The organism is Aeromonas piscicola, assembly GCF_000820005.1.
Lineage (GTDB): Bacteria > Pseudomonadota > Gammaproteobacteria > Enterobacterales > Aeromonadaceae > Aeromonas > Aeromonas piscicola.
Window position 1 is genome coordinate 57,672 of the sequence record NZ_CDBL01000071.1, and the last position, 112,005, is coordinate 169,676.

General features: G+C 60.6%; 105 protein-coding genes (2 of these 105 running past the window's edge). 32 read left to right on the forward strand and 73 right to left on the reverse strand.

Going from position 1 to position 112,005, the window contains the following annotated elements; translation table 11 throughout:
* Nucleotides 1-170, forward strand: partial view of a threonine synthase gene (thrC, locus tag BN1128_RS17400; RefSeq protein WP_042871046.1) — the end only. The gene continues 1,105 nt to the left of window position 1, outside the view; the window shows 170 of its 1,275 coding nt (coding positions 1,106-1,275); its start codon lies beyond the left edge, outside the window; its stop codon occupies nucleotides 168-170.
* Nucleotides 171-366: 196 nt separating this feature from the next.
* Here thrC and BN1128_RS17405 read toward each other — a convergent pair whose 3' ends face one another.
* Complete coding sequence (locus tag BN1128_RS17405; RefSeq protein ID WP_042871047.1) at nucleotides 367-795, reverse strand: hypothetical protein; 429 nt, start codon at nucleotides 793-795, stop codon at nucleotides 367-369.
* Nucleotides 796-841: 46 nt separating this feature from the next.
* On the reverse strand, nucleotides 842-1,630 hold the full coding sequence (locus BN1128_RS25575; RefSeq protein ID WP_244464620.1) for a PIN-like domain-containing protein: 789 nt from the start codon (nucleotides 1,628-1,630) through the stop codon (nucleotides 842-844).
* Between the two features lie 454 nt (nucleotides 1,631-2,084).
* Between BN1128_RS25575 and BN1128_RS17410 the strand changes: the two genes are divergently transcribed.
* The 4 genes from BN1128_RS17410 (at nucleotide 2,085) to tsgA (ending at nucleotide 5,517) form a co-directional block, all read left to right on the forward strand.
* Nucleotides 2,085-2,465, forward strand: coding sequence for a hypothetical protein (locus BN1128_RS17410; RefSeq protein ID WP_042871048.1), 381 nt, complete (start codon nucleotides 2,085-2,087; stop codon nucleotides 2,463-2,465).
* A gap of 225 nt (nucleotides 2,466-2,690) precedes the next feature.
* Nucleotides 2,691-3,272 carry a DUF1349 domain-containing protein gene (locus BN1128_RS17415; RefSeq protein ID WP_042871050.1) on the forward strand — a complete coding sequence of 194 codons (582 nt, stop codon included), beginning with the start codon at nucleotides 2,691-2,693 and terminating at the stop codon, nucleotides 3,270-3,272.
* A 325-nt stretch (nucleotides 3,273-3,597) separates the two neighbouring features.
* The gene (gene deoD / locus BN1128_RS17420) at nucleotides 3,598-4,299 is read left to right on the forward strand and encodes a purine-nucleoside phosphorylase (protein ID WP_016351488.1); all 702 of its coding nucleotides are present in this window, start codon (nucleotides 3,598-3,600) and stop codon (nucleotides 4,297-4,299) included.
* A 54-nt stretch (nucleotides 4,300-4,353) separates the two neighbouring features.
* Nucleotides 4,354-5,517 (forward strand): MFS transporter TsgA, encoded by a 1,164-nt coding sequence (tsgA, locus tag BN1128_RS17425; protein WP_042871052.1) that lies wholly within the window; start codon nucleotides 4,354-4,356, stop codon nucleotides 5,515-5,517.
* A 109-nt stretch (nucleotides 5,518-5,626) separates the two neighbouring features.
* On the opposite strand, the gene BN1128_RS17430 is transcribed toward tsgA, so the two are convergent.
* The 5 genes from BN1128_RS17430 to BN1128_RS17450 form a co-directional block, all read right to left on the reverse strand.
* The gene (locus tag BN1128_RS17430; RefSeq protein WP_042871055.1) at nucleotides 5,627-6,304 is read right to left on the reverse strand and encodes a Crp/Fnr family transcriptional regulator; all 678 of its coding nucleotides are present in this window, start codon (nucleotides 6,302-6,304) and stop codon (nucleotides 5,627-5,629) included.
* Between the two features lie 173 nt (nucleotides 6,305-6,477).
* Entirely contained in the window at nucleotides 6,478-9,723 is a 3,246-nt protein-coding gene (locus tag BN1128_RS17435) for a response regulator (RefSeq protein WP_042871057.1), read from the reverse strand.
* 167 nt (nucleotides 9,724-9,890) lie between these two features.
* Complete coding sequence (locus BN1128_RS17440) at nucleotides 9,891-10,658, reverse strand: DODA-type extradiol aromatic ring-opening family dioxygenase (RefSeq protein ID WP_042871059.1); 768 nt, start codon at nucleotides 10,656-10,658, stop codon at nucleotides 9,891-9,893.
* A gap of 309 nt (nucleotides 10,659-10,967) precedes the next feature.
* Nucleotides 10,968-11,438, reverse strand: a complete 471-nt coding sequence (locus tag BN1128_RS17445) for a BamJ family beta-barrel-assembly machinery protein (protein WP_042871060.1) — start codon at nucleotides 11,436-11,438, stop codon at nucleotides 10,968-10,970.
* Nucleotides 11,439-11,577: 139 nt separating this feature from the next.
* A complete protein-coding gene (locus BN1128_RS17450) occupies nucleotides 11,578-12,732 on the reverse strand; it encodes a sodium:phosphate symporter (RefSeq protein WP_042871062.1) in 1,155 nt (384 codons plus the stop codon).
* 283 nt (nucleotides 12,733-13,015) lie between these two features.
* Here BN1128_RS17450 and BN1128_RS17455 point away from each other — a divergent pair, with 283 nt between their 5' ends.
* Entirely contained in the window at nucleotides 13,016-13,396 is a 381-nt protein-coding gene (locus BN1128_RS17455; RefSeq protein ID WP_042871064.1) for a hypothetical protein, read from the forward strand.
* Between the two features lie 103 nt (nucleotides 13,397-13,499).
* Here BN1128_RS17455 and BN1128_RS17460 read toward each other — a convergent pair whose 3' ends face one another.
* The 4 genes from BN1128_RS17460 to BN1128_RS17480 all read right to left on the reverse strand — a co-directional run bounded on the left by BN1128_RS17460 (nucleotide 13,500) and on the right by BN1128_RS17480 (nucleotide 19,784).
* Nucleotides 13,500-14,849 carry an APC family permease gene (locus BN1128_RS17460; protein ID WP_042871066.1) on the reverse strand — a complete coding sequence of 450 codons (1,350 nt, stop codon included), beginning with the start codon at nucleotides 14,847-14,849 and terminating at the stop codon, nucleotides 13,500-13,502.
* A 448-nt stretch (nucleotides 14,850-15,297) separates the two neighbouring features.
* Nucleotides 15,298-16,623, reverse strand: coding sequence for an APC family permease (locus BN1128_RS17470; protein WP_042871069.1), 1,326 nt, complete (start codon nucleotides 16,621-16,623; stop codon nucleotides 15,298-15,300).
* A 208-nt stretch (nucleotides 16,624-16,831) separates the two neighbouring features.
* Nucleotides 16,832-18,136 carry a 4-aminobutyrate--2-oxoglutarate transaminase gene (gabT, locus tag BN1128_RS17475; RefSeq protein WP_042871070.1) on the reverse strand — a complete coding sequence of 435 codons (1,305 nt, stop codon included), beginning with the start codon at nucleotides 18,134-18,136 and terminating at the stop codon, nucleotides 16,832-16,834.
* Between the two features lie 184 nt (nucleotides 18,137-18,320).
* Nucleotides 18,321-19,784, reverse strand: a complete 1,464-nt coding sequence (locus tag BN1128_RS17480) for an NAD-dependent succinate-semialdehyde dehydrogenase (RefSeq protein WP_042871071.1) — start codon at nucleotides 19,782-19,784, stop codon at nucleotides 18,321-18,323.
* A 356-nt stretch (nucleotides 19,785-20,140) separates the two neighbouring features.
* Here BN1128_RS17480 and puuR point away from each other — a divergent pair, with 356 nt between their 5' ends.
* Nucleotides 20,141-20,740, forward strand: a complete 600-nt coding sequence (gene puuR / locus BN1128_RS17485; RefSeq protein ID WP_042871072.1) for an HTH-type transcriptional regulator PuuR — start codon at nucleotides 20,141-20,143, stop codon at nucleotides 20,738-20,740.
* Nucleotides 20,741-20,790: 50 nt separating this feature from the next.
* Complete coding sequence (locus BN1128_RS17490; protein WP_042871073.1) at nucleotides 20,791-22,068, forward strand: NAD(P)/FAD-dependent oxidoreductase; 1,278 nt, start codon at nucleotides 20,791-20,793, stop codon at nucleotides 22,066-22,068.
* Between the two features lie 187 nt (nucleotides 22,069-22,255).
* On the opposite strand, the gene BN1128_RS17495 is transcribed toward BN1128_RS17490, so the two are convergent.
* The 26 genes from BN1128_RS17495 to BN1128_RS17610 all read right to left on the reverse strand — a co-directional run bounded on the left by BN1128_RS17495 (nucleotide 22,256) and on the right by BN1128_RS17610 (nucleotide 42,822).
* A complete protein-coding gene (locus BN1128_RS17495; RefSeq protein WP_042871074.1) occupies nucleotides 22,256-22,570 on the reverse strand; it encodes a hypothetical protein in 315 nt (104 codons plus the stop codon).
* Nucleotides 22,567-23,934 (reverse strand): hypothetical protein, encoded by a 1,368-nt coding sequence (locus BN1128_RS17500; protein WP_052445534.1) that lies wholly within the window; start codon nucleotides 23,932-23,934, stop codon nucleotides 22,567-22,569. Before BN1128_RS17500 ends, BN1128_RS17495 begins: the two co-directional genes overlap by 4 nt.
* A gap of 709 nt (nucleotides 23,935-24,643) precedes the next feature.
* Nucleotides 24,644-25,342 carry a phage virion morphogenesis protein gene (locus BN1128_RS17505; protein WP_042871076.1) on the reverse strand — a complete coding sequence of 233 codons (699 nt, stop codon included), beginning with the start codon at nucleotides 25,340-25,342 and terminating at the stop codon, nucleotides 24,644-24,646.
* Between the two features lie 10 nt (nucleotides 25,343-25,352).
* Nucleotides 25,353-26,966, reverse strand: a complete 1,614-nt coding sequence (locus tag BN1128_RS17510; protein WP_042871078.1) for a hypothetical protein — start codon at nucleotides 26,964-26,966, stop codon at nucleotides 25,353-25,355.
* The gene (locus BN1128_RS17515; RefSeq protein WP_042871080.1) at nucleotides 26,963-27,514 is read right to left on the reverse strand and encodes a baseplate complex protein; all 552 of its coding nucleotides are present in this window, start codon (nucleotides 27,512-27,514) and stop codon (nucleotides 26,963-26,965) included. The genes BN1128_RS17510 and BN1128_RS17515 overlap by 4 nt, the downstream gene beginning before the upstream one ends.
* Nucleotides 27,511-28,392: a hypothetical protein gene (locus BN1128_RS17520; protein ID WP_042871089.1), complete on the reverse strand. Its 882-nt coding sequence runs from the start codon at nucleotides 28,390-28,392 to the stop codon at nucleotides 27,511-27,513. Before BN1128_RS17520 ends, BN1128_RS17515 begins: the two co-directional genes overlap by 4 nt.
* Entirely contained in the window at nucleotides 28,389-28,814 is a 426-nt protein-coding gene (locus tag BN1128_RS17525) for a tail fiber assembly protein (protein WP_042871091.1), read from the reverse strand. The genes BN1128_RS17520 and BN1128_RS17525 overlap by 4 nt, the downstream gene beginning before the upstream one ends.
* 15 nt (nucleotides 28,815-28,829) lie before the next feature.
* Nucleotides 28,830-31,160 carry a phage tail-collar fiber domain-containing protein gene (locus BN1128_RS26325; protein WP_244464616.1) on the reverse strand — a complete coding sequence of 777 codons (2,331 nt, stop codon included), beginning with the start codon at nucleotides 31,158-31,160 and terminating at the stop codon, nucleotides 28,830-28,832.
* Nucleotides 31,157-31,759, reverse strand: coding sequence for a phage tail protein (locus BN1128_RS17535; protein WP_042871094.1), 603 nt, complete (start codon nucleotides 31,757-31,759; stop codon nucleotides 31,157-31,159). Before BN1128_RS17535 ends, BN1128_RS26325 begins: the two co-directional genes overlap by 4 nt.
* Nucleotides 31,752-32,939, reverse strand: coding sequence for a baseplate J/gp47 family protein (locus BN1128_RS17540; RefSeq protein WP_042871096.1), 1,188 nt, complete (start codon nucleotides 32,937-32,939; stop codon nucleotides 31,752-31,754). Before BN1128_RS17540 ends, BN1128_RS17535 begins: the two co-directional genes overlap by 8 nt.
* A complete protein-coding gene (locus tag BN1128_RS17545) occupies nucleotides 32,936-33,259 on the reverse strand; it encodes a DUF2590 family protein (protein ID WP_042871098.1) in 324 nt (107 codons plus the stop codon). Before BN1128_RS17545 ends, BN1128_RS17540 begins: the two co-directional genes overlap by 4 nt.
* On the reverse strand, nucleotides 33,256-35,313 hold the full coding sequence (locus BN1128_RS17550) for a phage tail tape measure protein (RefSeq protein ID WP_042871100.1): 2,058 nt from the start codon (nucleotides 35,311-35,313) through the stop codon (nucleotides 33,256-33,258). The genes BN1128_RS17545 and BN1128_RS17550 overlap by 4 nt, the downstream gene beginning before the upstream one ends.
* 3 nt (nucleotides 35,314-35,316) lie before the next feature.
* On the reverse strand, nucleotides 35,317-35,505 hold the full coding sequence (locus BN1128_RS26590) for a DUF6890 family protein (RefSeq protein ID WP_420864939.1): 189 nt from the start codon (nucleotides 35,503-35,505) through the stop codon (nucleotides 35,317-35,319).
* The gene (locus tag BN1128_RS17555) at nucleotides 35,502-35,768 is read right to left on the reverse strand and encodes a putative phage tail assembly chaperone (protein ID WP_042871102.1); all 267 of its coding nucleotides are present in this window, start codon (nucleotides 35,766-35,768) and stop codon (nucleotides 35,502-35,504) included. The genes BN1128_RS26590 and BN1128_RS17555 overlap by 4 nt, the downstream gene beginning before the upstream one ends.
* Nucleotides 35,765-35,995, reverse strand: a complete 231-nt coding sequence (lysC, locus tag BN1128_RS26330; protein WP_244464617.1) for an Rz1-like lysis system protein LysC — start codon at nucleotides 35,993-35,995, stop codon at nucleotides 35,765-35,767. Before lysC ends, BN1128_RS17555 begins: the two co-directional genes overlap by 4 nt.
* On the reverse strand, nucleotides 35,892-36,335 hold the full coding sequence (locus BN1128_RS17560) for a hypothetical protein (RefSeq protein ID WP_042871104.1): 444 nt from the start codon (nucleotides 36,333-36,335) through the stop codon (nucleotides 35,892-35,894). Before BN1128_RS17560 ends, lysC begins: the two co-directional genes overlap by 104 nt.
* Nucleotides 36,332-36,793 (reverse strand): glycoside hydrolase family 24 protein, encoded by a 462-nt coding sequence (locus BN1128_RS17565; RefSeq protein ID WP_042871106.1) that lies wholly within the window; start codon nucleotides 36,791-36,793, stop codon nucleotides 36,332-36,334. The genes BN1128_RS17560 and BN1128_RS17565 overlap by 4 nt, the downstream gene beginning before the upstream one ends.
* Nucleotides 36,780-37,106, reverse strand: coding sequence for a phage holin, lambda family (locus BN1128_RS17570; RefSeq protein WP_042871108.1), 327 nt, complete (start codon nucleotides 37,104-37,106; stop codon nucleotides 36,780-36,782). Before BN1128_RS17570 ends, BN1128_RS17565 begins: the two co-directional genes overlap by 14 nt.
* 23 nt (nucleotides 37,107-37,129) lie before the next feature.
* Nucleotides 37,130-37,339, reverse strand: coding sequence for a TraR/DksA family transcriptional regulator (locus tag BN1128_RS17575; RefSeq protein ID WP_042871110.1), 210 nt, complete (start codon nucleotides 37,337-37,339; stop codon nucleotides 37,130-37,132).
* Between the two features lie 9 nt (nucleotides 37,340-37,348).
* Nucleotides 37,349-37,804, reverse strand: a complete 456-nt coding sequence (locus BN1128_RS17580; protein WP_042871113.1) for a phage protein — start codon at nucleotides 37,802-37,804, stop codon at nucleotides 37,349-37,351.
* Between the two features lie 3 nt (nucleotides 37,805-37,807).
* Nucleotides 37,808-38,944, reverse strand: a complete 1,137-nt coding sequence (locus BN1128_RS17585) for a DUF2586 domain-containing protein (RefSeq protein ID WP_042871115.1) — start codon at nucleotides 38,942-38,944, stop codon at nucleotides 37,808-37,810.
* Nucleotides 38,945-38,969: 25 nt separating this feature from the next.
* Nucleotides 38,970-39,485: a phage tail protein gene (locus BN1128_RS17590; RefSeq protein WP_042871117.1), complete on the reverse strand. Its 516-nt coding sequence runs from the start codon at nucleotides 39,483-39,485 to the stop codon at nucleotides 38,970-38,972.
* Nucleotides 39,482-39,943 carry a head completion/stabilization protein gene (locus BN1128_RS17595; RefSeq protein WP_042871266.1) on the reverse strand — a complete coding sequence of 154 codons (462 nt, stop codon included), beginning with the start codon at nucleotides 39,941-39,943 and terminating at the stop codon, nucleotides 39,482-39,484. Before BN1128_RS17595 ends, BN1128_RS17590 begins: the two co-directional genes overlap by 4 nt.
* A gap of 118 nt (nucleotides 39,944-40,061) precedes the next feature.
* Nucleotides 40,062-40,787, reverse strand: coding sequence for a phage terminase small subunit (gene gpM, locus BN1128_RS17600; protein WP_042871119.1), 726 nt, complete (start codon nucleotides 40,785-40,787; stop codon nucleotides 40,062-40,064).
* A gap of 3 nt (nucleotides 40,788-40,790) precedes the next feature.
* Nucleotides 40,791-41,888, reverse strand: a complete 1,098-nt coding sequence (locus BN1128_RS17605; protein ID WP_042871121.1) for a phage major capsid protein, P2 family — start codon at nucleotides 41,886-41,888, stop codon at nucleotides 40,791-40,793.
* 10 nt (nucleotides 41,889-41,898) lie between these two features.
* The gene (locus tag BN1128_RS17610; protein ID WP_082030463.1) at nucleotides 41,899-42,822 is read right to left on the reverse strand and encodes a GPO family capsid scaffolding protein; all 924 of its coding nucleotides are present in this window, start codon (nucleotides 42,820-42,822) and stop codon (nucleotides 41,899-41,901) included.
* 180 nt (nucleotides 42,823-43,002) lie between these two features.
* Between BN1128_RS17610 and BN1128_RS17615 the strand changes: the two genes are divergently transcribed.
* The 4 genes from BN1128_RS17615 (at nucleotide 43,003) to BN1128_RS17625 (ending at nucleotide 46,730) form a co-directional block, all read left to right on the forward strand.
* Nucleotides 43,003-44,943 (forward strand): terminase large subunit domain-containing protein, encoded by a 1,941-nt coding sequence (locus tag BN1128_RS17615; protein ID WP_082030464.1) that lies wholly within the window; start codon nucleotides 43,003-43,005, stop codon nucleotides 44,941-44,943.
* Nucleotides 44,927-45,859 carry a phage portal protein gene (locus BN1128_RS17620; protein ID WP_244464623.1) on the forward strand — a complete coding sequence of 311 codons (933 nt, stop codon included), beginning with the start codon at nucleotides 44,927-44,929 and terminating at the stop codon, nucleotides 45,857-45,859. The genes BN1128_RS17615 and BN1128_RS17620 overlap by 17 nt, the downstream gene beginning before the upstream one ends.
* 54 nt (nucleotides 45,860-45,913) lie before the next feature.
* Nucleotides 45,914-46,168, forward strand: coding sequence for an ogr/Delta-like zinc finger family protein (locus tag BN1128_RS24900; RefSeq protein ID WP_082030466.1), 255 nt, complete (start codon nucleotides 45,914-45,916; stop codon nucleotides 46,166-46,168).
* Between the two features lie 178 nt (nucleotides 46,169-46,346).
* Nucleotides 46,347-46,730: a DUF6979 family protein gene (locus BN1128_RS17625; RefSeq protein ID WP_042871125.1), complete on the forward strand. Its 384-nt coding sequence runs from the start codon at nucleotides 46,347-46,349 to the stop codon at nucleotides 46,728-46,730.
* Between the two features lie 554 nt (nucleotides 46,731-47,284).
* Here the strand turns inward: BN1128_RS17625 and BN1128_RS17630 are convergent.
* Nucleotides 47,285-47,539, reverse strand: a complete 255-nt coding sequence (locus BN1128_RS17630; protein WP_042871127.1) for a hypothetical protein — start codon at nucleotides 47,537-47,539, stop codon at nucleotides 47,285-47,287.
* Nucleotides 47,540-48,007: 468 nt separating this feature from the next.
* Between BN1128_RS17630 and BN1128_RS17635 the strand changes: the two genes are divergently transcribed.
* Complete coding sequence (locus BN1128_RS17635) at nucleotides 48,008-48,202, forward strand: hypothetical protein (RefSeq protein WP_042871129.1); 195 nt, start codon at nucleotides 48,008-48,010, stop codon at nucleotides 48,200-48,202.
* A 258-nt stretch (nucleotides 48,203-48,460) separates the two neighbouring features.
* On the opposite strand, the gene BN1128_RS17645 is transcribed toward BN1128_RS17635, so the two are convergent.
* From BN1128_RS17645 to BN1128_RS17680, 9 genes are all read right to left on the reverse strand, one after another.
* Nucleotides 48,461-51,064 (reverse strand): replication endonuclease, encoded by a 2,604-nt coding sequence (locus BN1128_RS17645; RefSeq protein WP_052445535.1) that lies wholly within the window; start codon nucleotides 51,062-51,064, stop codon nucleotides 48,461-48,463.
* Entirely contained in the window at nucleotides 51,064-51,348 is a 285-nt protein-coding gene (locus BN1128_RS17650) for a hypothetical protein (protein ID WP_042871133.1), read from the reverse strand. Before BN1128_RS17650 ends, BN1128_RS17645 begins: the two co-directional genes overlap by 1 nt.
* Nucleotides 51,345-51,776, reverse strand: a complete 432-nt coding sequence (locus BN1128_RS26335; RefSeq protein ID WP_244464618.1) for a hypothetical protein — start codon at nucleotides 51,774-51,776, stop codon at nucleotides 51,345-51,347. The genes BN1128_RS17650 and BN1128_RS26335 overlap by 4 nt, the downstream gene beginning before the upstream one ends.
* On the reverse strand, nucleotides 51,773-52,009 hold the full coding sequence (locus tag BN1128_RS17660) for a hypothetical protein (RefSeq protein WP_042871135.1): 237 nt from the start codon (nucleotides 52,007-52,009) through the stop codon (nucleotides 51,773-51,775). The genes BN1128_RS26335 and BN1128_RS17660 overlap by 4 nt, the downstream gene beginning before the upstream one ends.
* A 103-nt stretch (nucleotides 52,010-52,112) precedes the next feature.
* The gene (locus tag BN1128_RS17665; RefSeq protein ID WP_042871274.1) at nucleotides 52,113-52,379 is read right to left on the reverse strand and encodes a helix-turn-helix domain-containing protein; all 267 of its coding nucleotides are present in this window, start codon (nucleotides 52,377-52,379) and stop codon (nucleotides 52,113-52,115) included.
* Nucleotides 52,372-52,587, reverse strand: a complete 216-nt coding sequence (locus BN1128_RS25590) for a hypothetical protein (protein ID WP_156140471.1) — start codon at nucleotides 52,585-52,587, stop codon at nucleotides 52,372-52,374. The genes BN1128_RS17665 and BN1128_RS25590 overlap by 8 nt, the downstream gene beginning before the upstream one ends.
* Nucleotides 52,587-52,769 (reverse strand): hypothetical protein, encoded by a 183-nt coding sequence (locus BN1128_RS17670; RefSeq protein ID WP_042871138.1) that lies wholly within the window; start codon nucleotides 52,767-52,769, stop codon nucleotides 52,587-52,589. The genes BN1128_RS25590 and BN1128_RS17670 overlap by 1 nt, the downstream gene beginning before the upstream one ends.
* Before the next feature lie 39 nt (nucleotides 52,770-52,808).
* Nucleotides 52,809-53,231 (reverse strand): hypothetical protein, encoded by a 423-nt coding sequence (locus tag BN1128_RS17675; protein WP_042871140.1) that lies wholly within the window; start codon nucleotides 53,229-53,231, stop codon nucleotides 52,809-52,811.
* Nucleotides 53,228-53,548, reverse strand: coding sequence for a Cox family DNA-binding protein (locus BN1128_RS17680; RefSeq protein ID WP_244464619.1), 321 nt, complete (start codon nucleotides 53,546-53,548; stop codon nucleotides 53,228-53,230). Before BN1128_RS17680 ends, BN1128_RS17675 begins: the two co-directional genes overlap by 4 nt.
* 122 nt (nucleotides 53,549-53,670) lie before the next feature.
* Between BN1128_RS17680 and BN1128_RS17685 the strand changes: the two genes are divergently transcribed.
* Nucleotides 53,671-53,970, forward strand: a complete 300-nt coding sequence (locus BN1128_RS17685) for a helix-turn-helix domain-containing protein (protein WP_042871142.1) — start codon at nucleotides 53,671-53,673, stop codon at nucleotides 53,968-53,970.
* Nucleotides 53,971-54,060: 90 nt separating this feature from the next.
* Nucleotides 54,061-55,047, forward strand: coding sequence for a phage integrase (locus tag BN1128_RS17690; protein ID WP_042871144.1), 987 nt, complete (start codon nucleotides 54,061-54,063; stop codon nucleotides 55,045-55,047).
* Between the two features lie 162 nt (nucleotides 55,048-55,209).
* Here BN1128_RS17690 and BN1128_RS17695 read toward each other — a convergent pair whose 3' ends face one another.
* Nucleotides 55,210-55,458, reverse strand: coding sequence for a DUF3297 family protein (locus tag BN1128_RS17695; RefSeq protein WP_042034019.1), 249 nt, complete (start codon nucleotides 55,456-55,458; stop codon nucleotides 55,210-55,212).
* Nucleotides 55,459-55,737: 279 nt separating this feature from the next.
* Between BN1128_RS17695 and BN1128_RS17700 the strand changes: the two genes are divergently transcribed.
* On the forward strand, nucleotides 55,738-56,220 hold the full coding sequence (locus BN1128_RS17700) for a hypothetical protein (RefSeq protein ID WP_042871147.1): 483 nt from the start codon (nucleotides 55,738-55,740) through the stop codon (nucleotides 56,218-56,220).
* Nucleotides 56,221-56,265: 45 nt separating this feature from the next.
* On the opposite strand, the gene BN1128_RS17705 is transcribed toward BN1128_RS17700, so the two are convergent.
* Entirely contained in the window at nucleotides 56,266-56,766 is a 501-nt protein-coding gene (locus BN1128_RS17705; RefSeq protein ID WP_011706794.1) for an SRPBCC family protein, read from the reverse strand.
* A 186-nt stretch (nucleotides 56,767-56,952) separates the two neighbouring features.
* On the opposite strand from BN1128_RS17705, the gene BN1128_RS17710 reads away from it, so the two are divergent.
* A complete protein-coding gene (locus BN1128_RS17710) occupies nucleotides 56,953-57,375 on the forward strand; it encodes a GNAT family N-acetyltransferase (protein ID WP_042871148.1) in 423 nt (140 codons plus the stop codon).
* Nucleotides 57,376-57,777: 402 nt separating this feature from the next.
* The gene (locus BN1128_RS17715; RefSeq protein WP_042871150.1) at nucleotides 57,778-58,188 is read left to right on the forward strand and encodes an H-NS family histone-like protein; all 411 of its coding nucleotides are present in this window, start codon (nucleotides 57,778-57,780) and stop codon (nucleotides 58,186-58,188) included.
* A 590-nt stretch (nucleotides 58,189-58,778) separates the two neighbouring features.
* Here the strand turns inward: BN1128_RS17715 and BN1128_RS17720 are convergent.
* The 9 genes from BN1128_RS17720 to nadK all read right to left on the reverse strand — a co-directional run bounded on the left by BN1128_RS17720 (nucleotide 58,779) and on the right by nadK (nucleotide 70,695).
* Nucleotides 58,779-59,885, reverse strand: coding sequence for a 3-deoxy-7-phosphoheptulonate synthase (locus BN1128_RS17720; RefSeq protein WP_042871278.1), 1,107 nt, complete (start codon nucleotides 59,883-59,885; stop codon nucleotides 58,779-58,781).
* A 267-nt stretch (nucleotides 59,886-60,152) separates the two neighbouring features.
* The gene (locus BN1128_RS17725; RefSeq protein ID WP_042871153.1) at nucleotides 60,153-60,959 is read right to left on the reverse strand and encodes a siderophore-interacting protein; all 807 of its coding nucleotides are present in this window, start codon (nucleotides 60,957-60,959) and stop codon (nucleotides 60,153-60,155) included.
* Nucleotides 60,960-61,112: 153 nt separating this feature from the next.
* Nucleotides 61,113-62,486, reverse strand: coding sequence for an efflux transporter outer membrane subunit (locus BN1128_RS17730; RefSeq protein ID WP_042871155.1), 1,374 nt, complete (start codon nucleotides 62,484-62,486; stop codon nucleotides 61,113-61,115).
* Nucleotides 62,483-64,423, reverse strand: a complete 1,941-nt coding sequence (locus BN1128_RS17735; protein WP_042871157.1) for a MacB family efflux pump subunit — start codon at nucleotides 64,421-64,423, stop codon at nucleotides 62,483-62,485. The genes BN1128_RS17730 and BN1128_RS17735 overlap by 4 nt, the downstream gene beginning before the upstream one ends.
* On the reverse strand, nucleotides 64,420-65,583 hold the full coding sequence (locus tag BN1128_RS17740) for an efflux RND transporter periplasmic adaptor subunit (RefSeq protein WP_042871159.1): 1,164 nt from the start codon (nucleotides 65,581-65,583) through the stop codon (nucleotides 64,420-64,422). Before BN1128_RS17740 ends, BN1128_RS17735 begins: the two co-directional genes overlap by 4 nt.
* Before the next feature lie 260 nt (nucleotides 65,584-65,843).
* The gene (locus BN1128_RS17745) at nucleotides 65,844-66,284 is read right to left on the reverse strand and encodes a universal stress protein (protein WP_042871161.1); all 441 of its coding nucleotides are present in this window, start codon (nucleotides 66,282-66,284) and stop codon (nucleotides 65,844-65,846) included.
* A 395-nt stretch (nucleotides 66,285-66,679) separates the two neighbouring features.
* Nucleotides 66,680-67,573: a DHHA2 domain-containing protein gene (locus BN1128_RS17750; RefSeq protein WP_042871163.1), complete on the reverse strand. Its 894-nt coding sequence runs from the start codon at nucleotides 67,571-67,573 to the stop codon at nucleotides 66,680-66,682.
* Between the two features lie 460 nt (nucleotides 67,574-68,033).
* Nucleotides 68,034-69,698, reverse strand: a complete 1,665-nt coding sequence (gene recN / locus BN1128_RS17760; RefSeq protein ID WP_042871166.1) for a DNA repair protein RecN — start codon at nucleotides 69,696-69,698, stop codon at nucleotides 68,034-68,036.
* A 112-nt stretch (nucleotides 69,699-69,810) separates the two neighbouring features.
* A complete protein-coding gene (nadK, locus tag BN1128_RS17765) occupies nucleotides 69,811-70,695 on the reverse strand; it encodes an NAD(+) kinase (protein WP_042871168.1) in 885 nt (294 codons plus the stop codon).
* 267 nt (nucleotides 70,696-70,962) lie between these two features.
* On the opposite strand from nadK, the gene grpE reads away from it, so the two are divergent.
* The 3 genes from grpE to dnaJ all read left to right on the forward strand — a co-directional run bounded on the left by grpE (nucleotide 70,963) and on the right by dnaJ (nucleotide 75,019).
* Complete coding sequence (gene grpE, locus BN1128_RS17770; protein WP_042871170.1) at nucleotides 70,963-71,538, forward strand: nucleotide exchange factor GrpE; 576 nt, start codon at nucleotides 70,963-70,965, stop codon at nucleotides 71,536-71,538.
* A gap of 299 nt (nucleotides 71,539-71,837) precedes the next feature.
* Nucleotides 71,838-73,763, forward strand: a complete 1,926-nt coding sequence (gene dnaK, locus BN1128_RS17775; protein ID WP_042871172.1) for a molecular chaperone DnaK — start codon at nucleotides 71,838-71,840, stop codon at nucleotides 73,761-73,763.
* Between the two features lie 113 nt (nucleotides 73,764-73,876).
* Complete coding sequence (gene dnaJ / locus BN1128_RS17780; protein ID WP_042871174.1) at nucleotides 73,877-75,019, forward strand: molecular chaperone DnaJ; 1,143 nt, start codon at nucleotides 73,877-73,879, stop codon at nucleotides 75,017-75,019.
* 117 nt (nucleotides 75,020-75,136) lie between these two features.
* Here dnaJ and mgtE read toward each other — a convergent pair whose 3' ends face one another.
* Nucleotides 75,137-76,516, reverse strand: a complete 1,380-nt coding sequence (mgtE, locus tag BN1128_RS17785) for a magnesium transporter (protein WP_042871176.1) — start codon at nucleotides 76,514-76,516, stop codon at nucleotides 75,137-75,139.
* A 1,208-nt stretch (nucleotides 76,517-77,724) separates the two neighbouring features.
* Here mgtE and BN1128_RS17790 point away from each other — a divergent pair.
* From BN1128_RS17790 to BN1128_RS17810, 5 genes are all read left to right on the forward strand, one after another.
* On the forward strand, nucleotides 77,725-79,215 hold the full coding sequence (locus tag BN1128_RS17790; RefSeq protein WP_156140477.1) for a carbohydrate porin: 1,491 nt from the start codon (nucleotides 77,725-77,727) through the stop codon (nucleotides 79,213-79,215).
* 115 nt (nucleotides 79,216-79,330) lie between these two features.
* Nucleotides 79,331-80,287 (forward strand): aminoimidazole riboside kinase, encoded by a 957-nt coding sequence (locus BN1128_RS17795; protein ID WP_082030467.1) that lies wholly within the window; start codon nucleotides 79,331-79,333, stop codon nucleotides 80,285-80,287.
* Nucleotides 80,288-80,370: 83 nt separating this feature from the next.
* Nucleotides 80,371-81,735: a sucrose-specific PTS transporter subunit IIBC gene (locus tag BN1128_RS17800; RefSeq protein WP_042871179.1), complete on the forward strand. Its 1,365-nt coding sequence runs from the start codon at nucleotides 80,371-80,373 to the stop codon at nucleotides 81,733-81,735.
* The gene (locus BN1128_RS17805) at nucleotides 81,735-83,150 is read left to right on the forward strand and encodes a glycoside hydrolase family 32 protein (RefSeq protein ID WP_042871181.1); all 1,416 of its coding nucleotides are present in this window, start codon (nucleotides 81,735-81,737) and stop codon (nucleotides 83,148-83,150) included. Before BN1128_RS17800 ends, BN1128_RS17805 begins: the two co-directional genes overlap by 1 nt.
* A 27-nt stretch (nucleotides 83,151-83,177) precedes the next feature.
* Nucleotides 83,178-84,188 carry a substrate-binding domain-containing protein gene (locus tag BN1128_RS17810; RefSeq protein WP_042871183.1) on the forward strand — a complete coding sequence of 337 codons (1,011 nt, stop codon included), beginning with the start codon at nucleotides 83,178-83,180 and terminating at the stop codon, nucleotides 84,186-84,188.
* A 91-nt stretch (nucleotides 84,189-84,279) separates the two neighbouring features.
* On the opposite strand, the gene BN1128_RS17815 is transcribed toward BN1128_RS17810, so the two are convergent.
* Together BN1128_RS17815 and BN1128_RS17820 are read right to left on the reverse strand one after the other, a co-directional pair.
* The gene (locus tag BN1128_RS17815; RefSeq protein WP_011898955.1) at nucleotides 84,280-85,008 is read right to left on the reverse strand and encodes an MgtC/SapB family protein; all 729 of its coding nucleotides are present in this window, start codon (nucleotides 85,006-85,008) and stop codon (nucleotides 84,280-84,282) included.
* A 218-nt stretch (nucleotides 85,009-85,226) separates the two neighbouring features.
* Nucleotides 85,227-85,601, reverse strand: coding sequence for a hypothetical protein (locus tag BN1128_RS17820; RefSeq protein WP_042871185.1), 375 nt, complete (start codon nucleotides 85,599-85,601; stop codon nucleotides 85,227-85,229).
* Between the two features lie 515 nt (nucleotides 85,602-86,116).
* On the opposite strand from BN1128_RS17820, the gene BN1128_RS17825 reads away from it, so the two are divergent.
* The 3 genes from BN1128_RS17825 to BN1128_RS17835 are packed head-to-tail and all read left to right on the forward strand — an operon-like array spanning nucleotide 86,117 to nucleotide 87,294.
* On the forward strand, nucleotides 86,117-86,434 hold the full coding sequence (locus tag BN1128_RS17825; protein WP_156140483.1) for an ArsR/SmtB family transcription factor: 318 nt from the start codon (nucleotides 86,117-86,119) through the stop codon (nucleotides 86,432-86,434).
* Nucleotides 86,434-86,847: a YeeE/YedE family protein gene (locus BN1128_RS17830; RefSeq protein ID WP_042871189.1), complete on the forward strand. Its 414-nt coding sequence runs from the start codon at nucleotides 86,434-86,436 to the stop codon at nucleotides 86,845-86,847. Before BN1128_RS17825 ends, BN1128_RS17830 begins: the two co-directional genes overlap by 1 nt.
* Nucleotides 86,848-86,859: 12 nt before the next feature.
* A complete protein-coding gene (locus BN1128_RS17835; protein ID WP_042871191.1) occupies nucleotides 86,860-87,294 on the forward strand; it encodes a YeeE/YedE family protein in 435 nt (144 codons plus the stop codon).
* Nucleotides 87,295-87,415: 121 nt separating this feature from the next.
* On the opposite strand, the gene BN1128_RS17840 is transcribed toward BN1128_RS17835, so the two are convergent.
* On the reverse strand, nucleotides 87,416-89,848 hold the full coding sequence (locus BN1128_RS17840; protein ID WP_042871193.1) for a diguanylate cyclase domain-containing protein: 2,433 nt from the start codon (nucleotides 89,846-89,848) through the stop codon (nucleotides 87,416-87,418).
* 443 nt (nucleotides 89,849-90,291) lie between these two features.
* On the opposite strand from BN1128_RS17840, the gene BN1128_RS17845 reads away from it, so the two are divergent.
* From BN1128_RS17845 to BN1128_RS17855, 3 genes are all read left to right on the forward strand, one after another.
* On the forward strand, nucleotides 90,292-91,308 hold the full coding sequence (locus BN1128_RS17845; RefSeq protein ID WP_042871195.1) for a lipoate--protein ligase: 1,017 nt from the start codon (nucleotides 90,292-90,294) through the stop codon (nucleotides 91,306-91,308).
* Nucleotides 91,309-91,483: 175 nt separating this feature from the next.
* Nucleotides 91,484-93,178, forward strand: a complete 1,695-nt coding sequence (locus BN1128_RS17850) for a pyridoxal phosphate-dependent decarboxylase family protein (protein ID WP_042871198.1) — start codon at nucleotides 91,484-91,486, stop codon at nucleotides 93,176-93,178.
* 249 nt (nucleotides 93,179-93,427) lie between these two features.
* On the forward strand, nucleotides 93,428-94,216 hold the full coding sequence (locus tag BN1128_RS17855) for a hypothetical protein (protein ID WP_042871200.1): 789 nt from the start codon (nucleotides 93,428-93,430) through the stop codon (nucleotides 94,214-94,216).
* 211 nt (nucleotides 94,217-94,427) lie between these two features.
* On the opposite strand, the gene BN1128_RS17860 is transcribed toward BN1128_RS17855, so the two are convergent.
* From BN1128_RS17860 to BN1128_RS17910, 11 genes are all read right to left on the reverse strand, one after another.
* Nucleotides 94,428-95,963, reverse strand: coding sequence for a glycosyl hydrolase family 18 protein (locus BN1128_RS17860; RefSeq protein WP_042871202.1), 1,536 nt, complete (start codon nucleotides 95,961-95,963; stop codon nucleotides 94,428-94,430).
* A 429-nt stretch (nucleotides 95,964-96,392) separates the two neighbouring features.
* Nucleotides 96,393-96,749: a copper-binding protein gene (locus tag BN1128_RS17865; protein WP_042871203.1), complete on the reverse strand. Its 357-nt coding sequence runs from the start codon at nucleotides 96,747-96,749 to the stop codon at nucleotides 96,393-96,395.
* 44 nt (nucleotides 96,750-96,793) lie between these two features.
* Complete coding sequence (locus tag BN1128_RS17870) at nucleotides 96,794-99,922, reverse strand: efflux RND transporter permease subunit (protein WP_042871205.1); 3,129 nt, start codon at nucleotides 99,920-99,922, stop codon at nucleotides 96,794-96,796.
* A gap of 73 nt (nucleotides 99,923-99,995) precedes the next feature.
* Nucleotides 99,996-101,516: an efflux RND transporter periplasmic adaptor subunit gene (locus BN1128_RS17875; RefSeq protein ID WP_042871207.1), complete on the reverse strand. Its 1,521-nt coding sequence runs from the start codon at nucleotides 101,514-101,516 to the stop codon at nucleotides 99,996-99,998.
* A gap of 291 nt (nucleotides 101,517-101,807) precedes the next feature.
* Nucleotides 101,808-102,260 (reverse strand): hypothetical protein, encoded by a 453-nt coding sequence (locus BN1128_RS17880; protein WP_042871210.1) that lies wholly within the window; start codon nucleotides 102,258-102,260, stop codon nucleotides 101,808-101,810.
* A gap of 205 nt (nucleotides 102,261-102,465) precedes the next feature.
* A complete protein-coding gene (locus tag BN1128_RS17885) occupies nucleotides 102,466-105,594 on the reverse strand; it encodes an efflux RND transporter permease subunit (protein WP_042871212.1) in 3,129 nt (1,042 codons plus the stop codon).
* A 9-nt stretch (nucleotides 105,595-105,603) separates the two neighbouring features.
* Nucleotides 105,604-106,803 (reverse strand): efflux RND transporter periplasmic adaptor subunit, encoded by a 1,200-nt coding sequence (locus BN1128_RS17890; RefSeq protein ID WP_042871213.1) that lies wholly within the window; start codon nucleotides 106,801-106,803, stop codon nucleotides 105,604-105,606.
* A 340-nt stretch (nucleotides 106,804-107,143) separates the two neighbouring features.
* Nucleotides 107,144-107,950 carry an exodeoxyribonuclease III gene (gene xthA, locus BN1128_RS17895; RefSeq protein ID WP_042871215.1) on the reverse strand — a complete coding sequence of 269 codons (807 nt, stop codon included), beginning with the start codon at nucleotides 107,948-107,950 and terminating at the stop codon, nucleotides 107,144-107,146.
* A 255-nt stretch (nucleotides 107,951-108,205) separates the two neighbouring features.
* Nucleotides 108,206-109,168: an ion channel gene (locus BN1128_RS17900; protein WP_042871217.1), complete on the reverse strand. Its 963-nt coding sequence runs from the start codon at nucleotides 109,166-109,168 to the stop codon at nucleotides 108,206-108,208.
* A gap of 60 nt (nucleotides 109,169-109,228) precedes the next feature.
* Nucleotides 109,229-110,875 carry a tetratricopeptide repeat-containing response regulator gene (locus BN1128_RS17905; protein ID WP_042871219.1) on the reverse strand — a complete coding sequence of 549 codons (1,647 nt, stop codon included), beginning with the start codon at nucleotides 110,873-110,875 and terminating at the stop codon, nucleotides 109,229-109,231.
* Between the two features lie 110 nt (nucleotides 110,876-110,985).
* On the reverse strand, nucleotides 110,986-112,005 hold the 3' portion of the coding sequence (locus tag BN1128_RS17910) for an FAD:protein FMN transferase (RefSeq protein WP_042871222.1). It continues 21 nt past the right edge of the window; 1,020 of the gene's 1,041 nt are visible here — the last part of the coding sequence; the start codon falls outside the window, past its right edge — the gene reads right to left on this strand; it ends in the stop codon at nucleotides 110,986-110,988.

Below are 112,005 nucleotides of genomic sequence, written 5' to 3' on the forward strand. Positions count from 1 at the left end.
GGGTGTTCCTCTGCACCGCCCATCCCGCCAAGTTCAAGGAGTCGGTGGACGAGATCCTGAATCTGGATGTGCCGCTGCCCGGCCCGCTGGCCAAGCATGCCGAGCTGCCGCTTTTGTCTCATAACCTGCCAGCCGAGTTTGCCCGGTTAAGGGAGTTTTTGGTGGCTTGAGTTTTAGCTGTGAGTTAACCGATAGAAATAAAAATCCCCCGGTAATGGGGGATTTTTATTTCTATCGTTTGGCAAGGGATGGCGGCTTAAGTTCGGTTTACTGATGATAATGACCGACTATCAGGACACTTTGCTGCTGGTCTTCCATTATCCCGAGTTTCTGACCTGTGTCAGGTGATAACTAGAACCGTATATATTATTCATCGTCATCGTCATCGTCATCCGTATTTGTATTGTCTTGCCTATATATTACACCATGTCTGTCTATTTTTGCGAATATCATACGCTCATCATTTTTGTTGTTGGGCATAAGTACATAGCTATAATGTTTTTCCTTCTCTGGATCATTGACTTGATCAGATTTTTTTGTATCATCAGCATTTTTTATTTTAGAAATAATTAGATCTAAGTAATCACTTTCCTTTTCTTTGTTTTTATATTTGTCGCTAAGATTAATGATAAGTTGTTCAAGTTTTGAGTCTTTTTCCCTATCCTTTCTCAAATCTACTGTAAGAGCATTCAAAGAGTTCATGAACTGATTTTTTGCATCTTTAATTGAACTCTCATGCACCCCAACGTTTAGTATTTTTTTACCACTTTCTAAGAATGAGGATGTATTGTACATGTAAAAGAGATCTAAATTTGCTTCTCTATATATTTCATTTTGTAAATTAGCGTGAGGTCCTATTTGTTTTTTTTCCTCTTGATTCTAAAATATACCACCAGTCTTCTTTTGAGTCATCAGTTATGAATATTACATTTTTAGTTTCAGGGGATGAGCTTTTAGTTATTAATTGTTTCCAAAGAATAAGATCACCATACTGGCGGTCATATTTTAGCTCATCAAAATAAAAGTAGCGGTCATTTCCATTTGCTTTTGCTGAATCTTTAAATCCGGGAGGAATTTTGTTTTTATATCGTTCATCTCCTTCTTTGTATATTTTATCTAACCAGTCTTGATTTTCTGGTTTTTCACCTACTTTACCTTCTGTAATTTCAATTAATTTTTCTCTGATGAAGTCATGAGATCTCACGCATGGCTGCTTTTCATCCCAATAGGATACGGATTTTCTATATGAGGCAATAGCTTTTTGTATTTCTTTATGAAGTTTTTCTGTATTTTCGTGAAGCTTTGGAAATCGTCTTTTTAATGATAGTTGTTCAAAGTCACATTTGAAAATCTTATCTATCTTATCTAAGTGTTCATTTGTTTTTATAAATATTGCCTTCTCATCACGAATGGTTTCCAATCGTCTTCTTTGATATTCCAAACCTACCTGATAAGGAATCCATATGTTGGAGCTTATTGTAGTCAACAGTTCAAAAAAATCGTTTCTTGTTTGCTCTGCGTAGCCATATAAGTTTAGGAATACATTTGTGTCAAATACAAATAATGTATTTTCGTTTTTCCAAGCGCTATTTAATTCAGTTTCATTAGGATTGTAAAAACCCTTAAACATACTTTTCAATATACACCTCGGTAATTTATAGCTTTAATTAAGCTACCGCCCCTGGATTACAGCTTATAATATGCCCCATTTACCAGCGAGTGCAGCAGCCCATCGCGGATGAATAGGCATCGGATGGCTATGATAGGCCAATCGAATCTGGTCTCACCAGTCAAAAATTGACGTAACTATCAGGAATATCTGCGTTTTATGCGCCAGCTCAAGAAATCGCAGAGGCAGAGCACAGGATTCCCATGGCCCTTGATTTTATTGAGGTTGGCGGGGGTGGCGGTGAAGAGGGGGCAGGCTTGCCGTCGGGGAAGGGCTGGCTGGGGTTAATCCCGCTCCGGCAATCGGCGCTATAGTGCGGGCGATGGTTGCCCGGCTTCCGGCCGCATGGCTGGCGGTGCGGGGGATCTGCGGCAACAATCAGCTGTTGCAAACACATCACAATAAGGAACGTCATATGAAGCGTATTGCCATCTTGTTCGGCCTGCTCTGCGGCAGCGTGCTGCTGGCCAATCCGGTCTTTGCCAACGACGCGGCCCAGTTGCAGTGCGAGGCGCAGGCCGCAGCCAAAAAGCTTAACGGCGCCGCCAAGACCAGCTTTGTCGGCAAGTGTGTGAAAGATGCCGCTGGCGCCGCGACCGGCGAGTGCGAGAAGGCGGCCGCCGACAAGAAGCTGGCTGGCGCCGCCAAAAACAGCTTTATCCAGAAGTGCGTGAAGACGGGCACGGCGATGGATCCGGCGGCCAAGTGCGAGAAGGCGGCGGCCGACAAGAAGCTGGCTGGCGCGGCCAAGAACAGTTTTGTCCAGAAGTGCGTGAAGGATAGCGCCGCCAAGTAAGGCGTTTTCTCATCCGGTGTGTTTGCGGGGGGCCATCAGGCCCCCCGCGCTTTTTGGGGCGCACTGATGGCGCAACGCACAAGCCTTGTATCGGGACGGCAATAGCGACACTATTGACTCCTTTTATGGATTCCGCAGAGGTGCAGCCATGACCTGTCGTGACCGGACGAGGCGTTGGCGAGCACCATTTGTGCGGGATTACGCGCGATAAGGGGGCAAAGCAGGATGATGGAAGGGACGCAATGGCGCTGGCTCAATGAACCGGCCGAGTGGCACCAGACAGACGACGGCTTGCAGGTGGTGACAGACAAGCAGACCGATTTTTGGCGCAGCACCTGGTATGGCTTCGAGCGCCACAGCGGGCATCTCTATGGCTGCGAGGTTGAAGGGGAGTTTACCTTTCAGGTCTGCGTCGAGGGGGAGTTCACCACCCTTTACGATCAGGCGGGGCTGATGCTGCTGCAAGACGACGCGCACTGGCTCAAAGCGGGGATCGAGTACAACGATGCCCAGCCGATGATCGGCAGCGTGCTCACCAATCCGCGCTCTGACTGGGCCACCGGCATTTTCACCGGCAATCCGCGCCGCTTCTGGCTGCGGCTGACCCGGTTGGCAGATTGCCTGCGTTTGCAATACTCCACCGATGGCAAGGTGTGGCCGCTGCTGCGCCTCGCCCCGTTCCCGCCAAGCGAGCGCTGCTTTATCGGGGTGATGTGCTGCACCCCGGAGCGGCAGGGGCTGGCGGTGCGCTTCTCTGACTTGCGCCTCACGCCGCCTCTGGGCAAGGCGCTGCATGACCTGAGCTAGGCCAGCGTTTGTTGGCGCAGTGAAAGCGTCAACCGGCAGAACCAACAATGTCATCGGCCCGTTGCGCCAGTAACAGGGTCTATCCAGCGGGAGGGCAGTCGTCCTCCCGCTTTTTTATGCCGGTTGCCAAGCAGGATGGCGGGTGACTGTGGCGGGCAAGCCGTAGCAAGCAACGTCGAAAAGCATGCAGCACGCAACGCAGCAGACAACAAGTTGCCAGAACTGGGATCTCGATCGGGGCAACAGGACTTTTGTCCTGCAAGGGGAGGCTGGGCGGGGGCTAGGATGCGCTCATCCACATGAGTCAAACTGGAGCACAACAACAATGACCGCTCATATCAATGCCAACCCAGGCGATTTCGCCGAGACCGTTATCATGCCGGGGGATCCGCTGCGGGCCCGCTATATCGCCGAGACCTTTCTGACCGATGCGCGCGAGGTGACCAATGTACGCAACATGCTGGGCTATACCGGCTACTACCACGGCCAGCGCATCTCTGTGATGGGCCACGGCATGGGGATCCCCTCCATGGTGCTCTATGCCCACGAGCTGGTGAACGACTTCGGGGTCAAGCGCATCATCCGTATCGGCAGTCTGGGGGCGACCCAGCGTCACGTGCAGATGCGCGACGTCATTCTGGCGCAGGCGGCGGGCACCGACTCCCCCACCAATGCCAAGCGCAGCGCTGGCTATCAGATGGCGACCTCGGCCGACTTCGCCCTGCTGCACAAGGCGTTTACCAAGGCGCAGGAGAAGGCCATTCCGGTCAAGGTGGGCAATATCTTCACCGGCGACCTCTATTACGATCCGGACGAAAACCTCATTCCGGCGCTGGAGAAGTTCGGCGTGCTCGGCATCGACATGGAGGTGGCCGGTCTCTACGGGCTTGCCCATCAGCAGGGGATCGAGGCGCTCGCCATCCTGACCGTCTCCGACCACTGCTTGACTGGTGAAGAGACTACCGCAGAGGAGCGGCAACTCTCCTTCAACCAGATGATCGAGCTGGCGCTGCATACCGCGCTGTAAGCGCAGCCGCGCCGTCAACCCTGCACGCACCCTGACCCCTATGAGAGATCCAATATGAACAATAAGCTCTCCCTCACTGCCATCAGCTTCCTGGCCAACTTCGTGATGGCCGGTTTTGCGACCCAGTTCGGCATGCTGATCGAACCTATCGCCGCCAAGTTCGGCGCCGACGTCAATCAGGTGGCCTCCATCTTCTCCCTGCTCAACGGCGGGGCGCTGGCGGGCACCATTGCCGCCTTCTTCCTCATCGAGAAGGTGGGTCTCAAGCGGATGACGCTGCTCTGCTACGGCCTGATCGCGCTGGCAGCGGCCTCGCTCCACCTGACCGGTTCCCTTTATGTGGTGATGGCGGCGATGACTGTGATTGGCCTGTGTGGCGGGGTGGGGCTCTGCATTGCGGGGACCCTGGTGGTGAGCGTCTGGAAGGCGCGGATGCAGAGCACCATGCTGGTGGTGCAGGATGCCACCTTCAACGTGGCCGGGGTGGTCTTTCCGCTCATCACCACTTACACCCTGACCCACGCCATGGCGTGGAGCTGGAGCTATCTGGCGGTAGGCGTGGTGGCGCTGGCCACCATGCTGGTGGCTGTGCTGACCAATTTTCGCAGCTGTGAGGCAGGGGGCGAGAGCGCCGGTAACGAGCACTCGGAGTGGAACCTTGGCATCATCAGTGGCGGGCTGGGACTCTTCCTCGGCATGCTGGCGCTCTACACCTTCCTCACCTGGGCGCCCATGTTCGTGAAGAACAAGTTCGGCATCCCCTTCGAGGAGGCGGGCAGCATCATCACCCAGTACTGGACGGCGGCCCTGCTCGGCGCCCTGGTGTCGACCGCTATCGTGACCCGCATTCCAATCCGCACTTTCTTGCTGGTGATCATCACCCTGGCGATGGGGATGACGGCCTTGATCGTCACCACCGACAACCTGAGCCAGCTGCCTTACCTCACCTATGGTTACGGCTTTGTCTGCGCCGCGCTCTACAACGCCTTTATCGCCTACGGGGTGTCGTTTGTGCGCCAGGCATCGAGCAAGAACGTCTCCTATATCCTCATCAGCGGCAGCGCGGGGGCCATGTTCAGCCCGGCCATCAGTGCCCTGCTGGAGCAGGTGATCGGCTTGCAGGCGGTGATGTACGCCATCCCGCTGATCTACGGCCTGATCCTCACCATGCTGGTGGCCTCGCTGCGGATGGCCCGGCCCCAGCCCTGTCTGGCCTGAGTTGGGGAGTGAATAACAAGAGGGGCGGTATCGACCGCCCTTTTTTTATTTTGTGTTGGGCTGGGTGGTTATGGCTGTGCTCTTTTGCCCAAGGCTGCGCCTGCTTTGCTTACGGTTGTTCGAGAAACCCCTTGAGCCCCGCCAGATCGCGGATCTGCAATCCTTGCTCGCCGCGCTCCACCAATCCCTTGTCCATCAGCTCCTTCACCGCCCGTCGGTAGACGCGGTCAGTGGTACCGAAACGTTCCGCCTCCTGATACCCTTTGCGAAAGCCGCTCACCGGATTGTCATGACAGTGGCTGTGGTAGAGGTCGAGGGCAATGTTGTAGCTGATGGGGTAGAGCATGCGGCAGGTGAAGATATCCACAGTGTCCTGATAGTCGATGGCAATGGCGGTAGCAAAAAAGAGTGCCACCTTGGGGTGGGCGACCAGCGCCTGCTCCAGCTGCTCGCCGTCGATGCGGGCCACCTCGAGGGGCTCCTCGGCCATGATGTCGAGCTGGCAGCGATAGCCGGTGAAGAACTCCATCTCGCCAAACAGCTGGTTATCGCACTCCAGGGTGCCGAGCTGAAAGCGGCGACCGTTCATGGCGGTGTGGCCCATGGCGATGCGGCCGCTCGGCACCAGCACCAGATCCCGCAACGGCTCCCCCTGGCGCATCAGGGGCTCCCCCTCGGAAATAAGGCGCCGCTCCGTGATGCAGGATTCGACCACCTGTTTGATCAGATCGTGGCTGGCCTGCCAGTGGGGCTGAAAGCGGCCCTTGAGAAGGGGTTTGAGTTGCATAAAGTGCGCGCGCCTGCTGAAAACAAACGGCTATTACACACGCTTGCGGGCGGATACTCCAGCCCTTAAACCCGCTCGGCTGTCCGGGCCTCAAGCTGGTTGAGGCTGGCGAGCGCGGTGCGCAGGCGGGCCAGCCCTCTATGGATATGGTAGAGGCAGTCATCCATGCAGAGTTAAACCCGCTCGGCTGCCCGGGTCTCACGCTGGTTGAGGCTGGCGAGTGCGGTGCGCAGGCGGGCCAGCCCTATGGGCTTGTAGAGGCAATCATCCATGCCGGCGGCCAGACAGAGTGCCCGCTCGCGGGGCAGGGCATGGGCGGTGAAGCCCCAGATCGGCAGTTCATGGCCACGGGCGCGGATGCGGCGAGTCAGCTCGAAACCGTCCATCAGCGGCATCTGGCAGTCGGTAATGACCAGATCGAAGGGGTGGCTCTGGATGGCCCGCAGCGCCTCGACCCCGTTGCCGCGCACGCTCACCTCGTGACCCAGGTGCTTGAGCTGCTGGCGCAGCAGGATCTGGTTGGCGTGGTTGTCATCCACCACCAGGATCTGCAGCTGCGCCGCGTCACTCGGCACCGGGGATCTGACCCCGTCGTCGTGTCGGGGCGAGGGCGGCTGCACGGCGGCATCGTCCATCGGAGTCAGCGGCAGGCGGATCCTGAGTTCTGTGCCCACCCCGAGCTGGCTGCTGACCTCTATTTTGCCCCCCATCATCTGGCACAGGATCCGCGCAATGTTGAGGCCAAGGCCTGTGCCCGCGTACTGATAAGGATCGTGGGCGCGATAGAAAGGGTTGAACAGCAGGGGCAGTTTGTCGGGCGCTATGCCCACGCCGCTGTCGGCTATGGTGAGCTGCAGCAGGGGGCGAGTGGCATTACCGCCCAGGGTGGCCCTGAGGCTCACCTCTCCCCGTTCGGTGAACTTGATGGCGTTGCCGAGCAGATTGAAGATGATCTGGCGCAGCCGCAGCGGATCGATCAGCACCCGCGGCAGGGCGTCCAGGGTGACGAGGTAACTCAGCCCCTTCTGCTCGGCCATGCCCCTGAATACCTGGGCCACGGATTGCAGCAGCGGCGTCAGCTCGCAGGGGGTGGGGGCGAGCGTCATCTGGCCCGACTCTATGCTGGAGATATCGAGCACGTCACCGATGAGATCCAGCAGACCGTTGGCGGACTCGGAGGCGATGCGCAGCTGCTCGCTGGTGTGGGGCGCGAGCGCCGGATCCTGAATGGCGAGCTCCAGCATGCCGAGAATGGCGTTCATGGGGGTGCGGATCTCGTGGCTCATGGTGGCGAGAAAATCGCTCTTGGCCCGGCTGGCGTTGTCGGCCTGCTCTTTGGCGTGGCGCAGCGCCTCCTCCATGGTCTTGCGCTCTGTGATGTCGATCCAGCCGTTGATCACCCCGCTGATGGCACCCTGGCCGTCGAAGTAGGGCACCATCCAGTGATAGACGAACTGGCGTCGCTCCGTGTTGCTGAAGATGCGATCCGAGAGGATGGGGCTGCCGCTGTGCAGCGCCTGCTGGAAATCCTGCTCCAGCGCGGCGATGGCATCGGCATTGATGTGCCCCCGCAGCCCCTCGACGAAGGACTTGCCCAGCACCTGCTCCAGCCGGGCGTCCAGGATGGCCAGGTACTTGCTGTTGCAGAGGATCACCTTGCCGCCCGTGTCTCGCACCACTATGGGGTGAGGCAGGCTCTCCCCCAGCGCCTCGATGAAACGCACATGTTCCTCCAGCTGGCGGCGGGAGGCCTGCTCCGATTGCGCCAGCCGGTTGAGCATGCGGTTGCGGTAAAACAGCAGCAAGGCCAGGCCGAACAGGGCCGCAAACAGCAGGTAGAAGTAGTGGGCGTTGCGCTCCATGAAAGTGGGCGCCGGCAGTTTCCGGTTGCGCCACTCGTAGCTCATCATGGCCAGCTCGTTGGGGGAGATGGAGAGTATGGTCTTGTCGATGATGCGCATCAGCATGTCGTGGCCCGGCATGCTGGCAAAGCCCATCTTGATGGGCATGCTGTCGGCGGGCCCGGCGATGCGGATCCTGGCCAGCCGGCCGCAGTCCACCGCGTTCTGGGCAAAGTAGAGCGGCACTATGGCGGCATCGAGCTGGCCACTGTCAACGGCCCGCATCGCCTCGTCCGCGCTCTCCATGAAGCTTACCTTGCTGGCTGTCAGGCCCCTGGCTATGGGGTTGTAGTAAGTCGAGCCTACCCGTTTGCCCGCCAGTTCCCCCAGGGTGCCATGCAACTCATCCCCCTTGCGCGCAACTATCACATAGATGTCGTCGGTGGAGTAGGGGATGGAGGTGTGCAGCCGGTAGCTCTCGGCCACCGGCTTGGATATGGCGCCGATGAGATCGAGCTCGCCATTGCGCAGGGCGTCGTTGCGGGCCTGCTCCGAGTGAAATGACACAAATTCGAACGTCAGGCCGGAGCGCTTGCTCAGCTTGGCCAGCATGTCCACCGACATGCCGGTGAGCTGGTTGTCGTAATCCCGCACGCCATAGGGATAGAGATCGTCCACCAGCCACACCTTGACAGGTCTGGCCCTGGCCAGCCAGGCCAGCTCGGCGGCGTCATAGATGTCGGCCGGGTTGTCGACTATGTCGCGGATGGGCCCGTTCCACTGGCTGAAAATGAGGCTGCGGGTCACGTCGTTGACCTCTTGCAGTGTGTGGTTGAGCAGGGCCAGCAGGTGAGGGCTGCGCGCCGAGACCGCGAAGCGAAAGCCGTCCGGTGCCAGGCTGGGTTGTGCCTCGCGGCGCTGCATGAGTTTGTCGAAGCGCTCGCTGTTGAGGTAGTGCATGGAGTGGATGTCGCTCAGCAGCAGCTGATCCCGCCCGAAGAAGACGGCATCGAAGGCCGCCACGTTGGAGGGGTAGCTGACCAGGGTGAGCTCAGGGTAGTAGCGTTTGAACTCGGCCGGATCGACGTACCCCTGCACTGTGGCGACGCGCTGGCCCGGCAGCAGCAGGGGCCCGGACTCAGATTTGAGGGCCGAGAAGATGGGGGTATTGCTGAAGTAGCGCTGGCTGAGGGCGATGCCGGTCTGCTGGCGCTTGCTCAGGCTGAGGTTGCCGAGGTTGACCATGTCGAGCTTGCCCGCCCGCAAGGCTGCCAGTGCGCTCTGCTTGTCATCGAATGCCTGCAGCACGAGCGGCTTTTGCAGCGTCCTGGCCACTATGTTCAGGTAGTCGGCGGAGATCCCCTCGAAGCGGCTGTCCGAGACTATCATGGCGAACGGGCGATAGTCGTGGCGCAGCACGCCGACCCGCAGCGCCTTGACTTGCCTGAGCCAGTGCTGCTCGGCCGGCACTTGGGAGGCGTAGCTGCTCTGTATGTAGTGGCGGCTGTGCAGGGTCAGTGCCTGCAGCGGCAGGGAGATCAGCAGGCCGAGGAGGATCAGGGATCTTGTAAGCTTCATCATGCTACCTGGGTTGCGACAACCATCCCTGCCTGTCAGAAAACGCCCGAAAGGGGCGATTCTACCGCAAAGTCCCGCGCCATGAGTCCCTATTTACCGGTTTGTCAGTGCTCGAACCATGAAAAAAGGCGGGACAGGCCCGCCATATCGACTTGATTTGCACGGCGTCAGCCGAAACGGTAGGAGCCCATGTAGAGGCTGCCGCCGTCCCAGCTGTCATGCAGCTTGAGGGGCTTGTCCTGGCCGGCGGCGCCCAGCGCCACAAACAGCGGGCGCAGGTGATCGTCGTGCGGGTGGGATTCCACCGCCCCCGGCGCGCGCGCCCGGTAATCCTCCAGCGCGGGCCTGTCACCCTCGCTCATGGTCTGCTCCAGCCAGTTGACGAAGGCGCTTGCCCAGCCGGGCACGGGCGAGTTTTCCGGCCCGAGCGCCCGCAGGTTGTGGGTGATGGCGCCGGAGGCCAGTATGCCTATCCCCTGCTCGCGCAGGCTCTGCAGCGCCTCGCCCAGTTGCCACAGCTGGTTCGGGCTGAAACTGGCCGGGATGGAGATCTGCACCAGTGGGACGCGGCTGGCCGGATCCATCAGGGAGAGCGGCGACCAGACGCCGTGGTCCAGTTCGCGGCGGACCGGCGTGGCCGGCAAGCCCGCCAGCATCAGCTGATCGCCCACTGTCTCCTGCAGCCACTGCGGGCTCTGCGCCGGCCAGCGGATCTGGTAGAGCGGCTCCGGAAAACCGTAGAAGTCATACATGAGCGCCGGGCTGGGCTCGACGTTGATCTGCAGCTCGGTGCGGCTGAACCAGTGGGCCGAGATCACCACCAGCCCCTTGATGTCGCCAAGAGACAGGCTTTTCAGGAAGTGGGTCGCCGGCTGGTCGCGCAGAACCAGATCCGGGGCACCGTGAGAGATGAACCATACAGGGGCGATAGACATGACAAGACTCCATATAAGCTGTGTCGGTACGCGCGGCGCACCAGAAACCCGGGTCAGGGCGCGGCGCCACTGACGATGAGCTCATTATCTGCCCAGGATTGATGGTTAACAATCCAGTGTCATGTATAAGCACTGTTCACCATTGGTTGATAGTTGTGGCGAAAATCGGGGGATTGCTCCCATAAACGACAAGGCCAGCGCATGGCGCTGGCCTTGTCTGATTATCACGGCATCAGGTATTGCTGAATGCCCGGCAGCACCATGTCGAAATCCGGGCGGATAGTGAGCGGGATGCGGCCATAGGCCAGCTTATTGAATGCCCAGCAATTCCACATCGAAGATCAGCACGGATCCCGGCGGTATCTTGCCTGCGGCACGGTCACCATAGGCCAGGTTGGCGGGGATGTAGAAGCGGGTCTTCTCCCCTTCCACCATCAGCTGTACCCCTTCGGTCCAGCCAGCTATCACCTGATTGAGGCCAAACTCGATGGGCTCGCCACGGGCGACCGAGCTGTCGAACACTGTGCCGTCCAGCAACTTGCCCTCGTAGTGCACCTTCACCTTGCTGGTGGCGGTGGGGTGAACCGTGCCGGTGCCCGGAGTCAGCACCTCGTACTGCAGGCCGGAGGCCGTGGTGGTCACCAGAGGCTTGTCTTTGTTGCTGGCCAGGAACTCGGCGCCCTTGCGCACATTTTCCACGGCTTGTTTTTTGTTATTGCTGCTCGAGTAGAAGTAGTAGGCGACACCGGCAACCAGCAGCGCGATCAGAATGAATTTCATCAGTTTTTCCTTAAATGCAATGAAGGCGGCATCTTATCCCAGTCGGGGAGGGAGGGCGAGTCGGGACGCAGGAGGATGTGACGGGGCAGACAGACGACGAGGGGGCCAGGATCCTGCCCCCTCGTCTGATGATGGCGGATTACTTCGCCGCCACCATCATCAGGGCGGGCAGGGCGAAGAAGAGGCCCGCCACATAACCCAGCGCCAGCAGCTTGTTCTCGCTGCCCACCCGTGCCAGCGCCTCGGCAGCCCGGATGGGTAACTCGCGCAGGAAGGGCACGCCATAGATGAGTGCCACGGCGAACAGGTTGAACAGCACGTGCACCAGGGCTATGGTCAGCGCCAGCTTGGCGCCGGCGCCGCTGATGGCGGTGGCCGCCAGCAGGGCCGTGATAGTGGTGCCGATATTGGCGCCCAGGGTGAAGGGATAGAGCTGACGAGTGTTGAACAGGCCGCTCCCCGCCAGCGGTATCATCAGGCTGGTGGTGGTGGAGGAGGACTGCACCATGACGGTGACCAGGGTGCCGGAGGCGATGCCGGTCAGCGGACCACGGCCCAGTGCCTTGTGCAGCAGGTCACGGGCACGCCCCACCAGCACTCGTTGCAGTACCTTGCCGAGCCAGGTGACGCAACCCAGGATCAGCAGTATGCCGATGACGATGGTGGCGATGGCGGCGCCCTTGCCCGGCAGGAAGGCGACCAGGCTGTCGATGAAGGTGAGGGCGGGGGAGATGAGGGGCTTCATGAAATCCATCCCCTGCATCGATATGTCGGCGGAGCCCACCAGCAGGTTGGCCAGGGCTTCGGCGCTCTTTTGCAGCAGGCCGAACATCAGCTCCAGCGGCAGGAAGATGAACACCGCCAGCAGGTTGAAGAAGTCGTGGACGGTGGCGGCGGCGAAGGCGCGGCGAAACTCGGCCCTGTCCCGGATATGGCCCATGGAGACAATGGTGTTGGTGATGGTGGTGCCGAGGTTGGCCCCCATCACCATGGGGATGGCCATGCCGATGGGCAGGCCGCCCGCCACCAGACCGACGATCACCGAGGTGACAGTGCTGGACGATTGCACCAGCGCCGTGGCCAGTATGCCGAGCAGCAGGGCGACAAAGGGATTGTTTGCGAAGGCGAAGATCTGGGCCGCGCCCTCGGCGCCGCCGGAGAAGCCCTTGAAGCCGTGGGAGACGGCGCCAACGGCCACCAGGATCAGGTAGATCAGCGTGATCACAGCGAGCCAGTTGAACAGTGGGCCGGTGCGACGGGTCTGCTGTTGTGCGAAAGATGGGGTGCTGTGCATATGGCCTCTTGGGTCGTTCTGCGTTGAATTGGACGGGCGCATTAGACCAAGGCTCCATGACAGAAATATGACAAAGTGACACTTTTATGATGGTTTGATGACATGGCGGCGGGGGCCGTTTGCGGGGTCAAGAGGGGCGTGGCACCGCCCATGGCGGACAACCGGTGTCGGAGCCGGAGCCGATTTTGGCCCGTTTGGCGGCTCGCGGGTCCATGCACTTGCACCTGGGAGTCAGGGTTATATGCTGCGCTCCTTTCCTTCCCTCAACGAGAGTGATGTTGTTATGCGAGCATGGGTACTGTGTCTTTCCCTGGGTCTGCTGTCTGCCGGTGCGCAGGCTAGCGTGTTCAAGTCCGAGTGCAACCTCGACAAGGCCGCCAAGAACGAGGCGCTCAATGCGACCCTGGGCGTCAAGGGCAACTGCGACACCGACAAGCTGGTGCGCCAGCAGAAAGAGAAAGCCAAGGCGGAAGTGAAGAAGAGCACCACTGACGTGATGGACAAGAAGACTGCCGGCCTCAAAGAGGGCAAGAGCGATGTGAAGGCGACCCAGCACAAGGTCAACCAGGCCGGGCAGCAGCTCAAGCAGACCCAGCAGGATGTGAAGGCGGTGGCCAAGGATCCGCTCAAGGCGGCCGCCACCGCCGTGATCAACCAGGGTTGATCAGCCGGCCCGCTGCGGGCATGGCAGGTTAGCGCTGGCTGGGTACAAAACAAGAAGGGGAGCCATGGCTCCCCTTCTGCTTTTTGCGGTGTGGCGCGGCCCCTTATTGGGAGTCGGCAGTCTCTTCGTACTGACGGAAGGGAATGCGGAACACGGCGAGGCGCAGGAACAGGTAGGTGACCCCGAGACCCGCCCAGATGAGGCCCAGCTCCAGGGAGCTCTGCTCCAGGTTGATCCAGAGCGCCCCGATAGTGGCGGCGCCGAGCAGCGGCAGCAGCAGATAGAGCAGGTGATCCTTGATGCTCTTGTTGCGCTTCTCGCGTACCCAGAACTGGCCTATGACCGACAGGTTGACGAAGGTGAAGGCCACCAGGGCACCGAAGTTCACCAGCGCCAGCGCGGTATCCAGATCGAACGACACGGCGGAGAGGGCTAGACCGCCCACCATCAGCACGTTGATGGCCGGAGTCCGGTATTTCGGGTGGATATAGCCAAACACCCGCTCCGGGATCATGCGATCGCGCCCCATCACGTAGAGGATGCGGGACACGCCTGCGTGCGCCGCCATGCCGGAGGCCAGCACAGCCACAGTGGTGCACACCAGCACCACGCTCTGGAAGAAGGCGCCACCGACGTAGAGGGCGATCTCGGGCAGCACGGCATCGGGCTCCTTGAAGCGGGCCAGATCCGGGAAGTAGAGCTGCAGGCAGTAGGAGACCACCACGAAGATGATGCCGCCAATGAGGGCTGTCAGCACGATGGCACGCGGTATCACCTTGCCGGCGTTCGGGGTCTCTTCACTGAGCGAGCTCAGACCGTCGAAGCCGAGGAAGGAGAAGCAGAGGATGGTCGCACCGGTAAACAGCGGCACCACGCTGGCGGATTCGAAGTGGAACGGCCGGCTGCTCATCAGGGTTGCCGCGCCTTCGCCGTGATAGATGCCCCAGCCCATCAGACCGATGAAAAGGGTGATGATGGCCAGCTGGATCACCACGATCAGGCCATTGAAGTTGGCCACCAGGTTGATACCGCGCAGGTTGAGGAAGGTCATCACTGTCACCAGACCGAAGATGAAGACCCAGGGATCGACACCCGGGAACATGGCAGTCAGGTAGATCTTGGCCAAGAGGATGTTGATCATCGGCATGAACATGTAGTCGAGCAGGGAGGACCAGCCCACCATGAAACCGATGTAGGGGTTGAACACCTTCTGGGCATAGGTATAGGCAGAGCCCGCAGAGGGGAACTTGCGCACCAGATGGCCGTAGCTGAACGCGGTCAGCAGTATGCCGCCCAGCGCCAGCAGATAGGCGGTGGCGACCCGCCCCTCGGTGATGTCACCGACGATGGCGAAGGTATCGAACACGGCCATGGGGGTCAGATAGGCGAGGCCCATCACCACCACCTGCCACATGCTGAGGGTTTTCTTCAGACGAACGGGTTGCTGGCTCATTCAGGCTTCCTCCTTGCACGGATGGCAGGAAGTGGAATGGCTTGAGGCCATGGGACCGGGTTCTCGCGTACTCACAACATCGGTATGCAAACCACAGACGTTGGTCGCGTGGCGACCAAAGCAGGTTCCGGTGGCGACCGGAGACAAAGCAAACAAGAGCCCCATGTTTTTCCTCATTGCGGCATTAGGTTCATCTGAACCTTGATATCATTTCCGGAAGTTGTCCGGCCTCGAGTGGTAATAAAATTTTTCAAAATGAAAAATAACCGATGTGGGATCACATCGGTTATGAAAGCGGCGGGATTTTGCCCCAGATGGGGGGGGAAGACAAGCCACTAAAGGCATTCCGGGCAAGAGAATTATCAATGACCTGTTTTATATCAATAAATGGCGCCGTCACCCGTGCGGGGAAGATCGGCGCCAGCCCAGTGTTGGCAAGGCTTTCAGCTCAATAGGTTGGCAAGGATACGCGCCAGAAGGTGGTGCGCAAAAACAGATAAATTCCCCCTATGGCAGCCCAGATAAGGCCGAGGATAAGGGAGGTTTGTTCCAGATTGAACCAGAGAACCGCGACAGTCCCTGCCCCGCACAGGGGCAGCACCAGATATTGCAGGTGATCCCTGAGGGTTTTGTTGCGCCCCTGACGCACGTAATAGCAGGCGATCACCGACAGATTGACCACGGTAAAGGCTACCAGGGCGCCGAAGTTGATCAGGGCCAGGGCGATTTCCAGATCGAAGCTGATGGCCGACAGCGCCAGCAGGCCCACCAGCAATATGTTGAACACCGGGGTCTGCCACTTGGGGTGTATGTAGCCGAAGGTGCGCTGGGGCAGCACCTTGTCCCGCCCCATCACGTAGAGGATGCGGGATACCCCGGCGTGGGAGGAGAGCCCGGAGGCCAGCACGGCCACGCAAGCGCACACCAGCACCACGCTCTGGAACAGCTTGCCACCCACGTAGAGGGCGATCTCCGGCAGCACGGCATCCGGCTCCTTGAAGCGGGAAGCATCCGGGAAGTAGAGCTGCAGGGCATAGGCCACCACCACGAAGATGAGGCCTCCCAGCAGCGCGGTCAGGAAGATGGCCTTGGGGATCACCTTGCCCGCCTCCGGCGTCTCTTCGCACAGGGCGCTCAGGCTGTCGAATCCCAGAAAAGAGAAACAGAGGATGGTGGCGCCGGTCAGCAGCGGCAGCACCTCGGCGTTGGCGCTGTAGACGGGTTGCAGGCTGACGGCACCGACCCCTTCACCCTGGGCTATGCCATAGCCAATCAGGGCCAGGAACACCACTATGATGGCGATCTGGATCAGTATGATGATGCCGTTGAGGTTGGCCACCAGATCGATGCCGCGCAGGTTGATGAGGGTCATCAGGGCCGTCATGGCGCAGATGAAGATCCAGGGCTCGACGCCGGGGAAGAGGGCGCTTAGATAGATCTTGGCGAGCAGCATGTTGATCATCGGCAGGAAGACATAGTCCAGCAGGGACGACCAGCCCACCATGAAGCCCAACACGGGGGAGAATTCCTTCTGGGCATAGGTGTAGGCCGAACCCGCCGAGGGGTAGTGACGCACCATCTGGCTGTAGCTGGTGGCGGTAAAGAGCACGCCCACCAGGGCCAGCAGGTAGGCGGTAGTCACATGGCCTTGAGTGATGTCGGTGACGATGCCAAAGGTATCGAACACCACCATGGGGGTCATGTAGGCCAATCCCATCACCACCACTTGCCACAGGGTGAGGGTTTGCTTCAATCGAGCCGGGCGTGGAGCCATTGGCCTATCTCCTTGAATTCGGTGCAGGTTTCCCGCGCAGCGGGCAGGCGCAGGATCCGTGACAGTGGCTTCGGCCTTGGAGGGAGCCCAGCGCGCCTGTCATCATTTTTTGGGGCGGGGATGATACCGTATGAGCAGGCCGTCCGCGATGGGCGGCCTGCGGTTATCTGACGGTATTTTTCGCACCGACCGGCAAAACGGCGCGGATCTAGCCTTGACTGGCGGCCGTGAGAGCCTGTTCCAGCAGACCCAGCCCTTCCTCGATCAAGGCCGGGGCGGCGGTGAGGGGCGCCAGGAAGCGGATGACGTTGGCCCGCACGCCGCAGGAGAGCAGCACAAGCCCGCGTTTGCCTGCCTCGGCCACCAGCCGTTTGGTGAGATCCGGATCGGGTTGGCTGGCATCGCGTCCCTTGACCAGCTCCATGGCCACCATGGCGCCGGGGCCGCGGATGTCGCCGATGCAGTCGAAGCGTTCCGCCAGCTGGTGTAGGCGTGCCTTGATCTGCTCACCCTGAGTCAGGGCCTGCTGGTTGAGCCGCTCCTCCTCGATTACCTCCAGCACCGCCAGGGCGGCGGCGCAGGCGATGGGCGAGCCCGCATAGGTGCCCCCCAGACCGCCCGGCTTGGCGGCGTTCATGATGGCCGCCTTGCCCACCACGGCCGACAGCGGGAAGCCGCCGGCCAGGCTCTTGGCGAGCGTCATGATGTCCGGCTCTATGCCGCTGTACTCGGTGGCAAAGGTCTTGCCGGTGCGACAGAAACCGCTCTGGATCTCGTCGCAGATGAGCACTATGCCGTGCTGATCGCACAGCTTGCGCAGGCTTTGCATGAAACTTGGGGAGGCGGCATAGAAGCCACCCTCACCCTGCACGGGTTCGAGAATGATGGCCGCGACCCGGGCCGGCTCTATGTCCGAGCTAAAGCAGAGATCCAGCGCCGCCAGGGCGTCGGCTTCGCTCACCCCCAGATAATCGCTCGGGAAGGGCAGGTGATAGACCTCCCCCGGGAAGGGGCCGAAGCCGGTCTTGTAGGGCACCACCTTGCCGGTCAGCGCCATCCCCATCATGGTGCGGCCGTGAAAGCCCCCCTTGAAGGCGATGGTGCCGCTGCGACCCGTGTGGGCGCGGGCTATCTTGATGGCGTTCTCCACCGCCTCGGCGCCGGTGGAGAGAAACAGGGTGCGTTTTGGCGTAGGGCCGGGCACCAAGGCGTTGAGCTTCTCGGCAAGCTCGATATAGCCGGGGTAGGGGGTGACCTGGAAGCAGGTGTGGCTGAATTTTTCGAGCTGTTCACGCACTGCCGCCACCACTTTGGGGTGGTTGTGGCCCGTGTTGAGCACGGCGATGCCGGAGGCAAAGTCGATGTAGCGGTTGCCCTCCACGTCCCATAGCTCGGCGTTGAGAGCCTTGTCGATAAACACTGGCAGCAGGGTGCCGACGCCGTTGACCACGGCCGCTTCACGGCGGGCCTGCCAGGCCTGGTTGTTGTCTGCATGGCTATCTGAATGACTCATCTTTCCTCCCTGAGAGGCCTTGGCCCCTGTCTCAATGTGGCGAGCCTCCCCGGCGGGGAGCACTCACTTCGTCCTTGTCTTGCTGTCTGTCTGCGCTGGCACTATCCCGCCCTGTCAGGGCGGGCCCGGTTTGCTCTCCCCTCGGGAAGGGGGAGGCCGGGAGGGGGCCGGTATAAAACCGACCCTAGCGAATGCCGCCAAAGCAGAGATATTTGGTTTCCAGATACTCTTCCAGCCCCTCGGCCGCCCCTTCGCGGCCCAGACCCGACTCCTTGATGCCGCCAAAGGGGGCCAGCTCGGTGGAGATGATCCCCTCGTTGATGCCCACCATGCCGTATTCCAGCTGTTCGGCTACCCGCCACACCCTGGCGATATCCCGGCCATAGAAGTAGGCGGCCAGCCCGTAGGGGGTGTCGTTGGCGATGGCGATGGCCTCGGCTTCGGTGTCGAAACGTACCAGCGGAGCGACCGGGCCGAAGATCTCCTCCTGCAAAATGGGGTTGGTTTTATCGACATTGCCCAAAATGGTGGGCTGGTAGAACAGCGGGCCGGCGGGATGCGGCTCGCCGCCCACCAGCACCTTGGCGCCGGCGGCTTCGGCCTGCTTGACCAGCTCGGCCACCTTGCTGGCCGCGGCGGGGTTGATCAGCGGGCCTATCTGGGTGCCCTCGCTCATGCCATCCCCCACCTTGAAGCCCTGCACGGCGGCAGTCAGCTTCTCGGCGAAGGCATCGTAGACACCGGCCTGCACCAGGATACGGTTGGCGCAGACGCAAGTCTGGCCCGCGTTGCGGTACTTGGAGGCGAGCGCCCCGGCGATGGCGGCGTCGAGATCGGCATCGTCAAACACGATGAAGGGGGCGTTGCCACCCAGCTCCAGCGACAGCTTCTTCATGGTGTCGGCGCACTGGCGCATCAGCAGCTTGCCGATGCGGGTCGAGCCGGTGAAGGAGAGCTTGCGCACAGCCTTGTTGTTGCACAGCTCGTTGCCCACCGCTGACGAGTGATGGGTAGTAACGATATTGATAACGCCAGCCGGAATGCCGGCCGCTTCCGCCAGCGCAGCCAGCGCCAGTGCGCACAGCGGAGTCTCGGCGGCAGGTTTGATGACGATGGTGCAACCGGCTGCCAGTGCCGGTCCCGCCTTGCGGGTGATCATGGCGATGGGGAAGTTCCATGGCGTGATGGCGGCGACCACCCCCACCGGCTGCTTGATGGTGGCCAGACGCCTGTCGCTGGAAAAACCCGGAATGGTGCGGCCATAGGCGCGCTTGCCCTCTTCTGCGAACCACTGGATAAAGCTGGCGCCGTAAGCCACTTCCCCCTTGGCCTCGGCCAGCGGCTTGCCCTGCTCGCAGGTCATGATGCGAGCCAGCTCGTCTTGATTGGCCATGATGAGTTCAAACCAGGCGTAGAGTTTGTTGCTGCGCTCCTTGGCCGTGAGGGCGGCCCAGGGCGCTTGCGCCGCACTGGCGGCCTCGATGGCGCGGCGGGTGTCCACCTCGTCCATGTCGGGTACTTGGGTGATGAGCTGGCCATTGGCCGGATTGAGTACCTCGAAGTGGCGTCCGCTATGCGCCTCGCACCAGCGACCATCTATATAGGCAAGGGACTTGATCAAGGAGAGAGCGGGTTGTGATGCTGACATAGAAGGAAGCCTCGATTGTGGGTCAGGGTGGCCAAGGGATCCTGTGCTGCCACCGTATAGAATAATAAGCACAGAAAGACCATAAATTGAGCTGAAATGTTTTTCAAGTGTTAAATATATTTGAGTAAACGGGGCGCTGCATGCTAGAAATGGAGCTGTTAGGGCGATTTTACCGGTTTTTGTGGGATTGGGTGTGCAAAATAATGAACGGCATGTACCGTGCAGGATAACGAACAGGTCCGGTAATGTGACTCGCTATTTTAACCGGTTGCGCCCTCGAACCGATCCGCAAGCACACTCGACAGGCACACAAGCAGATAGATACGCAAGTCGGCAGGCACACAAGGAGGTGGGCGATGCAGCAACTACAAGGAGAGGCAAGGTGGCAGACCATGACGGATAACCCGCTGATGGGCAAGAGCATGGGGGAGCGCCTTGCCGCCACCCGCCGTCGTCTCGGGCTCTCCCAGCGACGAGTCGCCGAGCTGAGCGGGTTGACCCATGGCGCCATCTGCATGATAGAGCAGGACAAGGTGAGCCCGTCGGTGGCCTCCCTGCAAAAATTGCTCAACGTCTATGAGCTGCCGCTGTCGCGCTTCTTCGCCGAGGAGGAGGGACGCACGCCGAGCGTGGTGATCAAGGCCGATCAGCTGATCGAGCTGGGCAGTCAGGGGGTTTCCATGAAGCTGGTGCACAACGGCAACAACCGTCGCCAGCTCGGCTTCATGCTGGAGACCTATGCCCCCGGCACCGACACCGGCGGTCAGGTCAAGCATCTGGGGGAGGAGGTCGGAACCGTGCTGGAAGGGGCCGTGACCCTGACGGTGGCCGGCCAGGCCTATCAACTCAGTGCCGGGGACAGCTACGTGATCGACACGGGCGAGCCCCACAGTTTCAGCAATCCGTCGGGGCAGGTCTGCCGCATCGTCAGCGCCCATACCCCGGCCAACTTCTAGTGTTGAGACTATGTCTCGTTTGGGAAAAGAACCGGTAAGGAAACAGGATCATGACCGAGCATGTAAACAGTTACTACGCAGCCAGTGCCAATCAACACGCCCCCTATCCGACATTGACCGAGCAGCTTGAGTGCGATGTCTGCGTCATAGGCGCGGGTTACACCGGCCTCTCCAGCGCGCTGCATCTGGTGGAAAAGGGCTATTCGGTGGTGGTGCTGGAGGCGGCCCGGGTGGGCTTTGGCGCCAGCGGTCGCAACGGCGGCCAGATCGTCAACTCCTACAGCCGCGACATCGACACCATAGAAGCGAACTGCCCGCCGGATCAGGCCAGGCTGCTCGGCTCCATGTTGTTTGAAGGGGGCCAGATCATTCGCGATCGTATCCAGCGCTACAACATCCAGTGCGACCTGCAGGAGGGCGGGGTCTTTGCCGCCGAGACGGCGCGCCAGCTGCATGAGCTCAAGGCCCAGCAGGCCCGTTGGCAGAAGTGGGGCAACGACAAGCTGGAGTTGCTCGACGGGGACGGGATCCGCGAGGTGGTAGCGAGTGATCGCTACGTCGGCGGCCTGCTCGACAAGAGCGGCGGCCATATCCATCCCCTCAACCTGGCGCTGGGAGAGGCGGAAGCCATCCGCATGCAGGGCGGCAGGATCTTCGAGCAATCCGCCGTCACCAGCATCACCCCGGGCCAGCCCGCCCTGGTCAAGACCGCCAAGGGGGCGGTAAAGGCGCGCTTCGTGGTGGTGGCCGGCAACGCCTATCTTGGCAACCTGGTGCCCGAGCTCGCCGGCAAGAGCATGCCCTGCGGCACTCAGGTGGTCGCCACCGAGGTGCTGGGGGAGGAGCGGGCTCGTTCCCTGTTGCCGCAAAACTACTGCCTGGAAGATTGCAACTACCTGCTCGACTACTACCGCACCTCGGGCGATCACCGGCTGCTCTACGGCGGCGGCGTTGTCTATGGCGCGCGGGATCCGGCGGATATCGAACGGCTGATCATCCCCAAGATGCTCAAAACCTTCCCGCAGCTGGCGGATGTCAAGGTGGAATACACCTGGACCGGCAACTTCCTGCTGACCCTGTCGCGCCTGCCGCAGTTTGGCCGCATCGGCCCCAACATCTATTACATGCAGGGTTACAGCGGCCACGGCGTTACCTGCACCCATCTGGCGGGCAAGCTGCTCTCCGAGGTACTGAGCGGTCAGGCTGAGCGGTTCGATGCCTTCGCCAAGCTGCCGCACTACCCCTTCCCAGGTGGTCGCCTGTTCCGCATTCCCTTCACCGCCGCCGGCGCCGCCTGGTATACCCTGCGTGACCGCTTGGGGGTGTAAGCGCTGCCTGTTCTGCCGCAACTTATTGGTGTGGGCAGAAGTCAGAAACGACAAGGCCACCGAACGGTGGCCAGGGAATGAATGGTATCACACTGAAATAAAAGGATTTATTTCTTACGTTGTCCACACAATGACCACATCGAGAAACTAGAATGAAAAAAGCCTCAGTTATCGCTGGGGCTTTTTGTTAGGCAGACGTGCCTGTGAAGTAAAGGATCAACGATGCGATGAAGAAAACAATGACGAAGATGAATGTTCCAACTACCCAGAGCCTGACATACCAAGGCACAGGTCTTAGCACTGGTCGGCCCAGAAGAAGGTCATGTCCGTACCCCATAAATCGATTTATCTGATGGCCGGCATAAGGTGATAGATGCTCTGGGCGGGGATGCCAGTACTTATCGATCTTAGTGGTAATGATGCCTGCGGCCATCGCGCACAAGAGCATAATAAAAACCAGTGCACCGAATAAAATCAACAGTGCGGCGGCGATAAACTTCATTTGAGTACATTCTCCACACTTTTATACAGCCCATCTCCCAGTGATTCCGTTGCGGACCCTGTTACATCAGATATAAAATTTCCTCCCAAATATCCCCCGGTAAGACCAGCACCAACAGCAATCACGGCAGCCACTGGTGCGCTTAATGTGACCCCCAAAACCAGCGCAATCCCTCCCGCCACAGTAACTGCCGCTCTAGCTGAGTTTATTGCCGCCCATGTGCCACCATAAAAGCCTCCGACTACTCGACCAGTTTGCTTCGAGGCTACTTTGACTGTTTCTCTCATGTCTCCTTGTCGATATGCCTCACGGGTCAGCCCTATCCCCATTACGCTATCGAGAACAACACTCACATAGCCAACTCGCTGCGCTCCCTTTACCGCTATGGCTATATTTTTCAGCCTGGCGCCTAACGCAGGGATCTCCCCTTTAGTGGATACAGTCCGCCAGTTGTGTGTAATGGACTTGGTTGATAATCCTAATCTGTGTTTGAGCTTGGGATAGTCCGGCAAGTTCACGCGGGACATGGTGAATCGCTCGACTGCATTGTTTAACTTGGCAAGATGGGTCTTTCTTCCCTGATAAAATTCAGGTGAAAAACTCCCACCTTGTGCGGCGTTGGTGTGAGAAACATAGAAGAGGTTTAGATCGTCAATGGCCTTGTAGAGGTCACCAAACCGCTGGCCAAGAGCGGTAGATATTCCCCCCACAACAGCAGATGGCAGCCCCGTATCGTGATTTACCGCCAAGTCTAAGACATCGACGTACTGATAGACCGTGGCCGCCTCGGCCGGCGTTAGTTGTTGGATCCCTTCGCTGGCTTCTTTGGCTTGAAGTTTGAGTAAGATCAGCCGGTCTTTCTCCGCCAGGGTCTTGGGGTTGTTGGCCAGGATCACAAGCTCGCCTGGCAGCACCATGTCTTGCAGGTGCTCGTTGTTGCGCTCAAACATCGACTGCTGCTGAAAGTTGGCATCTGGGCCGTACAGCTTTTTGTAGATGGCCGCTTTGCTCTGGTGGAATTCGTTCCAGTAGTACCCCACATCAAACTCTTCAACCTCCGGCCCCTGGGTCGCTGGCATCAACTTGCTCAAGGTGGGTTCGGGTTCTGGCTTGGGGGCGGGCCTGGGTGAGTGGCCAAAGCCGCTGGATGGGGTCTGCTTGGCTTCGTAGGCTTCCTCCACTGTGCGACGAAATTCGTCATCACCCGTAACCTGCAGTTTGCCGTCCACCAGTTTCACGCAGCTATCGCGATCCCCTGCTCGGCCTACCGTGACGCGGCTGCCGTCTCTGGAGCTGCCCTTGTCTGGGCCTTGTATCCTGACGAAGTCGTCGAGATTCAATTCGCTGATGTTTTTGGCCGCCATGCTTTCCCCCGGCTAGTCTCTGCTCTTTTTGTGAGCGGGCAGTCTGCCACAGGTTCGGATGAGAACAAAACCTAAGTCGGCCGATTGCGGCCGGTGTCTTGGGGCGGGTATGATGCCGCGCTGCTCGGTGATGCCCAGTTCATGCGGCGCCATTCCCTGGCCTTGTTTTGGTCACGCCAACAGCAGAAACCCCAGCTACAGCTGGGGTTTCTTCCTTTCGTGGGGTGTCGTGCTCCTGAAATGTGGATCCTTAATGCTTCATTCGTGAAATTCTGGATCCTTTCCAAAACTGCCCGCCATACCTTGTCCTATAAGGCTTTCCCATTCTTCCCTCGTGGTCGCACCAGATCCACCACGCCACTCTTGATCCTCACGAAAAGTACCCGCTATTTGTTTATCCTCAATGACTTACCTTTTTCCTTGCCGCGATCTTGCGTGATCGTTTTCTCAAAAAACGATCACAAAATGTATTTTTGTGAAATTCTGAATTCCCCGCAAGAGCCCAGTCACAGCGCGGGTTAGACGATGGATTTACACCATTTTATTTGTGCAAAAAACGCCACATTTTTAGCGCGAAGGTGGGGGGGGAGGAGTGCGGATTCCGTGAGCGGCGCGTTTCCGCCGCCGCGCCTGGGCTACGGGGCCAGGGATTGGCCACAAAAAAGCGACGCATGTGCGTCGCTGTGGTGTACGAGTGATGGTCGGCGGGTTACTGGCCGGCACCCCATCCCATTTTCTTGAACGCCTTGGCGGCGATGGCCAGCAGCTCATCACTGCTTGCCTCGGGCAGCATGGGGCGTGCCGGGGTCTCTACTGTCCATCTGTTCTTCCTGGTCTCGCCGGTGCTCGTCCGGATGATGATGGCGGCTCGTTGCACGCTGACATGTTCCCGTATCCACTTGAGGGAGGGCTTGCGGTAGCGACGACGAGCACCCCGGTCTGACAGCACCTTATACCCCAGTGCACGCAGGCGCTGCGCTTGGCTACGGGTACAAGGGCTATCCGTTGGCTTGAAGGGCTCCTTCTTCTTGCCCTTCTCTGATGTCCTCGGCTTCGCGGATTTGGGTGGCGCGGCGGTGAACGGCTGTGACATGCCCTGGTGTTGCTGGTTGGCTATCATCCCCGCAAAGCGAGAGTCGAAGTCGATGGTGGCCGCGTCCTCGGTACCGCGAGCGCGCAGGCGCTTGGACAGGCCTGTGAGCCGCTTGTGCTTGCGCTTGCTCTTTGTGGGTGCCCACTTTGAACCATCGGGGGCTTTACCTGCCCGGATGCGCTGGCGGTTCACCTTGACCACCTCCCGGCCTATCTGCTGGGTGATGCGCCGGCGCTTGGCTGGCGGCAGAGAGGCCGCGTCCAGGCGCTCCAGCAGGCTGAGCATTGTGCCCTGATTAATGGTGAGTGAGATCATCTGCACACCTCTATTCGATGATGGGGGAGAGCTGGCTGGCCAACTGCTTGGCTTGTTGGCCATGTTCGGCCATGGCCTCGCTGTTACCGGGTGCTGGCCCGCTGCCGTGGGTATGGCCGGCGGTGGCAGCTGCCAGCTGCTCCACCACCTTCATCAACTGCAGCAGCAGCCGGAAGATGTTCACACTGTCGGTCCCCATCCACGAACGGGGCGCCTCCAGGTGTTGCAGTTCGCCGGCAACCGCCCGGCGCAGTTGTCCCACCACCTCGACCAGATCCCCCGCCGTGGTCTGGCTCATGTTGCCCAGACTCCCCAGGGTGAGATCATCCCCGGCCAACAGCTCGATGGCCCCCAGCGCCTCGATGAGCTTGAACCCGCCCACCTCCTCGATGCTGTGCTGGGCTACCTGCAGCCGATGCTGGCCATGTTCCCCCAGGTAGTCATCACTCTGGTGGTGCATCTGCATGGCGCGCTCATGCAGGCGCCGGTCGGTGTGGCGGCAGAGGTTGCCCACGGTATCGGTGCGGCTGAATACCTCGGCCCGTTGTTGCTGCAGCTGCTCGCCCGGGGCGATGTCCGGCAGGGCCCAGCCGCTGCCGAGGATAGTGCGGATAAAGGGCCGGTCGGCCCGTCCGAAGGCGAATCCCAGTTCAACCAGCGTCCCCTCGATGGGGAACTGCAGCAGGCCCTGTTCCGGCCCGCCGAACTGCACCGGCAGCGGCACCGCTCGATAAAGCGGGGCGGCCTTGTCCGGCTGGCCATCTTCGCCCAGCAGTTGCACGTCCACCGCATAGCGGGGGCGAAAGGGGTCATTGAGTTGGCCGGCGCTGGCCTGATCGCTGATGGCCTCGACCCGCCCGAACTTGGGCAGGTGCATCTTGTCGGCGAGCTCCGGGAACTCTCCCTCTATCTTGCGCCGCTCCACCGACTTGGTGGTTTTGCCCGGGGTGACCGTGGTCAGGGTCATTTCGTCACCTTTGAGCCGCACCCGGGTCACCCGCTTGCCGTTGACAGTCGCCCCTGGGCGCATGGCGGGCACGGGGGACAGGGTGATGAGGTTACCCGCCTGACGTGCGGTCCAGGCCGGGTCAATCTCCACCTCCCGGCCATGCCAGCGGCAATCGGTGTGGCTCCCCACGAAGATGGCGCCATCGGGTTGCTGGTACCAGACAAAGTCCGGTACCTCAAAGGCGCGGCCGGCGTTCTCCAGAAGCTGGTAGCCGGTGCCGGCGCTGGTGAAGTTGGGAATGGGGCGATCGGCATAGTCGGCCGCCTCGGGCAGCATGAATACCAGACCGGTCTCGGTGGTGAGCCAGGCCAGCAGGTTGCGCAGGGTGGCGTGCTGCATGCTGACGGGGAGGCGACCGGCCAGGACGCCCGCCAGTTCTCGGCAGAGCAGTTGCACGGCCCCCGAGGCGGCGGGCTGCACGTCGTACACGTAACCGGTGAACCAGCGGCGCAGCTCGCCGTTGTAACCGACATCGATGGCGATCGGCTGCCCCTTCTGCACTTGGGCCTGGGTGGTCAGGGCTGCTCGCCCGCCGGCGTTCAGATCCAGCATGATGTCGTGCTCGACCAGGTGGGCCGGTTGGTCGTTGATGGTCAGACGGGTGGTCAGCTTCATGCCAGGACATCCCCCAGTTTGTCGTCGAGTTTCTTAAAGAAAGCCTCTCCCGTGGAAAGCGGCTCATCCCCCGATTGACCATTTCCGCCATTGGCCGCGGTGGTACCGGTGGAGCCCTTGCCAAGGTTGGCGGGGTTGCCTGGTAAACGGGATTCGCGCTTCTCCGGTACCGAGTTGAACTCCTTCAAGGTGAACTGCACCTGCCAGGCCAGCAGCCCCTCCTGTTCGCTGGCGGTGATGCGCCCGGCAAACTTGGCCTGGCGCACCTTCACCGACTTGGCCAGCAGCGACCCGACCCGGTAGACGTGGCGTTTGCCGCCGGTGCCCTTGGCATCGGCCAGCTCAAACAACCGGCTCAGCATGCGTTCCTCCTTGAACGGGATGAGGCCGGAGACGTCGAGCTCCTTGCCCTTGGCGCCCTGTTCGGCGCTGCTGGTCGAGCTGGTCTGGCCGCTCTGGTCCTTGTCCTGAAACTGCATCGATGCGGAGACCCGCATCGACTTCATGATGATGGGCTCGCCATCGAGAGTCAGCATGGCTTGGCTCATGGGATTAACTCCTGCCAGAAGGTAAGCGGGGAAGGTGAGAGCAGCAGGGCCGCGACCGTCATGCTCTGGCTGTGATCCGGTGGCGCGCTCTGCCCGAGCTGGGTGGCCAGGCTGGCCGCATCGCCCTGACCTTGCCAGTGCCAGAGCGTGCCGGACAGCGTGCCCAGCTGGGCCAAGGTCTCGGCGAGTTGTGCCAGGCGAGCGGTGCGGCGTGTCGCCAGCCCCTGCAGCTTGGCAATCGAGGTCTGGCTGTCCCGGGCTAGGCTCTCCAACTGGGCCAGCTCTGCCCCCAGCGCCAGGCGAGCAGGGCGCAGCGGGGCCCAGCTCAGCGGCTCATCGGCGCGCCAGCGCGGCACCTTGGCCGCCGTGGGTTGGCTCATGGTGTCGTTGTTGGCAGTGAGGCGGCGCAGGGTGGCGCACCATTCAGGCAACGGCAGCAGGGCACAGAGGATGGCCAGCTGGCGGGCCAGATCTTCGGCGCTGTTACCGGTGACCAGCCAGGCGATGGCATGCAGTTGCCCGCTAGGCAGGTGCGGGTCGGCCCCGTCCTGTAGCTTGGCGGCCAGGGTGGCCACCGCATTGGGGGCGGCCAGGCTGAACTGTTGCCCCTGTTGTTGGCCGACCCCGTGCTGGTAGGGTGTGACGGTCAGACAGCGGCCGGTGACCAGCAACCGGTCGAGCTCGGCGCGCAGGCCCGCCAGCGCGGTGGCCGCCTCGCTTAACGGGTGGTGACGGTACTGGGCGCGGGCCGCGAGCGCTTGCAGGCGGCCCGTGGCGCTGGTTTGGGTGGCCGGGATCTGGGCCAGCACGCCCTGGGCGTTGGCCTGCAGGCTGGCGGCACTGGCCGGCCAGCGTAACGCCCCTTGCGTCCAACTCATTGCGGCATCTCTGGCCACGTGACCTCGGTTGGCCAGCCGTCACTTTGCGGCAGGCGGTAGAGGGTGACCCGGTAGCGCTGCCAGGCGGTGAGTCGCTGGCGTTCGGCCTCGCTGATGATGCCAAGGGTGTCGGCATCCTCCAGCGGTGCCATGGCGGTGGCTGCCTGTTTTAGCTTCTCATTCAGACGGGCCTGCTGCTGCGTCTCGGTGGGCGGTGCAGGGGTGATCACCTCTATATCGCCAAACTCGCCAAACACGGCCCGGCTGTAGAGCTCGCGGCCATGCTCCTCCGAGTCATCCTTGCGGGCTGCAAACTGCACCTGCTCAGGCAGGTGGGCAAACAGCACATCCAGGGTGATGCTGTCGGGATCTGCCGCGTAATGGCGTGGGTGCGCAGCGCTTAGCACTTCAATGCGTTCCATGATGTTCTCCTCTCTTTATGCGACCCGGATCCACAGGGTGGTGCGGTCATCCCAGCGGTCATCATTGTTATCGGTGACGAACCCCAGGCACTTCCAGGTCCCCGGTAAGGCCCAGCTGCGATTTTGGCCCCACTCGGAGGCGTTGGCGGGTCGCAACGACGAACCGGCGATGGTGTCAGACGGATTCATGGCAGCAGCATGGCCAGGGATCACAGCTGCCAGCATGTAAGTGCCGATCTGCCCCCAGCCACTGGCGACGATGTCCTGGTTGCCATGGGCGGCGGCGTGGGTGTGTGATTTGTATGCAAAGCCCCCCTGGCACCAGTCGATCAGATTGGCGCCATTGAGACGGGCTGGGTATAGCTCGCCGGCGCCGTCAATCCGCCATCTGCCGCTGGCGGGTACAAGGTTCCCGCTGTTGCTGAATCGCCATACTTTCCAGTAGCCGCCGCCGTCCGTGCAGCTCAAGACGTGCTCCACGTTGTCCGCGATGTCATCCGGGTTAAACATCCCGTAATGATTTTCAAGCGCCCACAAGCCGTTGCGTTGCATCTGAATGCCGGCGATGCCAAGTAAGGAACCTGGGCCGGCTGGTGAGATCGTCTCGCCCCAAAATGAACACTGACCCTTTGCCGTCCAGGAACGATTGGCTGCCGGGTAGTGGGCTCGGTAGCGGCCCGCGACGGTGAAAAAGCCATCACTATCTACGCCGCCATAACCTTGCGCCTCACCACCTGCGCCATTGCTGGAGCAAAAGCGCAGAGTCCCTGTCCCTTGCGGCTTATACATCATCACCGCAAACTTGCCCGGCTCGTGCAGCTCGACCGCAGGGTTTCCTGCGTTCCTGACCTGGTGATAGCTGCTCTCACTGCCGCCAGAAACGACAAGGGCATTCATCCCGACGGCGCCAGCAGCATCAACCCAGAACGGCGAGGAGGTCCAAGCCCCGTCAACGAATCGGTGAATTCCCCAGGTTCTGTTTTCAGGGTTCATGCCAAGGCCCCAGGAGATACCCCGGAGATCCTCATAAGGTGAAAACTTCAAGCCGGCATCAGCAATAATCCGAATTGCTGCGGCAGCTAGTCGCTTGAGGACAGTGATTTCACTTCGGCCGATGGTGATTACCGCCGAGGGGGCATTCTCGGCGTTCACCTTGGCGCTGATATATGGATCGGCATTCTCGGGCGCTTCAATGCCCAGCCAGGTGCCGCCATTACTGCCAGCGCGTGAACGTGCTATCAGCCCAGTTCTTGCGTAGATGGCATCTTTCGCGTCTATTCCCCCGTCCAGGGGGCCGCCGGTCTTCGGGTATCCTCCCATTTGCTCCAGGGTGGGTTTGTCCGTCACCTCGCTATAGGTCGGCCAGCGGCTGGCGGTGGCCGGCACCTGGTCGAGCTCGCCCCACTTGTGGCGGTGGCTGCCGTCCTTTATCTCCACTGCGATAGTGACGCCCTGGGCATCTTCCAGGATGCCCTTGCCGGACACATCCCCGGTCAGCTCAATGGTGCGTTTGCGGCGCACGTCGGTCACGCTGCCATTGGCATTGACGATGGCCACCTTGGCCACATGGTGCTGATGACCGTTGGAGTCTCGGTAATCCACCAGGTCGGGCACACTCAGGGTCAGGGTGAAGTGGTTCACCCAGGCATCGAGCAAGGAGCCCGCCCGGTAGATGTCGAGCCAGAGCCCCACCGGCTTGGCGCCCGGGGTCACTTTCTTGACCTCGTTCAGCTCCGCGCGTAGGCCGCCCACATAGGCCACCCCAGGCTGCACCTTGTAGACCCCGGACTCGTTGACCAGGTTAAAGCCGTTGCCGTAGAAGGTGGCCGGCCCGAAGAATTGCAGCGCCTGCAGACGCAGGTCGTCGTCCATCCCGCGCAGGCGGGCGGCATAGTCAATCTGCCAGGTGCTGGCGTCCACGTGGGTGGCGGTGGCCTCGCTTGCCCGGTCGTACTCCATCAGCATGGATTTGACCAGGCTATTGCCGGTCTGGCCGGTAGCCTCATTGGTCTTGAGTTTGGCCTCTAGCCCCTTGTGGACAATCATCCCCACCACGCCGGTGGCCTTGTTGATGAGATACATGGCGTTGAAGCTGAAATCGCCGACCGTGGTGTCCATCACGATGGTGTAGGCCACCGCGTCGTTGTTGATGCGCCCGCGCTGGTCCACCGCGTGGCGGTGCACAATCTGGTTTGCCGGCGGCAGGCCGCTATCCGGGTTGATGGGGGCCTCGGGATCGAGATCCGGCACGTTGGCCAGCACGAACTCATCGAGCACCACAGGTGCCTGGGTGGCGAGGCACTCCTGCCAGTAGCGGGAGAAGGCGTTGGTAATGATCTGGCTCATGCGTTCCTCTTAAGTGATGCGCCAAACACCTGCTGGCTCATGTCGATGCGACCGAACCGCAGGGTGCCGGTGACCGGGTAAACCACCTGAAAGCGATAGCGGCGGCAGGTGCGGCCATAGTGTTGAATGAGGGTTTCCATCAGTTGTTGGTTGTTGGCGATGGCGCTGTCGGTCACCTCGATGGTGATGACGTCCCAGGGGGCGCCGGCCTGGCGTTCGTGGATGTCACACCAGCCGATGCCAAGGCGTTCGAAGATGCGCTTAAAGCCGGCCACCTCACCGGCGTCCCGGGCGTTCACAAAGGCGAACTTGACCCGCTTGCGAAAGAGCGGCAGCGGCTCGCCGTTGAAGCGGGTGATGTCCCGCTCCCAGGCCAGCAGCGCCAGCAGGGACTCCGAGCAGGTCAGCGGGTCTTGCTGAGCCAGTGGCAGCAGCAGCCAGCTCTTGACCCGTTGCCAGAAGGCGTTGATGCCCCGGGCCAGAAACCCGGGCTCGGCGTGGGCCGGGCTGATGGTGTAGCCATCCTCCCACCAGGGGGCGCTGGCATCGGGTAGCGCTGGCGCCTGCCGGCCGTGTTCAAGCGGGGTCGGGTTACTCATGCAGGGTCACCGCCAGCTTGTCGAGGCGCGGGATGGCCAGGCCCGACACGATGTCATCTTGCGCAAATTTGAGACTCTGCAGCTGCGGGAACTGGCTGTGCAGCTCGCGGCCCAGCTGCGAGAGCGAGAAACGCGAGCGCGGCCAGGTGCGGGTGACGGCCGGGAAATCTGCCGACTGGCGAAACGCCGCCTTGACCAGGTTCTCGGCGCCCGCCTTGAGCGCGGCTTTCTGCTCATCGGTGAGGTTGGGCTGGGGCCAGATCTCCAGCGTCAGGTTGTGCTGGGTCTCTGGCATGGCAATCACGAACAGGTCATCGCCGTGGCCATGGTTGCCCTGGCGGCCCACGTAGTCGTTGAGCTGCTCAATCAGGCTGGCCGGGGTGGCGCCCACCTCCAGCAGGATGTAGGCATTGGCGGTACCCGGGCCACGGGGGGCCTCGTGCTCAAAGACGATGTGATCGGCCCGAATGCCCGCGACGCTGGCCAGCATGGAGCGGTAAATCGCGTCGATGTGGTAACGCCCCACCGCCGAGAACTGGTTCTGGATGCGCAGGCCGAGCGCGTCGTTGCCCTCGGCGTCCGCGCCCTGGGTGGTGATCCACTCCTTGTCATCGTTGCGGGCCGAGAGGATGCCGGTCACCGGTTCGCTGAGCAGGTTGTAATAGCCCGGCGCCAGATTCCAGGCGCTGCCGGCGAACTCCGCCTCGCAGACCACCCGGGCCACAGCTTCGCCGGCCGGGCTCACTACCGCCTGCAGGGGTTTGAGGCGATAGATGGTGCCGTTGATGCGCTCGGTGGAGATCCAGATATCGGCCGGGATGGTGACCGCTTCGCTGGGGTTAGCTTTGACGAAGTTGACCAGGCCCCGGGTGGTCTGGGCCGCCTTGCGGGTCAGGTCCACGTCCCAGGCCTTGAGGTCGAGATAGGCATCGGTGGCAGTGGCCGCGAAGGTGTTGGGCAGCACATGGCCGGCCAGCAGGGTGCGGATAAGCCAGAGCGCCGGGGTGATAACCACCCCGCGCACCAGCCGCCAGAAGGGGCTCACGTCGCTGTCATTGGTGATAAGGGAGCCGGCGGCCACCACCTCCTTTTTTAGCTCGGCCTCCATGGCCTGCTCGGTGGTCGGGACGCCGGTCTCGGCCAGCAGGGCCATAAAGTCCACGGTCGGGCGCAGGTTCACAGGGTTACCTCCAGTTCGCCGAATTCATAGGTGCGAGCGGTGACCAGCACCCGGTCGGGGGCCTCTTCACGGATGAGGATGGTGCCGGGCACCAGCCGCTCGTCGTCTTCTACCAGCAGTTCGATCTCGGTCATCACGTCGCTGCGCAGGGTCGGGCTGCGCTCGCCGATGAGCTTGCGGGCGAGTCCCGACTCCATGATGCGGTGCTTGATGTCCTGGCCGATGCTGTGGCGGTCCTGGGTGGTGCGCGGCTGGCCGCCGGCATCGAGCTGCCAGGCGCCGTTGACGACCAGGAGATCGATGTATTTGGGTTCATTCATCCTCGTTGCTCCACCCATGCGCTTTTCTCCAACTCTTCGGGCGTCATGGGGTTCTGGTTGGTGATGTGCACCTCGCCGATGTGCAGGGACTTGGTCGGCTTCTGGTTGACCGTGCTGGCCGCTGCGTTGGCCTGGATCAACTGCTGGCCGAGACCGCCCGCGGGCACCTTGCTCTGGTCCTGCTGGCGGTAGTTGGCCAGTGGGCTGTTCACCACGGAGGTGGGGGACGCCATATCCGAAGGAGAGGAAGCCCATTTGGGCAGCAGGTCCACGGCCAGCGCGCTGGTATCGAACTGGGTACCCAAGAACTGGTTTGAGGCATCGAGCGCCGTCTTGATGAGCTTGATCAGCGCCCGCCACGGGGTGAGCAGGGTGTCGAATGCCGCGCCGAGGATGTTCCCCATGCGGTGGCCTGCGTCGGTCACGCCGTCAATCCCGACGCTGGCTTGGTTGGTTTGCTCAAAGAAGGTGCCGAGCCAGGCGATCCCCTGACCCAGCAGCCCCACGATGAGGGTGATAAAATCTACCAGAGGGGCCAAAGCTTGCGAGGCGAGCGGGCCAAAGGTTTCGGCCATGCCACCAAAGAAGGCGCTCAACAGCTCGAAGTCGGTCAGCACCGCGAAGGTGGCGCGCAGTTCGTCCCAGTAGATGATGGCCAGCACCACGGCGGCGACCAGCGCCAGGATAGCCCCGATGATGATCACCGCCGGGTTGAGGCTCATCGCCATGTTGACTGCCAGGATCACCGGTCGCAGGCCCGCCAGGGCCTTCTTGAACAGGGTGAGGGGGGCGGTGAGGCCGCCAAAGGTCAGTGCCCAGGCCAGGGTGGCCAGCTTGGCGAGCCCGGCCAGTACCAGCCAGGCACCGGTCACGATGCCAAGGCCGGCAATGGCCAGCACGGCGTAACCCACCACCTTGGTGAAGTTGGGAAAGATCTTGGTCCAGCGCAGTACCGCGGCGCCGCCATCGGCAAAGGCGCCCACCACCTTGTTGATGGAGGGGAGCACGGCGCCGAAAGCAGCAGCCCGGATCGCAAACCAGGCCGATTTGACCCGCTGCCACTGGTCGGTCATGGCGGCAGCCATCTGCTCGGCCTTGCCCATGCCGTGGGTGTTGCCCAGCGCGTTGATGCTATTGGCCAGGCCCTTGGTGTTGGTCATCAGCAGTTTGATCATGGCCACTGCTTCATCCGAGCCAAATGCCTTTTTCAGCTCATCGCTGCCGGCGACGGTCAGGGTCTCGCCATAACGGGTCTTGAGCTTGTCCAGGATGTCGAGCACCGGCAGCATATTGCCTGCCGAGTCGGTGAATTTGAGGCCGAGCGCCTTTTGGGCACTGCCGACCCCGGCCAGGAACGACTTGAACTTGGTACCGGCTTCGCCGCCGCCCATGGTGGCCTGCAGGTGGCCGAGCACGGCGAACTGCTCATCCATCGAGATCCCGGCGGCGGTGGCGTTGGCGCCGATGCCCTTGAAGGCGTCAGTCATACCTTGGCCGGTGGTCTTGAACATCTGCACCGCGAGCGCTGTCTTGCCAGCCACATTCTCCACCCAGGTGGCCTTGCCTATCCTCGTGGCCTGCTGCTCGAAGATGCCGTACATGGTGCCCATGTAGTTGGTGATGGTGGCGGTGTCGGCCTTGGTGGCCTTGGCCAGCACGCCAGAGGCGCGGGCAAAGGAGGGCAGTTCATTGCCCTCCAGCCCGGCGATGGCGGATTGGATATCGTAGGAGGCGCTGACAAACGCACTGGCGGATTCGCCGTACTTGACGGAGAACATCAACGCGGTGTCGGAGAGCTGTTTGAGGGTCTTCTCATGGACATCGAGCGAGGCCACCTCGGCCAGCGCCCGGTCCATTTCAAGGGCCGGTCCCAGCGCGTTCTGGATGGCCATGGTGCCGGCCAGCATGGCCGCGCCACCGCCTGCGATATTAGCAAAGCCACTTTTGGCGGTGTTCTTCACCATGTTCAGCTGGTTGTTGATGCCCTCAAGCGGCCGGGTGACGGCATCTATCAGGGCAATCTTCATGATCAGTTGTTCGGTGACAGAAGCCATGATTTATCCATTGAAGGCGGTGGCAATGCCCTCGGCGACGGTACGGGCGAAGCGTTGGGCGTGGTATTTGTCTAACCAGATAGCGCGAGCCAGGGTGTCGAGGTCGTCCTCCTCATGGGGCAGGTAATGGCGGCGCAGCGTCAGTACCTGTTCCAGCTGGTTGTGCTCGATGGCCTCGGCGCGCGCGGTCAGTTTTTTACGTCGATTTCCAGATCAGGGGCGTACTGCTCGTTGACTTTGGCGGCGATCTGCAGGGCCGCGCCCGGGCGGGCCAGCAGGTCATCCAGAGCCGCTTTGCTGTCGGCGTCGACGATGCGCTTGAGGTACTGGTGGGACGGCGCCACCTTGTCGGTCATCGACAGCCCGTTGATGTAGCTGTTGTAGGCCACGAGGGTGGGTACAAAGCGGATGTCGGTGCCGGCGATGGTCAGGGTGATAGGCGTGATCTTGCTCATGGGGTGGTTTCCTCTTGTTCAATCCAATGGTTCAGGGTGTTGAGTTGGGTTTGGCAGCGGCGCAGCGCCGTCTGCAGAGTGGGGATGAACCGCACGGCCTCGCCGTAGGTGGTCCCCGTAAAGTCAGGCTCCGGGCAGTGGGGCACCAGCCCCGGCGGTGGCAGCCGCTTGACCACCTGGGTTTGCACCATGGTTTTGGGCTGGCTGGAGCAGGCGCAAAGCGCCAACAGGCAGAGGCTCGCGAGCGCAATCCGGGCGGCCCGCCGGCGGCGTGGCCAGGGCGTGTTGCAGGTCATCGGCAGTCTTCCTCTGTTGTTGGTCGAGTTCGGTCAGGGCGGCGTTCTGGTGAGTGAGCAGCTTGCGCAGCCCAATTTCTTCGCGCTGCAGCGTCTTGAACTCGGTGGCCATCTGGTCGTTGGCACTCTGCAGGGTGTTGATGGTCTCGTTGGCCGAGGCCAGCGCCTTGCCACGGCTATCGAGCATGCGGCTGCCCAGGAACAGGGCGGCGCCCATGACCAGCACCAGGACAAACAGCAGGTTGGAGAACAGCTCCTTGAAGGTGCTCATGCCAGCACCCCGCCAAATTCGGTGAACTTGGCCAGCAGGTCAGCCAGCTTGTGTTCGCGCTGGCCGTAGCCGGCACCGGGCAGGCTGGCCCAGATGTTGGCGCATTTGGCGATTGCTTGGGGAATATTGCCCTTGAGCACATCGTCCAACGCTTTGCGCTCGCGGATAAGCTGGATTGCCCAGGTGTCTTGCGACTCGGGACCAAAGTCCGGCAGACCGAGCTGGTCACGGTAGTGCGGCCAGTGTTTGGACAGGAACTGATAGCGCCCGGCGGCAGTGCTGACCAAGTGCGGGTTCACCTGCACCTTGACGTTCGGGTGAGTGCGGTAGTCAGTGAAGAACCCCGCCGGATTGACCAGCATGTTGTAACCGTCATCGCCTCGGCCTTTGGTGCCTTCGGCATAGGCGAGCAGGTCGAGAAAGGTGGCGATTTGCGGGTGGCAGTTACTGCGCGGCATCGTTGCCTCCTTTGGTATTGATGAACCGGGTGGCCTTGTCTCGCAGGATGTCGATCCCGATAAGGCCCACCATCCCACCCAGTAATGGGGTGGCCTCTTGGGGGATCCCGAGTAAGTGGGTGCCGGTGGCGGCCGCCAGGGTGATGAGGCCGCACAGCAGGGATTCGATCAGCCGGCGGCGGCCCCGCCCGCCGGTGTAGGTAATGCGCAGGAAGGCGATGGCCAGCGCCAGCAGTGCCCCATAGACGGCGGGCCAGTTGTCCATCAGCCAGGCCAGCAGGGCGGTGGCGAGGGTCGGATCTTTGTTAGGCATGTGGTTCATGTCCGTTGCTCGGGTTAGCGGGCCAGCCGTTCAAGGCGGGTCTGACAGGGGACGCACAGGCGCACCCCCGGCACATGGTGGCGACGGGCCTCGGGGATCGGGTCGTCGCACTCCTCGCATTGATGCAGGCTCATGCCCTGGTAGCGTCCCTTGCCCACCTGGCTGGCCAGATTGGCGGCCAGCATGCGGGCGGCGTGGTGGTTGGCGCGGTCGATATCGTCCACAGCGTCCCCTTAACCCAGCAGGTGGCGGGTGTCTTCCTTCGAGAGGTAAGGCACGCCGTCGATGTGAACGAAATCGGGGGAGGTCACAAAGCCTTTCACCTTGTGCACGCTCTTGCTGCCACCCTTGGGGTCGATGTCGAGCAGATCGGCCGCATTGAGCTTGACGCCGAACGCTTCCACCCTGATCTCCTCGCTGCCGGTGTTGGCGTAGAACAGCACGTCGTCCGGCTCCATCCCGCGCCAGCTGCCCGCCCGTTTGGCGGCGCCAACCAGCAACTTGAAGTTCTTGGTGTCGAGCTCGAATTCACACTCGGCGGCGACGTCACCATCGACATAGCCATCAGGAATACCCCGGGTCTGCGCCACGGCGCTGTTGTCGGTGATGGAGAGGCTGGCCTTTTCGACGTGGACCATGGCTCCCATCAGGGTGGTGTCGAAGTTGATACCGGAAAAGCGTTTGGTCACGGGTTAACCCTCCCCGTTGTTGAGGCTCAAATCGAGCATGATGTTGACGGTGATCCCCTTGGGGCAGTCCACGGTGCGCACCACCACAAACACCGAGACCAGGTTCTTGGCGGTCCACTGAATGCTGATGTCGCCATCCTGAGGGGAGGCGATGTCGCTCGGGAACGGTTGGCCGTTGATGGTGGTCGCCTTGGCCATGGTGCGCAGGTCTTTGCCAAAGTAGGTGATGGCGGCAGCGGTGCTGCCCGGGGTGGAGTTGAAGGCGCGATCCCCGATGCGGGCGATGGCGCGGATACGGGTACGGCGCGCCACCTTGTAAGCAATGCGCAGGTTCTCGATCACCTGGTAGTCACCGCCCTCAACGTCCAGGGTGCGGCCATCGGCCCAATAAAGGCCGTCATAGTCCGGGTACCACATCGGTACCGAGTAGCGGTTCTGCTCCAGGGTCTGCAGGGTGGCCAACGGCAACGGGATCCCGTCCTTGTCCACCGGCTTGTTGCCAAGCCCGACCAGGGCGCCGGTCTTCACCCGGCAGGGACTGTCGGCGATGCTCACCGCCCGGTTGCACAGGCGGCCCGCATAGGCGCCGGCGAGGTTGGGCCAGAGCTGTGGCACCAGGTTAATCGAGTCGGCCTTGATGCCGTCTTGCAGGGCGGCCAGGGCGACCTCGTACGCGGGCCAGTCTTGAGCCGTGGCGTCCTTGCCGGCAGCCTTGGCGACAATGCCCGGCACCGCCAGCAACATGAATTGCCAGCGCCCCCACTTGGCGATCAGCTCCTGGTTGAGGGCGTGGGCGGCGTTGATGCTCGCCTGGTCCCACTTTTGACCCAGCACCAGGACCCCTTCAAAGGATTGGGTCTGCTGCGCCTCTCGGGCGGCATCGAGCCAAGGTTTGTCGGTGGGCAGCACGTAGGCGGCGGCGGTCCAGTTTTGGCCGGCGTTATCGCGGGCGGCCAGCAGGTTGGCCTTGAGCTCGCTGTCACCGGTGCCCAGCAACTGGTCGAGGTCTGACTGGGTGTTGAGGGAGAGCAGCTTGCCGGTGTTGCTGGCAGCGCTGCCGATGAACAGCAGGTGGCGCTCGACCTCAGTCACCGGCCCCTGCATTTGGTTCAGGTTGTTGATCTGTACATACGGCCACATGGCGCAGGCTCCTTAAGGCTTGGGGTTAGGGGCGGACAGGGTGGGCACTGCCCGCCACCGACAGGGTGATCTCATCGGCCACCCACACATCAAAGGGGGCCACGGTCCAGGTCTTGCCCAGCCAGTTAACTGCGCCGCATGGGTCTTCCACGATGCGCAGGGGCTCGGCGAACTGCACCTCCAGCTCGATGTCGGCGCTGTGCTCGTCATTGGGCACCACGGCGTAGCTGGGCTCTGGCAAGGCGAACTGTTCGCGGTAGTCGTCGTGTTCCTGGATCCAGCTGGCGGCCACGGCCAGCAAGGTCTCGGTCCGGCATTCGCGAAAGGGCAGGTTTTCCAGAGAAAACACGGCGGTGTAGGTGAGCCAGGCGAGATCCATGCCCGTGATCCCCATGTCCTTGGGCTCCAGGCGAAGGGTGCCGCCTTCCATCCAGCTGTCGAGCGAGCGGGCACAACGGGCCGGCAGCACGCGCTCGAGCTCGCGGTGCAGGGCTGACAGGAAGTAGCCCTGGGCATGCAGGGCAAAGCCGGTCTCGCTCATATCATCGAAACCCCGATCCGGTGTTTAGCTTTGATGCTGCGCACCAGCTGCTGGCTTTCGGCCAGTAGTTGTTCGCGCAGGTCGGGGGCCCGTTCGGCCAGGTCCTTGCGGGCATCCCGCTCGGTGACCGTGGCGAATTCGGGGAGCAGCATGGCTTTGGCCCGCGCAAAGACGGCGGCCAGGTAGGTCTCGGTCAGCGCGTTGTTGCCGCCGGCGATGCAGGGGCCGGGCACCTGGCCGGCCCCGGTGTAGCCCTGGGCCCGCAGCGTGGCTTGATGGCGAACCAGCTGCAGGTTTATCTCGCTGACGGCCGCCAGCAAGGCCGCACTGATGGCATCGCTGTCCATGTCTGCGGGCAGGGCGCGCCGGCGCTCGAAGTCGCCACACACCACGTCAGGCCAAAAGCCGTCATTGGTGATGGTCTGCTCGCTGTAGTGGATGCTTTTGCCAGAGATCATGTGCTGCCCTATCAATTGGGGCGCCCCTGTGGCCACGGGATTGAGCGCGGTGCGAGCGGTCAGCTGCAGGCTCATCCCCGCCGGGGCGCGGTGGCGTGGGAGTCGTTATTCCGGCGGTTTATTCCGGATTGAGTGCCCGCAGGCGCATGGCAATCTTGTGGCGCAGGGTGCCGACTCCTACCTTGCTGTGAGTCTTCTCGGCGAGCGCCAGCCAGTGATCGGCCTGCTCCAGGGTGGCACTGTCCGCCAGTGCGCTGGGACGGGCGACCCCGTCCTTGTCACGCAGCAGCAGGCAGCCGGCCAGCTTGTACCATTTGGCGGTGGCTTGTTCGTTGAGACGCCAGGTGCCCCGCACCTTGTCGAACACCCGGGAGAACCAGGGCTCGACGCCATGGCCCAGCGCTGCCTGCTCCTCGGCCCAGCCCAGCACGGTGTCGGCGGTGAAGTGCGCCCAGTCGCGCTTGATGTTGCCCGGGGTGCGCTGGTTCTGCTCGATGGCCAGCAGCGCCCAGCTGATGGCGGTCTCCAGATCGCCGATATCAAACGCCCAAATGATCAGGCGCTGGAATAGCTCGTTCTGGTACACGGTGCCGAGCGCTGCCAGCTCCAAGTACTTGTCCACGTAGGGGCGATATTTGGGAAACAACTCATCCCGTTTCATCGCCACCTTGTCGCTCATCCGCGCCAGCGCCTTGAGCCGCCGCATGTCCTGCTCCAGGGCAATCAGCTGCAGGTGCAGGCTGTTGGCCACAAGGCCGGTGGCTTGCCCGGTGGTGGCGGCTTGCGCCGCCCCCAACTGGGCCAATACCTGTTGCTTGTGACGCATGCCAGGAGAGAGGGCCATGGGTTATGCCTCCGGCTCTGCGTGGGTGTCAGCGTCTGCCTGGGCGCCAGTGCCTGCTGGCGGGGCAGCCGGGCGGGGAGCGATGACCACATCGGCCTCTTCGTAGCTGCCAAAGGCTTCATAGTCGCCGATGGCGTAGCCTTCCTGGCGCCAGTACTGGTTTTCAAAGCCCTTGGTGTCGTCGTTGTCGGCGGCCTTGCGCTTGCGGGTGTTGCGCTGGGTGTAGATGTGCAAGTTGGCCAGGGTGGTGATCATCATCCCGTTCGACGGGAAGTAGGGCGGGATGAAGGCCGGGCGACCGGCAATGGACTTGGCCAACTGCTGCGCGGCGATCTGCTCGGTGGGCTTGGTGGCCTCGCTGTAGAGCTTGGCCTGGGCCGCTGCCACTAGGTCGGTACCGACCAGCACGACCAGACGGGGATCGGTGCGATAGAGCGGGTTGATGGTGGCGTTGATGAGGTCAGAGGCCATTTCATCCAGGGTCTTGAAGTCGCCATGACCGTCCGGGTCAAAATAGATCTTGTCATCGGGGAGCGCTTTGACGACCTGGCTGCCGCCGTGCCACTCACGCGCCAGCTGTTGCCAGCCCTTGTTGACGTCTTCACCCAGCGGGTACTTGACCGGATCTGAGTCATCGGCGATGTGGGTGCCGTTAAAGCCGACCCGCAGCATGTCGAGCGCGAATGCCTGGTTGGTGAACTCGGACACCAGTTGCACGAACTGGCCTGGGTTGCCGGAGTTGGCCCAGGTGCACAAGGTGCTCCAGTCCAGACGGACACAGGAATCAGTCTCGGTCAGGCTGAATTTGTTGCCATCGACCCCAATCTTGCGACGAAAACGCCCGTCGACCTTGCGGCCGGTGTGCAGGGCACTGGCGCCCACTTGCACCACCTGGCCGGTCAGCTGATCCACGTCCAGGCAGGTGATGAGGCCGAGGAAACTGGTGGATTCAAGGATGGCGCTACGCAGCACCATTTCCATGGGCTCACTGACCGAGAACTGCTTGGCCAGCGCGTTCTCGGGCACACCAAACGCCTTGGCGAGCAGCGTGTTGTAGTGGTTCAGGCACTTTTCTGCCTGCGGGGTTTTGGTTTGACTCACTGGGCGCTCCTCAGCAAACGGTCGGGTTGGTGTCGCTACCGCCCAGGCCATCAGGGCGCTGGTTCGGTGTCTCTACCGAGAATTTTTCAATCTTGTCGTTCAGGCTGACCAGCTGATCCCCCAGACCTTTGAGGGTCTGCTCGAAGGCGGAGAATTGTTCGGTCGGTACGGTGGCCGGTACGGGGTCCACTACGGGCGCTGGTGCTGGGTCTACCGCATCCGGTTGCTTGTCGGTGGTCAGTGCATCGACCTTGGCGCCAAAGGTTTCAATCTGGGTGCCCAGCGCGGTAAACATCCCCGCCAGCTTGTTCATCTGTTCTTCGTTCATGTCGGTACTGTCCTCGGGGTGGGGTCTGGTCGGGGCGTCGGTGGGTACGAACCCGTTGGGGGCACCGTGGCCGCCCAGGAAGTTGAACACCTTGTGCAGGAGTGAGATGCGATCGGGGGCATCCTGCACGTCATCCGGGAGGGCGAAGCCGGACAGGTCCAGCGCCTGGCTTTGGCCCACCGCCGGGGATGGGTGCTTGGCGGAAAACTTGAGCATGGTGGTGCCGGTGCTGGCCGGGATGTCGGTGACCCCGACGGCAAACAGGTAGGTTTTGCCCTGACCGGTGAAGTTATCCAGCGGCTCAATGGAGCAGAACTTGTATTGGCCCCGCTGGTTTTGATAGATGAGGTCGCGGGTCGGGCAGAGGATGGCGAACAGGGTGTGTTTGCCGTCCACCTTGTCGGCCTTGAGGGCCTGCACGTAGCCCAGGTTCTCGCCCCACTTCTCATGGTCTGGCCACAGCTGCGCGCAATAGAAAGTGGGATCGTAGGTGTCGGCCATGTCAGTGATCCACTTGGCCGAGATCTCGCGGCCATCCACGGACTGGCCTTCTGTGGCGATCACCACCCAGCCGGTGCGCAGTGATGAATCTATTGGTGTTGGCACGGCGGCCCCCTGTTGCGTCGAAGTGGTGTCAGGTTATCGGGGCAGGAGAGGGGGAGCACTCACATGCGTTCGGGCGATTTCGGATAGCAGGGGTTATCCGAATTCATCCGAATGAAGGCGGCGGGATGGGCGGGATCGGCTCAGTATCATGAGCCCCAGCAATCAAGACTGGGGAGCCTCATGGCCTATACAGAAGAGGTACGACAAACCGCCCGGCGGCTTTATCTGCGCCACTGGAGCGCACAGGAGATCAAGGCCGAGCTGGGCCTTGGCAGTGTGCGAGTGGTGTACCTGTGGGCCGAGAAGTACGGCTGGACCGAGCTGCTGAGTGATGAGGCGCTGGAGGATGCGATCACCCGTCGCTACCAGGCGCTGGCCGTCAAGTCGAAAAAGAATCACGCCGACCTGGCCGAAATGGACCGGCTCATCAACCACCACTGCACCCTCAAAGATCAGGCCGTCAAGCTGGCCGAACGAGAGCACGCCCTCAAGGCCCGCCAGGTGGCCGAGCCACAAGACGAGCCTGGCGAGGGGAGTCGCCGGCGCGGGGAGGGTAAGCCTAAGAAGGGCGGCGGCAAGAAGACCAAGAACTGGGTCAATGACCTGACGCCGGAAGATTTTGAAGGGTGGCTGGCCTCGCTGTTCCCACACCAGCGCTACGTGCGTGACGTCAAGAATGACCCGGCCATGCCGCGCACCCGCAATATCCTCAAGTCCCGCCAGATTGGCATGACCTACTACTTCGCTGGCGAAGCGCTGGAAGATGCCATCCTGACCGGCGGCAATCAGATATTCCTGTCCGCCACCCGCGCCCAGGCCGAGATCTTCCGCTCCTACATCATCAACATCGCCCGCACGTTCCTGGGGGTGGAGCTCAGCGGCAACCCGATTGTGCTCTCCAACGGGGCGCAGCTGGTGTTCTGCTCAACCAGTGCCAACAGTGCCCAGGGTTACACCGGCAATTTCTACGCCGACGAATACTTCTGGATCAAGAACTTCAAGGCGGTCACCGACGTGGCCACCGGCATGGGCTCGCAATCCCACTGGCGCAGGACCTTCTTCTCCACCCCTTCCAGCAAGGCCCACGGCGGTTACAAGCTGTGGACCGGGGATGACTGGAAGGGCAAGGATCCGGCGCGCCAAGCCATCGAGTTTCCGACCGATAGTGATCTGCGTGACGGCGGTCGGGTCTGCCCGGATCGGGTGTGGCGTTACATCCTCACCCTGGAAGCGGCGGTATCGAGCGGGTTTACCCTCATCGACATTGAGGCGCTGCGCGAAGAGACCGCGATCGAAGTGTTCGACCACCTTTACATGTGCGCCTTTGTGGACGATGAGGCCTCGGTGTTCAAGTTCCAGCACATGGAGCGGGCCCAGACCACTATCAGCAACTGGAGCGACTACACCCCGGGGCACCCCGAGCCGTTTGGCAAACGTGAGGTGTGGCTGGGCTATGACCCGAGCCGCACCCGCGATAACGCCACCCTGGTGGTGGTTGCCCCGCCACTGTTCCCGGGCGAGAAGTTCCGGGTGCTGGAGAAACACTTCTGGCGCGGAATGAACTTCCGCTACCAGGCAAGTGAGATTGAGAAGATCGCCAAGAAGTTCCGGGTCACCTATCTGGGGATCGACGTGTCCGGGGTGGGCAGCGGTGTCTATGACCTGCTGCAGCCCGTGTTCAAGTCCACCATCACCCCGATCAACTACAACGTCGAGAGCAAAGCCCGCCTGGTCCTCAAGATGGTGGACGTGGTCGAGTCAGACCGCATCGAGTGGGATCAGGAGGACATCGAGATCCCGCTGGCCTTCATGAGCATCAAACGTACCACCACCGGCGGCGGCCAGCTGACGTTCCGGGCATCGCGTAGCAGCGAGACCGGGCACGCCGACGTGTTCTTTGCCATCGCCCACGCGGTGGACAACGAACCGCTCGACACATCACGGCGCCGCAAATCCACCTGGGCCATCAGTAAACGAGGAAAACATGAGCCGCAAACAGCGCTTTCATCAGCGGGCCGAGCGGCCCAGTACCCCATCCCATGTCTCCAGCACCCGTTCCGCCGTGAGCTTTTCCATTCCCGAGCCCATCGACCCCACGGCCTGGATGACCGATTACACTGACGTGTTCTACAGCCCCTGGGGCGAGTATTACCTGCCGCCCATCGACAGGAAGGGCCTGGCCAAGGTGGCCCGCGCCAATGCGCACCATGGCGCCATCTTGATGGCACGGCGCAACATGGTCTCCGGGCGATTCATCAGCAGCGAGGGCGTGCCCCGGGAGGTGATCACCGCCTTTGTGCACAACCTGCTGCAGTTTGGGGACGCGGCCTTGCTCAAGCTGCGCAACGGGTTTGGCCAGGTGGTGGGGCTCTACCCGTTATCGAGCCTGTACGTGCGCCGCTGCAATGATGGCAACTTCTTGATGCTGCAGCGTGATGGCAGTTACAAGCGCTATGTCAGCGAGGACATCATCTGGCTGGCCCAGTACGACCCGGTGCAGCAGGTGTATGGCCAGCCCGATTACCTTGGGGGCTTGCAGTCGGCCTTGCTCAACCAAGACGCCACTATGTTTCGGCGTAAATACTTCCTCAACGGGGCACACATGGGGTTCATCTTCTATGCCACCGACCCGAACATGGACGATGACCAGGAAGCGGAAATGAAGGACATGATCGCCAGCTCCAAGGGGGTCGGGAATTTTCGCTCGATGTTCGTCAATATCCCGGGGGGCAAGCCCGATGGCATCAAGCTTATCCCGGTGGGGGATATCGCGACCAAGGACGAGTTTGCGGCCATCAAGGCGATCACTGCCCAGGACGTACTGACGGCGCACCGGTTCCCGGCGGCGCTGGCGGGTATCATCCCGGCCAACGGCAGCGGGGGCCTTGGGAACCCGGAGCAGTACGACCGGACCTATGCGCGCAACGAGGTGATCCCGCTGTGCGAGCTTATCCAGGATGCCATCAACGGGGCCAACCTGCCGCGCCCGCTGCAGGTGAGTTTCAACCGATCGTTGGAGGTGGCTACCACTGTGTGAAAACCCAGCTGGCGGGTATAATCGGGCGGTTATATTGTCGGGAACGGGGGAAACATGCGGGTATTTTGTCGGGAATGTGGGGAGTTGGGGCGCATCACCAAGACGCACCGTCTGAGCCGTGACACCGCCGATCTGTATTGCCAGTGTACGGACGCGGAATGCGGACACAGCTGGGTGTCCCAGATGTCATACAGCCATCCGTTGAGCCCATCGGGGCGCACGACCAGCCAACTGGCCTTGAGCCTTATCAACTCACTCAGCCCGGATGGGCGGCAGACCCTGCAGCGTGAGCTTAACCTAGGGCAATGAAGAAGGGGGGCATCATGCACCCCTTTTCTTTACGCTTATCAACTGCCGCGCTTCGCTTGCCGGCCACAATAAGATAGGTTACAGACTGCGCTAGTTACCTATCTTCTTATGGCTCAATTCATTAATTGGTATAAGTAAGTGGGCCCTCCATGGGTCCTTTACTTTGATGGAGAGTTGTATGGGCTACGGATATGTGGCGATTAGTGCTGCTAAGCTATGTAAGGATAAAGCCATCACGCCTCGTGAGGCTTGGGAACAGGCAGCAAAAGAGCACTTCGCAAATGTTTCTGCTCAGAGAAAAAATAGCCCAAAAAGTACATTTTTGGGGCTCTGCAGTGAAGGTCTGATTCAGGATATTTGTAAAGGTAGTTATTCACGCTCAATTCTGAACCGTGACTATGCAGTTAAGGCTGTGAATATCCTTCAATATGAATGTGATATCCCACCTAGTTCAAGCGTTCTCTGGAACAAAGTAATGGCCACGGCTGAAAGAAAGATCCTACCAAGCAGCCAGATGGACGTTGTTTTGGCTCTGTGGGGTGCAGGTCTGATTCAAACCTGATTGAGTATAATACCTTTTATGGTAATTCAGGCTCAGTCATTTCAAGCTTTTAGGGTGCAATGGAACAAACAATGTTCTTCATAAGCAAATTATATATGGGTGATATCAAATTGAAATTATTCAAGTTGTAGTCGCCAGCACCATGAGCCGTCTTCAACTGCCGCGCTTCGCTTAGCTGCCACCTGGGCAGACCACGCTAGCCCCTCTTATTCAGGGGACCTTATCCAGTAGTAATAGAGGGTAACATCTTGCCGTGCTCAGAAAGGATTGAGTTCACAATGGAGAATGTTTTAGCAAAAAAACAAGTATGATGCCGACTCCCCACCCAGTCATAGCACTACTCAATATAATAACGATAATAATAGCAATTACTGATAAGGCATTCACCAAACTAAATCTCATCACAGATCCTCTCTCCATGGTCAGCCACAGAGTATCGGTGTTATCTATTATCTTGGTTGGTCGGTAACCATTAGAGATTTAATGTTAGCTCGAATTGATCAAAAAAAGCCGAAATCCTGCTAGGGTCTCGGCTTTTTCAGAAAATATATACATTACTTAAGTTTAGTAGAATCCAGCGTTTTCTGATGGGCTGCTTCTGATGCTTTCTTTGCTTCTATCGCAGCTTTTTGGGCATCTTCGGTCTTACCTGCATGGTGAAGCTCAGCCGCTTTTTTGTGATGTTTTGCTGCGGTTTGATGCATTTTGGCAGCATCCTCGTGAGCTTTCACAACGTCAGTCGTTGTTGCTGCCATGGCGAAAGAGGACGTACCCAGCATCAGGGCTAAAGCAAACGAAGTTTTTTTCATAGTAAATTCCTTTTATTGATGAAGGCCATATTAATTGGCTCAAGATCGAATAGACTATGAATGGCGTTCAAATGGAACACTCTTTGCTGAAAAACATGAAGTTGATCACATCTTAGACGTGATCAACTTGGTATCGATAAAGCTAGTTATTGGCACACAAGCTAGAGGGCGCTTCTTAACATTGAAAAGCAAGGCTCTATCTATATGAAGATCAAGAATGAAGATATTTTATTTTTAGAACAAGCACTTATAAAAGCAGAGGCTGAGTTGCTCGCTTGGAACAAGCGTAGGCTCCATAGCTCGTCAAGCGCAACTATATCTCGTATCTATGTAGAGTCTTTGCGACAGGAACTAGCGACTTTGCGGCAACAACGAATGTCAAAATGAACCGTCTGGATTTTGTAGGTCTGTTTGCCTATACGGTCATTTTGGCGGTGTAAAGCTTCAATCTTTTACGCTGGAGGAAAGATGCACATCGATGTCCATGCTGCGAAGCACATCTTGGATGAGCAGCAGAAAAAATTTGATATGGAACTCAACGCTATGCGCTTGGCGGGTAAGTCATTCGAAGAGCTTGAGGCCAAGAGGAAAGAATTCCTAGACGTATATCAAGCATGCACTCGAGAAGCGCTTAAATTTGTCCGGCTTTACCGTGATGAGTAGCGTTTAGTTCGTCAGGGGATCCATAAAGCCTGACTGCGGATAACGTGTTTTATGGTAAGCACGGCTCTGCTTTCTTTCCTTCTCCGGTCCAGTTATGTCAGCAGCCGATCCGCCACGAATGCGACGGTGTCGCCGCCGTCCGGTGTCATTGCATCGGCCTTGTTCATCAGGTGAGTAATTAACGCCTCTCGATGCTCTGGGCGAGCGTCGGCCAAGCGAGCTCTAGTTGTCTCTGCGATGAGGTGGTGCGTATCTTGTTTACGAGCAGGAAAGCGCGGCACCATCAGCGGGTGCCCCGAAAAACTCGGCATTGCCGATTGCCTCCCGGTGGTGCTCGACTGGCGGTTGTGGCCACGTCCGCAGATCGATGGTATCGCGCAGCCGGTCAAGCTGGGCGCTGGCTGCCTCGGCGTCACCGTCCCCCAGGGCATCCAGCAACACCAGGGCATCATCGGCGCCGGTGGCTGTCATGCTGGCCAGCCAGGCCGCTGGATCTCCCGACTGGGCCAGTAGGCCCCGCACATCCTTGAGCTCTGCCCGACGTTTTGCCTCCCGGCGCCTGGCTTCGGCTTCAATTTGATACGGTGATGGCTCGTTTGGTGATTCGAACGGGTGCCGTTCGGTCACTTTCAACTCGCCACCCCGGATGTAAACTGACCGGTCCCCCGTTCTGACAATCAAGCCGCGCCGGACCATGGCCACTTCTTCATCACATAGCCCCAAATGGAATATATTTGCTCCTCTCAATGGATCCTCTTTAGATCCTCGGAGATCGTTGCGTACAGTTGTTGCCAGAGCTCCAAGGGGGGAAAGACCCTCGCGTTGCTCGCAAACATTTAACTCGCGGGGCTCGCCCACACCAACAGACACCCCAGCCGGAGCCCCTGGGGCTGTGTGTGAGCCACATTTACGGAGCACCCATTCCCCTGAGCGGGTTTGCTGGATAAGGCCGTCAGTGGCCCGCACGCCAACAAGCTTGGTTTGCAGTTCGCCGTACTGGTTGTAGTGCTCGGCAAGGGCGGTGCGATGGATACTTAGGGGGCGTTCATCACGCCGGCAACAGGGGCCGCCCATGGCCTGGGTGAAGTTCTTCCAGTCCACAGCGTCGGCATAGCGCCGGCACTCTTCCATCACTGGGCTGGCCAGTGGTGCAACGGGGATCCCCTTGGCCTCTTGCAGGCGGCCAGGCAGGCGGCGCAGTTCGCGCCAGATCCCGACCGGTGGGCCCTTCAAGGGCTGGAACTGGCGTAACCCCCAGAGCGAGGCCCAGGCCCGCACCCGGCGGGCGCCTTCGGTGGCGGCGGTTTCGGCTTCCAGGTCGCCCTCGTCACCGACCCGGTGGCCGTCGATGTTCTTGGCGATGTACTTGACGATATAGCCCACAGCGCCGCCTTTCTCAGGGTCCATCACCTTCCAGTCAAATCGCGGTTTGATATCGCTATAGGGTTGCTTGCTGTCGGGGTGGCGCTTGCGCACCAGGTCATCCTTGTCATGGCTCAGGGCGTAACGTTGCAGGATACCGATCAGGCGGTGCTGGTATTCTGGCTTGACCCAGATGAGCAAATGCCAGTGGGGCGTACCATCGTGATGGGGCTCGACTACCCGAAAGCCGAAATAGTCGATGGGGTCTTCCATCAGGAATTCCCCCCGCAGTGATAAGTTGCGATCGAGGGCAGAGCGGCAGCGCTTCCACAGCTCGCTGATGTAGTGCTGCGCATCGCGGGGGGAGGAACCATCGTGCTTGGGGTTTTCTGTTGTGCTGTCGGCCTTGCCGGCTTGGGAAGCCTTCACCGTCTTCCAGGGGTGAAAACGGCTCGGTGCTGTCCAGGTGAAGAACAGGCCCACATAACCCATCTCGTCAGCCACATCAGAAAAGCCCCGGGCCCGCACTACCAGTTCATGGCGGCGGTTCTGTGGGTTGGCGATGGAGGCTTTCACTGCATCTTCCAGACTGATGATGATGTCATCCTGGGTGTTATAGGCTTCCATGTCTTTGAGCCAGGCGGCGGCCATCCGCTGGCGCTCGATAAAGGCTTGCAAGCCCTGACTTGATACGTAGGCCGAGACCCCCTTGCGCACTTTGCCGAGCAGGATGGCGCAGTGCTCGTTGTACTGGTCCCATATTTTGCGCAGGCGCCTGACCCACCACTTGGGATCAAGCCAGCGGATAAGGTGGTGGGTAATGAAATCGTCGCGGCTGGCGGCCGTTCTGAACTTGGGCATGCGAGGCAGCATGCCCCAGGCGGCCAGCGGTTGGCGGCACACCTTCCACAAACGGATCGCCGGTACCTGCTCAGCACCGAAATCGGTGGTGGCATTAAACAGCCGGGTAACCCGCTCGACGTAGTTGACGGCCAGGCGTTCGCGGCTCTCCTTGGTACGCAGTGATTCGAGGGGTTCGGGAATGACGTTCTGTACCTGGCGCAGAGTGGTGATGCGGCTTGATAGCCAGCGGTTGGCCTCCTTGCTGATGGCCACCCCTTTGAGCACATCAGGGGCACGGCGGGCGCAGTAGCCCACGAACAATTCGGCGATCAGCTCTCTGGGCAGTTCTACCCCAGGCCCGCCGTTGGCGCGGGGGATGGGACGCTCCAGCAGGTCAAGCGCCCAGTCCAAATCGTAGGCCCCCTGGATCTCGACGAAATAGGAACGGATGGCGGCTATCTGGCTATCGAGATCCTGCGCGGCGGCTGGACGGCGAGCCGGTGGGAGGCGCGAATGGTTCAGGGAGCACAGCGACACGCGCCGGGCTCCCATGATGTTTCGTGCCAGGGCTTTGACGGCTGCGGCCAATTTCCAGGCAGCGGGCTGCTTGGGTGGGATGGGCTTGGCGTCGAACAGCTCGGCGTAGTAGTCCCGCATCAGAACGGCAGCGGCTCATCACAGCGCAGATGGGCAAGATACCGCTCCTGGTGAGCAATGGTATCCAACGCTTTCATGCGGTCGCGGCGCGTCCATCTGCATTCAAAGAGCAGGCGGCACAAGGCGAATTTTGGTGCTGGCAGGCGAGCCTCCCGCAAGGCAAGGAGCTGGCGCTGACACTGACGAAGGGCTTCCAGCTGTACCTTGGCAATGAATGACAAGGCGGCAATGTCGGCCTCAAGCTCCGCGTGCAGCGCTGAAAAATCCGGGGTGTTCTCGGTCATCTGATCACCTCGCCCAGTCCATGCAGTAGGGCGCACTCTTCCCACCAGTTGCCGATCTCGATGGCAAGTTCTGTATCCCCCTGACCGAGCGCTTGCCAGTAGATAGAACGGATCGCCCCCAGGGCCAGGAGCTCTGGGGCAACATCAACAGCAAGGTATTCCGCACGGTAGGTCAGCCAGTGGATGTACAGACTGCTGCGCTGTTGGCTCAGCTCACCGGCTTCGGTGTCCTCATCGTCTCCACTGTCATCATCCAGCAGCGCATCTGGGCGGCTTGTGGCCACAAGCTGGATCTGGATGTGTTGCGGGCCTGAATACACGCTGCCCATACAAACCCGATTGTCATCAGCCCGGGCTGCGAACATGTCAGCCAACATTCCCTCGATCAGCTTGGGTGCCTGGCTGGCGATCTTAATTGCGTCGCTCATGCTGCTACTTCCTGCTCGATGCGGCGGGCGTGTCTGCGGCCCTCAATTCTGCCGACCATGTCTAGCAACTGCTGACGGACGACGACAAGGCCATAATCAGCAGCTAAGTCAATCAGGGCCTCCAGGGCCACCCTGATGCAGAACAGCTCAGCATCGGACATTGATGGCCGGTATGAACTGATGACGGTGTTGGCCGTCGAGCAGATCCCGGCTGAGAGCGCAGACATATCCATAGCATTTCCCTCGTAGTGGTTATCAATGAACCCCCACGCATAGAGGCTCAGCGATAAGGCCGGCGAACCGGCCAGGTGTTATTGATTGAGCGAGTTGACGGTATTAGCGGTTGGGACCACTTGGCAGGGGGCCTGCACCGGTCAGCAACCAGAAGGTGTGCACCATCAGCTCAGGGTGATTGGCAACCTTCAAGAACAGCCCACCGCCGATCTCGCGATAGCAGAGCTCGTAGTTTTTGAGGGTGGTAGGCGGGATCCCCAGCTTTTCGGCGAACTTGGGACGACTCAGCCCTAGGATTTCGCGTAGGTGGCGCAGACGAACACTGGCCTCAATGTTGAGATCAGATATGGACTCAGAGGTGTTAGGCATGGACATGGCGGTGGCTCCAGTAGTGGGCGATGGCGTTGAGATGGCAATGGGTGTCGAACCAGCGCACTGCGACGCGGGCGTATTGGCGTTCGACGTAGCTATGAGCTCGTGCGGACGGTATTGGCACCCAGGCAGATAGCCGTAAGACCAGCAGGGTGCAGCGCACCCCGTGGCCAGCAGCGCGGGGGCTGATGGGATGGAAGGCCATCACAGGCCCCCTTTGTGGTGGTTGACCAATGCCCACAGGCCACCCCACGCCATGGCGGCGGGGCGTTCGGCGACGGCGATACGGTCAGGGTTCGTTTTGAGGTGGCGACCAGCGTTGCCCGCCATCTTGCGGTTTTGGAGCCGAGCATTGCGGACGGCGTGACGAATAGGTAATATGTGCATGTCAATACTTCCTGAACAGACTTGTTGATAGGAACCCCGTTAGGCGTTTGCAGCGCCGTTGACCGGGGTTTTTTCTTGCCCGCAATTTGCGGTTTGTGGGTTATTGACCAGTGTCATCAATAAGCCCTTACTCTTCGCCAGCCGCTCGGCCGGCCCGGTTTCCTCTCTTGGTTTTTCTTCTGATTGCAGCTCTGGTAGGCAGCCGGTATGCCACTCATATTCCGACATGCGTCCATGGAAGAGATCCTGTAATCCGAGGTCTATCACCGCCTGACGAATGGCCTCTTTGTCGGCCCGGCCGATAGGCAATACTTCCCTTGCAAACGTGAACGGCAACTGGGCGGTAAAGCAGATAGCTTCACGTTGCTTCTGGCTTGCCTCGCGCCAGTAGCGTGGGACTTGGGACTTGCTCTGTAGGAGTTTGGCCCGGAGCAGGGCCGGATAATCTTCGCGGGGGTTCATAAAGCAGGCTCCAACCCTAACCAACGTAACCACCCTTCGCGGATTTCTTTGGGGCGACTTTCGAATGCCTTTTTCATTCCTGCATTCCATGCAGGCAGGTACACCCAGTATTCGGCCCGCGAGGAGGGGTTGTGCGGATCCTTCATTTCGATGACCGGTACCTTTCCTTTTTCAATCATTCCTCGTACAGCCTTTTCAGATTTACCAATCATCTTCGCGAAAGCTTGGCGAGATACGACGTCCGATGGACTGATGATTGGGTCCGCCACCACCCACATCGCGCTAACTGGCTGGTCATTTTTGATTGATGCATTCATCTGATATCCTCTCCGGTTAGCCTTCTAATGGGCCACAGTGGACTGTAATGGGCTTAAATGGTGGTGGTTGCTTATCGCCACTAAAGTTGTTGATTAGCCATAAGATAGAGGATACGCAATTTATGTCAATAGGGATTAAGGAGAAACTGGCGTTAGTCAGGGAGTCTGAACGTCTAAATAAGAAGGATTTCGCTGAGATGACTGGAGTTGTGTATAGCACTTATGTGTATTACGAAAACGGGCGTAATGCCCCTTCGGCTGAGGTTGTGATGAAGATCTTTCAGCATCCACGATTACAAAAATATGCGCTCTGGTTCTTGACCGACCAGGTCGCACCTGAATCCGGTCAAATCGCGCCGGTTCTCGCACACTCTGGGCAAGACGCAACAACCTCGCCACACTCAGACCAGAAGACTGGCTAACTGTTCACCTAGCGTTTTTATCATTCATAAATGCGCAAAGTATCAGCTGTGAGTCGCTAGGAAATGTAAGCAGTACCGGAGGGCTTCATCATGTCGATTAAGAAGCTCGATGATGGTCGGTACGAAGTGGACGTGAGACCGCAGGGTCGTAAGGGAAAACGGATCCGGCGGAAGTTTTTCAAAAAGCACGAGGCAACCGCATTTGAGCGGCATGTGCTGGCAAATCAGCATGACAAAGCTTGGCTCAGCAAGCCAAAAGATATTCGCCCCTTGTCTGAGCTGATCCGTCAGTGGTGGCTCTACTTCGGGCAGAACGCCAAGTGGGGTGCCAGGAATAAAAAGATGTTGGAGCGAGTGGCAGAGGGACTGGGCTTTGTTTGTGCGTTTCAGATAGATGAGTCGAGCATCGCAGCCTATCGTGCAAATCGCCTGCTGAGTGGTAACAAGGCCAGCACAGTGAACCGTGAGATCGCCTGTTTAAGCGGGATGTTTAGCTTCTTGATAACGGCGAAGCTGTTTCATGGTGACAACCCTCTGAGTGCTGTTCGCAAGTTGAAGGTAGCCCCCACGGCCATGAGCTATCTAACCTCCCCAGAGATAGCCTCACTTTTGGAGATCTTGTCCGGGGATAACTTGAAAATTGTGGTGTTCTGTTTGAACACAGGCGCACGGTGGAGCGAAGCGGCAGGTCTGCTGGCCGAACATGTAATCAACCAGCGGGCTATTTTCATTGAGACCAAGAATGGCCGCAAACGAGTAGTGCCTATCTCGGAGGAGGTGGAACAATTCATCATGGGTAATGGTACTAGCCTGCTTTTTTCCCAGGCAAACTATTTCCTTATTAGGGAGGCACTTCGGACAGTGAAGCCAAACATTCCGAAAGGCCAAGCGTTGCATATTTTGAGGCACACCTATGCGACGCATTTCATGATCAATGGGGGCAATATCATCACGCTACAACGGATTTTGGGGCACGCTAACATTCAGCAGACCATGACGTATGCGCACTTTGCTCCTGACTACTTACAAGATGCGGTAAGGCTAAATCCTCTGGGAGGTAAACTCGCCATGTTGTGACCACATCGCGTCCACACTCAGATGGTTTTACATGGGCACCAATGGGCCCCAATGCAGTAAAACCGGAAAGCTCGGCAGGTAATCTAAGCCGCGGGCACAATACAAGGCCACCGGACGGTGGCCTTGGTTTTTTACCCTGTAGACGACAGGCGCCTGACTCACTTAGAGATAAAAGGCCTCAACGGTGCCTTTCAGGGTGATCAGAATGGGCTGACCGCGGCGATCCAGCGCCTTGGGGGAGGGGATTTTTACCCAGCCTTCGCTGATGCAATACTCTTCGACGTTGGTGCGCTCTTTGCCATTGAGTCGAATACCAATCTGGTGTTCGAAACAGGCGGCGACATGGTGCGGGCTGCGCGGGTTGCCTGCAAGGCGATCCGGCAGTGCCGGCTTGGTGTTGGTATCGCTCATCAATATGACCTGAAATGGATAAAAAGTGCGTCATTGTAGAGAATGCCGCCATGGCATTCAAGGTGGCCATAATGCGTGCAACAACCCCCTCTTCCATGCTGGATGCGAGACGGAACCTGCGTATTCATGGACGATGCGGCCTTCATCTTCCGTCACCGCCAAGTCGCAGACCTGCCGGCTTCTGGCTGCTGTTTCATGCTTGCGATCATGCCCAACTGTGTATCACCTGAGCTGTGCTTCGCTTTGTTTTCTGAAGGCGCTGGGCGTTAGGCCGGCATCATGAAGTATCGTTTCTTGCTACTCATGCTGATATGTCCGGTCGCACTCGCTGACGCCGTCAATATCCACCAATTCCCCAGGGGGACGCAGGGTATTTTGTCGGTAGAGCGTCTGACCCAGGGGAAACTGTTGTGGCTACAGGGGAGGGTTGGTGAGGGGAGCTATACCCGTGTTGATGGCGAAGGGCGTCACTGTACGATCAAAGTGCCGGTTGTCGTGGGTAGTGTTGCGAATACCGGGCTGGGGATAGACGCTGTGGAGGGGTTGTCAATCATTGTGATGAATAAGCGGTTAAGCGAGGCCTTAATCAAGGGGGAGCGCATTAATAGCAACGAATGGCAGTTTGTTGCGCTGGCGGAGCATCGTGTCGCAGATGGTTACATAGTAAAAGGCATAGCGGCAGATGAAGGATTCGTGCTCAATTCAAAACGGCGCTGGATTTCCTGGCTATTGGATGAGACGCCCATGCTGCATTGTCAGTAACCGCATAGTAAAACACCGCCTGTGGGCGGTGTTTTACTATGGGCTTTATTGGGCCAGGGATTTCAGTTGCTGCTTGTCCGGCGGGTTATTCCAGTCGATGGGGCCGTGAGTGAAGCGGTACTGCAGGCGGGGCAGGCTGGTCTCCAGCCACTCTTCCCGAAAATAGGCATAGCCCTGATCCCAGTCAGGATCGTTCGCCCAGCCGGTTTGCAGGAAGTAGAGCCGGGTGCCCTGACCTTCCGGCACGAACCGCAGGCTGACCTGGGTCTTTTGCAGGCGAATGTGGGGCAGGGAGGGCGGGAAATTCCAGCTGAAGCTGAGCAGGTCGTGGGGCATGACGGCCATCACCCGGCAGCCTTCGCTGCCACGTTCACCCAGTGGGGCATCTGGTCTGAAATAGATCTCGAACGGACCATTCGGTTCGGGCACCATCAGACATTCCGGCGCCAGGAAGCTGCGCAGGCCGCTCTCGGTTGTCCAGGCACGCCAGACATCGTCGATATGGGCCGGAACAAAGATGTTACCTTCTATCTGCTTGTTATCCATAAATCAGCGAGCCTCAAACCATCCATACATGGGACTCAGGCAGTATAGCCCCACGGGCGATAAAATGGACAGAGGTGTGTCACATCCGTGCCATCCGTCGGCCAGCCATGCTGGCCTGGCAATTTGACATGATGTGGCGATCCATCGACAGTGGTGCCAGGTGATCATAGTGACGAGGAAGGCTTGATGATCAGAGTGATGCGAGAGACAGACACTCCCTACTTGGCGCAGTTGTTTCTGAAAGGGCGGCGTCAGACCTTTCACTGGGTAGATCCTTCCCACTTTCGGCTGGAGGATTTCGACGAGCAGACCCGTGGCGAGCAGATCTGGGTGGCCGAACAGGGCGGTACCCCCTGCGGATTTGTCTCCGTCTGGGGCGATGAGAGCTTCGTGCATCATCTCTATGTGTCGGCCGACTGGCATGGTCAGGGGCTGGGGCGAGCCCTGCTTACCCGGGGATTGGCGGCGTTCCAGAAACCGGCCTCGCTCAAGGTGGCGACCCATAACACGGCTGCCCTGGCCTTCTACCATCGCCTGGGCTGGCAGAACACGGAGGAGACGGGTCACTGCGAGATCACTGGCCCCTGGCGTCGACTTAGCCTCGAATAGCGCTCGTCAGCGGCAGCTGAAAATGAGGATGACGAATGTCAGGGGCAATGGGCCCCTGACGACAATATATAGCGCCAATCGTCTACCTTGAGTCTCGTGTGGGTGGTATGGGTTTTAACAGCCGTGGCCAATTGTAAAAATAGCTGACACAAGTGTGATGAGAAATATACCTAGGCAGTCCATGCCTATTTGCCTGGTCGGTATGGGGGAATTGTGCCGAGCGTGATCAGCTGGCCTTGCGCAATGACCAATAGATGAATAAAGTTGCTGACATATTCAGCCAATAGTTTTTGTTAAGAAAGTGACAGCAGCTATAAAATCATTATGTTGTTATCAGACAGGCATGCTATTCTCAAGCTGTGTTATCCCTGTGACAAACAAAAATAATTCTGTGAGGAAGTAATGAACGAGTTTCTTAAAGTTCTGCTGAACATTCGCAGCCTGCGCGCTGCCATACGTGAATTGCCGTTTGAACAGCTGCAAGAAGCGAAAGAAAAGTTTGAGCTGGTATATAACGAGCGTGCCGAATCCGTTGAACAAGAGCGTGCCGAACAGCAAGAGCGTCAGCGCAAGCTGAGCGAGTTCACTGAAATGCTGCAGCAAGCCGGTATCGACCCGCGCGAGCTGATCAACAGCGCCGCTGCACCGGCTGCCGCTGCTGGCGCGACCAAGAGCAAGCGTGCTCCGCGTCCCGCCAAGTACAAGTATCAGGAAGACGGCCAGGAGAAGACCTGGACCGGTCAGGGCCGTATGCCGAAAGCCATTGCCGAGCAAGTTGCGCTGGGCAAGGATCTGAATGATTTCCTGATCTGATCCATTGGATCTGTCATGAATGATGCCGCCCGCGAGGCGGCATTATTATTTGTGCTCACCAAAACTCTCTCCTGTCAATTCCCCACTCATTTTGTACAACCCCGTTTGTCGTCGTGTGACGCATCACTTCAGTCCATGTGTTTGCCTCCTTTATTGGCCGATTAATTGTGATCCGTCCGCATCTGGGTGGTGATGTTGCGCTCTATTTTATTGCAGCACGCTTGTCGACCACTCGTGAGAGACAATCTGCTGGACTCATATAGCCCGGTACATATTCTTCTCTGTCATTCCCCAGAAAATTAGGGGGCATTAAGCTGCCCGCAAGCAAGCCGCGCTTCTTTTTTACTCATTGGGGTTGTCTGTGCCATTAAGCCAGCTGTTTTTCAGTTTTATCTGACGCAGCATAATGGGGGCCCGCTATACCGGTTGTTTATCATGGCTGGGGATATTTTCTTTATCCGCTGCGGATCCGGATATCCAGGATTTTCAATCTGAACGGATCACCCTAGTCGTACTGGTGTGACTAGGGGGCGGCATGGCAAGGGAAAGGCAGGGGCCATCAGGCTCCCGCAGGGGGAGCCTTCCTGGGTTCAACTGGCCAGCTGGGTATTCCAGAGCGCCTTGCTTGGCTGGACCTTGACGCTGTGCTGGCGGCGGGCCTCCACGGCATCGGCCAGCATGGCGAGCAGGGTCTGGGTATCGTCCCAGCACAGGCAGGCGTCGGTGACCGACTGGCCGTAGGCGAGCTCGTTCAAGGGCGCAGGCTTCTGGCTGCCCCCTTGCAGGAAGCTCTCGACCATGACGGCGGCGATGGCGTCGCTGCCTTCTCCCAGCTGACGACAGAGCTCCCCTGCCACCCGGATCTGATTCTTGTGCAGCTTCTGGCTGTTGCCGTGGCTGCAATCCACCATCAGGCGGTGGCTGAGACCCTGCCGCGTCAGGCGTTCGGCGGCATCCTCCACGTCGCTCTGGTGGTAATTGGGGCGTGTACCACCGCGCAATATGATGTGGCCAGCCGGGTTGCCTTCGCTCTTGATCACCACAATGCCGCCCTGACTGCCCGGCGCGGTAAACAGGTGGGAGGCTTCACTGGCCTGGATGGCATCGATGGCCACCCGGATATTGCCGTCCGTGCCGTTCTTGAAGCCGACAGGACAGGGCAGGGCCGAGGCCAGCTGCCGGTGCACCTGGGACTCGGTGGTACGGGCGCCTATCGCCCCCCAGCTGATGAGATCGGCCAGATAGAGGAAGCTGGTGGTATCGAGAAACTCGGTGGCGGTGGCCAGCCCCAGCCGGTTGATGTCGAGCAGCAACTGGCGCGCCAGCCGCAGGCCATGGCCTATGTCGTTGCTGCCATCCAGATGGGGGTCGAACACCAGCCCCTTCCAGCCGACCGTGGTGCGGGGCTTCTCGAAGTAGGTGCGCATCACTATCTGCAACCTGTCTTGATAGGCGTCGGCAAGCCGCACCAGCCGCTGGGCGTAATCGAGGGCGGCGAGCGGATCATGGATTGAGCAGGGGCCTATCACCACCAGCAGTCGATCGTCCTCTCCCGTCAGGATCTGGCGAACCTGCTGGCGATGGTGCGCGATCAGCGCCGTGGTCGGGGCGGGACAGGGATGAAGTGCCAACAGGTCGGCAGGAGTGGGGAGAGCCTCCACCGCGAAGGCGCGCATTACCGAGTTCAAAACTGCCATCTGGATTACCTTGTTGTGCAAACGGGAGTGAATGACGTGCGCGCGCTGCCCGACCCTTGAGGTCATGGCGAGGGTGCTGCAATGGGGCATCATCACTGTTTATTGTTGAGAGTGATTATCATTATCTTGTTGTCTGTCTCAAATGCAAGCACAACCGAGCTGATTACCAGAATGGGGGGCGAGGGGTAAAACGGGGGCGGGCAGAGAGCCATCAAGCCCATGACCGGCAGGCCATGAGCTTGATAATGGGAGGAAAAATGTGGGGGATCAGCTATCCATCACGTCGTGACGGGCATGGTGATAGGCCTCTTCATCTTTGCCTTGACGCCAGTAGGGCACGGCGTAGACGCGCGTGCGATCCACCTCCAGGGTGCGCCTGACATGACGGCGCAAGGGCACCACCAGCCCCTCTTCACCGCCGAACCAGAAGTAGCTTGCCTGCTCCCGCAGTGGCAGGGCGGTGAAATACGCCACCAGCGGCTCTGTTTGTTCGGGGGCGCCGATAAACCAGCGCAAGCTGACGCCGGCCGGCAGCGACAGAGCCTGCACATCTTCCTGATAGGGCACCAGCAGGGCGATATGGCCCTGGGCGTCGGCGGGCATCACCTCCGCCATGGCGCTGATGGCGGGCAGGGAAGTGAGATCCCCCGCCATGTAGTAGTGCCGGGCGGGTTGCAGCATGGGATCCGGGCCGCCCGGGCCCGAGATGGCCAGCAGATCGCCGGGTTGGGCCTCAAGGGCAAAGCGGCTGGCGGGGCCGGCATCGCCATGCAGCGCGAAGTCGATGTCCAGCTCCAGCGCCTCGCGGCGAAACGCCCGTATGGTGAAGGTGCGCATGATGGGGCGCTGGCTCGGGTCTTCCCAGCGCGGCCCTTGCGGGGTGGGCGTGGGCAGCACGGCATGGGCCTGGCCCGGCTGGGGCAGCATGATCTTGATATGGGCGCCGCCGCAGGTGAAGGGGTAGTCAGCGAGTTCCGGGCTGGTCAGGCAGACTCGGCGCAGGTGCGGGCTCACATCCCGGACGTGTTTGACCGTGAGCAGACGAGGACGATTGACCGGGGTGGGCTGAGACATATGGATACTCCTGACTGACAATAGCGCCCATTTTTCATGAAATGAAAACTATTATCAATTGCTTTGTGTGGCAGCCCGTCAGGAAAGGGGCATGAACAGGGAAGAAAAACGCCGCCTCTCATGACATGAGTGGCGGCGTAACGAGGCGTTGGGTTAGCTGCGATCGCTTCCCCCCAGCGCCTTGTAGATCCTGGCCATGGTATTGAGCTGTTCCTTTTGCTGGTTGAGCAAGGAGAGCTCGGCATCCCACAGCCGGTTCTGCTCATCCAACCAGGGTTGTACCCCGGTGGCACCGGCCTGGAAGCGAGCCTTGGCAAGCCGTTCCGCCTCTTTGGCAAACGTCAGCTGCTCGGCCAGATAGTTCAGGCGCTGCTCGCCGTGATGGCGGGCGGCCAGACCGTCTTCCACCTCGACCAGGGCGGTATAAAGCTGCTTGCGAAATTCGGTTTCGGCAATCTGGTAATCAAGCTCTGAGCTCGCGATGGAGAGCCGGGTCTTGTTGTATTCGAGGAAGGGCAGCGCCAAGGTGGCACCCAGAGTGCCCACCGGATTTTGCAATACCTGAGTCAGGGTGTCCGAGGTGCTGCTGGCACCGCCGGTAAGGCTCAAGCTGGGATAGAAACCGGTGCGGATCTCGTCCCCTTTCGCCAGGGTCTTGCGCAGGCGCAGCTCGGCGGCGCGCACGTCGGGGCGCCGTGCCAGCACATCCGCTGGAATGCCGACCGCCAGCGATGGCGCGGGCGTCGTCGTCAGTGCGGTCGGGGTAAATGGCAGCGGGCCACTGCTGCGACCGAGCAACAGCCGCAGTCCGTTGCGGGCCTGTTCCTGCTGCATCAAGAGCGAGCTGAGTTCCGCCTGCTTGCCCGCCTTCTGCTGGCTGGCCTGCACCAGATCGAGCCGGGTGATGGCGCCGGCCTGGTACTTGGCCTGGGTCAGCTGTTCAGCGCGGGTGTAGTTTGCCAGTTGCCGCTCGCCCAGGCTGACGGCCGAGCCGAGATAGGCCAGTTGCCAGTACTGCTCCAGCGCCTTGCCGATCAGCATCAGACGGGTGGCTGCCAGATCCTGGGCGGAAGCCTGGGCTTCCCAGCTCGCCTGATCCCGCGCCGAGGCGAGCCGGCCCCAGAGATCCACCTCGTAGCTGAGGGCCAGGGTGGGACCCATGCTGCTGCTGGCCTTGCCACTTTTCAGATCCTTGGTGCCATTGCCCCCGAGACTGGCATTGACCGAGGGGGTCAGGTTGGTATCGGCATAATCTGCGCCCAGCAGTGCGCTTCTGAGCCTCAGTCCGGCGACCTGCATGTCCGGGTTGGCGGCCAGTACGGCCTCCACCAGCTGATCCAGCGCCGGATCATGGAACCCTTGCCACCAGAGGCCGGCTTGCTGCCGGGTGAGACCGTCGTCCGGCTGCTGCCAGCTCGGGGCCAGCGCCAGATCTTGTCTGTGATAGGTGCTCTGCTGGCTGCAGGCGCTCACGCCTGCGGCAAGGGCGAGGCAGAGCCCCAGTCTTGATAAGTTGTGCATCGTCATTCCCTCGCCAGCGCCTCGACCGGATCGAGCCGGGCGGCATTGCGGGCGGGCAGGTAACCAAACAGAATCCCGATGAGCGAGGAGCAACCAAATGCCATCAGGATGGAAAAGAGCGAGAATTGCATCTGTATGCTCTCCACGAACAGGGAGAAGAGCAGGCCGATGAGCAGGGAGACGCCGACCCCGAGCATGCCGCCGAGCAGGCTCACTATCACCGCCTCGATCAGGAATTGCTGCAAGATGTCGGATTGGCGGGCGCCGACCGCGATGCGGATCCCTATCTCGCGGGTACGCTCCACCACCGAGACCAGCATGATGTTCATCACCCCGACCCCGCCGACGATGAGCGAGATCACCGCGATGGCGGAGACCAGCAGCGTCATGGTGGCTGTGGTCTTCTCCACAGACTTGATGATGCTGTCGCTGCTGAAGGTGAAGAAGTCCTTCACCCCGTGACGCTGGGTCAGCAGCTCGATGGCGGCTTGTTCGGCAAGGGCGGGTTGCACCCCGTCCTTGACCCGAATGGTGAGCTGGCTGAAGTGGTTCTGGGAGATGAGGCGGCTCATCACGGCGCTGTAGGGTAACCAGACATTGACCGACTGGCTGCTGCGGCCAAACCCCGTCTCCTCTTCGACCACGCCTATGATGCGCACCGGCAGGGTGCCAACCAGTACCACCTGGCCGATGGGATCTTCCTCGCCGAGCAGACTCTTTATGGTTTTGCCATCCACCACGGCCACCGCGGCCCGGTTCTGGATATCGCGCTCGTCAAACAGGCGGCCACTGGTGAGCTTCATCCCCTTGACCCGGAAGAAGTCGCTGCCGACTCCCACTATGCTGCCGCTGCTGGTTTTGTTGCGATAACGCAGCTGACCCGACGAGGCAATCTGGGGGCTGGCCCCTTCCAGATAGGGCTGGCCGAGCAGGGCATCGAGATCCCGCTTGTTGAGGGTCTGGATGCTGGCAGCCTTCTCGTCCCCCCAATCCTTGCCCGGGAAGATGTCGATGGTGTTGGTGCCCATGGCGTTGATCTGATCGATCACCTTGGCGCGGGTGCCCTGACCGAGTGCGACCACGCTCACCACGGCGGCTATGCCTATGATGATGCCTAGCATGGTGAGGAAGGTGCGCATGCGGTGGGCAAGCATGGCGTGCAGCGCCATGCGCCCCGCCTCGCGATAGCGATCCCAGTCGTTGCCACCGGCCCTGGCGGCGGGTGGTGCAGACGTGAGGGGGGCTGTGGCCGTGGCCGGTTTGCCGCTATCTTCCAGCACCCGGCCATCGCGCAGCGTGATGATGCGATCCGCGTGGCTGGCTACCGCCATGTCGTGGGTCACCAGTATGATGGTGTGGCCTTGGGCGTGCAGCTCCTTGAGGATGGCCATCACCTCCTTGCCGCTTTGGCTGTCGAGGGCGCCTGTGGGCTCATCCGCCAGGATCACCTCGCCGCCGTTGGCCAGCGCCCGGGCGATACTGACCCTCTGCTGCTGGCCGCCGGAGAGCTGGCCCGGGGTGTGATGGCTGCGATCGCTCAGGCCCAGCCGTGCCAGCAGGGCTTGGGAGCGCGCCTGCCGTTCGGGACGGGAGGCGCCGGCATAGACGGCCGGGATCTCCACGTTGGCGGCGGCATTGAGGTGTGGCAGCAGGTGGTAGCGCTGAAAGATGAAGCCAAAGTGGTGGCAGCGCAACCGGGCCAGGGAGAGGGCATCCAGAGTGGCTGTGTCCTGCCCCCGAAACAGATACCGGCCCGCGCTTGGACGATCGAGGCAGCCGAGCAGGTTCATCAGGGTGGATTTGCCTGAGCCGGATGCGCCGACGATGGCGATCATTTCCCCCGCCTCTATGGTCAGGTCCAGCGGATGCAGGACTGTGACCTCCTGCTCCCCGCTCTGATAGCGTCGCTCTATGCCCTGGAGCTGGATCAGCGGCTCGCTCACAGCATGATCTCCATGTCATCGTTGCTGACCGGCTTGCCCTGGTTCAGGGTGACCTTCTCCTGCTCGCTCAGGCCGCTGACCACTTCCACCTTGATGTCATCCTTCATGCCGGTCTTGATGCGGCGCGTCTCTTTCTGATCGTCATCCTTGAGCAGAGTGACCTCGTACTCGTTCTCCCCCAGCTTCTTGCCAAGGGCCGTCTGCGGAATGGTCAGCACCTGCTTGCGCTCGCCGAGCACTATGGTGACTTGGGTGGTCATGGCGACCCGCAGGGTGTGGTCCGGGTTGGGCACGTCGAACAGGGCGTAGTAGTAGACGGCGGCATTGCTGGTGGCCGTGGTGCTGGTGGCCTGCTCGTTGATGTTGGTGGGGGCCAGCTCGACCGTGCGCAGGGTACCGTGATAGCGAGTGTCCGCATCTCCCATCAGGGTGAAGTAGACCGGCATGCCGGCCTTGACTCGAGTGACATCCGCCTCCGAGATCTGCGCCTTGACCGTCATGGTCTCCAGGTTGGCGAGCTTGAGCAGGGTCGGCACCGTCTGGCTGGCGGCAAGGGTCTGGCCCTGGCGGGTCACTATGCTGACGACTGTGCCATCCATGGGGGCCAGGATGCGGTTATAGCCCAGCTCCGTCTTGGTGCGATCCACCTTGATCAGCGCATTCTCGATCTCGGCCTGGGCGCTCTGCAACTCGGCCCGGGTGACCGCCAGCTGGGCTTCGGCGCTCTCCAGATCGGCGCGGGAGCTGGCTTCCTGCTTGAACATCTGCTGCTGGCGACGCCAGGCCAGCTCGTTTTGCTTGAGCTGTGCCTGCTTGATCTTGAGCTGGGCGCGGCGGCTGGCGAGATCTGCCTCGGCGGTCTTGAGGTTGTTCTGGGCGATCAGCGGGTCTATCTCGGCCAGCAGGTCCCCCTGCTTGACACGCTGTCCGGCCTCGACCGCCAGATAGGTCACCTGACCCGAGACCTGGGCACCCACATCCACCTGCTCTATGGCCTGCAGGACGCCGCTTGCCAGCACTGTCTGCTCCACATCCTGGCGGGTCACGGGCGCGCTCAGCACCGGTTCGGGGGCCTTGTTCGGCCAGGCCAGCCAGGAGATGGCAGCTAGCGGGAGCAAGATGAGCAGGGCAAATTTTCGCTGCTTGGGGGTTATGTTCATTTATCACCTGAAAGAAACGTGCGAAGGCGTGCAAGGGCAATATCCTGCAGCAAACGAGGCTTAAAAAACAGCGATGAATATGTAAGGAAACATGTAGATAGCCTTGTCATTACCGGCTTTGGCTGCCGTCAGGACTGTGGCTGGGTGGCGGCCCGGGTGAACAGGGGGGCGAGGTGTGAGGGAGTACGGCGAGAGGGAATAACGCGAGGTGATGCCCTGTTGGCAAGCGGCGCCCACCCGTGGGGTGGACGCCAGGCAGATCAGCCGACGGCCTTGAGCTGTTCGGCGTAGGGTTCGTGGCAGATCTGGATATCGATCGGCAGCTTGTAGATGAGCAGGCGGGCCAGTGACCCTTCCATCCAGTGGTGGCGGCTGCCCACCAGCAACAGATCCGCCGGGTGCGCGTCCAGCCAGCGCTTCAGGTCAGGCACCACGTCATCGACCACCAGACACTGGTAATCCACCGGGTGCTGCAGGGTAGTGATAAGCTCGCTGATGATGGCCTTGGCATCCAGGGTGCCCTGGGCACTGCGTTCCTCCTCGGACAGTGACAGGCTCTTGCGGCGCATCTTGCTGCTGTGGGTCAGGTGCAGCAGGGTCAATTCACTGCCCATTCCCTGTACCAACCGGCTTGCTTTGGCCAGTGTCTCCTGCTCGTAATCCTTGCCTTCCAGCAACAGCACAATATGGGTTGAGGTCATAAGCAGTTCTCCTTGGCATGGCGCGGGGCACCGGGGACAAATTGTCTGTCCCCTACCACTGTGTTCCCGCTATGTGTCGCATAGAACGAACCGGTTTTGCGCATTCTGGCGTCACTCTTTGTCGGTGATGCATCGCAAAGCCATGTTCGTTTACATCATCATAACAGACTGAGTTGAATGGAAAATGAAGGGAACCTCGCTTTTTGACGGTTCATTGGTCTGTTGGCAGTGAAAATCATGACAGGGCAGCATGTTTGCGCTGCGGATGGGCGCCAAAAACCAGGATCCTGTGGTTTTGCATCGATGAGATTAGGGGGGGGAGCGGTTTGGGTGGGGCTGGTAGGACTGGGCGACGAAGAGGGAGCCGGTTTTGACCGGCACCCTCTCATCTGAATTCAAGCCGGGTCTGAGGAGAGATACTGGGTCAGCCAGGGCAGCCCCTCTTTCTTGCGGCTGACGGCACCAGCCAGATGGGTCGGCTGCTCGGGTAGTATGCCGTTACTGGCGAAGTAGAGCAGGCTGCCGCCCTTGGCCAGATCGGTCAGCATCAGCACATAGGCATCCAGCTCATCTTGCTCCAGCCGGTCTTGCATGGCCTGCAGCAGCTCGGCCTGGCGGGTGTGGATCTGCGCCGGATCCATCACGCAGATCTGGCTGACATAGAGTTTGTAACCGGCGATCTGGTACGCCTTCTCATCGGCGACGAGCAGTTCTGTCATAGGGGAGTCACCGAGCTGGGTACGCCGCTCCAGCAGGGTCTGGGCGAAGGGTTCCAGCGCCAGCTCTGCCAGTGGCAGCAGTGCATTGACGGCGGCGCGATCACGGGCCGTGGTGGTCGGCGAGGTGAGGCTGAAGGTGTCGCTGATGATGGCTCCTAGCAGCAGGCGCGCCTGGGTGCGGGAGAGGGTGTCATAGCCCATCAGCTCCAGCAGCACGGTGGCGCTGCACCCTACGGCCCGGATCCAGGCATCGAGCGGGCCCCGGGTGATGAGTGTGCCTATCCTGTGGTGATCGATCAGCCCCTGCACGTCGGCCTCGGCCAGCCCCTCGGGCCCCTGCTCCAGCTCGCTGAAATCCACCAGAAACACAGATTTGTTGGCCACGCTGCCCTGCAGCAGGGGCGGGGCATCGACCCCGGCGGTTTCCAGAATGAAGCGGGTCTCGGCAATGGGCTCACCCAGGGCATAGGCCTGGGCCTGTCGACCCTGTCGATTGAGCCAGTCGGCGGTGACCAGGGCGGTACAGATGCTGTCGCTATCTGGGTTCTTGTGGCCAAACACATGGAGCATAAAGACATTCCTGACGTTGGAGGCTAGCCCGGCCGAGATTGCGATGACGCTGGTCGGGCCAGGGGCGCGGATAAGATGGCTAAACGGAGTGAGGGCTTGCCCCCAGTCTGGTTTCACTCTATGCACCTGTGCTACTTCTGGCAACCAGGCTGATCCGATCGCCCCTTGCTGCCCCCTGTCGTGCGGGTGGGCGGAGCCGGTCATGGTGAGCACCTTGTTGCAGACCCAGACCCAGACCCAGACCCATGCTCGGATCCTGCCCCAGGAACTTGGCTGCAGCTCAGGTGTGGTCCTGGCTACTGTTGGCGCCAGTGCCGGATCCGGGTCAGGGAGGCTTCTCAGAGGAGAAGGCCTCGGAAGAGAAAAAGAGCATGAGGCAATGAGGGCGGAGCAATAAAAAAGGGGTGTCCAACCCTGCGGGTCTGACTCTCCCTTTTACTGCCTGCCCGGACATGCTTGCTCAGGAGGCCAGCAGCTCGCGGGCATTGGCCAGGGTATTGTCCGTGATATGGTCGCCGCCCAGCAGACGAGCGAGCTCCTTGAGGCGAGCGCCCTGATCCAGTGCCTGCATCTGGGTCTCCGTGGTCTTGCCATCGGTGTGCTTGCTCACCACCATGTGCTGGTGGCCCTTGCCTGCCACCTGGGGCAGGTGAGTGACCACCATGACCTGAGTGGATTCACCGAGCTGACGCAGCAAACGACCCACCACGGCGGCGGTGGGGCCGCTGATCCCCACGTCCACCTCATCGAAAATCAGGGTTGGGGTCGAGACCTTGCGGGCGCTGATCACGACGATCGCGAGGCTGATCCGCGACAGTTCACCGCCGGAGGCCACCTTGCCCAGCGGCTGGATTGGTTGCCCCGGGTTGGTGGTGACCATAAATTCCACCCGATCGATGCCAAGCGGCGACAGGCTGCTCTGGGCATCCGGCCGCACCTCGATGGCGAAGCGGCCGTCCGGCATCGCCAGCTCGTGCATGCTGGCGGTCACCTTGGTGCTGAGTTCCTCGGCGTAACGCTGACGGCTCTGGCTCAGGGCCTCGGCGGCCTGCACGAAGGCGAGGCGGGCCTCGGCCAGTTCATCTTCCATGCCCTCGAGGCGCTCTTCATCAGAGTTGAGGCGGGCGAGATCACTGGCCAGATCCTGATGATGCAGGGCCAGCTCGGCTGGTTTGACATGGTGCTTGCGGGCCAGATTGATGGCTTTGGAGAGGCGGGCTTCCAGCTCGGTGAAGCGCTCCGGGTCCAGCTCAAGCCGATCCAGATAGCTGCGCAGCTCGCTGTGGCTCTCCTGCACGCCTATCATCGCCTCGTTCAGCATCTCCAGCACAGGGGTGAGCCGGCTATCCATGCCAACCAGACCCTCGGCTTTGTCGACGGCGATCTGCAACAGGCCGGCGATGGTGGTCTCTTCGTTGTCATAGAGCAGATCGAGACAGGCGCCGCACTCCTGCATCAGCTCGGTGCCGTTGGCGAGCCGCTGATGCTCTTCTTCGATCGACTCGAACTCTCCCGGTTGCAGGGCAAATTCGTCCAGCTCCTGCACCTGATATTCGATGAGCTGGCGGCGGGCTTCCCGCTGTTGCTGTTCTGCCTTGAGGCGATTGAGCTCGTTTTGCAGCTGGCGCCACAGCTGATAGTGCTGGCGCACTTCTTCCAGCAGCAGGTGATGGCCGGCATAGCCATCCAGCAAGCTGAGCTGGTAGTCGGGTTTGAGCAGGAGCTGGTGGGCGTGCTGGCCATGGACGTTGACCAGCAGTTGACCCAGGTTCTTGAGCTGGGTCAGGGGGACGGGCACGCCGTTGATGTAGCTGCGCGAGCGCCCTTCGGCGGAGAGTACCCGCCGCACTATGCATTCGCCTTCGTTGTCCAGCTCGTTGGCGGCGAGCCAGGCGCGGGCGGCCGGGTTGCCGTCCAGCAGGAAACGGGCGCTGACCTCTGTCTTGTCGCTATCGGGGCGCACCATGCTGGCCTCGGCCCGCTCGCCGAGGCAGAGGCCGAGCGCGTCTATGGCGATGGATTTACCGGCACCCGTCTCACCCGTGATGCAGGTCATGCCGGGTTGCAGATCGAGTTCGAGAAACTTGACGATGGCGAAGTTGTTGACGGTCAGCTGGGTCAGCATGGTCTCATCCTGTATGGGCCAACATTACTGTGTATGCATCCAGTATATACTGGTTTTACATACAGTAAAGAGTCGGCCCGCAACAGGATGGACAAGAGCGTTGAAAAGCGCCTTAAAACAGCTTGCTGCCCCAGCCGAGCTTGTTGCGCAGCACGTGGAAGTAACTGTAGTCGAGCGGGTGTACCAGATGCAGCTTGTGGCTGCTCTTCTTGATGAGGATCTCGTCACCCGGGTGCACCGCCAATGTCACCTGACCGTCGCAGCTCACCTGCATGGCGTCATCCTGGTTGTCCGGCGAGACCAGCAGCCTCACCTCGCTGTCCGCATCCAGCACTATGGGGCGGCTGCTGAGGGTGTGCGGGAACATGGGCACCAGCGTGATGGCATTGAGCTTGGGGGTGAGGATGGCGCCGCCCGCCGACAGCGAATAGGCGGTGGAGCCGGTCGGGGTGGCGACTATGATGCCGTCCGAGCGCTGGCTGTACATGAAGCTGCCATCGATATAGACCTCGAACTCGATCATGTGGGCTATCTTGCCGGGGTGCAGCACGGCTTCGTTCACCGCCAGGTTGCTCGATTTGCGCTCCCCGTGACGATAGACGGCGGCTTCCAGCAGGAAGCGGTGTTCACTCTTGTAGTGGCCTGAGAGCACCTGTTCCAGCGGCAGCAGGTAATCCTGCGGCGACAGGTCGGTCAGAAAGCCGAGATTGCCCCGGTTGACGCCGATCACCGCCACATCGAACCGTGACAGCACCCGGGCCGCCCCCAGCATGTTGCCGTCGCCGCCGACCACGATGGCCAGATCCGCCTGCTCACCGAGCTGAACCAGATCCATCACGTTCTCATCCATGATGCCGAGGGTGTGAGCCACCCGGCTCTCCACCAGCACCCGAAAACCTCGGGTAGTGAGATATTGGTGCAGACCGGTCAGGGTCTGGTTGGCCCCTTCGTGGTGGGGTTTGCCAATCAGGGCAATGGTTTTGAACGGAGAATCCATATGCTGTCGGGTCTGGGATGAGTATTGGGGGGAGTATACCGCGCTTTGTGGGGGATTTGTCTGCTGCCGGCGTCTCCTGATGGGCATAGTGCCATGAAAAGTGGCAATTTGGCTGTTGGCTCGGCTCATTGGCGACGATAGCGCCCTTTTCCCCTTGAAAGCCGAGGCTGCGTCCCCATAATAGCGCCATTACAGGGTCTGTTGCCGACTTGTCGCGCACCCGAACGTCAGCAGACCCTCATAAGCAACCCTGAAATTGGAGATGTCATGAACCACGAAGAACAAAAGGTTGAAACGATGGAGCAAGTGGAAGCCCAGCCAGTCGAACCGACCGATGTAGACAGTGAAGTGACAGCCGAGCAGGCCCGCATTGCCGAGCTGGAGGCCCAACTGGAAGCCGCCCGGCAGGCGTCCAATGAAGAGCGCGAGCGTGCCATTCGTGCCGTCGCCGAGATGGAAAACCTGCGTCGCCGCGCCGCCCAGGACGTGGAGAAGGCTCACAAGTTTGCGCTGGAGAAATTCGCCGCCGAACTGTTGCCGGTACTGGACAACCTGGAGCGCGCCATCGAGCTGGCCGACAAGGAGAGCGAAGAGCTCAAGCCGATGATCGAAGGGGTCGAGCTGACCCTGAAATCAATGCAAAGCGGCGTGGCCAAGTTTGGTCTGAATCCGCTGGATCCGCTCAATCAGCCGTTCGATCCCAATGCCCATCAGGCGATGAGCATGATCGAAAATGGCGAGTTGGCACCGAACACTGTCATCGCCGTGATGCAGAAGGGCTACGAGCTCAACGGCCGGGTGATCCGTCCGGCCATGGTGATGGTCTCCAAGGCGCCGGCCTGAGTGTCATCGCTGTGCTGAGCCCGCCGCTCGGCGGGCTTTTTATTGGTAGCGGCGCCATTCTGCGTATTCAGTGGCGCCATTTGGCAAGCATTCACCCGTAAACAGGGCAAGAATGCGCGGTTTTTTGAGGGCGGGGCTTGAAGCGTCAACTTGAGACCCCATATAGGTTGCAAGGCCGCGGCGGCACAAAAAATTTGATGCCGGGAGCTTGAAAGCCACATTGGCTGCCCCCACCTAGCCGTTAACGCATTAAGGCGAGTTCCTCGCCAGTTTATTCAAAGTATTTGGAGATTCGTCAAATGGGTAAAATCATCGGTATTGACCTGGGTACTACCAACTCCTGCGTCGCTATTCTGGATGGCGACACTGCTCGCGTGATCGAGAACGCAGAAGGCGATCGTACTACTCCGTCCATCATTGCCTATGCCGATGATGGCGAGATCCTGGTTGGTCAGCCGGCCAAGCGTCAGGCCATCACCAACCCGAAGAACACCCTGTTCGCCATCAAGCGTCTGATCGGTCGCCGTTTCGAAGATGAAGAAGTGCAGCGTGACCTGAAAATCATGCCGTACGCCATCGCCAAAGCTGACAACGGTGACGCCTGGGTTGAAGTGAAGGGCAAGAAAATGGCACCGCCGCAGATTTCTGCCGAAGTGCTGAAAAAGATGAAGAAGACCGCCGAAGACTACCTGGGCGAGCCGGTAACCGAAGCAGTCATCACTGTTCCGGCCTACTTCAACGACGCCCAGCGTCAGGCTACCAAAGATGCCGGTCGCATCGCCGGTCTGGATGTAAAACGCATCATCAACGAACCGACTGCCGCAGCTTTTGCTTACGGCGTGAACAAGGTCAAGGGTGAGCGCAAGGTTGCCGTGTATGACCTGGGTGGCGGTACTTTCGATATCTCCATCATCGAGATCGACGAAGTGGAAGGTGAGACCACCTTCGAAGTACTGGCGACCAACGGCAACACCCACCTGGGTGGTGAAGACTTCGACAACCGTGTCATCAACTATCTAGTAGATGAGTTCAAGCGTGAGCAGGGCATTGACCTGCGCAACGACCAGCTGGCCCTGCAGCGTCTGAAAGATGCCGCCGAGAAAGCCAAGATCGAGCTCTCTTCTGCCCAGCAGACCGACGTGAACCTGCCGTACATCACTGCAGATGCCACCGGTCCGAAACACATGAACATCAAGGTGACCCGCGCCAAGCTGGAATCCCTGGTGGAAGACATGGTGAAAGACTCGCTCGAACCAGTTCGCATTGCCCTGAAAGACTCTGGTCTGGCCGTTGGCGAGATCGACGACGTCATCCTGGTAGGCGGTCAGACCCGCATGCCGATGGTGCAGAAGACTGTTGCCGAGTTCTTTGGCAAAGAGCCGCGCAAAGACGTCAACCCGGACGAAGCCGTGGCCATGGGTGCAGCCATCCAGGGTGCCGTACTGTCCGGTGAGAAGACCGACGTACTGCTGCTGGACGTGACCCCGCTCTCTCTGGGTATCGAAACCATGGGCAGCGTGATGACGGCGCTGATCGAGAAGAACACCACTATCCCGACCAAGAAGTCCCAGGTGTTCTCCACTGCCGAAGACAACCAGTCTGCCGTGACCATTCACGTGCTGCAGGGTGAGCGCAAGCGCGCCAGCGACAACAAGTCCCTGGGCCAGTTCAACCTGGAAGGCATCCGTCCGGCTCAGCGCGGCCTGCCGCAGATCGAAGTGACCTTCGACATCGATGCCAACGGTATCCTGCACGTCTCTGCCAAAGACAAGGAGACCAACAAGGAGCAGAAGATCACCATCCAGGCTTCCTCCGGTCTGTCTGATGAAGAGATCGAACGCATGGTACGCGAGGCGGAAGCCAACGCGGCCGAAGACAAGAAATTTGAAGAGCTGGTGCAGACCCGCAACCAGGCTGACGGTCTGGTCCACTCGGTCCGCAAGCAGGTAGCCGAAGCCGGTGAAGCCCTGCCTGCCGACGACAAGACCAAGATCGAAACTGCATTGAGCGAGCTGGAAGCCGTCATCAAGGGTGACGACAAGGCGGTCATCGAAGCCAAGCAACAGGCGCTGATGGAAGCCTCCCAGAAGCTGATGGAGATTGCCCAGCAGCAAGCTCAGGCTCAGGGTGCTGGCGCCGATGCCGGTCAGTCCTCTTCTTCCGCCAAGGCTGACGACGACGTGGTCGATGCCGAGTTCGAAGAAGTGAAAGACGACAAGAAATAAGCCACACCCAGATGGGCAGAGTCCGCTCTGCCTATCGGCTTGAACGATGAATTTACGGGCGTTGGGTGACCAACGCCCGTCTGCATAACTGTTTACGTAGCAACAGGATCAGTATGTCAAAGCGCGATTTCTATGAAGTGCTCGGGGTATCGAAAGATGCCGATGAGCGCGAGATCAAGAAGGCGTACAAGCGTCTGGCGATGAAGTTTCACCCGGATCGCAACCAGGGTGATGCCGCATCCGAAGAGAAGTTCAAAGAGGTCAAGGAAGCCTATGAAGTCCTGACCGATGCCAACTTGCGTGCCCGTTATGACCAGTACGGTCATGCCGGCGTGGATCAGAGCCAGGGTGGCGGTGGTCACGGTGGCTTTGGCGGCGGAGCCGATTTCGGTGATGCGTTCGGCGACATCTTTGGCGACATCTTTGGCGGTCGCAACGGCGGCGGTCGTCGTGGTCCGGCCCGGGGTTCCGACCTGCGCTACACCATGGAGCTGACCCTGGAAGAAGCGGTGCGCGGCGTCTCCAAGGAGATCAAGGTACCGACCCTGGTCCACTGCGAGGTCTGCAACGGCTCCGGCGCCCACACCGGCAGCAGTGCCCAGACTTGCCCGACCTGCCACGGTGCCGGTCAGGTGCAGATGCGTCAGGGCTTCTTCGCGGTGCAGCAAGCCTGTCCGCACTGTCACGGTCGCGGCAAGATCATCAAGGATCCGTGCCGCAAGTGCCACGGTGAAGGTCGTTACCAGAAGACCAAGACACTGTCGGTGAAAATTCCGGCGGGCGTCGATACCGGCGATCGCATCCGTCTCTCCGGCGAAGGGGAAGCGGGGGAAGCCGGGGCTCCGGCCGGGGATCTCTACGTACAGGTGCACGTCAAGGAGCACGAGATCTTCGTGCGTGACGGCAACAACCTCTACTGCGAAGTGCCCATCAGCTTCACCGCCGCCGCACTCGGTGGCGAGATCGAAGTGCCGACCCTGGATGGCCGCGTCAAGCTCAAGGTCACTCCCGAGACCCAGACCGGCAAGATGTTCCGCATGCGGGGCAAGGGCGTGAAGTCCGTGCGCTCCGGCCAGGTGGGGGATCTGATGTGCAAGGTGGTGGTCGAGACCCCGGTCAAGCTGACCGAGTCCCAGAAAGAGCTGCTGCGCCAGCTGGACGAGTCGTTCAGTGGTGCCGCCGCCAAGACCCACAAGCCGAGATCGGAAGGCTTCTTCGAAGGGGTGAAACGCTTCTTTGACGACCTGACCCGCTGATGGCAGCCGGTCCGGCACCAAGATAGAAAGAGGGAGGCAAGATGCCTCCCTCTTTTTTTGTCGTCTTGATCCAAGTGCTATCGCGACCCGTCATCCCAATGTGCAGATCGGTCCATATCAGGCGCCGACCAGCGTGCTGCCGAGGAAGGCATAGGCGAAGCCAAAATAGATCAACACACCCAGCAGATCCATGATCGAGGTGAGCATGGGGGAGCTGAGGGTAGCCGGGTCAGTCCCTATCTTGCGCGCCACGAATGGCAGAGCCAAACCGAGCAGGCTGCCAACGACAGTCACCGTCATGGCCGACAGGCTGACGATCAGCACTATGTCCCAGCCAATGCTCTTGCTCCAGAATGCCATCACGCCTTCCAGCACGGCGACACCCACCCCCAGCGCCACGGCAACGGGCAGATCGCGACGCAGCACGAAGAAGAAGTCACGCATGCTCAGCTTGAGCTGTCCCATGCCCATCGAGCGGATCACCAGGGTGGCAGACTGGCTGCCAGCGTTGCCGCCCATGTCGATGATGGGGGCAATAAAGGCGGCGAGGATCAGGACCTCGCTGAGCAGATCCTCCTGGGCCGCGACCAGATTGCTGGTGAGAATGCCAAAAATGGTCAGCACCGCCAGCCAGAAGAAACGGGCATTGAACATGCTGAGTGTGCTGGATGCGCGAAGATCGAGTTCGGGGCCACCCAGAGCCGCCGTGCCACCGAAACGGGCAATGCGGTTGGCATCCTCTTCCTCGGCCACATCCATCGCATCATCCACAGTGACCATGCCGAGCAGCTGCCGGTCATTATTCAACACCGGCAGGGCCAGCAGGTTATAGCGGGCTATCATGTCCGCGGCGGCGCCCTTGTGGGCATCTGCCTGAATACTCACCAGCTCCCGCTGCATGATGCTTGATATGGGGGCCTTGCTGTCGGCCAGAAAGAGCTCTCGCAGGGAGACAACCCCGATGAGTCGGCGCATTTCATCCACGACATACAGGGTGTAGATGCTTTCTCTGTCAGCGGCAGTGCTGCGCAGGCGCTGCAGCCCCTCGCCCACAGTGATGTCGGCTGGCAGGCTGGCACAATCCGAGCTCATGATGGAGCCGACCAGGCTGTCGGAGTAAGAGGCCAGTCGTTGGGTATCCTCCCGCTCTTCCTCCGTCATCGCATCGAGCAGGATCTGGCGCAAGGCGGCAGGCAGACGATTGTAGAGGTCGGCTCTGTCATCGGGGGAGAGGCGGGTGCACAGCTCCTCCAGCTGGGTCTTGGCCATGGAGCGCACCAGACTGGCCTGAATGTCGCTTGGCAGATGGCGGAAGATGCGAGCGGCCCGCAATGCAGGCACCAGGCTGAGGAAGGTGTGAATATGCTTGTCTGTCAGGCGCTTTATCGCTTGAGCCAAATCGACTTCATGAATATTCAGGCTCAGGCTCTGGATCCCCATGCGATCCTTGTTTTGCAGCAGTACGTACAGCTGTTGGTGAATATCTTGGTATTGCATTTATATATCCTTTATTACATCAGTCGGAAAAATGGCAAATAGAGTCCCGACTGACATCACATCAGCAAAAATAGATAAAGAAATAACACCCGAAAATTAACTCGGGCTAGTCGCCAGTACAGGCTCCAGGGTCAGGGTCCATAAGGCACCTCCTGATTGATGTAGAAAACGGCCATATTCTTGTCCGTCATGGGCAACGAAGGGGGAACTGAACAGGTGCAACGCGCGGCAAGCGTGCAGTAAGGGAGACCGGATGGCGAGCCGGGCGCACCCCGCTGATCGGCGGCTGCCATGACTCCTGCGGTTTCGCCGGCAAGCCGCATGGCCACTGACCCTCGGCAAACCGGGCTCGCCATTGGCAACTTGCGCCATGGGCGGAGCAACATGGGTTGATGGGTAGACAGCGGTAATGACATGGTGGTCCTGATAGCAGGAGAAGATCCATGCAGGCATGATTGACGTCATCCAGCGGGTGACCCTGAATGGCGCAAATAATAGACATCGAGTGAATACAGGGAAGGGGTGCACTCAGGTGCAAATAAACCGCTCTCCGCATAGCGCGAGATAGCGGCAGAAGACTCTGCGGGGATCTCGCGACTCAGGTATTGGCTGACGAGCTCAACGACCTACTGTCATCTGATGAATTGCCCACTGATGGTCTCCGTTATTAATCAATGCGGCGATGCTACTGGAATGACACTTGTTGGTAAATAATTAATCCGCCGACAGAAACATTTAGAAACATCTTTATTGATATGTTTCGTGATTGAACGCCGGATATACGAGTGCAGCGATATCGCGAGCCGGGTTCGGCACGGTTTGCTACCACTCGCCGCCGATCCTGATGGTACTCGGCTCGTGTGAACATCCACTCAGAGGGTGGTGCATGCAGCAGGGATGCCAATACCCGGCAGACCCATCGTCAGCACCATGACCCCTGACCCATCTTGCCGGCGAGATGCGCCACCCTCATTCACACCGCCAGCCGGGATCGCCGGTCTGCGGGTGTGGATCTGCACTATTGAGTGGATCCTGATGAGGGATCCACCTCACAACTCCCGCCAATTCATTCTGTACAAATGTTATCCCGCTCACAGAGTGGCTGAAACGGTTTAGCTTCCATCTTGAGTTAGCTAAAGCGGTTTAGCTATGCTCTCTTCGCCGATAAAAACAGAGCCCGATCGGGCAACACACGACAGGTGAGGAAGATGATGATGTTCAAGAGCAGATTGGCGCTGGCGGTAGCGCTGGGATTAGGGATGAGTGGCCCGCTATGGGCGGCGGATGGCGGTATCGAGGCCCGGCTGGCGGCGCTGGAGGCGCGGGTACAGGCAGCTGAAGCGAGAGCTGAGGCGGCAGAGAGCCGTGCCAGTCAGGCCGAGGTGAAGGCGAGTGCGGCCAGTGTGCAGGCCCAGGTCGCCAACAGCCGCAGCCAGAAGGTGGATGAGAAGACGGCGGGGGCACAGGGTTTCGAGTTTCACGGCTACGCCCGCTCTGGCCTGCTGGTCAACGGCAATGGCAACGGTGGGCGGGGCGGTCCCTACATCACGCCGGCAGGGTCAGTGGGGGGCGCAGTGGGCCGGCTTGGCAACGAAGACGACACCTACATGGAAGCGAATCTGCTCAAGACCCAGACGTTTGATGACGGCAGCTGGGCACGCTACAAGCTGATGCTGGCAGATGGCGTGGAGACCAGCAACGACTGGACCGCCAGCGACTCGAGCCTCAATACCCGTCAGGTGTTTGCCGAAATAGGCAATCTGGCGAGCTTCGATGGCGCTTTCAAGAATGCGGTGCTGTGGGCGGGCAAGCGCTTTGATCGGGACAACTTCGACATCCACTGGCTCGACTCGGACGTGGTCTTCCTGGCCGGTACCGGTGGCGGTGTCTATGACGTGCAACTGGCCGACAGCTGGAAGGCGAACTTCTCCCTCTATGGCCGCGACTATGGCGACATCAGTGCCAGCGGTCTGTCGGATATAGAGAGCTACATCCTCACCATGAACAACCGCTTCGGCAACTGGCAGTGGATGGTGAACGGCCTCTCGGCCAATGACAACGAACAGCGCATCAACGACGGTGGCAAGGGAAGCGAGGCGGCCGACAAGGGAGCCCACACCCTGGTGGCTTATCACGCCGACAGCTTCTTTGGTATCAACCCCGGCTTCTCCAAGGCGGCGATCCTCTACGGTCATGGTCTGGGTGCCGAGCTCAAGGGATTGGGTTCCGACAGCGAGCTGCTGCCCGATGCCGATGCGGTGCGGGTTGCCGTGTTTGGCGCCACCGACCTCAACCCGCGCTGGCGTTTCGCACCGGCTCTGCTGGCCGAGCAGAGCCAGGATCGTTACGTGAAAGGGGATGAATACCAGTGGCTGACCCTCAATACCCGGGTGGCCCAGGTGCTGAGCCAGAACGTCGAGCTGGTCTATGAGGCGGCATGGCAGTACATGGATCTGGATCCCAAGGGTTACAAGGGACGCCAGGCTGTGAGCGGTAACTTCACCAAGCTCACCTTCGCCCCCACCTTCAAGGCGCAGACCGCCGGCTTCTTCGAGCGTCCGGAGCTGCGGGTGTTCGCCACCTGGATGGACTGGTCATCCGAGCTCGACAGCTACGCCAGCGACGATGCCATGGGCCAGAGCAACTTCACCGCCGGTGGCGAGTGGAACTTTGGCGTGCAGATGGAAACCTGGTTCTAGTTCGTTATCCCGATCACAAAAATGGCAGCCGGTGCCGAGATCTGTTGGTTGGCTAAATCGGTTTAGCTGATAATGAACGCCAAGAGATGAGGGCCCGGCCCCGTCAGTGAATCCTGTGCAGCAGTGGAGTAGCAAGGTGACGAATCGTGTGTGGGTAATGGGGGATGCGGTGGTGGACCTGATCCCGGAAGGGGAGCTGCACTACCTCAAGTGCCCGGGTGGTGCCCCCGCCAATGTGGCGGTCGGTGTGGCGCGACTCGGCGGCGAGTCAGCCTTTATCGGCCGGGTCGGCGCCGATCCGTTTGGCCGCTTTATGGCCGATACCCTGGCAAGGGAAGGGGTGGATACCGCTTGTCTGCGGGCGGATCCTGATCATCGAACTTCCACAGTGCTGGTGGCGCTTGATGATGAGGGGGAGCGCAGCTTCACCTTCATGGTGCGCCCCAGTGCCGACCAGTTCCTCACCCCGGATGAGTTACCCCGCTTCGACGCCGGTCAGTGGCTGCTCACCTGCTCCATCGCGCTCGCCAACGAGCCGGTGCGCGGCAGCTGCCTGCAGGCCATGGCGGCCATCAAGGCGGCAGGCGGACGGGTCTGTTTCGACCCCAACCTGAGGCCCGAGGTGTGGGGCAAGTCAGCCGAGATGCTGCCAGTGGTGCGCCAGACCATAGCGCTATCGGATGTGGTCAAGCTCTCGGTGGAGGAGCTGCAACTGCTGAGTGGCGAGGATGAGCTGGCCGCGGGGCTCGCCACCATATCAGGCCCGGCGCTGGTGCTGGTGACCCGGGGGGCGGCCGGTGTGGTGGCACGCCTCGAGGGCGAGCTGCTGGAGTGGGTGGGGCAAAAAGTGACTCCGCTTGACACCACGGGGGCGGGGGATGCCTTCGTCGCCGGTCTCCTGGCCGCGCTGGCACAGGGTGAGCGGTTGCCCACGCTGGCCGAGCTGCCCGCCATCCTGGCTCAGGCTCACGGCTGCGGGGCGCTCGCCACCACCGCCAAGGGGGCCATGACGGCACTGCCGACCCGCACAGAACTGGATGCCTTTTTGCGATCAGGCGCAAGCGGCTGTTGAGCTGCGGCTAGAAGCCCGGGTCAACAGCCCCTACTCTCATGTGACAAGGGCCTGCCAGCGTGGCGGGTCATAAGAGGAATAATATGAATATCAGTGCGATAGCCAAGGATTTGGTGCCCCTGCTCGGGGGCAAGGAGAATATCGTCAGCGCTGCCCACTGCGCCACCCGGCTGCGGCTGGTGCTGGCCGATGACAGCAAGGTGAACAAGGCCGCCATCGACAAGCTGGAGGGAGTCAAGGGTTGCTTCAGCAACGCAGGCCAGATCCAGGTGATCTTCGGCACCGGTCTGGTCAACAAGGTCTATGCAGAGTTCGTGGCTATTACCGGTACCGGCACCGCCAGCAAGGCGGAGCTGACCGACATCGCCAGTGCCAAGCTCAATGTGGCCCAGCGCCTGGCGCGGACGCTCTCCAACATCTTCGTGCCCATCATTCCGGCCATAGTCGCGTCCGGCCTGCTGATGGGGCTGCTCGGCATGGTGCGCACCTACGGCTGGGTCAATGCCGACAGCGCCCTCTTCGTCATGCTGGACATGTTCAGCTCGGCGGCCTTTATCATACTGCCCATCCTGATCGGGTTCACGGCGGCGCGTGAGTTTGGCGGCAACCCCTATCTGGGGGCCACCATGGGGGGGATCCTCACCCACCCGGCGCTGACCAATGCCTGGGGCGTGGCCGGTGGCTTCAAGACCATGGATTTCTTCGGGCTGGATGTGGCCATGATCGGCTATCAAGGCACCGTCTTCCCTGTGCTGCTGGCGGTCTGGTTCATGTCACATCTGGAGAAGCAGCTGCGCAAGCGCATTCCGGATGCGCTGGATCTGATCCTGACGCCGTTTCTCACCGTCATCATCACAGGTTTCGTGGCGTTGCTGTTTATCGGCCCGGCGGGTCGGGTGCTGGGGGATGGCATCTCCTTCGGCCTGAGTGCGCTTTATGAGCAGGCAGGCTGGCTGGCGGGGCTGGTGTTTGGCGGGACCTATTCCCTTATCGTCATCACCGGTATCCACCACAGCTTCCACGCCATAGAGGCGGGGCTGCTCACCAACCCGGCCATAGGGGTCAACTTCCTGCTGCCCATCTGGGCCATGGCCAACGTGGCGCAGGGCGGGGCTTGCCTCGCGGTCTACTTCAAGACCCGGGATCCGAAAATCAGGGCCATTACCGTGCCGGCGGCCATGTCCTGCCTGCTCGGCATCACGGAAGCGGCGATCTTCGGCGTCAACCTGCGCTATATCAAGCCCTTCCTCGCCGGTCTGCTCGGCGGTGCTTGCGGTGGCGCCTACGTGGTGGCGGCCAAGGTAGGCATGACGGCGGTGGGGTTGACCGGTATTCCCGGCATGGCCATCGTTCAGCCCATGAGCCTCATTCATTACGTCATCGGGCTGGTGATCGCCTTTGGCGTCGCCTTCGCCGCCTCCTGGCTGCTCAAATACAAGGTGGAGTGATGAAGGAAGTTGATCTCCTCAATCAGATTGTCCGGTCATTGCTGGCCGGACAGCTCAAGGCGGCGGCCGATCCCCATAGGCCCCGCTGGCATCTGGCAGCCCCGGTGGGGCTGCTCAACGATCCCAATGGCTTTATCGAGCACGGTGGCCGGTATCACCTCTTCTACCAGTGGAATCCGCTGGGCTGTGAACACAGCAACAAGTGCTGGGGCCATGTCAGCTCGACCGATCTGCTGCACTGGCAGCACGAGCCGGTGGCGCTGCTGCCCACCGAGGAGTATGAGAGCCACGGCTGCTATTCGGGCTCGGCGGTCAGCGATGAGCAGGGGCGCCTTACCCTCATTTACACCGGCAACGTCAAATACCCGGATGGCAGCCGCACCGCCTTCCAGTGTCTGGCCCGCGCCGACGGCGAGGGCGGGTTTGCCAAGCTGGGACCTGTGCTCGATTTACCTGAAGGCTATAGCGGCCATGTGCGCGACCCCAAGGTGTGGCACGACGGTCAGCAGTGGCTGATGGTGCTGGGAGCCCGCCCCCTGGACGACAAGGGCGAGGTGCTGCTCTATCGCGGCCAGACGCTGGACAAGTGGCAGCTGGTTGGCCCCATCGCCGGCAGTGGGCGCGGCGGCCTCGGTGAGTTTGGCTATATGTGGGAGTGCCCTGATCTCTTCCCGCTGGCCGATCGCCATGTGTTGATAAGTTGCCCGCAGGGGATTGCCCCGGTGGGCGAGGATTATCGCAACCTCTACCAGTGCGGCTGGTTGGCGGGCGATTTCGACGGGACGCATTTCGCTCACGGGGATTTCCACGAGCTGGACAGGGGCTTCGAGTTCTATGCACCGCAGACCACGCTGGACAGTCAGGGGCGCCGCCTGCTGTTTGGCTGGCTGGGTCTGCCGGAGGAGAACGAGATGAGCCAGCCGACCATTCCCTATGGCTGGATCCATCAGATGAGCTGCCCGCGGGAGCTGTTCTGGCAAGATGACTGGCTCTGCCAGCGGCCGGTGGCGGAACTGGCGGCATTGAAGGGAGAGCTGACCCGCTTCGAGGGGACGCTTGGCGAGTTTCCGGGGCTGGCCATCGACTCGGCCTGGCTTGATCTGGAGCTGTGCGGCGAGGGGAGCCTCTGGTTCGGCGCCGTGGCCGAGCTGGTGTGGCAGCCAGGGCGCATCACCTTGCGGCGCCAGAACTGGAAGAGCGGGATGTGGGAAGAGAGATCCGCCCCCTGGCTGGGTGGGCGGATCACAGTGCTGTGCGATCGTTCCAGCCTCGAGTGTTTCGTGGATGGTGGTCGTCAGACGCTGTCAGCCCGTTACTTCCCCGGTGAAAAGCCGCAGCTATCGGCAGGGAACGCGGGCGAGGGCTGCAAAATTTGCCTCAATCACTGGCCGCTGTCGGCGTGCCTAGTACAATAGCCCGGTGCTAGTCAGCCGGGAGGCCAGGTGGAGAAGAAGAAACGGATCACGATTGCCCAGATAGCCGAGTTGGCGGGGGTGTCCAAGGCGACCGCCAGTCTGGTGCTCAACGGCAAGAGTGCGGAGTACCGGATTGCCGATCAGACCCGCAAGCGTATTCAGGCGGTGGCGGATGAGTGTCACTACCTGCCGAGCTTTCATGCTCGCTCCCTGCGCGAGACCCGCAGCTACACCTGGGGTCTGGTGATCCCCGATCTCACCAACTTCGGTTTTGCCCGCATCGCCCGCGCCCTCGAGGCCCACTGCCGGGAAGCGGGCATCCAGCTGCTGATCGCCTGCTCCGAAGATGATCCCACCCTGGAGCAGACTGTGGTGGACAACCTGATCAGCCGTCAGGTGGATGGCCTCATCGTCGCCTCCAGCGGCCACAGCGACGACATCTATGCCCGCATCCACGACCGCCTGCCGGTAGTGCAGCTGGATCGCCATATCGGCGAGTCGCGCCTGCCCATGGTGATCTCGGACGCCTGCAAGGCTACCGCAGAGCTGGTGCGGGACATGGCTGGCGAGTGCGGCGAGGAGATCTACTACTTCGGTGGCTTGCTGGATCTCTCCCCCAGCCGTCACCGGCTGGCGGGCTATGAGCTGGGTCTCCATCGCGCCGGTTTTGAGGCTGATGCAACCCGGGTGCGCCATCGCGACTATCAGCCGAGCTCAGGTTATCAGCTGATGGCCGAGCTGGTGGCCGAGTTGGGGGCGCCCCCCAAGGGGCTCTTTACCGCCTCCTTTACCCTGCTGGAAGGGGTGCTGCGCTACCTCAACGAGGCGGGGCTGATGGAGACGGGGATGCGGCTGTGCACCTTCGATGATCACGACCTGCTCGACTGCATTCCGATGCGCATCGACTCGGTGGCGCAGGATTGTCCGGCGCTGGCCCGCGCCGCCTTCGAGCTGATGCAGCAACTGATTGCGGGTAATCCCCCCGCACAGACCGCCCAGGTGATCAACCCCCGGGTGCGCTGGCGCAGCCGCCGCTAGTCGCGCAGGTTCGCTTCCATAGAAAAGCCCCGCCAGAATTGGCGGGGCTTTTTCTTTATCGGGGGAGGGCGCACAGACATGCCCAGCCGGTTCAATCTGTGGTGCTGGCGCGCCAGAACACCTGCTTGATATGGGGATGAATGGCCAGTTTCACCATCAGGGCATCCAGCTCGTCGCCGTCGATGGAGGTGGCCAGCAGCACGGCGGAGATCTCCAGATCCTGTTCACCGAACGGTTCTATGTCCAGCTCGCTCAAGGGGTAGTTGGCCTGCTCCATCATCTCTTCCAGCCAGTGCAGCACCTCCTTCTGATACTCGCGCTGGGCGAGGGCCGTGACCCTGTAGGTCACCTCGGTATCGGTATTGTCCACCGGGCGGCGGTTGATCTGGTTGACCAGGGGGCGCAGCAGGGTGTTGGCGGCCAGCACGAACAGGGCGCCGAGCACTGCCTCCATGGCGAGCCCGGCCCCGCTGGCCGCGCCCACAGCCGCCACGCCCCACAGGGTGGCTGCCGTGTTGATGCCGCGGATATTGCCCGATTCGCGCATGATGACACCGGCACCGAGAAAGCCGATGCCGGAAACGATATAGGCCACCACATGGACCACGTTGTAGTTGCCGCCATGCAGGTCATAGATGCGCTGGGCCAGGCTGACGAACAGGGCGGCCCCCACGGCGACCAGCACGTTGGTGCGAAGGCCGGCGGTACGCTGGCGGTACTGGCGCTCCAGCCCGACCAGGCTGCCCAGCACGAAGGCCAGCAACAGGCTGGCCAGGGTGTCGAGCAGGGAAATCATGTCAAGTTGCTGCCACATTCTCATGGCGTACTCCTTCTGGTTTGAGATGGCCTTCGGGATACAGGATAGAAGGCCCAGTGGGCATTCCTGATGAATCGCAGAGGTGCGCACGGTGAAGGCCATCATGGGAAATGGAAGCGGGCGCACGGTCAAGCAGGCCCGCGCACTCAGAATGGCGAGCAGATTGCCGGGTCAGATGTAAAGGGGCCAGCATGGCTGGCCCCCGATCTACTCGATCCCGGTTAGTTGAGCAGGGGCTCGGCGTCGCGACGGGGATGCAGCTCCCAGCGAATCGGGTGAGCGACCCCGACCTGGTGCACGAACTGCACCAGATAACGGCGCTGGGGCGGGGTGCAGTGCAGATTGAGCACCAGCTCCCGGCCCCCGCTGCGCCCTGGCCTCAGGGACTGCATGGGACGCAGCCCGGCCGGTTGCAGGGTATGAGTCACCATGTCGAGCACCCGCTCCATGTCGGCGCGATCCTGGCAACGGATCTGCAACCGGTAGTGGTGCTGACTCGGCTTGGCGCGCAGCCAGAGTGGCAACAAACCACGGCCCAGCTTGCTCAGCAGGGGGTGAGCCTGGGTGGATCCGGACTTGGTTGAAATAAAACGCATAGCAGCCTCCTTGTGGGAAGCAGAAACTATGCAGGCAAGGTGTCCAGGCCTGGGCTTGGGTCACCTGACGTCAAGTGTAAAAAGAGAAGAGGGGAGTGGATTTCCGCTTCTCGCAGGGTTGCGAGAACGCGGCAGAGGAAGACCTGCGGCTATCTCGCGACCTGGGTGCCGACTGACTGGGTCGGCCTACAACTGTCACTTGATGAATTGCCCACTGATGGTCTCCGCTGTTGATGAACGGCAAGATGGTACTCATCCAGAGCGATGAGGTAAAGCCTTATCCGCGTTCAGCAACATTTAGATACAAGTTTGTCAATAACCTGAGCCACTTGGCTACATCCATATCAGCCCGGCCAAGGCCTGCGTCCCACCAGGAGCCGTGCCAGTGACAGCGCCAGCCCGCGGCGTGATCCACGGCCATGGCGATGGTTCACGCCCACATAAAATTAGATATTGCTAATTTAGATTTAATTTATAGAATGAAGCCTAATATAAGCAACTGCTAATTTATGCCTATGCCCCCTTTCGATGAGATGACCCGGCATGCCAGCGAGGCGGCCGCCCTGCTCAAGGCGCTGGCCCATCCCGAGCGGTTGCTGGTGCTCTGCCAGCTGCTTGATGGCGAGAAGGGCGTTGGCGAACTGCTGGCCCACAGCAAGTTGGGGCAGTCAGCCTTTTCCCAGCAACTGGCGGTGCTCAGGCGCAGCGGCCTGATCCGATCGCGCAAGGTTGCCCAGCAGATCTACTGCTCGCTGGCGAACGTGGCGGCAGCGGATGTACTGGCCGTGTTGCGCACCCATTTTTGCCACTCCCCAGACGACGAGGTGTCCTGATGTTTGAAACCCAATGGTTGCTTGCCCTGGCCGGGGGCATGCTGGTGGGGCTCTCCGCCCTGATGCTGATGCTGTTCAACGGCAAGGTGGCCGGGATCAGCGGTATTCTGGCGGGCGCCATGCAACACAGGCACGCCTGGCGCTGGCTGTTTCTGCTGGGACTGGGGGCGGGGGCCTGGCTGGCATTTTCCCTGGACTGGGCCCGGCTGCCGAGCTTCGACACCCTGCCGGCCTGGCCGCTGGTGTTGCTGGCTGGGCTGCTGGTCGGGGTTGGTACCCGTCTTGGCAATGGTTGCACCAGTGGTCACGGCATCTGCGGCATGGGCCGGCTTTCTGTGCGCTCCATCCTTGCCACCCTCACCTTCATGGCAACCGGTGCCCTTACAGTGTTTGTCACCCTGCATCTGTTGTAACGAGGCGATGAGATGAAACTCTTTATCAGTCTGTTGGCCGGTCTCTTGTTTGGGCTCGGCCTTGCCATCTCCGGCATGGTGGATCCGGCCCGGGTCATCGGCTTTCTCGACGTGGCAGGGGCCTGGGATCCCAGTTTGGCCTTCGTGATGGGAGGCGCCCTGCTGGTGTTCATGCCGGGCTACTTTCTGCTGGTCAAACCGAGCCGCCAGAGCCTGCTCGGTGAGCCATATTCGTTCAGCCAGGCCCGGCAGGTGGACAGTCGCCTTCTCGGTGGCTCAGCCCTGTTCGGCATCGGCTGGGGCCTGGTGGGCATCTGCCCCGGGCCTGCCTTGAGCCTCATCTCCAGCGGTCAGCCCATGATACTGCTGTTCGTGGCGGCCATGGTGAGCGGGATCTTGCTGGTGGACAGGGTATGGCTGATGCTGCGGCCAGCCCGCAGCGCCTGATCCCCCGGTGCCATGCTCCCTAAGTCCCGGCATCCGTGCCGGGGTCAGGCAGGCGCAATAGCGAGAGGGCCACCCGGGTGGCCCTCCTCTTTTCACACGTTCAGGTGGCTGGCACGCTGAGTCAGCGTCCTTTCATCAGCGGGAAGTAGCGTCGGTCGGCCTGGCTCATATGGCCGACAACCAGCTCCTGAATGATGAAATTGAGCAATTCGTCGTTGCCAAGCTCGCCGGCCCTGGCAGCGTTCATCAGCTGGCTTGCCCTGTGCAGCAACCGCTGGTGGTCTTGCCGGTGGCTGGCCAGCTCGGCATAGTCCAGCTCAGCCAGCATCTGCTCCTCGAAGGCGAAGTGGTGGCGCGCCATCTCAAACAAGCCTTCCAGACTCTCCAGATAGAGGGCCGGGTGCTCGCTGTTGTCTTTCATGCGCTCCAGCAGCCGGTTGGTCAGTACGAAGAGCTGGCGATGCTCGGCATCGATGCGGGGATGGCCGCACTCGTGGCTGTTTTGCCACAGCAGTGAGCCCAATTCGGGATCCAGCCCGGCGGTAAACAGGCAGACCCGGCCACGGCCCCGTCCCTTGGCCTGATACATGGCCTGATCGGCATGGTGCATCAAGGTCTTGGGATCCGTGCCATGTTCCGGGTAGAGCGCCACCCCTATGCTGCTGGAAATCCGCAGCTCCTGCCCTCCATCCACCCGAAACGGATGACGCAGGCTCTGGTGCAGATGGTCCGCCACCGCCAGCGCCTCGTCACTGGTATCGGGCAGCAGGATCACGAACTCATCGCCCCCGAGGCGGGCCACCAGATCCTGTTCCCGTACGCAGTGGCGCATGCGTTCGGCCACCATGTTGAGCAGCATATCCCCGGTCTCATGGCCGAAGGTGTCATTGATCGGCTTGAAGTGATCCAGATCGATGAACATCAGCGCCAGCTCTCTCCCCTCGTCGGCCATGGCCTCCTTCAGCCGCAGTTGCAGCAGACGACGGTTAGGCAGGTTGGTGAGCGGATCATAGAAGGCGAGGCGGTGCATCATCTCCTCGCTGGCGGCGCGTTCCGTGATGTCGCGGGTGACCCCCAGGATGGCGTCGGGCTGGCCTTTCTCGTTGCCGTGCAAGGTGGTGATGGTCTCGGTCGCGACCAGATGCCCCTCCCTGTGCCGCAACTGGGTGCGGATCACACAGCGGGTCTGCTCGTGGTCGCCCCGTTGCCAGGCGGCGAGGGAGTCACTGAGCTCATCGCGCAGCTGTTTTCTGGAGGTCTCCGGGATCAGCTGCTTGAGGGGCAGGCTGAGGATGTCGATCGCCTCGTAACCGCTCAGGGGCAGGATGGCCGGGCTGACGTAGCGAAAGCGCAGGGTGGCGGTATCCATGGTCCAGATGACGTCAGCGCTGTTCTCCGCCACGAACCGGTAGTGTTGTTCGCTCTGGGCCAGTTCACGAGTGAGCCGCAGCCTATCCCTGGCCTCCTGACGCAGGCGCAGGTAGAGATGGCAGAAGATGCCGAGCAGGGTCAGCAGGGTGAAGGTGATCAGCATGGCGACGGCGACGCTCTTGTCGAACAGCTGCCGCTGCTGGCGCATGCGCTCCCGATCCGGGTTGTAGAGGAAGCGCTCCAGATCGGGCAGGGAGCTGAGCAAGCCCGCCTCCAGGTAGGTCCTGGCGATCTGCTGCCATCGCTCGGGTTGCATGTAGCCGGGCTCGATAAGATCTGGCTGCATCAGCTCCCTGGTTTTGCGGGCCTCGAACTCCAGCTGCTCACGACCATAACCGCTGGGATAGTTCTCCATGATCCAGCTGATCATCTCCTCCGGGTTTTCCATGGCATAGCGCCATCCCTTGAGGCTGGCCTGCTGGAACGCATAGACACGTTCCGGCCTGCCCGCCAGCTCGCGCTCCGAGGTAAACAGATTGTCACCGTAGAAGTCGAAGTCGATGTCGCGGGGGGAGAATACCCGGTAGGGGATCCCCAGCTGGGTCAGATAGAAGGGTTCGGTGGTGCTGTAGGCGCTGATGGCATCCACCTGTCCGGTCAGCAAGGCCTGCAGCCCCTGTTCATAGGGCAGTTTGGTCCAGCTGTGTGGCTGGGCATTGCGGCTGAGATAGACCTGCAACTCCTTGGAGCCAGGCTCCAGCATCAGACGTTTGCCCGCCAGATCCGAGGGTTGCAGTATGTCGGGCCGTTCCAGCGAGAGCAGGACCAGCGGAGAGTGCTGCAGCATGGCTGCCAGTACCACGACCGGACGGCCTGCGGCACGGGCGAGCAGCAAGTCGCTGCCGCTGATCCCGAACTGGGCATTGCCCGACACCACCTCGTTGACCACATTGGTCTGCGGCGTGGCGGCGCGCAGCGCGACATTCAGACCGGCATCACGATAAAAACCCTTGAACTGGGCGGCGTAATAACCGGCGAACTGGAACTGATGTTGCCATGGCAGTTGCACCACGACCTGATCCGCCGCTCTCAGGGGCAGAGAGGTGAGGCTGTAGCAGATCGCCATACCCAGCATTGGCAGATACCAGAGCAAGCGATGAAGGGAGGAATTTACGCCTGTCATATACATTCCTCTCGGGAGACGGGTTCAGTCCTAGAGTCAAACAATTCCTTGTTGCCCGCAAGGGGGCGAAAGGCCGCTGGAATGAGGGATTGGTGACAAAAAAAGTGATTTCTGTGTCGTTTATCACATTTGGCTTTCATGCTCGGTATTTTTGTCAATTATGCGAATAATTAAGGAGCCATATGGCCTATAAAAACGGTCGCATTTTAGTCGTATTCATCTGTTATTTATCTCAGTAATAGTGAGTGATTGCTTTTTTAACGGTGCAATGCGTCAACCTGTGTCGCCGTATCAAAAGATACTTTTCTGATGCTGTGGGAATGTATCTGGATTGATTCTATTAGGTTGTTAATCGGTAACAATGGAGGCCAGCCGGCAAGGGCCCAAATCCGGTTGCCAGCGGTGGTATGATAGCGGCTCTTCCTTCTCGCTGAGGCTCTCTCATGTCCCGATTGCGTCTGTTGTTGTCCGACTCTCACGATCCCCTGTTCAACCTGGCGGTGGAGGAGTGCATCTTTCGCCAGATGGACCCGAACCAGCGGGTGCTCTTCCTGTGGCGCAACGCCAATACGGTGGTGATTGGTCGCGCCCAGAACCCCTGGAAGGAGTGCAACACCCGTCGCATGGAAGAGGATGGGGTGACCCTGGCCCGGCGCAGCAGCGGGGGGGGCGCCGTGTTTCACGACCTTGGCAACAGCTGCTTCACCTTCATGGCGGGCAAGCCCGGCTATGACAAGAGCATCTCCACCGCCATAGTGCTGGATGCGCTCAAGCGGCTCGGGGTGAGCTCGTTTGCCTCCGGGCGCAACGATCTGCTGGTGGCGACCCAGGACGGAGAGCGCAAGGTGTCGGGCTCGGCCTACCGGGAGACCCAGGATCGCGGCTTTCATCACGGCACCCTGCTGCTCGATGCCGATCTGGGCCGGCTCGCCAACTACCTCAATCCGGATCCCAAGAAGCTGGCGGCCAAGGGCATCAGCTCGGTACGCAGCCGGGTGGCCAATCTGTGCGAGCTGCTGCCCGGCATTGACCACAACCAGCTGAGTTCCGCCCTCTGCGAGGCCTTCTTTGCCCATTACGGCGAGCGCGTTCTGCCCGAACACATCTCTCCGAGCCAACTGCCCGACCTGCCCGGCTTTGCCGACACCTTCGCCCGCCAGCGCAGCTGGGAGTGGAACTTCGGCCATGCGCCTGCGTTCAGCCATCAGCTGGACGAGCGCTTCGGCTGGGGCGGGGTCGAGCTCCATTTCGATGTGGAGAAGGGGGTCATAGGCCGGGCGCAGATCTTCAGCGACAGCCTGGATCCGGCGCCGCTGGATGCGCTGGCCGAACGGCTGGTTGGGCTTGCCTATCGCAGCGAGGCCATAGCGGCGCTGCTGTCGCAATTGCAGGCCGATTTCCCGGCCCAACAAACCGAGCTGGACGAGCTCTCCCGCTGGTTGCTGGCCGCGCTGCGCTGAGGTTTTTCCGGTCCGATAACGAAATCAAAAGAGGCGCCCAAAAGGCGCCTTTTTGCCAGCCCACGCCACGGCTCATCATGACAAAAAGTAGGGGAGGCCATTAGATATTGTCGCTGTTTCAAACAGCGGCGCAGGGGTATAAGGGCTGCACATTTGCTGTACTAATGGTATAAAAATGAGTGACTTAGTTTATCTGAAAGATGAAGGCGTCAATGCCGTCCACCCCGATTTCTCCGCCCGTTTCGCCACAGTCAAAGCCAACTTTTTCTCGCGCAATCCCGATCTCTGGCCTGTGTTCCGCGAGCCCGGTTTCGCCACCCTCAACGAGTTTCGCGCCCGTGGCCTGGCCCCGGATGCCCGCCTGAATGCCTGGCCAGATGGCCGCGCCCGTCTCGCCGATCTCTGCGAGACCATGCCGGTGCCTGCCACCATGCGCACCCCGGGCGAACCCATGGCCGAGCTGCTGTTTGCCGGCGCCCTCTCCAAAGACTGGGAGAACCCCTCCAGCGTCGAGAACGTCATCACAATGTCGGCGGATCCCGCCATCTACGGCGCCCAGATGGGGATCCTCGCCAACCCCAACCTGGTCTACTCCGAATACGCCGGGGTGGCCGAGGAGCTGGAGAAGAAGGTGGTGCGCCAGATTGCCCTGCTGGCTGGCTATGATCCCGCCCGCGCCACCGGCATCTTCACCCAGGGGGGGACCTTCTGTAACCTCTATGGCTACCTGCTCGGCATTCGCAAGAGCCTGCCGGAGGCCAAGCACAAGGGGCTGGGTCACTATCAGGATTACCGCATCATCAACTCCCAGGGCGGCCACTACTCCAACATCACCAACCTCTCCCTGCTCGGGGTCGACATCGAGAACAAGACCATCCGCATTCAGGTTGGCGAGAACAACGACATCGATCTCGATCATCTGGAGCGCACCCTGACCGCCTGTTTTGCCCTGAAACACGTGGTGCCCACCATCATGCTCACCATGGGGACCACCGACACCTTCGGGGTGGACCGGGTCAAACCCGTGGTCGAGCTGCGGGATCGCCTTTGCGAGCGGTTCGAGGTGGCAGTCAAGCCCCATATCCACGTGGATGCCGCCATCGGCTGGTCGATGATCTTCTTCCTGGATTACGACTTTGGCGCCAATCCGCTCGCCATCAACGGCGCCACCCTGGCGGGGATCGAGCGCAACGTGGCCCGCTTCGCCGAGCTCAAGTACGCGGATTCGTTCACCGTCGACTTCCAGAAGTGGGGCTATGTGCCCTACACCTCCAGCCTGGTGATGATAAAAGAGCAGGATGATCTCAAGGCGATGGAGAATGACCCGGAAAACTTCTCCTATTTTGAGCGGGACATTCAGGGTCAGACCCACCTGCAGTCCACCATAGAGTGTTCCCGTGGCGCCAGCGGTCTGTTCGGTGCCTATGCGGCGCTCAACTACCTGGGGGTCGAGGGCTATCGCACCGTGTTGGCCCATTGCCTGCAAAATGCCAACTATTTCCGCTTCCGGTTAAGCCAGCTCGGCAACGTCAAGCTGGTGGCCCAGGAGAATCAGGGGCCGAGCGTGGGCTTCAAGATCTACAACCCCGAGTGGGTGCAGGATCCGGAAGCCGAATTTGCCTTCGAGCTGGCCCGCTCCAGCGATCCCGCCTACAAGGCGCGGCTGCAGCGCAACACCGACTATCACCGCAGCCTCTTTACCGGGCGCGGCAAGGTGGGGCTCTACACCAACTGGGTGGAGGCCATAGCCCACTCCGACTACGACGTCCGCGGCAAGTACTCCTACATTGCCGGGGAAAAAGCGGTCTTCATGAACCCCGCCTGCGGCCGTGAGCAGATCGATGCTTTCATCGCGCACATTCGCGGCTGATCCCCGACTAGCCGTCAGGAAAGGAGACACGGGCAGACCAGAGGTCTGCCCGTGTCATGTCGCGTGATTTTCCACTATGCCAATCGATTGAATCGTAAGGCATTGCTTGCGATTCATGCTTAAAACGTGAACCGGAACCGGTTATGCCCGTCTTCATCTCATTCTGACTTTTTTTGACACATTTTTTCAGTACGGTAGGGATTCCAACGGGCTGATGTTTAGCCGTGAATGCCATCAAAAGGAGCCGTTATGGATAAGTGCAGACGCAGAGTCACCCTGGGGCTGTTGAGTGCCCCCCTGGTCGCCACCCTCGCCGGGTGCAACAGCAGCAACGACAGCGAAGGGAGCCCGGCCGATTTTAGCGCCACCCTGACCGACAGGTTGACGGCCGAGCTGAAGGATGAAAAGACTGCCCGCCAGCTGGTCCCCTTCATCGAGGAGGCCAATTTCAACATGACGCCGCCCTCGATCGCGATAGCAGAGACCAACACCCTGATCGCCTTTGCCTTTGGCAATCGCCCCAACGACTCCGGCAACCCGGATGAGCTGGCCAAGCCCGGCCCCATGAACGAGGCCCTGGCCGCCTGTTGCGCAGCCCTCTACCGACAAAAAGCCATGCCCATGTATGTGCAGTGGGAGATAGCCCATTACCTCGATTCGACCCGTTATCCTGATATTCCGGCCAGGGATGTCATCTCCATCGAACCTTACTGGGACGAGGCGGGCAAGCTGGTCTATCTGAGCACGGACGGGGTGGTCGAGGCCATCGTCAGGGATTATGCAGGTGGTGATCCCTCCACCCTTGGTACGGCGGCCGTCATCGGTCATCGCGACCACGTCAAACGTTGCATCATGACCTGCCGGGCCCGCAAGGTGGCGAGCCATGCTCCGGAGGGGATCGAACTGCCCGTCTGGTATGACGAGCAATCCGCTCAACCCTGGACCCGGCGGCGCGACCTTTATGTCTTGCAGGACATCTCGGCCCAGCTGATGGGGGTGGCACAGGCCAACATAGCCAAGGCTTATCCGAACGGGTGAGCCGCTCTGATGGCGCAATGCAAGCCGGGTCACGGGCCCGGCCTGTTTGTCATCATGACGGGCGAAGCGCCAAGGCATCGGATGGATTGCCTCTGCGGGCTCACGACCGGCGTGGAGAATATCGGCTTGTGCCCGAGTGCGGCGAAATAGAGACATGCCGGTGCAAGGCGCACCGGCATGATGTGATCAAGGTATATTGAAGGTGATGAGATCAGGGCGTCGGCACTGTGCTGGCACAGTCATATTGTTCGCCCTTTAATCCCATGATATTACAGGTTGCTGTCAATACATCATTGGGACGGGCCCATGCAGGATCCCAGCCCCCGATAGGTTCATCATGGCGTTTGTCTTTATAAATATCCCACATAATCATGCCGGATGGTGAATATCTGGCCGTGCGCGTGGCGATATCCGTGAGGAGAGCCTTGCTCAGCAGTAAATTTCCTGTCGCAGGTCTGCCAACTTCAAATCCGACCGTGATGGCTGGACTTATCAGCAATTTTTGCGGTTGAATGGAGGCGCTGGCATAACTCGGCGATCCTTTTATTACTGCGTGTCCAGGTCGTATGGTGTCACCGGATTTCAGCCAGCTGAAGAAGGCCCCGTAATAATAATCAACCTGTCCTGCCAGATCGCACGGAATATTGGTGTCGCCCCCACAGTCTGTTTCGCTCAGGTCATATGACATTATGCCAATGGTACTGAGCCTATCGACCAGATCCGGATATTGCAGTGCGGTATTGTAAATCAGGCCATATAAATTACCGCCCCACCAGGCACCACCATAGGTATTGCTGGTATGGGCATTGCTACCCCAGTTGGCCGACATGTTCGGGATACCGCCCGTTGCGGGGGCCGCAGTGCTCAGTGCCAGCTCGGGGTTGATGGCATCGATGGCCTGGTAGAGGGAGCGCATGATGGCCGCAAACTTGTCGACCGTGTCCGGCATGATCCTAGGATAGGGCTGCTCGGCGGGATTGAGTTGCATGCTGTCGTTGTAGACCCGCACTCCCTTGCCTCTGCTCATCAGGGTGGCCGTGTCCACGTATTCCACGTTGCCGGTCGGCGGCTGCACCGAATCCGGCGTCAGTCGCCAGCTGTAGGCGTTGAGGTCCGCATGCCAGAACTCTTCGTAGTCCAGATCGATGCCCGCCACGCCGAGGTCATTGGCCAGCTGCACCACGTTGCGATAGGCCTGATCCGCGGCCTGGCCGGAGATGGGATTGTCGAAGCGGTTGCGGGTGCCCGGGTTGGGGAAGGAGTCGTATTGTTCTGCGGCGGGTCCACAAGCATCCACCTTGCCTGCCGTGACATCGTAGTATTCCGGGATACAGCTGAAGTTCCAGCCCCCGACAGCGATATAGGTTTCAACTCCATTGACCTTGAAGGCATTGATAATGTCTCTGAGGCGGGCAAAGTCGGCCGTGGATTTATTATTGTCAGCCAGATTTTTTTTGGTTGTGGTATTGCAGATATATCCAAACAATCCGGTGCAGGCCAGGTCATACTGGCTGTAATTGACCAGGCTGGGTTGGACAAATGACAGTACCAGTTTGTTGAAATTGCTCTTTTGACTGGCCACCTGATTGCTCAAGGTTTCCAGATTGTCCAGTGACGCATAGTAACCAGGGGTATTGGCCGGGGCATCCGAGCCACTCAGATAGTAGGCGGTTATTTCCGGCGTTTGGGCCATGGCGCCGCTGGCAAACAGCAGCGCGAACGCGCCGAACAGGGTGTGACGTTTCATATAATGTCCTTATTTATCTCTACAAGAGCGCAGTAGAGCCGAAAGCAACATCCTTGCTCTCATACAGGGTGATATTGAATTATTTTATTGAATGGGTAGTTTAATCAGTGGGATGGTGACTCCAGTCATGAATGAGGAGTTCAGATAATAAGGTGGGCGGTCGTTTTTTTTTCGCTGAATACAAACTTAATGAAAAACACATTAACAATATTAACTTTGCTATCAATTACCTGCCGTTTTTTAAAATGCGCCGGCTAGCCGAATTGGTCCGGATTTAAAATGGTGACTCACGCTCATACTGTATTTTGTTCTGGGTATTCCGGTTGTCAGGCATCCATAGGGATATGACCTGACGACCGGACAGACAAGCGAGGGGCATGACAGGCGGGGAGGCCGCCGCTGTCATGCCCGTGCATCAGGCTCGTCGGGTTACCGCTTCTGCAACTGGGTGACCGTCAGCTTGCCGGCCGGGTTTTCGGCGTGAAAGCGCACCGTATCTCCCACCTTGAGCCCCTTGAACAGGGCCGGATCGGCCAGCAGGAACACCATTGTCATGGGGGGCATCTTGAGGTTGTCGATGGCCTCGTGTTTGATCCCCACCTTGCCGCTGGCCTCGTCGATACGGCTGATGATCCCCTTGGTCATCGCGTTCTCTCCCGTCGCCTGCATATCCATCTCCTCCATCTGGGACATATCGTGCCCCGCGTGGCTCATGGTCATTTCGGCCTGGGCCTGGAGAGAGGCAAGGCCAAGCAGCAATGTCAGGGTCAGCGTCTTGTAGTTCATGATGTTTTCCTCGTCGTTCAGTCAAAATGGGTCGTTAAACAGGGTTATTCGGGTTGCGGGTTCGCGACTTCGTCAAGGCTTCGGCTGCGCCACAGGTAGTAGGCGGCGGGCAGCACCAGCAGGGTCAGCACCAGTGCACTCACCATGCCGCCTATCATGGGGGCGGCGATGCGCTGCATCACCTCGGAGCCGGTGCCCTGGCTCCACATGATGGGCAAGAGACCCGCGATGATGGTGACTACCGTCATCATCTTGGGGCGCAGGCGCAGGGCGGCGCCGTGGATCACGGCCTGGTGCAGGCCCGCCTTGTCCGGTTTGCCCTGGGCTACCAGGTCATCCCAGGCGTGGTTGAGGTAGACCAGCATCAGCACGCCCGTCTCCACCGCCACTCCGGCCAGGGCGATAAAGCCCACTCCCACCGCCACCGAGAGGTTGAAATCCAGTAGCCAGATGGTCCAGATCCCGCCCACCACTGCGAGCGGCAGCGTGGTGAGGATGAGCAACACCTCCTGCATGCGGCGAAACGCCAGATAGAGCAGCAGCACGATAATGGCGATGGTTAACGGCACCACGTAGGCGAGGCGCGCCTTGGCCCGTTCCATGTATTCATACTGACCCGACCAGGTGAGGGCGTAGCCCGCCGGCAGCACCAGCTGCTTGCTCACCTCGGCCTTGGCCTCATCGACAAAGGTGCCGATGTCGCGGCCGCGAATATCCACGTAGACCCAGCCGTTCAGGCGCGCATTCTCGCTGCGCAGCATGGGGGCCTCGTCACTGATGTAAACCCTGGCCACGTCCGCCAGCGCGATCCGCTCCCCCTTGGGGGTGAGCAGCGGCAGCAATTCGAGGCTTGCCACGGAATCACGGTAGCTCTGGGGATAGCGCAGGTTGATGGGGTAGCGCTCGCGCCCCTCTATGGTCTGGCCCACGTCCATGCCGCCCACTGCGGTGGCGAGCACCGCCTGCACGTCGGCGATGTTGAGGCCATAACGGGCGGCATTGAGCCGATCGATATCCACCTTGACGTAGCGCCCACCGGCCACCCGTTCGGCGTAGACGGAGGCCGCTCCCGCCACCTTGCCGACGATCTGCTCAAGCTGCTGGCCGACTTGCTGGATCACCTTGAGGTCGGGCCCCGCGATTTTGATGCCGACCGGGGTCTTGATGCCGGTGGCCAGCATGTCGATGCGGGTCTTGATGGGGGGCACCCAGGCGTTGGTGAGGCCGGGGAAGCGAATGAGGGAGTCGAGCTCCTCTTTCAGCTTCTCCGGGGTCATGCCGGGGCGCCACTGGTCGCGCGGCTTGAGCTGGATGCTGGTCTCCATCATCACCAGGTCGGCAGGGTCTGTGGCCGAATCGGCGCGCCCCGCCTTGCCGAACACGTTCTGCACCTCGGGCACGGTACGAATGAGCTTGTCGGTCTGCTGCAATATTTCCCGCGCCTTGCCCACCGAGATGTTGGCCGCCGTGGTGGGCATGTACATTATGTCCCCCTCATCGAGCGGCGGTATGAACTCGGAGCCCAGATACTGGAGTGGCCAGAAGCCCGCCACCGTCACCAGCAGTGCGGCGGCCAGCGTGGTCTTGGGGCGCGTCAGCACGGCCGTGAGCAGCGGGATATAGGCCTGACTCAAGCCACGGTTGAGGGGATTGGCCTGTTCGGCCAGCACCCTGCCACGGATGAAATACCCCATGATCACCGGCACCAGCGTGATGGAGAGCCCGGCCGCCGCCGCCATGGCGTAGGTCTTGGTGTAGGCCAGCGGATGGAACATGCGTCCCTCCTGCGCCTCCAGTGCAAACACCGGCAGGAAGCTCATGGTGATGATGAGCAGGGAGAAGAAGATGGCGGGCCCCACTTCGATGCTCGCCTCCGTGATGATGCGCCAGCGGTTCTTGTCGGTGAGCGCCTCCCGCTCCATGTGCTTGTGGACGTTCTCTATCATCACGATGGCGCCGTCTACCATGGCGCCGATGGCGATGGCGATGCCGCCGAGGGACATGATGTTGGCGTTGATCCCCTGCAGGTGCATGACGATGAAGGCGGTCAGGATGGCGATGGGCAAGGTGATGACCACCACCAGGGACGAGCGCAGGTGGAACAGGAAGGCCAGACAGACCAGCACCACCACGGCGAACTCCTCCAGCAGCTTGCCGGAGAGGTTGTCGATGGCGCGCTGGATAAGATCGGATCTGTCGTAGACGGTGACTATCTCCACCCCCTCCGGCAGGCTATCTTTGAGCTCGGCCAGCCGCGCCTTGACCCCGTCTATGGTGTGCTGGGCATTCTCGCCGTAGCGCATGACTATGATGCCGCCCACCACTTCCCCTTCGCCGTTGAGCTCGGCGATGCCGCGCCGGCTCTGGGGGCCCGTGACCACATCCGCCACATCGCCGAGCAGCAGGGGCGCGCCCCTGACCTGGATGCCGAGCGGGATCTGCTTGAGGTCTTCGACGCTCTTCAGATAGCCGTTGGAGCGCACCATGTATTCCGCCTCCGCCATCTCGATGACGGAGGCGCCTGTCTCCTGGTTGCCCTGCTCGATGGCGGTCTGGATGAGGGAGAGGGGAATGCCGTAGGCGCGCAGCTTGTCCGGATCGACCCGCACCTGATACTGGCGCACCATGCCGCCCACGGTGGCCACTTCGGAGACGCCGTTGACGGTTTGCAGCTCGTACTTGAGGAACCAGTTCTGCAACGAGGTGAGCTGGCTGAGATCGTGCTTGCCGGTCCTGTCCACCAGCGCGTACTGGTAGACCCAGCCCACCCCGGTGGCATCAGGGCCAAGCTGGGGTTTCGCCTCGGCTGGCAGATTGGGGGCGACCTGGCTCAAATACTCCAGCACCCGGGCGCGGGCCCAGTAGAGATCCGTGTTGTCGTCAAACAGCACGTAGACGAAGGAGTCACCGAAGAAGGAGTAGCCGCGCACCGTGGTGGAGCCCGGCACCGCCAGCATGGCGGTAGTGAGCGGGTAGGTCACCTGATCCTCCACCACCTGGGGCGCCTGGCCCGGGTAGGCCGTCTTGATGATCACCTGCACGTCGGAGAGATCCGGCAGGGCGTCCACCGGAGTCTGTTTGACCGACCAGAGTCCCCAGGCGGTGAGCATGACGGTCAGCAGCAGCACCAGAAAGCGGTTGCCGACCGACCAGCGAATGATGGCAGGGATCATGATCTGGCTCCTTGCTCATGTTGCGCAGAGAGCGGAGCTTGGTTGTCAGCAACGCAGCGAATGATGGAAGGGATCATGGCTTGGCTCCCATATCATGCTGGCTATGGTCCATGCCTTCCATCTCATCCTTTACTTGCTCCGGAGCGTGGCCGCTGGCCGGGGCACTTTCCTTGGCACTATCCTGATGAATGGTGGTGATACGGTACTCATCCCCCTCCTGCATCACCTGTAGATGGAGGCTTTGCCCCTCGGCCAGCTTGCTGATATCGACCCCGTCCGCCACGGTGAACTCCATCTCCATGGCGGGCCACTGCCACTCGGGGATGGGCTGGTGGGCCACCATCAGGGTGCGGCTGGCCAGATCTATGCTCTGTACCATCCCTTGAGTCCACACCTGTGCCGGGCGCACCGCCGTCATGCGCTGGAAGTCCGAGTCGATGGCCGATTCGGAGTCGAGCAGGAACTGGGCCGAGCTGACTATGCTGTCACCCGCTTCCACCCCCGCCTTGATGGCAACCTTGTCACCAAACTGGGCGCCGAGGGTGACGGCCACCGACTTGAAGTTGCCATCCCCCAGCGCCAGTACCAGCCGATCCTGACTGCCGGTGCGGATCACAGCTTCGCTCGGTACCACCAGCCGGGGTTCACCCTTGCCGGTGCGAATGCTCACCTTGGCGAACATGTTGGGTTTCAAGAACTCGTCCGGGTTGTCAAAGCGCAGCCGCACCTTGAGGGTGCGAGTGGCGGCATCGAGCGTCGGATAGAGGTAATCCACCCGGCCCTGCCAATTGCGACCGGGGGCGTAATCCAGGGTCATGGTGACCGGATCCCCCACTTTGAGCTGGGCGGCCTGGCGTTCGAACACCTCGGCGCTGACCCATACCTGCTGCAGGGTGCTGATGTTGAACAGGGCGGCGGCGGGTTCCACGTACTGGCCCTCGCGTACCTTCAGCTCCGACACATAACCGCTGCTGGGGGCATAAATACTGATGGTTTCACGCACCTGGCGGCTGCGCTTGAGGGCGGCTATCTGGTCCGCCGGTACCTGCAGGGACTTGAGCTTGCCCTCGGCGGCGCGCAGCAGCAGCGGGTTGGTTGTGCCCAGCGCCAGCAGGTATTCGTGCTGGGCATTGACCAGATCCGGGGCGTAGAGCTCATAGATGAGGCTCCCCTTGGTGACCCTCTGCCCTTCACTCTTGATGGCGAGTGTGCGGATCCAGCCCGCCATGCGGGCGTTGACCGCCTCCAGCCTGTCTTCGTCATAACCGACGTAACCCACGGTCTCGATCTGCTGGTGGATGGGCAGCCTCTCTACCTTGGCCAACCGCACTCCCAGGTTCTGCTGGATCTCGGGGCTGATGGTGATTGTGCCGGGCGAGCCACCCTGTTTCTCCTCATAGACGGGGATGAAGTCCATCCCCATGTTGTCCTTGGCGGGGGCATCGCGCTTGTCGCGGGGATCCATGGGATTGACCCAGTAAAGGGGCGTCTTCTCTTTGGCGGTGGCGCCGTCGGTCGTCTGTTTGGCTACCCAGTAGCCGCCACCGGCGCCAAGGGCGAGCAGCAGGGCGCAGAACAGCAGTTTCAGGCTCATCGCACACCTCCTGTCTGCGGGAGGCGGGCGGTACTTGATTCGACGCAGCGCTTGGCACTGTGTCCGGGAATGCGGGCAGATGACATCATGTGTCTTTTCTTCTCTCAGGCCGCCGGGCTGTCGTTATCACGGCAGCACACACGGGCAGGGCGGCAAACGGGGCGCAGCTGACGAGTCAGCGGACGCACGGCTCCCTGTAGTGACTGGCCAGGCCAGTCGTGACAGGGTCAGGCAAGGGCGTGCGCAGGCGACAAGATGAGCCTTGCCGCGAGCACGCGAGAGAAGCGCTTTTTAATGGCGCAGCACCGACAGCATCAGATGTCGGCGGGGCCAGGAGGGAGGGTGAGTACCGCGAGATCGCAGGAAGGGATCCCGCAGCCAGTGATCGAACTGATGGCTGGAGACCCCCAAATGGGGCAGCAACAACAAAGGGAGAACAAGCAGGGTCAGCAGCGCGGCCAGCAGTGGCAGGCCGGCACCGGTTGGCGAGGTGAGGCCGCCGTGCATCTGGCACTCCCCCGGGCTCATGGCATTGCCCTGAGCGCCATCATCGGATGCCATTGTGTGGCAGGCGAGCCCCGGCATGGCGGTCGCACTCATGGTTGCAGTATCGCTGCCGGTCGCCATGGCGGGGGAGATGAGATCGGCCCCGTGCCAGCTGATGCAGAGGGTGAGATTGCAGACGAGCATGAGCGCCAGCAACAGCCGGGCAATACGCTCAGTGGGCAATCTCGATGACAGCATGGACACGTCCTGATGATGATTGGGGCCACTGTAAACCTTACCTTGAGAGTAAGGTCAAGGTGAGTACCAGCCAATCAGCGCGGTTGTGATCCCGCCTGCGCTTTGCCTGAGGTGCGTGGATGGGGGACGTAGATGGAAGAGCAAGGAAGGGTGGCACATGAGCCGCGTATGCATAAAAAAGCCCCCGCATCGGCGGGGGCTTGTGTCACAGTTTCTGCTGAGGCGCTGGGGCGCCGGGTCGTTCCGATCGCTTCATGATGAGGCGGAAGAAGAGCGGGATGAAGAAGATGGCGATGAAGGTGGCCGCCAGCATGCCGCCGATCACCGGCCAGCCGAGGGCATGGCGGCTCGCCGCGCCGGCGCCGCTGGAGGTGACCAGCGGCACACAACCGAGGATGAAGGCGAGCGACGTCATGACGATGGGGCGAAAACGCAGGCGCGCCGCCTCCAGTGCCGACTCGATGAGGCTCATTCCCTCCTCGTGCTTCATCACAGCGAACTCCACGATCAGGATGGCGTTCTTGGCCGCCAGCCCGACCAGCGTCACCAGCCCTATCTGGAAGTAGACGTTGTTGGTGAGCCCCACCAGCCAGGTCGCCAGCAGGGCGCCGAACAGGGCGAATGGCACTGCCGTGATCACCGCAAACGGCAGGCTCCAGCGTTCGTACTGGGCGGCCAGGATGAGGAAGATCATCACGATACCGAAGCCGAAGGCGGTGCCGGCGCTGCCTGCGGCCGCCTTCTCCTGATAGGCAGACCCAGTCCACTCCAGCTTGGCGTCGTTGCCGAGCGACTCGTTGGCCACGGCCTCCAGTGCGGCAATGGCCTGACCCGAGCTGTAGCCGGGGGCGGGCTGGGCCATGATCTTGGCCGCCTGGAAGATGTTGAAACGCTCCACCAGTTCGGGGCCTGTGGCATCGCGTACCGTCACCAGGCTGCTGAGCGGTATCATCTCCCCCTTGTCGGAGCGCACATAGACGTTGCGGATGTCGCTCTTCTTGGCGCGGTAGTCTGCCTCGGACTGCAATTGCACCCGGTAGGTACGACCGAACTGGTTGAAGTCGTTGACATAGACCTGACCGAAGGTGGCCTGCATGGTGTCAAACACCGCATTGATGGGCAGCCCCAGCGCCTTGGCCTTCTCGCGATCCAGATCGAGATAGACCTGGGGCACGTTGGCGCGATAGGTGGAGGTGACGCTGGCGAACTCGGGGCGCTCTTTGGCCGCTTCCAGGAAGCGCTGCACCTCGGCCGAGAAGGCCTGGGCGTTGCCGGTGCTGCGGTTTTGCAGATAGGCCTCCAGCCCGCCTGTGGTGGACATGCCGGTGATGGGCGGCGGGTTGAAGGAGGCGACGAAGCCATCCGCCAGCCCCATCAGGCTCATGCCCTGGAAGGTCTTGGCCAGGGAGAAGGAGTCCTGCCCCGTGCCCTGGCGCTCGCTCCAGTCCTTGAGGGTGATGAAGCTGATGCCGCTGTTGCTGATGATGGCGTTGGAGAGGATGTCAAAGCCCGAGAAGGTGATGACGTCCTTGACGTTGGGGTTGGCCATCGCCATCCGGTCGAAGTCGTTCGCCACCGCCTGGGTACGGGTGAGGGAGGCCGCATCCGGCAGCATGACGGCGGAGAGCAGGTAGCCCTGATCTTCGTTCGGTACCAGCTCACCGGGCACCTTCAGCAGCAGGCCGTAGATGGAGACCAGGATGAAGGCGATGATGGTGAACGCCACTCCGACCCGACGGTTGAGGAAGGCGACCCCGCGCACGTAGCGACGGGTCAGGCCATCGAAGGCGTTGTTGAACCAGACGAAGAAGCGGGCCGGTTTGTGGTGCCCCTCCTTGAGCAGCACGGCGCACAGGGCAGGGGAGAGGGTCAGCGCCACCAGGCCTGAGATGGCCACCGACACCGCGACCGTGATGGCGAACTGCTTGTACATGACTCCCGTCATGCCGCCCATGAAGGCGACCGGCAGGAACACGGCGCACAGCACCAGCACGATGGCGATGACAGGGCCGGATACCTCCTGCATGGCGAGGATGGCGGCCTCCTTGGGCGAGCACTTCTTCTCCTGCATGATCCGCTCGACGTTCTCCAGCACTACGATGGCGTCATCCACCACGATACCGATGGCGAGCACCATGCCGAACAGGGTCAGCAGGTTGATGGAGAAGCCCAGCACCAGCATGCCGGCGAAGGTGCCGATCAGTGATACCGGCACCGCGATGCAGGGGATCAGGGTGGCGCGGAAGTTCTGCAGGAACAGGTAGACCACCACGAACACCAGCAGGATCGCCTCGAACAGGGTGTGTACCACCTCCTCGATGGAGATCTTCACGAACTCTGTGGTGTCGTAGGGGATCTGGTACTCGACGTCCTGCGGGAAGCGCTCCTTGAGGCGCAGCATGGTGGCATGCACCTGATCGGCCACCGCCACGGCGTTGGCGCCCGGTTGCAGGTAGGTGGCAATACCGATGGCGGGTTTGCCGTTGGCCTTGGCCAGCAGGTCGTAATCCTTGCCGCCCAGCTCGACCCGGGCCACGTCCTTGACCCGAATTTTCGAGCCGTCCGGCATGGAACGGATGATGATGTTCTGGAACTCTTTCACATCCTCGAGGCGCCCCTTGGTCTGCACCGTGTAGGTGAAGTCGATGGGGGCCGTGGTGGGCTGTGCGCCTATCTTGCCGGCCGCAAACTGGGTGTTCTGCTCGCGGATGGCGCCTATCACGTCGCTCGGAGTGAGTTCGAGCTGGGCCAGCCGGTCCGGCCTGAGCCAGATGCGCATGGCGTAGTCGGTGCCGCCGAACAGGGTAGTGTCGCCGACCCCGGGAATCCGCTTGAGCTCGTCGATGATGTTGAGCAGGGCGTAGTTCGACAGATAGGTGGTGTCAAAGGTGCCGCCCGGGGATTGCAGGGTGACCACCTGCAGGATGGAGGTCGATTTCTTCTTGACCGTCACCCCCTGCTTCTTGACCTCTTCCGGCAGCTGGGCCATGGCGGCCGAGACCCGGTTGTTGACGTTGATGGTGGCCTGATCCGGATCGGTACCGATCTCGAAATAGATGTTGAGGTTCATCTGGCCGTTGGAGGCCGAACCGGACTGCATGTAGAGCATCCGCTCCACGCCGTTGATCTGCTGCTCCAGTGGTGCGGCCACCGTCTGGGAGATCACCTCGGGGGTTGCACCCGGGTAGAAGGCGGTCACCGACACCACGGGCGGCGTTATCTGCGGATACTGCTCTATGGGCAGGGATCGCATCGCCGCCAATCCAGCCAGCACTATGATGATGGAGATCACGCTGGCGAAGATGGGACGTTCGATGAAGAACTTGGAAAACATACGAACTCCTTACTTGGCCGCGGCCTGGCTGACCATATTGGCGCTGATGGCCTTCATCTCGGCGGCCGAAACCGGCTTGACCACGGAACCAGGACGGGCCTTCATCAACCCCTCGACTATGTAGCGTTCGCCGGGCGCAAGTCCGCTGTCGATCAGCACGCCGCTGTCGACCACGGAACCCAGCTTGACCGGCCGTGGCACCACCTTGTTGTCGGCATCCACCACCATCACCATGCGGTCGGCCTGGGACTGGACTATGGCCCGCGGCGGCACCAGGATGGCGTTCTTGCGCAGCCCCAGATCGATGGTCATGCGCACGAACTGGCCGGGCAGCAGGGCGCCTTTCTTGTTGTCGAAGATGGCGCGGGCACGGATGGTGCCGGTCTGGGGATCGACCCGGCTGTCGGAGAAGTTGAGCTTGCCCGCTTCCGGGTAGAGGGAGCCATCGGAGAGGCGGATATGGGTGCGCCAGGTGGTGGCATCCTTGGCCTCAATCAATCCCTTTTTCACCGAGTTCTCGAAGTTGAGACGATCTTGCTCCGAGTAGGAGAAGTTGACGTAGAGCGGGTCGAACTGGGTGATGGTGGTGAGCAGGCCATTTTCGCCGCTGGTAGAGATCAGGCTGCCTTCGGATTGGGAGCTCTTGCTCGCCATGCCGTTGATGGGGGCCGTGACCTGGGTGTAGCTGAGGTTGAGATCTGCCTCCTTCACCTTGGCCTGGGCCGCCTGATGGCTGGCGACGGCGGCCTCGTAGTTGGCTATGGTGTCGTCATAGTCCTTGCGGCTCACCACCTGGCGTTTGAACAGGGGGATGATGCGATCCCGATCGGCACGGGCCTTGTTGAGACGGGCCTGCTCCTGGGCAAGTGTGCCTCTGGATTGCTCCAGCGCCACCTTGTAGGGCTCGGGGTCGATCAGGAACAGCTCCTGGCCGGCGCTGACCGGCTGACCTTCCACATAGGTGCGCTTGAGCAGTATGCCGCTGACCCGGGAGCGTACATCGATTTCGCGAAAACCGGCGGTTTCACCCACCATCTCGGCGGTCAGGGGCACATCGGTCAGCTTGACCTCGGCCACCACCACGGGCACGGGAGGCAGCGCCTGGGCACCGGCGGTCGATTCGTCGCCACAGGCGGTCAACAGGCCGGCCAGTGCAAGGGCAATACCACAACGCTTGAACCTGGCTTCCCTGACGTTTTGCACCTTCATCATCACACTCCTGTTGGATGGACAGCGATCGCCGTGCACACCTTTCTTCTGAACTGACATCATCAACAGCATGGTTACAAATTCAACTCATTGGATTACTGACAATTTTTCATGATAGAGCACGAATATTGAACCCAAGCTGCTCGGGGATGGAAGTTATCAGTGCCAATGGCGGCAGAGAGACGAGCCAGCGACAAATTGTGTCCCGGCGGCAGACGCACTCACTATAAGCGTTGTGCGCGGCGCGGGTGGTCTGGTGGGCATTATAAGAAGGAAAAGGGCGGGGAAGTGGGGGCCGGGTCACAGTGGGGGCGTCAAACGTCCCCACTGTGTGTTGTCATCAGGCGAAGCAGGCCCAGATGGGGGCGTGGTCTGAGGGTTTCTCGATGCCGCGCAGCTCGTAGTCGATGCCGGTCTCGGTCACAGCGTCCTTGAGGGCGTTGGAGGCCATGATGAGGTCGATGCGCAGGCCGCGATTCTCGTCAAAGCCCTTGGAACGGTAGTCAAACCAGGAGAAACGCTCGCACTCGGTGGGGTTGGCGGCGCGGAAGGTGTCGGTCAGGCCGAACCCTTTCAGCCGTTCCATCCATTCCCGCTCGATGGGCAGGAAGGAGCACTTGCCATCCCGCAGCCAGCGCTTGCGGTTCGCCTCGCCGATGCCGATGTCGAGATCGGTGGGAGAGATGTTCACATCGCCGATCAGCACCAGTTGATCGTCCGGGGTGTGGTGGGTCTCCAGATAGTGCTGCAGATCCTCGTAGAACTTCTGCTTGGCCGGGAACTTGGTCTCGTGATCCTGGCTCTCGCCCTGGGGGAAGTAGCCGTTCATCACCTTGATGAGGGAGCCATCTTCACGCTTGAAGGTGGCCATGATCATGCGGCGCTGGGCATCTTCCGGATCCGTGGGGAAGCCTTTTTGCACCTCGACCGGTTTCTGCTTGCTCATGATGGCCACCCCGTAGTGGGCCTTCTGGCCGTGGAATTCCACGTGATAGCCCATGGCCTCCACATCCGCCAGCGGGAAGGCCTCATCGTGCACCTTGATCTCCTGCAGGCCGATCACATCCGGCTGGTGTTTGTCGATGATGGCTTGCAGCTGATGAAGACGGGCGCGCAGGCCATTGATATTGAAAGAGATGATCTTCATGTTCGGGATGCTCATGTCATTTTTATAAGTCGCTATTGGACTAGTAATCGGCGGTGGATGCAAGTTCCCGGAGGGGGCTCGGCACAGCTCCTCTGCCGGTTATAGGGCTTTCGGTAACCTGTTCACGATCTGTCGCGAGAGGCTGTCAGCAAGGTGAAGCGCAGCGCAGGAACCGGAGCGTATAGATATACGTGAGGATTCCGAGCTGCACATGAGCCTTGATCACAGCCTCGCAGCAAGATCGTGGGCAGGTTGTCAGCGGGTCATCTTCTTGACAAACACCACCACAAACAGCGCCAGCGTGAAGCTGCCGGTGAAGGCCTCGAAGGCGGCGAAGAGCCGTGACAGGCCTATGGGGGTGAAGTCCCCGTAACCCAGGGTGGTGAAGGTCACCACGCTGTAATAGAGGCACTCGAGCAGGAAGATGGCGTTCTGCTCCAGGGGGGCGTCTGGCCGGTAGATGAGGTGGTTGCCGTTGAAGCTGAGGCCAAAGAAGAAGTAGAAGATGCTGCAGATGAAAATGAGCAGCAGAGAGAAGAGCACCACCCGCATGGGCGCCTCGCCATAGCCGCAGAAGAGATCGACGATCCAGGAAGTGAAGCGCTGGGTCGACCAGAGCGGCAACTGCAGCCGGCGCATGGTGAGCTCCTGCTGTATGTAGCGGCCGGACATGGTGAAGATGCCCTGGGCCTCCGAGGCCTTGCGCAGATCCCGGTAGGTCTCCTCGGCCTCTTTCAGCCAGATGCGGGCCTGCACGGGATCGCGCTCCTTGCGGCCGCGCCGCTCCTGCATCAGCCGTTTGCCGGTGTTGAGGTTGTCGAGCCGGGTGTTGTGCCAGCGGATGCCGAGCAGGTTGACGTCGTCAAGCTCGGCGCAGTGCAGGTTGGCGTCGCTGAGATCCGCCTTCATCAGGCTGCCGCCCTTGATGCGGATGCCATAGAGGTGAGCTCCCTGCAGGTTGGCGCGATAGAAGTTGCACTGTTCCAGCAAGAAGCCCTGCGGGGCACCTTTCTTCACCAGGTTGAGGCCGGCCAGGTTGGCGCGGGCCAGTTGCAGGCCGTGGCACAGACCACCTTGCTGGATGTAGTGCTCCAGCTCGCGAGCGGTATGGGGACTCTGATGATCGGCGTGGGGATAGTGCCAGCGGCACAGTTCATGCTCCCCTGCCTCCTCGCTGCAGTGGCGCCCGTCCGCCACCAGATATCGACACATGGCCATCGTCTGTTTCCTCCCCTCGCCGAGTCTGTATCAGCATAGGCGAGCGGGCCGTGGCCGGGGTCAACTGAGCTGGGTAAACTCCTGACGCAGTTTGCGAAAACGATCCTGCTGTGCCGGGTTCAGGGGGATGCCGTCCAGCACCTCCAGCGTCTCCTTGCACTCGGCGCCAAACTCCGGGCTCTTGCGGTTTTTCTGCATCAGTTGCAGCAGCACCTGGATCTTGTTGAGGGCGGCACCGGTATTGGCGGGGGCCCGGCGCAGCGCCTCGCGAAAGTGGCCCAGGGCCTGCTCCAGCTCGCCGCTCTGGTAGGCCTTGATGCCCAGTTCGTTGAGCTGCTGGTAACGCTGGCGGCGCTCGAGCACCGTCTTGTCGTCGCGGGTGGCCTGGATGCAGGTGGTGAGCAGCCGGTCTTCATCCTCCGCCAGCAGCGCCTGCAGCGTCTCGGCATATTCGAATTCGCCGAGCTGGTAGAGGGCGAGTATGGTCTCGCCCAGCAGGCTGGGGGGCATGGTGCCCGGCTGATCGAGCCAGTTCTGGTTGGCGCGATAGAGCATCTTCTTGCCCTTGAGCAGCTCGCCCAGGGCGATCTGCACCCGGGCCTGGCAGATCTGCTCGAACACCGGGTAGTTGAACTCCGACATCATCAGCGAATCGCGAATGCGCGACAGCGCCGAGTTCACCTGCTTTTGCAGGTTGGCGATGTGGTAGATGTCGTTGCTGTTGAGGGCGTACAGGGTCAGCGCCTGGATATAGGCCCCCAGATAGTGGGGAGTGCGATGGATGGAGTTGCGCGACAAGTCGATGAGCGACAGCAGCACGTCCTTGGCCTGGGCGTAGTCGTGGCGCAGCAGGCACACCTCCGCCAACCGGCGGGAGAGCTGTACCGACTGGGGGGAGATGTCCACAGCCCGTCTTAGTTCTTGCTGGGCCTGCTCGTCATTGCCGAGCGCCAGCTGGGATTCCGCCAGCCAGAGGTGGGCCTCCACCATCAGCGGGGTGTTCTTGAGGGTCGCCTGCAGGTGGCTCACCGCCTCCTCATTAAGTCCGAGCGTATGGCACGCCTTGCCCAGGGTCAGCCGGGCCCAGCTGTTCTCCTGGCCGGCCAGCAGCTGGCGCATCAGGCTGCGCGCCTCCTTGGCCTGCCCCAGCTTGAGCTGGGTATCGGCCTGCAGGCAGCGGCAGAAGTTGGCAAAGCGCGGCACCGCATCGGCCCGTTCGGCACAAGCGGCCAGCAGGGTGGGCAGATCGTCCTGGGCGAGGGCGCTGAACACGCTCTCCAGCGCCAGGCGGCGGGCGAGGGCGCGTTTGAGGCGAAACGAGAACTGCTCCTGGGAGAAGGGCTTCATCAGGTATTCGTCGGGCTCGGCCTCCAGCGCGCTCAACACCATGGCACGGGAGCTGTCGCCGCTCACCATGATCACCACGCTCTGGGGGGGGATGAGCTTCTGATCCCGCAGGCTCTCCAGCAGCTGGCGGCCGTTCTCGCCGACCCCCAGTTCGTAATCGAGCAGGTAGATGTCAAAGGTCTCTTTCTGGCAGCGCCGTCTGGCCTCCTCGGCCGAGTTGACATAGGTGATGCGATTGATGCCGATGTTGATCAGCATCGCCTTCATCATCACCTGAAAGGATCGCTGTTCGTTGACCAGCAGGATGCGCTTGGGCTTGGGCGGGGCTTTTTTTTCTGGCTCGGGTTCCGGTGTCTGCATCTGTCTGGGTCAGGGCGCTACGGGCGGATAACAGAAGTGTGCCACCAAAGCGCGCAGACAGGCAATTGAACATGGGGTGGGTACCCTGTTTTTCGGCAAAGCCCCGTTATTCATGGCTTTTTCTGCACCAGATAGGGGGCAAATTGCGAGCTGTAGTCGGCCCGAAAGCCCTGCTCCGTCTTGATGATGAGGTAGACCGCCAACTGATGTGCCTTGGCGAAGGCCATGGCCTGCTCTGGCCCCATCACCATGAGCGCCGTGTCGAGGGCGTCGGCTTCCAGTGCGGTCGGGGTGATCACGCTGGCGGAGACCAGTTTGTGGGTCACAGGCGCACCCGTGGCGGGATCTATGATGTGGGAGTAGCGCTGGCCATCGAGCTCGTAATAGTTGCGATAGCTGCCGGCGGTACTGAGCGCCATGCCGTTCGGGCTCACCACATCGGAGAAGGCCCCCGGTTGATCGGAAGGCTCGACGATGGCCACCCGCCAGGGGTTGCCCTTGCCGTTGTTGCCCTTGCTGCGCACGGCGCCGGCCACCTCGATCAGATAATTGTGTACCCCCTTGCTCTCGAGCAGGCTGGCGATCTCGTCCGAGGCTGCGCCCTCACCCAGGGTAGAGAGATCGAGATAGAGCGCCGGGATTGTCTTGCCGAGCAGGAAGTGATCCCCCTCTGGCGTCAGGCTCAGCTTGTCTATGCCCACCCTGAGGCGGGCTGCGGCAATTTGCCCGGCATCTGGCCGCTTGATCGGGCGCTTGTCCGGGCCGAATCCCCACAGGTTGACCAGCGGCCCCACTGTAACGTCCAGCTTGCCCTGGGTGAGGTGCCCGGCATCCATGCCCTGCTGCACTATCCTGGCCATGGCCGCCGGAATGACAGTGGGCTGCTTGCCCGTGCTCTGATTGAAGCGGGAGATGAGGGAATTCGGATCGTAGGTGGAGATCTCGTGGTTCATCCGCGCCAGCAGGGAATCGACCTCTTGTTGCAGCGCGGGCTCGCCCCCCGGGAAGGGATCGCTCACCGTCACCACATAATAGGTACCCATTGTCTTGCCCTGAATGCGGGTCTGGGTCGGCGCAGGCTGGCAGGCGGTCAGCGCCAGCACCAGGGTCAGCAAGAGGCCGCGCAGGGC

What these genes read in the sequence shown, in the direction of transcription:
- nadK (WP_042871168.1), bottom strand. Translation starts at nt 70,695, where the DNA reads ATGGATTCTCCGTTCAAAACCATTGCCCTGATTGGCAAACCCCACCAC.
- BN1128_RS17635 (WP_042871129.1), top strand. Translation starts at nt 48,008, where the DNA reads ATGCACATCGATGTCCATGCTGCGAAGCACATCTTGGATGAGCAGCAG.
- BN1128_RS17870 (WP_042871205.1), bottom strand. Translation starts at nt 99,922, where the DNA reads ATGATCCCTGCCATCATTCGCTGGTCGGTCGGCAACCGCTTTCTGGTG.
- BN1128_RS17585 (WP_042871115.1), bottom strand. Translation starts at nt 38,944, where the DNA reads ATGTGGCCGTATGTACAGATCAACAACCTGAACCAAATGCAGGGGCCG.
- BN1128_RS17715 (WP_042871150.1), top strand. Translation starts at nt 57,778, where the DNA reads ATGAACGAGTTTCTTAAAGTTCTGCTGAACATTCGCAGCCTGCGCGCT.
- BN1128_RS17495 (WP_042871074.1), bottom strand. Translation starts at nt 22,570, where the DNA reads ATGAAGTTTATCGCCGCCGCACTGTTGATTTTATTCGGTGCACTGGTT.
- BN1128_RS17835 (WP_042871191.1), top strand. Translation starts at nt 86,860, where the DNA reads ATGAAACTCTTTATCAGTCTGTTGGCCGGTCTCTTGTTTGGGCTCGGC.
- BN1128_RS17905 (WP_042871219.1), bottom strand. Translation starts at nt 110,875, where the DNA reads ATGCAGACACCGGAACCCGAGCCAGAAAAAAAAGCCCCGCCCAAGCCC.
- BN1128_RS17660 (WP_042871135.1), bottom strand. Translation starts at nt 52,009, where the DNA reads ATGGATATGTCTGCGCTCTCAGCCGGGATCTGCTCGACGGCCAACACC.
- BN1128_RS17550 (WP_042871100.1), bottom strand. Translation starts at nt 35,313, where the DNA reads ATGGCTTCTGTCACCGAACAACTGATCATGAAGATTGCCCTGATAGAT.
- BN1128_RS17670 (WP_042871138.1), bottom strand. Translation starts at nt 52,769, where the DNA reads ATGCACATATTACCTATTCGTCACGCCGTCCGCAATGCTCGGCTCCAA.
- gabT (WP_042871070.1), bottom strand. Translation starts at nt 18,136, where the DNA reads ATGAGTCATTCAGATAGCCATGCAGACAACAACCAGGCCTGGCAGGCC.
- BN1128_RS17615 (WP_082030464.1), top strand. Translation starts at nt 43,003, where the DNA reads ATGGCCTATACAGAAGAGGTACGACAAACCGCCCGGCGGCTTTATCTG.
- BN1128_RS17625 (WP_042871125.1), top strand. Translation starts at nt 46,347, where the DNA reads ATGGGCTACGGATATGTGGCGATTAGTGCTGCTAAGCTATGTAAGGAT.
- BN1128_RS17690 (WP_042871144.1), top strand. Translation starts at nt 54,061, where the DNA reads ATGTCGATTAAGAAGCTCGATGATGGTCGGTACGAAGTGGACGTGAGA.
- mgtE (WP_042871176.1), bottom strand. Translation starts at nt 76,516, where the DNA reads ATGCAATACCAAGATATTCACCAACAGCTGTACGTACTGCTGCAAAAC.
- deoD (WP_016351488.1), top strand. Translation starts at nt 3,598, where the DNA reads ATGACCGCTCATATCAATGCCAACCCAGGCGATTTCGCCGAGACCGTT.
- BN1128_RS26335 (WP_244464618.1), bottom strand. Translation starts at nt 51,776, where the DNA reads ATGAGCGACGCAATTAAGATCGCCAGCCAGGCACCCAAGCTGATCGAG.
- BN1128_RS17695 (WP_042034019.1), bottom strand. Translation starts at nt 55,458, where the DNA reads ATGAGCGATACCAACACCAAGCCGGCACTGCCGGATCGCCTTGCAGGC.
- BN1128_RS17520 (WP_042871089.1), bottom strand. Translation starts at nt 28,392, where the DNA reads ATGAGTTGGACGCAAGGGGCGTTACGCTGGCCGGCCAGTGCCGCCAGC.
- BN1128_RS17875 (WP_042871207.1), bottom strand. Translation starts at nt 101,516, where the DNA reads ATGAGCCTGAAACTGCTGTTCTGCGCCCTGCTGCTCGCCCTTGGCGCC.
- BN1128_RS17750 (WP_042871163.1), bottom strand. Translation starts at nt 67,573, where the DNA reads ATGCTCCATGTGTTTGGCCACAAGAACCCAGATAGCGACAGCATCTGT.
- BN1128_RS17890 (WP_042871213.1), bottom strand. Translation starts at nt 106,803, where the DNA reads ATGAAGGTGCAAAACGTCAGGGAAGCCAGGTTCAAGCGTTGTGGTATT.
- BN1128_RS17825 (WP_156140483.1), top strand. Translation starts at nt 86,117, where the DNA reads ATGCCCCCTTTCGATGAGATGACCCGGCATGCCAGCGAGGCGGCCGCC.
- BN1128_RS17565 (WP_042871106.1), bottom strand. Translation starts at nt 36,793, where the DNA reads ATGCCGCGCAGTAACTGCCACCCGCAAATCGCCACCTTTCTCGACCTG.
- BN1128_RS17555 (WP_042871102.1), bottom strand. Translation starts at nt 35,768, where the DNA reads ATGAGCAAGATCACGCCTATCACCCTGACCATCGCCGGCACCGACATC.
- BN1128_RS17850 (WP_042871198.1), top strand. Translation starts at nt 91,484, where the DNA reads ATGAGTGACTTAGTTTATCTGAAAGATGAAGGCGTCAATGCCGTCCAC.
- BN1128_RS17830 (WP_042871189.1), top strand. Translation starts at nt 86,434, where the DNA reads ATGTTTGAAACCCAATGGTTGCTTGCCCTGGCCGGGGGCATGCTGGTG.
- grpE (WP_042871170.1), top strand. Translation starts at nt 70,963, where the DNA reads ATGAACCACGAAGAACAAAAGGTTGAAACGATGGAGCAAGTGGAAGCC.
- BN1128_RS17405 (WP_042871047.1), bottom strand. Translation starts at nt 795, where the DNA reads ATGTACAATACATCCTCATTCTTAGAAAGTGGTAAAAAAATACTAAAC.
- BN1128_RS17560 (WP_042871104.1), bottom strand. Translation starts at nt 36,335, where the DNA reads ATGAGCACCTTCAAGGAGCTGTTCTCCAACCTGCTGTTTGTCCTGGTG.
- BN1128_RS17525 (WP_042871091.1), bottom strand. Translation starts at nt 28,814, where the DNA reads ATGGAACGCATTGAAGTGCTAAGCGCTGCGCACCCACGCCATTACGCG.
- BN1128_RS17545 (WP_042871098.1), bottom strand. Translation starts at nt 33,259, where the DNA reads ATGAATGAACCCAAATACATCGATCTCCTGGTCGTCAACGGCGCCTGG.
- BN1128_RS17845 (WP_042871195.1), top strand. Translation starts at nt 90,292, where the DNA reads ATGTCCCGATTGCGTCTGTTGTTGTCCGACTCTCACGATCCCCTGTTC.
- dnaK (WP_042871172.1), top strand. Translation starts at nt 71,838, where the DNA reads ATGGGTAAAATCATCGGTATTGACCTGGGTACTACCAACTCCTGCGTC.
- BN1128_RS17820 (WP_042871185.1), bottom strand. Translation starts at nt 85,601, where the DNA reads ATGCGTTTTATTTCAACCAAGTCCGGATCCACCCAGGCTCACCCCCTG.
- dnaJ (WP_042871174.1), top strand. Translation starts at nt 73,877, where the DNA reads ATGTCAAAGCGCGATTTCTATGAAGTGCTCGGGGTATCGAAAGATGCC.
- BN1128_RS17685 (WP_042871142.1), top strand. Translation starts at nt 53,671, where the DNA reads ATGTCAATAGGGATTAAGGAGAAACTGGCGTTAGTCAGGGAGTCTGAA.
- BN1128_RS17680 (WP_244464619.1), bottom strand. Translation starts at nt 53,548, where the DNA reads ATGAATGCATCAATCAAAAATGACCAGCCAGTTAGCGCGATGTGGGTG.
- BN1128_RS17410 (WP_042871048.1), top strand. Translation starts at nt 2,085, where the DNA reads ATGAAGCGTATTGCCATCTTGTTCGGCCTGCTCTGCGGCAGCGTGCTG.
- recN (WP_042871166.1), bottom strand. Translation starts at nt 69,698, where the DNA reads ATGCTGACCCAGCTGACCGTCAACAACTTCGCCATCGTCAAGTTTCTC.
- gpM (WP_042871119.1), bottom strand. Translation starts at nt 40,787, where the DNA reads ATGGCCCTCTCTCCTGGCATGCGTCACAAGCAACAGGTATTGGCCCAG.
- BN1128_RS17490 (WP_042871073.1), top strand. Translation starts at nt 20,791, where the DNA reads ATGACCGAGCATGTAAACAGTTACTACGCAGCCAGTGCCAATCAACAC.
- BN1128_RS17445 (WP_042871060.1), bottom strand. Translation starts at nt 11,438, where the DNA reads ATGAAATTCATTCTGATCGCGCTGCTGGTTGCCGGTGTCGCCTACTAC.
- BN1128_RS17460 (WP_042871066.1), bottom strand. Translation starts at nt 14,849, where the DNA reads ATGAGCCAGCAACCCGTTCGTCTGAAGAAAACCCTCAGCATGTGGCAG.
- BN1128_RS17880 (WP_042871210.1), bottom strand. Translation starts at nt 102,260, where the DNA reads ATGCTGTCATCGAGATTGCCCACTGAGCGTATTGCCCGGCTGTTGCTG.
- puuR (WP_042871072.1), top strand. Translation starts at nt 20,141, where the DNA reads ATGCAGCAACTACAAGGAGAGGCAAGGTGGCAGACCATGACGGATAAC.
- BN1128_RS17470 (WP_042871069.1), bottom strand. Translation starts at nt 16,623, where the DNA reads ATGGCTCCACGCCCGGCTCGATTGAAGCAAACCCTCACCCTGTGGCAA.
- BN1128_RS17415 (WP_042871050.1), top strand. Translation starts at nt 2,691, where the DNA reads ATGATGGAAGGGACGCAATGGCGCTGGCTCAATGAACCGGCCGAGTGG.
- BN1128_RS26325 (WP_244464616.1), bottom strand. Translation starts at nt 31,160, where the DNA reads ATGAGCCAGATCATTACCAACGCCTTCTCCCGCTACTGGCAGGAGTGC.
- BN1128_RS17815 (WP_011898955.1), bottom strand. Translation starts at nt 85,008, where the DNA reads ATGAGAATGTGGCAGCAACTTGACATGATTTCCCTGCTCGACACCCTG.
- BN1128_RS17645 (WP_052445535.1), bottom strand. Translation starts at nt 51,064, where the DNA reads ATGCGGGACTACTACGCCGAGCTGTTCGACGCCAAGCCCATCCCACCC.
- BN1128_RS17710 (WP_042871148.1), top strand. Translation starts at nt 56,953, where the DNA reads ATGATCAGAGTGATGCGAGAGACAGACACTCCCTACTTGGCGCAGTTG.
- BN1128_RS17515 (WP_042871080.1), bottom strand. Translation starts at nt 27,514, where the DNA reads ATGAGCCAAGCCATGCTGACTCTCGATGGCGAGCCCATCATCATGAAG.
- BN1128_RS17900 (WP_042871217.1), bottom strand. Translation starts at nt 109,168, where the DNA reads ATGGCCATGTGTCGATATCTGGTGGCGGACGGGCGCCACTGCAGCGAG.
- BN1128_RS17620 (WP_244464623.1), top strand. Translation starts at nt 44,927, where the DNA reads ATGACCGATTACACTGACGTGTTCTACAGCCCCTGGGGCGAGTATTAC.
- BN1128_RS17675 (WP_042871140.1), bottom strand. Translation starts at nt 53,231, where the DNA reads ATGAACCCCCGCGAAGATTATCCGGCCCTGCTCCGGGCCAAACTCCTA.
- BN1128_RS17740 (WP_042871159.1), bottom strand. Translation starts at nt 65,583, where the DNA reads ATGAACATAACCCCCAAGCAGCGAAAATTTGCCCTGCTCATCTTGCTC.
- BN1128_RS17455 (WP_042871064.1), top strand. Translation starts at nt 13,016, where the DNA reads ATGCGAGCATGGGTACTGTGTCTTTCCCTGGGTCTGCTGTCTGCCGGT.
- BN1128_RS17725 (WP_042871153.1), bottom strand. Translation starts at nt 60,959, where the DNA reads ATGTCTCAGCCCACCCCGGTCAATCGTCCTCGTCTGCTCACGGTCAAA.
- BN1128_RS17885 (WP_042871212.1), bottom strand. Translation starts at nt 105,594, where the DNA reads ATGTTTTCCAAGTTCTTCATCGAACGTCCCATCTTCGCCAGCGTGATC.
- BN1128_RS17700 (WP_042871147.1), top strand. Translation starts at nt 55,738, where the DNA reads ATGAAGTATCGTTTCTTGCTACTCATGCTGATATGTCCGGTCGCACTC.
- BN1128_RS17705 (WP_011706794.1), bottom strand. Translation starts at nt 56,766, where the DNA reads ATGGATAACAAGCAGATAGAAGGTAACATCTTTGTTCCGGCCCATATC.
- BN1128_RS17665 (WP_042871274.1), bottom strand. Translation starts at nt 52,379, where the DNA reads ATGCCTAACACCTCTGAGTCCATATCTGATCTCAACATTGAGGCCAGT.
- BN1128_RS17720 (WP_042871278.1), bottom strand. Translation starts at nt 59,885, where the DNA reads ATGGCAGTTTTGAACTCGGTAATGCGCGCCTTCGCGGTGGAGGCTCTC.
- BN1128_RS17805 (WP_042871181.1), top strand. Translation starts at nt 81,735, where the DNA reads ATGAAGGAAGTTGATCTCCTCAATCAGATTGTCCGGTCATTGCTGGCC.
- BN1128_RS17590 (WP_042871117.1), bottom strand. Translation starts at nt 39,485, where the DNA reads ATGAGCGAGACCGGCTTTGCCCTGCATGCCCAGGGCTACTTCCTGTCA.
- BN1128_RS17450 (WP_042871062.1), bottom strand. Translation starts at nt 12,732, where the DNA reads ATGCACAGCACCCCATCTTTCGCACAACAGCAGACCCGTCGCACCGGC.
- BN1128_RS24900 (WP_082030466.1), top strand. Translation starts at nt 45,914, where the DNA reads ATGCGGGTATTTTGTCGGGAATGTGGGGAGTTGGGGCGCATCACCAAG.
- BN1128_RS17860 (WP_042871202.1), bottom strand. Translation starts at nt 95,963, where the DNA reads ATGAAACGTCACACCCTGTTCGGCGCGTTCGCGCTGCTGTTTGCCAGC.
- BN1128_RS17505 (WP_042871076.1), bottom strand. Translation starts at nt 25,342, where the DNA reads ATGATCTCACTCACCATTAATCAGGGCACAATGCTCAGCCTGCTGGAG.
- xthA (WP_042871215.1), bottom strand. Translation starts at nt 107,950, where the DNA reads ATGAAGATCATCTCTTTCAATATCAATGGCCTGCGCGCCCGTCTTCAT.
- BN1128_RS17435 (WP_042871057.1), bottom strand. Translation starts at nt 9,723, where the DNA reads ATGAAGCTTACAAGATCCCTGATCCTCCTCGGCCTGCTGATCTCCCTG.
- BN1128_RS17745 (WP_042871161.1), bottom strand. Translation starts at nt 66,284, where the DNA reads ATGACCTCAACCCATATTGTGCTGTTGCTGGAAGGCAAGGATTACGAG.
- BN1128_RS17840 (WP_042871193.1), bottom strand. Translation starts at nt 89,848, where the DNA reads ATGACAGGCGTAAATTCCTCCCTTCATCGCTTGCTCTGGTATCTGCCA.
- BN1128_RS25575 (WP_244464620.1), bottom strand. Translation starts at nt 1,630, where the DNA reads ATGTTTAAGGGTTTTTACAATCCTAATGAAACTGAATTAAATAGCGCT.
- BN1128_RS17535 (WP_042871094.1), bottom strand. Translation starts at nt 31,759, where the DNA reads ATGAGTAACCCGACCCCGCTTGAACACGGCCGGCAGGCGCCAGCGCTA.
- BN1128_RS17480 (WP_042871071.1), bottom strand. Translation starts at nt 19,784, where the DNA reads ATGTCAGCATCACAACCCGCTCTCTCCTTGATCAAGTCCCTTGCCTAT.
- BN1128_RS17500 (WP_052445534.1), bottom strand. Translation starts at nt 23,934, where the DNA reads ATGGCGGCCAAAAACATCAGCGAATTGAATCTCGACGACTTCGTCAGG.
- BN1128_RS17595 (WP_042871266.1), bottom strand. Translation starts at nt 39,943, where the DNA reads ATGATCTCTGGCAAAAGCATCCACTACAGCGAGCAGACCATCACCAAT.
- BN1128_RS17650 (WP_042871133.1), bottom strand. Translation starts at nt 51,348, where the DNA reads ATGACCGAGAACACCCCGGATTTTTCAGCGCTGCACGCGGAGCTTGAG.
- BN1128_RS17510 (WP_042871078.1), bottom strand. Translation starts at nt 26,966, where the DNA reads ATGAAGCTGACCACCCGTCTGACCATCAACGACCAACCGGCCCACCTG.
- BN1128_RS25590 (WP_156140471.1), bottom strand. Translation starts at nt 52,587, where the DNA reads ATGGCCTTCCATCCCATCAGCCCCCGCGCTGCTGGCCACGGGGTGCGC.
- BN1128_RS17630 (WP_042871127.1), bottom strand. Translation starts at nt 47,539, where the DNA reads ATGAAAAAAACTTCGTTTGCTTTAGCCCTGATGCTGGGTACGTCCTCT.
- BN1128_RS17570 (WP_042871108.1), bottom strand. Translation starts at nt 37,106, where the DNA reads ATGCCTAACAAAGATCCGACCCTCGCCACCGCCCTGCTGGCCTGGCTG.
- BN1128_RS17430 (WP_042871055.1), bottom strand. Translation starts at nt 6,304, where the DNA reads ATGCAACTCAAACCCCTTCTCAAGGGCCGCTTTCAGCCCCACTGGCAG.
- BN1128_RS17800 (WP_042871179.1), top strand. Translation starts at nt 80,371, where the DNA reads ATGAATATCAGTGCGATAGCCAAGGATTTGGTGCCCCTGCTCGGGGGC.
- BN1128_RS17440 (WP_042871059.1), bottom strand. Translation starts at nt 10,658, where the DNA reads ATGTCTATCGCCCCTGTATGGTTCATCTCTCACGGTGCCCCGGATCTG.
- BN1128_RS17790 (WP_156140477.1), top strand. Translation starts at nt 77,725, where the DNA reads ATGATGATGTTCAAGAGCAGATTGGCGCTGGCGGTAGCGCTGGGATTA.
- BN1128_RS17865 (WP_042871203.1), bottom strand. Translation starts at nt 96,749, where the DNA reads ATGAACTACAAGACGCTGACCCTGACATTGCTGCTTGGCCTTGCCTCT.
- BN1128_RS17855 (WP_042871200.1), top strand. Translation starts at nt 93,428, where the DNA reads ATGGATAAGTGCAGACGCAGAGTCACCCTGGGGCTGTTGAGTGCCCCC.
- BN1128_RS17730 (WP_042871155.1), bottom strand. Translation starts at nt 62,486, where the DNA reads ATGACGATGCACAACTTATCAAGACTGGGGCTCTGCCTCGCCCTTGCC.
- tsgA (WP_042871052.1), top strand. Translation starts at nt 4,354, where the DNA reads ATGAACAATAAGCTCTCCCTCACTGCCATCAGCTTCCTGGCCAACTTC.